General features: G+C 43.2%; 109 protein-coding genes and 1 pseudogene. 79 read left to right on the forward strand and 31 right to left on the reverse strand.

Annotated elements, in window-relative coordinates; all coding sequences use genetic code 11:
- Window positions 1-21 precede the first annotated feature (21 nt).
- The 11 genes from thiC to HY58_RS00510 all read left to right on the forward strand — a co-directional run bounded on the left by thiC (window position 22) and on the right by HY58_RS00510 (window position 11,696).
- Window positions 22-1,794 carry a phosphomethylpyrimidine synthase ThiC gene (gene thiC, locus HY58_RS00460; RefSeq protein ID WP_039126178.1) on the forward strand — a complete coding sequence of 591 codons (1,773 nt, stop codon included), beginning with the start codon at window positions 22-24 and terminating at the stop codon, window positions 1,792-1,794.
- Complete coding sequence (locus HY58_RS00465) at window positions 1,795-2,388, forward strand: thiamine phosphate synthase (RefSeq protein ID WP_039126181.1); 594 nt, start codon at window positions 1,795-1,797, stop codon at window positions 2,386-2,388.
- Window positions 2,370-3,125, forward strand: a complete 756-nt coding sequence (locus HY58_RS00470; RefSeq protein ID WP_039126185.1) for a hydroxymethylpyrimidine/phosphomethylpyrimidine kinase — start codon at window positions 2,370-2,372, stop codon at window positions 3,123-3,125. Before HY58_RS00465 ends, HY58_RS00470 begins: the two co-directional genes overlap by 19 nt.
- Window positions 3,115-3,768: a thiamine phosphate synthase gene (locus HY58_RS00475; protein ID WP_039126188.1), complete on the forward strand. Its 654-nt coding sequence runs from the start codon at window positions 3,115-3,117 to the stop codon at window positions 3,766-3,768. The genes HY58_RS00470 and HY58_RS00475 overlap by 11 nt, the downstream gene beginning before the upstream one ends.
- The gene (locus tag HY58_RS00480) at window positions 3,734-4,510 is read left to right on the forward strand and encodes a thiazole synthase (RefSeq protein ID WP_039126190.1); all 777 of its coding nucleotides are present in this window, start codon (window positions 3,734-3,736) and stop codon (window positions 4,508-4,510) included. Before HY58_RS00475 ends, HY58_RS00480 begins: the two co-directional genes overlap by 35 nt.
- Entirely contained in the window at window positions 4,500-5,612 is a 1,113-nt protein-coding gene (thiH, locus tag HY58_RS00485) for a 2-iminoacetate synthase ThiH (protein WP_039126193.1), read from the forward strand. The genes HY58_RS00480 and thiH overlap by 11 nt, the downstream gene beginning before the upstream one ends.
- Window positions 5,609-6,322 carry a HesA/MoeB/ThiF family protein gene (locus HY58_RS00490; protein WP_039126201.1) on the forward strand — a complete coding sequence of 238 codons (714 nt, stop codon included), beginning with the start codon at window positions 5,609-5,611 and terminating at the stop codon, window positions 6,320-6,322. Before thiH ends, HY58_RS00490 begins: the two co-directional genes overlap by 4 nt.
- A 197-nt stretch (window positions 6,323-6,519) precedes the next feature.
- On the forward strand, window positions 6,520-7,683 hold the full coding sequence (locus HY58_RS00495) for a DUF1624 domain-containing protein (protein ID WP_039126204.1): 1,164 nt from the start codon (window positions 6,520-6,522) through the stop codon (window positions 7,681-7,683).
- 75 nt (window positions 7,684-7,758) lie between these two features.
- Window positions 7,759-8,115: a hypothetical protein gene (locus tag HY58_RS00500; RefSeq protein WP_253271471.1), complete on the forward strand. Its 357-nt coding sequence runs from the start codon at window positions 7,759-7,761 to the stop codon at window positions 8,113-8,115.
- 61 nt (window positions 8,116-8,176) lie between these two features.
- On the forward strand, window positions 8,177-9,001 hold the full coding sequence (locus HY58_RS00505) for a glycoside hydrolase family 16 protein (protein WP_039126207.1): 825 nt from the start codon (window positions 8,177-8,179) through the stop codon (window positions 8,999-9,001).
- 469 nt (window positions 9,002-9,470) lie between these two features.
- Window positions 9,471-11,696 (forward strand): DNA cytosine methyltransferase, encoded by a 2,226-nt coding sequence (locus HY58_RS00510; protein ID WP_039126210.1) that lies wholly within the window; start codon window positions 9,471-9,473, stop codon window positions 11,694-11,696.
- A gap of 3 nt (window positions 11,697-11,699) precedes the next feature.
- Here HY58_RS00510 and HY58_RS00515 read toward each other — a convergent pair whose 3' ends face one another.
- From HY58_RS00515 to HY58_RS00525, 3 genes are read right to left on the reverse strand one after another with little or no spacing between them, the layout of a single operon-like run.
- Complete coding sequence (locus HY58_RS00515; RefSeq protein ID WP_172644575.1) at window positions 11,700-12,863, reverse strand: MvaI/BcnI family restriction endonuclease; 1,164 nt, start codon at window positions 12,861-12,863, stop codon at window positions 11,700-11,702.
- Entirely contained in the window at window positions 12,841-13,548 is a 708-nt protein-coding gene (locus tag HY58_RS00520) for a hypothetical protein (protein WP_052323710.1), read from the reverse strand. Before HY58_RS00520 ends, HY58_RS00515 begins: the two co-directional genes overlap by 23 nt.
- 43 nt (window positions 13,549-13,591) lie before the next feature.
- Window positions 13,592-14,350, reverse strand: a complete 759-nt coding sequence (locus tag HY58_RS00525; RefSeq protein WP_039126217.1) for a phospholipase D family protein — start codon at window positions 14,348-14,350, stop codon at window positions 13,592-13,594.
- Between the two features lie 261 nt (window positions 14,351-14,611).
- On the opposite strand from HY58_RS00525, the gene HY58_RS00530 reads away from it, so the two are divergent.
- From HY58_RS00530 to HY58_RS00540, 3 genes are read left to right on the forward strand one after another with little or no spacing between them, the layout of a single operon-like run.
- Window positions 14,612-16,381 (forward strand): tetratricopeptide repeat protein, encoded by a 1,770-nt coding sequence (locus HY58_RS00530; protein WP_172644576.1) that lies wholly within the window; start codon window positions 14,612-14,614, stop codon window positions 16,379-16,381.
- 45 nt (window positions 16,382-16,426) lie between these two features.
- Window positions 16,427-16,879, forward strand: a complete 453-nt coding sequence (locus HY58_RS00535) for a hypothetical protein (RefSeq protein ID WP_039126219.1) — start codon at window positions 16,427-16,429, stop codon at window positions 16,877-16,879.
- A 23-nt stretch (window positions 16,880-16,902) separates the two neighbouring features.
- Window positions 16,903-17,973 carry an FUSC family protein gene (locus HY58_RS00540; RefSeq protein WP_039126220.1) on the forward strand — a complete coding sequence of 357 codons (1,071 nt, stop codon included), beginning with the start codon at window positions 16,903-16,905 and terminating at the stop codon, window positions 17,971-17,973.
- A gap of 204 nt (window positions 17,974-18,177) precedes the next feature.
- Here the strand turns inward: HY58_RS00540 and HY58_RS19375 are convergent, their stop codons facing one another.
- From HY58_RS19375 to HY58_RS00560, 4 genes are all read right to left on the reverse strand, one after another.
- Complete coding sequence (locus HY58_RS19375; protein ID WP_156123520.1) at window positions 18,178-18,471, reverse strand: hypothetical protein; 294 nt, start codon at window positions 18,469-18,471, stop codon at window positions 18,178-18,180.
- On the reverse strand, window positions 18,449-20,791 hold the full coding sequence (locus HY58_RS00550) for a nitric-oxide reductase large subunit (RefSeq protein ID WP_039126226.1): 2,343 nt from the start codon (window positions 20,789-20,791) through the stop codon (window positions 18,449-18,451). The genes HY58_RS19375 and HY58_RS00550 overlap by 23 nt, the downstream gene beginning before the upstream one ends.
- A gap of 70 nt (window positions 20,792-20,861) precedes the next feature.
- Window positions 20,862-21,323 carry an RES family NAD+ phosphorylase gene (locus HY58_RS00555; protein ID WP_039126232.1) on the reverse strand — a complete coding sequence of 154 codons (462 nt, stop codon included), beginning with the start codon at window positions 21,321-21,323 and terminating at the stop codon, window positions 20,862-20,864.
- A 9-nt stretch (window positions 21,324-21,332) separates the two neighbouring features.
- Complete coding sequence (locus HY58_RS00560; protein ID WP_039126235.1) at window positions 21,333-21,899, reverse strand: antitoxin Xre/MbcA/ParS toxin-binding domain-containing protein; 567 nt, start codon at window positions 21,897-21,899, stop codon at window positions 21,333-21,335.
- A 100-nt stretch (window positions 21,900-21,999) separates the two neighbouring features.
- On the opposite strand from HY58_RS00560, the gene bla reads away from it, so the two are divergent.
- Both bla and HY58_RS00570 read left to right on the forward strand, forming a co-directional pair.
- A complete protein-coding gene (bla, locus tag HY58_RS00565; RefSeq protein WP_039126238.1) occupies window positions 22,000-22,761 on the forward strand; it encodes a subclass B1 metallo-beta-lactamase in 762 nt (253 codons plus the stop codon).
- Window positions 22,758-22,958, forward strand: coding sequence for a GDCCVxC domain-containing (seleno)protein (locus tag HY58_RS00570; protein ID WP_072037554.1), 201 nt, complete (start codon window positions 22,758-22,760; stop codon window positions 22,956-22,958). The genes bla and HY58_RS00570 overlap by 4 nt, the downstream gene beginning before the upstream one ends.
- Window positions 22,959-23,175: 217 nt before the next feature.
- On the opposite strand, the gene HY58_RS00575 is transcribed toward HY58_RS00570, so the two are convergent.
- Window positions 23,176-24,966 carry a hypothetical protein gene (locus HY58_RS00575; protein ID WP_039126242.1) on the reverse strand — a complete coding sequence of 597 codons (1,791 nt, stop codon included), beginning with the start codon at window positions 24,964-24,966 and terminating at the stop codon, window positions 23,176-23,178.
- A 185-nt stretch (window positions 24,967-25,151) separates the two neighbouring features.
- Between HY58_RS00575 and HY58_RS00580 the strand changes: the two genes are divergently transcribed.
- The 13 genes from HY58_RS00580 (at window position 25,152) to HY58_RS18610 (ending at window position 43,648) form a co-directional block, all read left to right on the forward strand.
- A complete protein-coding gene (locus HY58_RS00580; protein ID WP_052323711.1) occupies window positions 25,152-25,754 on the forward strand; it encodes a hypothetical protein in 603 nt (200 codons plus the stop codon).
- A gap of 146 nt (window positions 25,755-25,900) precedes the next feature.
- A complete protein-coding gene (locus HY58_RS00585) occupies window positions 25,901-28,246 on the forward strand; it encodes an ATP-dependent helicase (protein WP_039126244.1) in 2,346 nt (781 codons plus the stop codon).
- 97 nt (window positions 28,247-28,343) lie between these two features.
- Window positions 28,344-29,417: an esterase family protein gene (locus HY58_RS00590; RefSeq protein WP_039126246.1), complete on the forward strand. Its 1,074-nt coding sequence runs from the start codon at window positions 28,344-28,346 to the stop codon at window positions 29,415-29,417.
- Window positions 29,418-29,419: 2 nt separating this feature from the next.
- Complete coding sequence (locus HY58_RS00595) at window positions 29,420-30,682, forward strand: DUF418 domain-containing protein (protein ID WP_039126249.1); 1,263 nt, start codon at window positions 29,420-29,422, stop codon at window positions 30,680-30,682.
- A gap of 3 nt (window positions 30,683-30,685) precedes the next feature.
- Window positions 30,686-31,993, forward strand: a complete 1,308-nt coding sequence (locus HY58_RS00600) for a phosphatase PAP2 family protein (protein ID WP_052323712.1) — start codon at window positions 30,686-30,688, stop codon at window positions 31,991-31,993.
- Window positions 31,994-32,002: 9 nt separating this feature from the next.
- Window positions 32,003-32,842, forward strand: a complete 840-nt coding sequence (locus HY58_RS00605) for an amidohydrolase family protein (protein ID WP_039126252.1) — start codon at window positions 32,003-32,005, stop codon at window positions 32,840-32,842.
- Between the two features lie 209 nt (window positions 32,843-33,051).
- Window positions 33,052-33,633, forward strand: a complete 582-nt coding sequence (locus tag HY58_RS00610; protein ID WP_039126255.1) for an RNA polymerase sigma factor — start codon at window positions 33,052-33,054, stop codon at window positions 33,631-33,633.
- Between the two features lie 85 nt (window positions 33,634-33,718).
- A complete protein-coding gene (locus HY58_RS18605; RefSeq protein ID WP_052323713.1) occupies window positions 33,719-34,774 on the forward strand; it encodes a FecR family protein in 1,056 nt (351 codons plus the stop codon).
- Window positions 34,775-34,981: 207 nt separating this feature from the next.
- Complete coding sequence (locus HY58_RS00620) at window positions 34,982-38,356, forward strand: TonB-dependent receptor (protein WP_052323714.1); 3,375 nt, start codon at window positions 34,982-34,984, stop codon at window positions 38,354-38,356.
- Between the two features lie 16 nt (window positions 38,357-38,372).
- The gene (locus HY58_RS00625) at window positions 38,373-40,190 is read left to right on the forward strand and encodes a RagB/SusD family nutrient uptake outer membrane protein (protein ID WP_039126257.1); all 1,818 of its coding nucleotides are present in this window, start codon (window positions 38,373-38,375) and stop codon (window positions 40,188-40,190) included.
- 35 nt (window positions 40,191-40,225) lie between these two features.
- Complete coding sequence (locus tag HY58_RS00630; protein ID WP_039126260.1) at window positions 40,226-41,194, forward strand: discoidin domain-containing protein; 969 nt, start codon at window positions 40,226-40,228, stop codon at window positions 41,192-41,194.
- Window positions 41,195-41,265: 71 nt separating this feature from the next.
- Window positions 41,266-42,879 (forward strand): discoidin domain-containing protein, encoded by a 1,614-nt coding sequence (locus HY58_RS00635; RefSeq protein ID WP_052323715.1) that lies wholly within the window; start codon window positions 41,266-41,268, stop codon window positions 42,877-42,879.
- A 67-nt stretch (window positions 42,880-42,946) separates the two neighbouring features.
- Window positions 42,947-43,648 carry a hypothetical protein gene (locus tag HY58_RS18610; protein ID WP_156123521.1) on the forward strand — a complete coding sequence of 234 codons (702 nt, stop codon included), beginning with the start codon at window positions 42,947-42,949 and terminating at the stop codon, window positions 43,646-43,648.
- Window positions 43,649-43,669: 21 nt separating this feature from the next.
- Here the strand turns inward: HY58_RS18610 and HY58_RS00645 are convergent, their stop codons facing one another.
- Both HY58_RS00645 and HY58_RS19380 read right to left on the reverse strand, forming a co-directional pair.
- The gene (locus HY58_RS00645; RefSeq protein WP_039126263.1) at window positions 43,670-43,861 is read right to left on the reverse strand and encodes a hypothetical protein; all 192 of its coding nucleotides are present in this window, start codon (window positions 43,859-43,861) and stop codon (window positions 43,670-43,672) included.
- 92 nt (window positions 43,862-43,953) lie between these two features.
- Window positions 43,954-44,106, reverse strand: a complete 153-nt coding sequence (locus HY58_RS19380) for a hypothetical protein (protein WP_156123522.1) — start codon at window positions 44,104-44,106, stop codon at window positions 43,954-43,956.
- A 178-nt stretch (window positions 44,107-44,284) separates the two neighbouring features.
- Between HY58_RS19380 and HY58_RS00650 the strand changes: the two genes are divergently transcribed.
- Window positions 44,285-46,441, forward strand: a complete 2,157-nt coding sequence (locus HY58_RS00650) for a hypothetical protein (RefSeq protein ID WP_039126266.1) — start codon at window positions 44,285-44,287, stop codon at window positions 46,439-46,441.
- Window positions 46,442-46,530: 89 nt separating this feature from the next.
- Here the strand turns inward: HY58_RS00650 and HY58_RS00655 are convergent, their stop codons facing one another.
- The gene (locus HY58_RS00655) at window positions 46,531-46,887 is read right to left on the reverse strand and encodes an arsenate reductase family protein (protein WP_039126268.1); all 357 of its coding nucleotides are present in this window, start codon (window positions 46,885-46,887) and stop codon (window positions 46,531-46,533) included.
- An 80-nt stretch (window positions 46,888-46,967) separates the two neighbouring features.
- Between HY58_RS00655 and HY58_RS00660 the strand changes: the two genes are divergently transcribed.
- Entirely contained in the window at window positions 46,968-47,390 is a 423-nt protein-coding gene (locus HY58_RS00660) for a DUF4440 domain-containing protein (RefSeq protein WP_039126271.1), read from the forward strand.
- A 4-nt stretch (window positions 47,391-47,394) separates the two neighbouring features.
- Here the strand turns inward: HY58_RS00660 and HY58_RS00665 are convergent, their stop codons facing one another.
- Window positions 47,395-47,754 (reverse strand): hypothetical protein, encoded by a 360-nt coding sequence (locus HY58_RS00665; protein ID WP_039126274.1) that lies wholly within the window; start codon window positions 47,752-47,754, stop codon window positions 47,395-47,397.
- A gap of 60 nt (window positions 47,755-47,814) precedes the next feature.
- Window positions 47,815-48,366 (reverse strand): annotated as a pseudogene (locus HY58_RS00670) (outer membrane beta-barrel protein); the annotation flags it as partial.
- Window positions 48,367-48,927: 561 nt separating this feature from the next.
- On the opposite strand from HY58_RS00670, the gene HY58_RS00675 reads away from it, so the two are divergent.
- The 3 genes from HY58_RS00675 to HY58_RS00685 are packed head-to-tail and all read left to right on the forward strand — an operon-like array spanning window position 48,928 to window position 50,903.
- Window positions 48,928-49,413 carry an RNA polymerase sigma factor gene (locus tag HY58_RS00675; protein ID WP_052323717.1) on the forward strand — a complete coding sequence of 162 codons (486 nt, stop codon included), beginning with the start codon at window positions 48,928-48,930 and terminating at the stop codon, window positions 49,411-49,413.
- Window positions 49,394-50,026, forward strand: coding sequence for a hypothetical protein (locus tag HY58_RS00680; protein ID WP_216593751.1), 633 nt, complete (start codon window positions 49,394-49,396; stop codon window positions 50,024-50,026). The genes HY58_RS00675 and HY58_RS00680 overlap by 20 nt, the downstream gene beginning before the upstream one ends.
- Window positions 50,027-50,051: 25 nt before the next feature.
- Window positions 50,052-50,903, forward strand: coding sequence for a dienelactone hydrolase family protein (locus HY58_RS00685; protein ID WP_039126286.1), 852 nt, complete (start codon window positions 50,052-50,054; stop codon window positions 50,901-50,903).
- On the opposite strand, the gene HY58_RS00690 is transcribed toward HY58_RS00685, so the two are convergent.
- Window positions 50,896-53,151, reverse strand: a complete 2,256-nt coding sequence (locus HY58_RS00690) for a sialate O-acetylesterase (RefSeq protein WP_082022009.1) — start codon at window positions 53,149-53,151, stop codon at window positions 50,896-50,898. The two genes, HY58_RS00685 and HY58_RS00690, sit on opposite strands and share 8 nt — an antisense overlap.
- 217 nt (window positions 53,152-53,368) lie before the next feature.
- Between HY58_RS00690 and HY58_RS00695 the strand changes: the two genes are divergently transcribed.
- Window positions 53,369-54,463, forward strand: a complete 1,095-nt coding sequence (locus HY58_RS00695) for a glycoside hydrolase family 18 protein (RefSeq protein WP_039127684.1) — start codon at window positions 53,369-53,371, stop codon at window positions 54,461-54,463.
- 66 nt (window positions 54,464-54,529) lie between these two features.
- On the opposite strand, the gene HY58_RS00700 is transcribed toward HY58_RS00695, so the two are convergent.
- The 3 genes from HY58_RS00700 to HY58_RS00710 all read right to left on the reverse strand — a co-directional run bounded on the left by HY58_RS00700 (window position 54,530) and on the right by HY58_RS00710 (window position 56,526).
- The gene (locus tag HY58_RS00700) at window positions 54,530-55,405 is read right to left on the reverse strand and encodes an OmpA family protein (RefSeq protein ID WP_039126291.1); all 876 of its coding nucleotides are present in this window, start codon (window positions 55,403-55,405) and stop codon (window positions 54,530-54,532) included.
- 75 nt (window positions 55,406-55,480) lie between these two features.
- The gene (locus HY58_RS00705) at window positions 55,481-56,062 is read right to left on the reverse strand and encodes a 1-acyl-sn-glycerol-3-phosphate acyltransferase (protein ID WP_052323718.1); all 582 of its coding nucleotides are present in this window, start codon (window positions 56,060-56,062) and stop codon (window positions 55,481-55,483) included.
- Window positions 56,062-56,526, reverse strand: coding sequence for a DUF4920 domain-containing protein (locus tag HY58_RS00710; RefSeq protein ID WP_052323719.1), 465 nt, complete (start codon window positions 56,524-56,526; stop codon window positions 56,062-56,064). The genes HY58_RS00705 and HY58_RS00710 overlap by 1 nt, the downstream gene beginning before the upstream one ends.
- A 211-nt stretch (window positions 56,527-56,737) precedes the next feature.
- On the opposite strand from HY58_RS00710, the gene recA reads away from it, so the two are divergent.
- Window positions 56,738-57,739 (forward strand): recombinase RecA, encoded by a 1,002-nt coding sequence (gene recA, locus HY58_RS00715; RefSeq protein ID WP_039127692.1) that lies wholly within the window; start codon window positions 56,738-56,740, stop codon window positions 57,737-57,739.
- Between the two features lie 105 nt (window positions 57,740-57,844).
- Window positions 57,845-58,654: a phosphatase PAP2 family protein gene (locus HY58_RS00720; protein WP_052323720.1), complete on the forward strand. Its 810-nt coding sequence runs from the start codon at window positions 57,845-57,847 to the stop codon at window positions 58,652-58,654.
- A gap of 16 nt (window positions 58,655-58,670) precedes the next feature.
- Here the strand turns inward: HY58_RS00720 and HY58_RS00725 are convergent, their stop codons facing one another.
- The 4 genes from HY58_RS00725 to HY58_RS00740 are packed head-to-tail and all read right to left on the reverse strand — an operon-like array spanning window position 58,671 to window position 62,628.
- Window positions 58,671-59,945 carry a hemolysin family protein gene (locus HY58_RS00725; RefSeq protein ID WP_039126297.1) on the reverse strand — a complete coding sequence of 425 codons (1,275 nt, stop codon included), beginning with the start codon at window positions 59,943-59,945 and terminating at the stop codon, window positions 58,671-58,673.
- Window positions 59,946-59,990: 45 nt separating this feature from the next.
- Window positions 59,991-60,566 (reverse strand): guanylate kinase, encoded by a 576-nt coding sequence (gene gmk, locus HY58_RS00730; protein ID WP_039126300.1) that lies wholly within the window; start codon window positions 60,564-60,566, stop codon window positions 59,991-59,993.
- A 2-nt stretch (window positions 60,567-60,568) separates the two neighbouring features.
- The gene (gene murA / locus HY58_RS00735; RefSeq protein ID WP_039126303.1) at window positions 60,569-61,873 is read right to left on the reverse strand and encodes a UDP-N-acetylglucosamine 1-carboxyvinyltransferase; all 1,305 of its coding nucleotides are present in this window, start codon (window positions 61,871-61,873) and stop codon (window positions 60,569-60,571) included.
- Complete coding sequence (locus tag HY58_RS00740) at window positions 61,870-62,628, reverse strand: DUF4290 domain-containing protein (protein ID WP_039126307.1); 759 nt, start codon at window positions 62,626-62,628, stop codon at window positions 61,870-61,872. Before HY58_RS00740 ends, murA begins: the two co-directional genes overlap by 4 nt.
- Before the next feature lie 80 nt (window positions 62,629-62,708).
- Here HY58_RS00740 and HY58_RS00745 point away from each other — a divergent pair, with 80 nt between their 5' ends.
- The 17 genes from HY58_RS00745 to yidD all read left to right on the forward strand — a co-directional run bounded on the left by HY58_RS00745 (window position 62,709) and on the right by yidD (window position 77,208).
- Window positions 62,709-63,854 carry a glycosyltransferase gene (locus HY58_RS00745; RefSeq protein ID WP_039126310.1) on the forward strand — a complete coding sequence of 382 codons (1,146 nt, stop codon included), beginning with the start codon at window positions 62,709-62,711 and terminating at the stop codon, window positions 63,852-63,854.
- A 35-nt stretch (window positions 63,855-63,889) separates the two neighbouring features.
- Window positions 63,890-64,237: a gliding motility protein GldC gene (gene gldC / locus HY58_RS00750; protein WP_039127698.1), complete on the forward strand. Its 348-nt coding sequence runs from the start codon at window positions 63,890-63,892 to the stop codon at window positions 64,235-64,237.
- Between the two features lie 55 nt (window positions 64,238-64,292).
- Entirely contained in the window at window positions 64,293-64,742 is a 450-nt protein-coding gene (locus HY58_RS00755) for a GatB/YqeY domain-containing protein (RefSeq protein WP_039126313.1), read from the forward strand.
- A 9-nt stretch (window positions 64,743-64,751) separates the two neighbouring features.
- Window positions 64,752-65,303, forward strand: a complete 552-nt coding sequence (locus HY58_RS00760; RefSeq protein ID WP_039126316.1) for a CvpA family protein — start codon at window positions 64,752-64,754, stop codon at window positions 65,301-65,303.
- A gap of 89 nt (window positions 65,304-65,392) precedes the next feature.
- The gene (locus HY58_RS00765; protein ID WP_039126319.1) at window positions 65,393-66,172 is read left to right on the forward strand and encodes an alpha/beta fold hydrolase; all 780 of its coding nucleotides are present in this window, start codon (window positions 65,393-65,395) and stop codon (window positions 66,170-66,172) included.
- Window positions 66,173-66,198: 26 nt separating this feature from the next.
- The gene (locus tag HY58_RS00770) at window positions 66,199-66,858 is read left to right on the forward strand and encodes a CBS domain-containing protein (RefSeq protein ID WP_039126321.1); all 660 of its coding nucleotides are present in this window, start codon (window positions 66,199-66,201) and stop codon (window positions 66,856-66,858) included.
- A gap of 72 nt (window positions 66,859-66,930) precedes the next feature.
- The gene (locus HY58_RS00775; RefSeq protein WP_172644577.1) at window positions 66,931-68,421 is read left to right on the forward strand and encodes a POTRA domain-containing protein; all 1,491 of its coding nucleotides are present in this window, start codon (window positions 66,931-66,933) and stop codon (window positions 68,419-68,421) included.
- A 59-nt stretch (window positions 68,422-68,480) separates the two neighbouring features.
- Window positions 68,481-69,362: an NAD kinase gene (locus HY58_RS00780; protein ID WP_039127701.1), complete on the forward strand. Its 882-nt coding sequence runs from the start codon at window positions 68,481-68,483 to the stop codon at window positions 69,360-69,362.
- Window positions 69,363-69,434: 72 nt separating this feature from the next.
- Complete coding sequence (locus HY58_RS00785) at window positions 69,435-70,289, forward strand: DUF6089 family protein (RefSeq protein WP_039126327.1); 855 nt, start codon at window positions 69,435-69,437, stop codon at window positions 70,287-70,289.
- A gap of 66 nt (window positions 70,290-70,355) precedes the next feature.
- Window positions 70,356-71,111 (forward strand): isoprenyl transferase, encoded by a 756-nt coding sequence (locus tag HY58_RS00790; protein ID WP_039126330.1) that lies wholly within the window; start codon window positions 70,356-70,358, stop codon window positions 71,109-71,111.
- A gap of 53 nt (window positions 71,112-71,164) precedes the next feature.
- Entirely contained in the window at window positions 71,165-73,891 is a 2,727-nt protein-coding gene (locus tag HY58_RS00795) for an outer membrane protein assembly factor (RefSeq protein WP_039126333.1), read from the forward strand.
- A 30-nt stretch (window positions 73,892-73,921) separates the two neighbouring features.
- On the forward strand, window positions 73,922-74,434 hold the full coding sequence (locus tag HY58_RS00800; RefSeq protein ID WP_039127703.1) for an OmpH family outer membrane protein: 513 nt from the start codon (window positions 73,922-73,924) through the stop codon (window positions 74,432-74,434).
- Window positions 74,435-74,502: 68 nt separating this feature from the next.
- Window positions 74,503-75,009: an OmpH family outer membrane protein gene (locus tag HY58_RS00805; RefSeq protein WP_039126336.1), complete on the forward strand. Its 507-nt coding sequence runs from the start codon at window positions 74,503-74,505 to the stop codon at window positions 75,007-75,009.
- A 90-nt stretch (window positions 75,010-75,099) separates the two neighbouring features.
- Complete coding sequence (gene murI / locus HY58_RS00810; protein ID WP_082022011.1) at window positions 75,100-76,050, forward strand: glutamate racemase; 951 nt, start codon at window positions 75,100-75,102, stop codon at window positions 76,048-76,050.
- A gap of 181 nt (window positions 76,051-76,231) precedes the next feature.
- Complete coding sequence (rpmH, locus tag HY58_RS19125; protein WP_072037555.1) at window positions 76,232-76,387, forward strand: 50S ribosomal protein L34; 156 nt, start codon at window positions 76,232-76,234, stop codon at window positions 76,385-76,387.
- 140 nt (window positions 76,388-76,527) lie between these two features.
- Window positions 76,528-76,959, forward strand: coding sequence for a ribonuclease P protein component (rnpA, locus tag HY58_RS00815; RefSeq protein ID WP_052323721.1), 432 nt, complete (start codon window positions 76,528-76,530; stop codon window positions 76,957-76,959).
- 18 nt (window positions 76,960-76,977) lie between these two features.
- Complete coding sequence (yidD, locus tag HY58_RS19130; RefSeq protein WP_072037556.1) at window positions 76,978-77,208, forward strand: membrane protein insertion efficiency factor YidD; 231 nt, start codon at window positions 76,978-76,980, stop codon at window positions 77,206-77,208.
- A 12-nt stretch (window positions 77,209-77,220) separates the two neighbouring features.
- Here yidD and HY58_RS00820 read toward each other — a convergent pair whose 3' ends face one another.
- A complete protein-coding gene (locus HY58_RS00820; RefSeq protein WP_156123523.1) occupies window positions 77,221-77,817 on the reverse strand; it encodes a hypothetical protein in 597 nt (198 codons plus the stop codon).
- A gap of 68 nt (window positions 77,818-77,885) precedes the next feature.
- Window positions 77,886-78,491, reverse strand: coding sequence for a superoxide dismutase (locus HY58_RS00825; protein ID WP_039126341.1), 606 nt, complete (start codon window positions 78,489-78,491; stop codon window positions 77,886-77,888).
- Between the two features lie 207 nt (window positions 78,492-78,698).
- Here HY58_RS00825 and HY58_RS00830 point away from each other — a divergent pair, with 207 nt between their 5' ends.
- Complete coding sequence (locus HY58_RS00830) at window positions 78,699-81,821, forward strand: SusC/RagA family TonB-linked outer membrane protein (RefSeq protein WP_039126343.1); 3,123 nt, start codon at window positions 78,699-78,701, stop codon at window positions 81,819-81,821.
- An 11-nt stretch (window positions 81,822-81,832) separates the two neighbouring features.
- Entirely contained in the window at window positions 81,833-83,242 is a 1,410-nt protein-coding gene (locus tag HY58_RS00835) for a SusD/RagB family nutrient-binding outer membrane lipoprotein (protein WP_039126346.1), read from the forward strand.
- Between the two features lie 83 nt (window positions 83,243-83,325).
- Here HY58_RS00835 and HY58_RS00840 read toward each other — a convergent pair whose 3' ends face one another.
- Entirely contained in the window at window positions 83,326-83,703 is a 378-nt protein-coding gene (locus tag HY58_RS00840; protein WP_172644578.1) for a hypothetical protein, read from the reverse strand.
- A gap of 90 nt (window positions 83,704-83,793) precedes the next feature.
- Complete coding sequence (locus HY58_RS00845; protein WP_039126351.1) at window positions 83,794-84,231, reverse strand: nucleoside deaminase; 438 nt, start codon at window positions 84,229-84,231, stop codon at window positions 83,794-83,796.
- Between the two features lie 89 nt (window positions 84,232-84,320).
- On the opposite strand from HY58_RS00845, the gene HY58_RS00850 reads away from it, so the two are divergent.
- Entirely contained in the window at window positions 84,321-85,733 is a 1,413-nt protein-coding gene (locus HY58_RS00850; RefSeq protein WP_253271472.1) for an aldehyde dehydrogenase family protein, read from the forward strand.
- Between the two features lie 104 nt (window positions 85,734-85,837).
- On the forward strand, window positions 85,838-86,401 hold the full coding sequence (locus HY58_RS00855; protein ID WP_253271473.1) for a glutathione peroxidase: 564 nt from the start codon (window positions 85,838-85,840) through the stop codon (window positions 86,399-86,401).
- A 9-nt stretch (window positions 86,402-86,410) separates the two neighbouring features.
- On the opposite strand, the gene dusB is transcribed toward HY58_RS00855, so the two are convergent.
- Window positions 86,411-87,445, reverse strand: coding sequence for a tRNA dihydrouridine synthase DusB (gene dusB / locus HY58_RS00860; RefSeq protein WP_039126356.1), 1,035 nt, complete (start codon window positions 87,443-87,445; stop codon window positions 86,411-86,413).
- A gap of 141 nt (window positions 87,446-87,586) precedes the next feature.
- Between dusB and HY58_RS18615 the strand changes: the two genes are divergently transcribed.
- From HY58_RS18615 to HY58_RS00890, 6 genes are all read left to right on the forward strand, one after another.
- Window positions 87,587-88,540, forward strand: coding sequence for a CPBP family intramembrane glutamic endopeptidase (locus HY58_RS18615; protein WP_052323723.1), 954 nt, complete (start codon window positions 87,587-87,589; stop codon window positions 88,538-88,540).
- Window positions 88,541-88,550: 10 nt separating this feature from the next.
- Window positions 88,551-89,393, forward strand: coding sequence for a phosphatidate cytidylyltransferase (locus tag HY58_RS00870; protein WP_039126358.1), 843 nt, complete (start codon window positions 88,551-88,553; stop codon window positions 89,391-89,393).
- A gap of 35 nt (window positions 89,394-89,428) precedes the next feature.
- Window positions 89,429-90,457 (forward strand): phenylalanine--tRNA ligase subunit alpha, encoded by a 1,029-nt coding sequence (gene pheS, locus HY58_RS00875; protein WP_039126360.1) that lies wholly within the window; start codon window positions 89,429-89,431, stop codon window positions 90,455-90,457.
- A complete protein-coding gene (locus HY58_RS00880) occupies window positions 90,458-91,306 on the forward strand; it encodes a 3-hydroxyacyl-CoA dehydrogenase NAD-binding domain-containing protein (RefSeq protein ID WP_039126362.1) in 849 nt (282 codons plus the stop codon).
- Between the two features lie 30 nt (window positions 91,307-91,336).
- Complete coding sequence (locus tag HY58_RS00885; RefSeq protein ID WP_253271474.1) at window positions 91,337-92,362, forward strand: SDR family NAD(P)-dependent oxidoreductase; 1,026 nt, start codon at window positions 91,337-91,339, stop codon at window positions 92,360-92,362.
- A 77-nt stretch (window positions 92,363-92,439) separates the two neighbouring features.
- Complete coding sequence (locus HY58_RS00890) at window positions 92,440-93,519, forward strand: carboxypeptidase-like regulatory domain-containing protein (RefSeq protein ID WP_039126364.1); 1,080 nt, start codon at window positions 92,440-92,442, stop codon at window positions 93,517-93,519.
- Window positions 93,520-93,537: 18 nt separating this feature from the next.
- Here HY58_RS00890 and HY58_RS00895 read toward each other — a convergent pair whose 3' ends face one another.
- Window positions 93,538-94,482, reverse strand: a complete 945-nt coding sequence (locus HY58_RS00895) for a UDP-3-O-(3-hydroxymyristoyl)glucosamine N-acyltransferase (protein WP_039126367.1) — start codon at window positions 94,480-94,482, stop codon at window positions 93,538-93,540.
- A gap of 236 nt (window positions 94,483-94,718) precedes the next feature.
- On the opposite strand from HY58_RS00895, the gene HY58_RS00900 reads away from it, so the two are divergent.
- From HY58_RS00900 to HY58_RS00920, 5 genes are read left to right on the forward strand one after another with little or no spacing between them, the layout of a single operon-like run.
- Window positions 94,719-95,306: a pseudouridine synthase gene (locus HY58_RS00900; protein WP_039126370.1), complete on the forward strand. Its 588-nt coding sequence runs from the start codon at window positions 94,719-94,721 to the stop codon at window positions 95,304-95,306.
- A gap of 48 nt (window positions 95,307-95,354) precedes the next feature.
- The gene (locus tag HY58_RS00905; RefSeq protein ID WP_039126375.1) at window positions 95,355-96,230 is read left to right on the forward strand and encodes a YicC/YloC family endoribonuclease; all 876 of its coding nucleotides are present in this window, start codon (window positions 95,355-95,357) and stop codon (window positions 96,228-96,230) included.
- A 15-nt stretch (window positions 96,231-96,245) separates the two neighbouring features.
- Complete coding sequence (locus tag HY58_RS00910; RefSeq protein ID WP_039126379.1) at window positions 96,246-96,725, forward strand: gliding motility lipoprotein GldH; 480 nt, start codon at window positions 96,246-96,248, stop codon at window positions 96,723-96,725.
- 2 nt (window positions 96,726-96,727) lie between these two features.
- Entirely contained in the window at window positions 96,728-97,714 is a 987-nt protein-coding gene (locus HY58_RS00915; protein ID WP_039126384.1) for a sensor histidine kinase KdpD, read from the forward strand.
- Window positions 97,711-98,409: a response regulator transcription factor gene (locus HY58_RS00920; RefSeq protein WP_039126387.1), complete on the forward strand. Its 699-nt coding sequence runs from the start codon at window positions 97,711-97,713 to the stop codon at window positions 98,407-98,409. The genes HY58_RS00915 and HY58_RS00920 overlap by 4 nt, the downstream gene beginning before the upstream one ends.
- A 1-nt stretch (window position 98,410) precedes the next feature.
- On the opposite strand, the gene HY58_RS00925 is transcribed toward HY58_RS00920, so the two are convergent.
- From HY58_RS00925 to HY58_RS00935, 3 genes are read right to left on the reverse strand one after another with little or no spacing between them, the layout of a single operon-like run.
- On the reverse strand, window positions 98,411-100,264 hold the full coding sequence (locus tag HY58_RS00925; protein ID WP_172644579.1) for a BatD family protein: 1,854 nt from the start codon (window positions 100,262-100,264) through the stop codon (window positions 98,411-98,413).
- Window positions 100,265-100,283: 19 nt separating this feature from the next.
- A complete protein-coding gene (locus HY58_RS00930; RefSeq protein WP_039126396.1) occupies window positions 100,284-100,982 on the reverse strand; it encodes an SDR family oxidoreductase in 699 nt (232 codons plus the stop codon).
- A 17-nt stretch (window positions 100,983-100,999) separates the two neighbouring features.
- On the reverse strand, window positions 101,000-101,920 hold the full coding sequence (locus tag HY58_RS00935; protein WP_082022013.1) for a DUF2167 domain-containing protein: 921 nt from the start codon (window positions 101,918-101,920) through the stop codon (window positions 101,000-101,002).
- 69 nt (window positions 101,921-101,989) lie between these two features.
- On the opposite strand from HY58_RS00935, the gene HY58_RS00940 reads away from it, so the two are divergent.
- Window positions 101,990-102,691 carry a YjjG family noncanonical pyrimidine nucleotidase gene (locus tag HY58_RS00940; protein WP_039126402.1) on the forward strand — a complete coding sequence of 234 codons (702 nt, stop codon included), beginning with the start codon at window positions 101,990-101,992 and terminating at the stop codon, window positions 102,689-102,691.
- Window positions 102,692-102,780: 89 nt separating this feature from the next.
- Here HY58_RS00940 and HY58_RS00945 read toward each other — a convergent pair whose 3' ends face one another.
- Window positions 102,781-103,440 (reverse strand): phosphatidylserine decarboxylase family protein, encoded by a 660-nt coding sequence (locus tag HY58_RS00945; protein WP_039126405.1) that lies wholly within the window; start codon window positions 103,438-103,440, stop codon window positions 102,781-102,783.
- Between the two features lie 63 nt (window positions 103,441-103,503).
- On the opposite strand from HY58_RS00945, the gene HY58_RS00950 reads away from it, so the two are divergent.
- The 9 genes from HY58_RS00950 (at window position 103,504) to HY58_RS19290 (ending at window position 115,319) form a co-directional block, all read left to right on the forward strand.
- Window positions 103,504-104,643 carry a formimidoylglutamase gene (locus HY58_RS00950; protein ID WP_039126408.1) on the forward strand — a complete coding sequence of 380 codons (1,140 nt, stop codon included), beginning with the start codon at window positions 103,504-103,506 and terminating at the stop codon, window positions 104,641-104,643.
- Between the two features lie 41 nt (window positions 104,644-104,684).
- On the forward strand, window positions 104,685-106,028 hold the full coding sequence (gene dacB, locus HY58_RS00955) for a D-alanyl-D-alanine carboxypeptidase/D-alanyl-D-alanine-endopeptidase (RefSeq protein ID WP_082022014.1): 1,344 nt from the start codon (window positions 104,685-104,687) through the stop codon (window positions 106,026-106,028).
- Between the two features lie 92 nt (window positions 106,029-106,120).
- Window positions 106,121-108,007 (forward strand): DNA mismatch repair endonuclease MutL, encoded by a 1,887-nt coding sequence (gene mutL / locus HY58_RS00960; RefSeq protein ID WP_039126416.1) that lies wholly within the window; start codon window positions 106,121-106,123, stop codon window positions 108,005-108,007.
- A 117-nt stretch (window positions 108,008-108,124) separates the two neighbouring features.
- Window positions 108,125-111,046 carry a glycoside hydrolase family 3 N-terminal domain-containing protein gene (locus HY58_RS00965; RefSeq protein ID WP_039126419.1) on the forward strand — a complete coding sequence of 974 codons (2,922 nt, stop codon included), beginning with the start codon at window positions 108,125-108,127 and terminating at the stop codon, window positions 111,044-111,046.
- A 71-nt stretch (window positions 111,047-111,117) separates the two neighbouring features.
- A complete protein-coding gene (eno, locus tag HY58_RS00970; RefSeq protein ID WP_039126421.1) occupies window positions 111,118-112,404 on the forward strand; it encodes a phosphopyruvate hydratase in 1,287 nt (428 codons plus the stop codon).
- Window positions 112,405-112,427: 23 nt separating this feature from the next.
- The gene (locus HY58_RS00975; RefSeq protein ID WP_039126423.1) at window positions 112,428-112,739 is read left to right on the forward strand and encodes a septum formation initiator family protein; all 312 of its coding nucleotides are present in this window, start codon (window positions 112,428-112,430) and stop codon (window positions 112,737-112,739) included.
- A gap of 109 nt (window positions 112,740-112,848) precedes the next feature.
- Window positions 112,849-113,079, forward strand: a complete 231-nt coding sequence (locus tag HY58_RS00980; RefSeq protein ID WP_039126426.1) for a hypothetical protein — start codon at window positions 112,849-112,851, stop codon at window positions 113,077-113,079.
- Window positions 113,076-113,729 (forward strand): endonuclease III, encoded by a 654-nt coding sequence (nth, locus tag HY58_RS00985; RefSeq protein WP_039126430.1) that lies wholly within the window; start codon window positions 113,076-113,078, stop codon window positions 113,727-113,729. The genes HY58_RS00980 and nth overlap by 4 nt, the downstream gene beginning before the upstream one ends.
- A 228-nt stretch (window positions 113,730-113,957) precedes the next feature.
- Window positions 113,958-115,319: a murein L,D-transpeptidase catalytic domain-containing protein gene (locus HY58_RS19290; RefSeq protein WP_052323724.1), complete on the forward strand. Its 1,362-nt coding sequence runs from the start codon at window positions 113,958-113,960 to the stop codon at window positions 115,317-115,319.
- Window positions 115,320-115,343: the final 24 nt, after the last annotated feature.

The raw sequence follows: 115,343 nt of genomic DNA on the forward strand, positions 1-115,343 counted from the left end.
GTTTACCTTAAAAAATTCTATATGAATAGCAATACGCTATCCCGGCAAAATATTATTACTACTGATCCATTTCCTGGTTCCAGAAAAGTTTATGTGCCGGGAGATCTGCACAATATCAGGGTAGCCATGCGCGAAATTTCGCTATCTCCATCAATACGCAGCAACGGAGAATCGGTAAATAATACATCGCTCACTGTGTATGATACAAGTGGACCTTTTACTGATCCTGCCATACCTATTGACATCAGAAAAGGTCTGCCTTTACTTCGGGAAAGCTGGATCAAAGACAGGCATGATGTAGAAGCATTACCAGCGTTCTCTTCTCATTATTGCACCCAAAGAAATAACGATACGGCACTTGATAGTCTTCGTTTTGAGCATATCAGAAAACCATTACGGGCAAAGAATGGTAAGACGGTAACACAGTTGCACTATGCGCGTAAGGGAATCATTACACCGGAGATGGAATATGTGGCCATACGAGAAAATCAACGCATGGAAGCTGGCGCAGCAAAGCTTATAACCCCTGATTTTGTACGGCAGGAAATTGCTTCTGGCCGCGCTATCCTCCCGGCTAATATAAATCATCCTGAAGCGGAACCAATGATCATAGGCAGAAATTTCCTTGTGAAGATCAATGCCAATATTGGGAACAGCGCGGTTAGTTCATCCATTGAAGAGGAAGTTGAAAAAGCAGTGTGGGCCTGCAGATGGGGTGCGGATACGATCATGGATTTGTCTACCGGAAAAAACATTCATGAAACAAGAGAATGGATAATCCGAAATGCGCCTGTACCCATTGGTACCGTTCCCATATACCAGGCCCTGGAGAAAGTTGGTGGCAAAGCTGAAGAGCTTAGCTGGGAAGTATTTCGTGATACCTTGATTGAACAGGCAGAACAGGGTGTTGATTATTTTACGATACACGCAGGTGTTTTGCTTCGTTACATCCCTTTAACAGCCAATCGTATTACGGGTATCGTTTCAAGAGGGGGCAGCATTATGGCAAAATGGTGTCTTGCTCATCACAAGGAAAATTTTCTTTTTACCCATTTCGAAGATATCTGTGATATTATGAGAGCCTATGACGTATCGTTTTCATTAGGAGATGGTCTTCGTCCGGGCTCAATTGCCGATGCCAATGATGCAGCACAATTTGCAGAACTGAAAACACAGGGTCAGCTGAATGAGATTGCCTGGAAACATGATGTGCAGGTGATGAATGAAGGTCCGGGTCATGTTCCGATGCACCTGATTAAGGAGAATATGGACAAGCAGTTAGCCTATTGTAAGGAAGCTCCCTTCTACACGCTCGGGCCACTAACAACAGATATTGCACCAGGGTACGATCATATTACGTCGGCCATTGGTGCTGCCATGATAGGATGGTATGGAACGGCTATGCTATGTTATGTTACTCCGAAAGAACATCTCGGCCTTCCTGATAAAAATGATGTTAAAGCAGGCGTGATCACCTATAAACTGGCAGCGCATGCCGCGGATCTGGCTAAAGGTCATCCTGGTGCGCAGCACAGAGACGACGCTCTTAGCAAAGCCCGTTTTGAATTCAGGTGGGATGATCAGTTTAATCTATCGCTCGACCCTGATACAGCAAGACAATATCATGATGAAACGCTGCCTGCTGAAGGGGCAAAACTTGCACATTTCTGTTCTATGTGCGGACCTAAATTCTGCTCCATGCAAATATCACAGGAAATTCGGGAGATGGCTGAAAAGGGAATGCATCAAAAGTCGGAAGAGTTTGTTCGAAACGGCAATCAACTGTATTCATAAATGCTGATTGTAATAGCAGATACTATAATCAGGAAGAATGAGGCTGATATTATCAATGCCCTCTTTGATGAAGGTATGCCTTTATTTCACCTGCGTAAACCCGCTGCATCTGCCAATCAGATCATGGGATTGTTAATAGACATAAAGCCACAATATATCAACCAGATCGCATTACATGCCCATCACCAGCTGGCCAGCTATTTTTGCCTGCATCGCCTTCACTACACGGAGGCAAAACGACATAGAACCTCCTGTGCTGAATGGCGGGCACTTGCTGAGTGCGGATATAGTTTATCTACTTCCCTTCATCAGCAAAATGATATCAACCTGTTGCCCGGAAGTTTTAAGTATGCTTTTTTCGGCCCTGTTTTTAACAGCATATCTAAACCGGGATATAACCCTCACCAAACCAGCAACGCTATTGCAGTAACCCATACAAAACTAATTGCCATTGGGGGCATAAATACCGGGAATATGCAGGATGCCATACAGATGGGTTTTGATGGTATTGCTGTATTGGGAGCGATCTGGAAATCAGGCGATCCTGTCTGCAACTTTAAACAAATTCAGAAAGTATGGAACCACCTCGCGTAATTGCCTTGTGCATATCTGGTATGGACCCTTCTGCCGGTGCGGGTATTCTTGCCGATATAAAGACCTTTGAACAGCATAAAGTATATGGTATAGGTATCACCACGGCACAAACGCTTCAAACGGAGAATGAGTTTGTTTCCATCCGGTGGGAGAAAGAATCAGACATCATAGATGCTGTTAATTACCTCATGAAACAATATAGAGTAGCTGCAGTTAAAATAGGAGTAGTTCAGCATATTCAAAGCCTCTGTAATATTGTTGCAGCTATCCGCGAAATAGACCCTGCAGTGCCAATTGTTGCAGATCCCGTGATTTCTTCTACATCAGCCTTTACATTCTGGGATGGCGCCATAGATGAATCTCTACTTATTAAGGTCCTTAAAATGCTTACAATCATAACACCCAATCTGCAGGAGGCTGAACGCCTGTCTCCTGGTTCTGATGCCCCTGCTGCTGCCAGAATATTATCGCAGTATTGTCCCGTTTTACTGAAAGGCGGGCATAACGTTGAATATCCGGGATATGATTTTTTATACATGCCTGCAGGAATAGAACTCTTAGTACCAGAAACTGAAAAAGTATTTCCAAAGCATGGTTCGGGATGCGTGTTATCGTCTTCCATTACGGCCAACCTGGCAGTTGGAAATCCTCTGTTGAAAGCCTGTGTGAATGCAAAATCTTTTACTGAACATTTTTTGAATAGCAATACCTCTTTATTGGGATACTATGTTAGATAAAATACAATATATTTCGCAGGGCGCTACAGCAACACAACAACTGTATAATATCACAGAAGCTTTGACAGCCGGATGCAAATGGATTCAGCTTCGGTTCAAACAAGCTGCTGATGATGAACTTTATACCCTTGCCGGTAAAGCGAAAGCACTCTGCCATTCCTATGGTGCCAGTTTCATTATAAACGATCACCCACATATTGCCATAGCAGTTGATGCCGATGGAGTTCACCTTGGTTTAGACGACATGCCTGTTGAAGAAGCAAGGCGGCTGATAGGTGCAAATAAGATCATCGGAGGCACCGCTAATACTTTTGATAATATTCTGCGTCGTTTTGAGGAAGGATGTAATTATATAGGGGTTGGACCATTTCGGTTTACCAGCACCAAAGAAAAGCTAAGCCCAATACTGGGCCTCTCCGGCTATGCATCACTGTTAACACAAATGAAGCAGCATAATATTACACTGCCGGTTTATGCAATAGGGGGTATTATGGCCGGCGATTTACCCGCCCTAATTAAAACAGGGATTTATGGTATAGCTGTTTCCGGTTGCATAACCAATAGCGGGAACAGGAAAGAATTGATCAAACAATTTAAAGCATCATTATATGCAGAAACTAACCATTGCTCACCGGCAATTTGAATCACGCCTTTTTTTAGGAACGGGAAAGTTTGGCTCACCTGAAATTATGGAACAGGCTATACTTGCCTCTTCTACTGAAATGGTTACAGTAGCTATGAAGCGGGTTGATACTGCTACAATAGAAGATCAACTCTTAAGCCATCTGCAATTACCACATCTTAATCTTCTTCCCAATACATCGGGTGTTCGTACGGCAAAAGAGGCTGTATTTGCTGCAAAGCTTGCGCGCGAGGCCATGGAAACAAACTGGCTAAAACTGGAGATACATCCAGATCCGCGATACTTAATGCCCGACCCCATAGAAACATTAAAAGCAACAGAAGAGCTGGTTAAACTTGGGTTTATTGTATTGCCATATATTCATGCTGATCCGGTTTTATGCAAACGCCTGGAAGATGTTGGTACGGCAGCAGTTATGCCACTTGCAGCGCCCATTGGCTCCAATAAAGGATTAAAAACGCTCGACTTTTTAGAGATTATAATTGAGCAATCCAAAGTGCCGGTAATTGTAGATGCGGGTATTGGTTCGCCATCCGATGCTGCCAAAGCTATGGAGTTGGGAGCCGACGCAGTACTTGTTAATACAGCTATTGCTGTTGCAGGTAATCCTGTGGAAATGGCATTGGCTTTCAGGTTAGCCGTAGAGGCTGGCAGAAAAGCATTTGAATCACAACTGGCAGCAATAAGCGATCAGGCTTTGTCTTCGAGCCCCTTCACTCAATTTTTGAATTATGAGCTTTAATGAAATTTTTGATCAGTATGATTGGGAGGAGGCAAAAGCTTCTATCATTGCAAAAACACCCCGCGATGTGGAGAATGCATTGCTGGCTGAAAAAAGAACTCCGGAACATTTTAAGGCATTGATATCGCCGGCCGCACAGTCTTATCTCGAATATATGGCCAGGCTAAGCCATTCCCTCACCAGGAAACGTTTTGGAAATACCATCCAGCTATTTGCTCCCCTCTATCTCAGCAATGAATGTAACAATATCTGCACCTATTGCGGTTTCAGCTTTGATAATAAGATAAAAAGAAAAACACTTTCAGCTTCCGAAATATTACTTGAAATCAATGAGCTCAAAAACCATGGCTTCCAGCACATTTTACTGGTTACCGGAGAAGCCGGTCATACAGTAAACATTGACTATTTCCTAAAGGCGGTGGAATTAATCAGACCACATTTCGCTAATATTTCTCTTGAAGTGCAACCCCTCGAACATGATGAATACCACCTGCTTCACCAGTGTGGCATCCATTCGGTTCTGGTATACCAGGAAACTTACAATAAGCAACAATACAATACCTGGCATACCAAAGGTAAAAAGGCCAATTTCAATTATCGTCTTCAAACGCCCGATCGCATCGGTAAAGCTGGTATGCATAAGATCGGGCTGGGGGTATTATTGGGACTTGATGACTGGCGCACCGATAGTTTTTTTTGTGCATTGCACCTTCATTACCTCCAAAAAACATATTGGCAAACAAGGTATTCTGTTTCACTGCCCCGGATTCGTCCCGCAGAAGGTTTGGTGCAAACTGGTAACAGTATAACAGATGCAGAGCTGGTGCAACTCATCTGCGCGTACCGATTGTTTAAAGAAGACCTGGATATTTCCATGTCAACCCGTGAAACGGAAACATTCCGGAATAATATTATCAAACTTGGCACCACCACCATTAGTGCCGGTTCTAAAACCAATCCGGGTGGCTATATTGTTGACCCCCAAAGCCTCGAACAGTTCGAGATCAGTGATGAAAGGTCGCCTGAACAAATGGCCGCTTTAATTAGCTCACTTGGATATACGCCTGTTTGGAAAGACTGGGATAAACATTTGCAATCATGAAGTTTAGTTTCGATGAAATCAGCCGTTACAGTCGCCAGTTAATACAAGATGATGTGGGTGTTGACGGACAATACCGTCTTAAAGCCGCAAGGGTATTGGTGATTGGTGCAGGGGGCCTCGGATCACCTTCCTTATTGTATTTAGCAGGAGCCGGTGTTGGAACAATAGGTATTGTGGATTTCGATGAGGTAGAGATTCATAACCTTCACCGGCAGGTTTTGTTCAATACCTCAGATATTGGCAAGAAAAAAGCAATAATTGCTGCAGAAAAGTTGAGCGCCCTGAATCCTAATATTAAGTGTTTAGTTTTTGATGAGCAGCTAAACGAAATCAATGCAGCGTTAATCATTTCTCAATTTGATCTTGTTTTGGACGGTTCTGATAATTTTCATACACGTTATATCGTGAACGATACATGTGTTCTTCACTCAGTACCGCTTGTATATGGTAGCATACTCAATTTTCAAGGTCAGATGGCACTGTTTAATTATAATGGCGGTAAGAATTTGCGTCATCTCTATCCTGAAGCACCCGATGCAAAAGATGTTCCGGCTTGTGGTGAAAACGGTGTGTTGGGAATTGTTCCCGGCATGCTGGGAACCATGATGTGCCATCTGGCATTGAAGGTAATTTTGAAACATGAAGTAGAAATGAATAGCCTGCTATTAGCTGATTTTAAGAAGTGTAGTTTTCAAAGAATTTCCTTCTAAGGTTTTTTAATTATTGCGACAAGTCAATACCGCCTATCGGAGAAAATGTTGGGAACGATATTGTCCATACAAATTGCAGCACGGGGAAACAGATACGGCACCATGGAATGAAGCCCGGAAAAAATAGTTTTCAGCTTTTGGCGGGAATTTATTTTCTTTTGTAGTGACCTTTTTACCTAACCCCTAAGCTTTTATATATGGCAGTTGTATCCAAAGCCAGGATCGAATCGCTTGACCTCCTTAAAGGAGTCGTGATGGTATTAATGGCACTTGACCATACCCGTGATTTTTTTTATAAATCACCTGGATTACTTGATGTTACTGACCCTGCCAATACAACGGTACCTTTATTCATCACCCGCTGGATCACCCATTTTTGTGCGCCCGCTTTTTTCTTCCTTGCGGGGTTGTCGGCTTATTTGATCGGACAACGAAAAAGTGGGGAGGAACTGGCAACCTTTCTGGTGAAACGAGGTATCTGGCTGGTGCTGGTAGAATTTGTTATCATGTCATTTGGCTGGCGATTTGATATTTATTATCATAATTTTGATTTTGCTGTTATCTGGGCACTTGGCATCAGTATGATAACACTGGCAGCAGTGATCTACCTGCCACGCACCATGATCCTGTTATTCTCCCTGGTACTGATCGTTTTCCATAATTTACTGGATAGCATACAATTTCCGGGTAGTATTTTGTGGAGCATCCTGCACCAATTCAATTCCTTCCCGATCTCCGGAAACCGAAACATAAATATTCTCTATCCTCTTATTCCATGGATCGGGGTGATGTCACTTGGGTATTATTTTGGAAGCTTTTACAACAGTTCGGTTGCATCGGAGCGGCGCAGAAAATTATTCAATACCATTGCTATTATATCCCTGCTTGTTTTTGTGGTATTAAGATTTACGAACAGTTATGGTGATCCCCATCCCTGGAAGTCCTTAGAAAGCCCCAGGTCAACCATCCTATCCTTCTTTCATTTAAATAAATACCCACCCTCGCTTTTGTTTTTATTGGTCACCTTATCGGGGGCAATGCTATTTCTTGCCAATACAGAATCTGTCAGAGGCCGGGTGGTGAAGTTTTTCAGTGTTTTTGGCAGGGTCCCTTTTTTTTATTATATCATTCACTTGTATTTTATCCATCTATTGGCAGCTATCCTCGCAGAAATAGAAGGGTATGGCTGGCGTATCATGATTCAGGATGAGATAGGCCCCGATTTAAAAGGGTTTGGATATAGCCTGCCCATTGTTTACCTGATCTGGATAGGAGTTATCATTGTACTGTACCCTGTTTGCAAAATATTTGATAACTACAAACAGCGAAATAAAGAGAAGGGGTGGCTAAGCTATTTATAGTGTAACAAATTGAATGGTTTTTTTGCATACCCCCGAACGATTCTAATGATATTTATAAAATTAAAAAGCTTAATCATGGCAACGACCAACACCTACCTGAATTTCAACGGCAATTGTGAAGAAGCGTTCAATTTCTACAAAAGCGTATTTGGCGGCGAGTTCAACTACCTGGGCCGCTTTGGCGATATGCCTCCCAGTGAGGACTATAAAGTTCCCGAGGCCGACAAGAACAAAGTGATGCATGTATCGCTGCCCATCGGCAGTTCCATCCTGATGGGAAGTGATACCGGCGGCGAGTGGGCGCCGGGTTTTGTAAAGAAGAAGCCGATACGCTCTTCAACGGACTATCCGACGGTGCAAAGATCACCATGCCCATGGCCAGCACTTTCTGGGGCGATTATTTCGGGATGCTCACCGATAAGTTCGGTGTGAACTGGATGATGAGTTTTAATGAGCAGGCACACAATTAGTAAGGAGAAATTAATCAAAAAGAATGCGATATCTAAGTTTAGTCTTATTTAGCCTTGTAGTATCAGCCTGTTCAAGGCTGCCTTACAGGATTGACAGCGGCCATCATTATATTCAGAAAGAAGGGAGGGAATCAAGGCCATGGAAACTGGTATGGTCAGATGAGTTTGAGGGCAGTGAGCTGGATACCAGTAAGTGGAGCAGAACGCCAGAGGGAAGTTCTGACTGGAACCGGCACATGTCGGCGGTTGAGCCAGCCTGTTATAACCTGCACGATGGAAAGCTGGAACTGATAGGCATTCGCAATAACGATACAATAAAAGATCCCCGTCCATTCCTTACCGGTGGAATATATACGAAAGATAAATTCGCCTGGCAGTATGGGCGTGTAGAGATCCGCGTAAGGCTTGAATCATCGCAGGGAGCCTGGCCTGCTTTGTGGATGTTACCTCAAACCAGGAAATATGGCAATTACCCCCGTGGCGGAGAAATCGATATCATGGAGCATCTTAATTATGAGGACAGTATTTACCAGACAGTACATTCCTATTATACGCTGGAGTTGAAAGAGAAAAAGAATCCACCGCATTACGGGATGGCGAGGATCGACCGCAATGCCTATAATGTGTATGGGTTGGAATGGTATCCCGATAAATTGGTGTTCCAGGTAAACGGCGTTACTACCTTCACTTACCCGCGACTGCCAGCAGTGGATCCAAGCCAGTGGCCCTTTGATCAGCCCTTTTACCTGATAGTAGACCAGCAGCTCGGGGGAGCCTGGGTAGGTAAGGTTGATCTGCAACAGTTACCGGTAAAGATGTATGTGGATTGGGTGAGGGTGTATCAATAGAAAAAAATTATACATGACGTTACTGATACGAGCAGTTATGCATCGGAACAAGTTTATCCGGATGCGGGAAAGGGTTTTTGTTATAAGATTATGGGATAGAGTGATGTCAGATCACGATTCATTTCATCCCCTGTGCAGGCCCGACTCGCCACCGCCAGAACCAACTGATAAGACGGTGAGTTGGGGACCGATTAGGCGGGGTGGGAGGAAATTTGAGAACTGCGGCTAATACTTTCGAAGAGAGTCTTCTTATGATCTGGCTACCATTATGAGAGGAAAAGTAATTTCAACTCATTTTTTATTATTAACTGAGCGGGAGGAATTAATTGCCATTCATTTGAGAGGATTGAATAAGCATTCTCCCTTGAATTATTAAATACTCATTGTCTTAGACGTCTGGTTTGCTAAAAAATTTGGTAGATTCAGGTTTGTCCGTAAATTTGTCCGTGTCCGCAAAAATGTCCGTTATATGATAAATGTTAAATTTTATTTGGATAAAGCTGATAAAAACAAACTTTATCCAATACATCTAGTGCTACGTCAAAAAGATGTACAAATTAAAGTTGCTACCGGCGAAAAAATAAAGAAGAAAGATTGGGACAATGCTTCTCAGTCTGTAAAAGACAGTTGCTATAACCATAGAGAAATAAATAAGTTCTTGTTATTCTTAAAGAATGAAGTTGAGAAACATTTGGAGACTGCTCCCCTTTCTGAGCTGAGTGATAAGAAGATAAAAGAGAGAATACTAGCCTTTGTAAATAGTAGAAGAAGTAATACTGATGTAAAAATTGTTTGTGAGGATCAAGAATATTATCAAGGCAAACAAAAAATTACATTTTTAGATTTGTTTGCTGGGGCTGGTGGGTTTAGTGAAGGATTTTTACAAGCCGAGCACAGAAATATGGTTTATGATTTCTTATTAGGTAGTGATATAAATGAAAATTGCGAGTTAACACACCTCGCTAGATACAATTACCAATTAGGGCTTGATGCCGAATTTTTGCTTCAAGATATAAGTGAACCAGACTTCCTCGATAACTTAATTAATAAATTAAAAGGCAGACAAGTTGATGTTATTTGTGGTGGCCCACCTTGCCAAAGTTTTAGCCTTGCAGGGAAACGAAAGAAATTTGACAAGAAGGATGATCTGTTTGCGCACTATTTAAAAGTTATAAGGCAGTTGAGGCCGAAGTATTTTGTAATGGAAAATGTAAAAGGCATCCTTACAAAGGAAGGCGGAAGGATTCGTGAAATGATATTACAGGAAATACGGTCTATTATTGATTTAAAAGAGTTTCATCAATTGATTCATTTTGTTGGTCAAATAAGAAAGCATAAAAAGGAACAAGCTTTTATTCTTGATTGCTACAATTTAAGATTACAATTCGAGAACAGTAACGAAAGGGAAATTGAAGATCTCAAAGAAAGATATATTCAGAATGTTGAGAATAAGTTTAGACTACTTACTCCCAAAATTGTTAATTACAAAACCAGTAAAACAGATTCTAGCATAAGTACAATTCGTCACGGCTTTAATTTATTAAAAAGAGAACACGAGCTTCTTTTTATAAAGAAGAAGGTTATAAATGAAAAGGCATTTTGTGATTTGGATAATGATTTTTTTTATGAGGATTTTAATAATTTTTTGAGTGCAATAGAGCCCGAGTCAATTATAAGTAAAATTACTGCTGCATTTAATAATTTGAAGCCAGAGAAAAAGTTTATAAGTGATGTCAATGAAATAGTTAAAGCCTTAGAAATTTATGCTTTCTCATTTGATGAGTGTATTGATGGTCTTTCTGAGTTTGTGAAAGATGCTAATAAAGAGAGCGAGTTTAATGATATTTTATCACAAATTAGGCTGTATAATATTAATGAACCATTCGTCGCATTAGCTTCAAATTATGGTGTACCACAAAATCGCGAAAGAGTATTATTTATTGGTTGCCGAAAAGATCAACATTTGATTCAGCAAATACCGCCAACAGTTTCAAGCAAAGAAAAAGTAACAATTTTTGAGGCACTATATGATTTGGACTTTATTGGCAATGACGATGAAAAATTCTATTACGAAACAATTGATGTAAAGTCAAAGTATAACGGAAAAGCAGAGAAATTGTTATCTCTTGTGCGAAAAAGAAGTGTTGATGGTAAGATAGATTTGAAAACGGGTATGACATATGCGGAATGGTCAAAGAAAGGGCGTCTTAATGGTCGGTTCAACAATGCAAAAAAACCTTTTTATGTGAGGAATATTGAAGAACTAAAAAGTCATTTATCCCATATTGTTGCCCCATTACATAACCATAAAACTAGCAAACAGAATAACGATGTAATTAAAAGATTAAATGTAATATTAAATGAAGGTGATTATGACCAAGCGAAGGAAAAATTAAAACTAATTGGACTTGAATCCGAAAAGCGCAATTATAATGTCTTAAAGCCAGATTCTCAGAGCCCTACAGTTATGACACTTCCCGACGATTACATCCATTATTCTACTCCAAGAGCCTTAACTGTGCGTGAAATGGCTAGGTTGCAATCTTTTGATGATTCATTTGTTTTTCAAGGGAAACGTTCAACTGGCGGTAGTAAAAGAAAAAGTGAAGTGCCTCAATTTACTTTAGTTGGCAATGCTGTACCACCTTTAATGGCAAGAGCTGTTGCTTTAGAAATATTAAAATTCATAAAGTAAAAACTAATTAATATTGATGAGAGTTTTGAATAAATATTTTCTATTTGCTTTGTCAATCCTAAATCCAGGGCCATGATCTCTTTTTTTCCCGTTTGTGATATGACCTTTCCAGTCAAAGTTTATTAAGTCTCTTTCAATCAACGATATAAACTCGGAAAACAATGGTTTGGTTGTTAATTCAAAATTTATAAATGTAAAGGTAATGTTACCCTCTTTATTAACTTCTTCTATAGCATCAACCCATAATGTTGTTGGGTGCTTTATTTCTAATGAATTTCTAAGCGTTTTATAATGCCATGCACATACGTCGTCATGGAAGGAATTATTTAGATACATTTGATTTAGTATCATCTTCTCATTATCAGGAACAAGATATAAACCGTGCGAATTAGGCTTTGTAATTATATTGTTATAAAGCGCCTTTCTATTTTGGCTATCAATCATTCCAAATTTATCAATAATAGAACGAACAGTTTTATACTTACTAATGTCTTTATCTGGAACTTTTGAAAATAAAGAATCTTTAGTTCTGCCTTGACGCTTAGATTTTAATTCAATTTTACCTAAATAATCTGGTGTTTTTAAACTATTAACTTTGACACCGAGAAAACTTTCAAGAGTTAGCCCTACATCCTTTGGGGCTCGTTTATTAGGAACTATACTTTCAATAGCCCCACTTTGTTTGAGAAGGCTTAGGTCTTTTTTTAACTGGACAATAACTTTTTGATTTTCTGGATCTTCAAATACATCATTGATTGTTCTACTGATTTGTTCTATTGTCTTAATAGGAATTGCAATTAATGTGTTATTTGAAATCGTCATGTAAACTAAATCACCCTCTTCTACAAATCTTTTCAAGTTATAAGGCCAAAATCTTGGATCTCCCTGTTTAGTTTTAGGTCGATAAAAACTAACTTTTGTTTCAACTATTGTGTCCGTTATGATAATTGCATCTTTATATTCTTTAGCCCCTCCAGGGATTAAATCTTTAAAACTAACTAGCTTTTTATCAAATAGTATTTTACGCAACGATTCTGAAGCATCTATAATAGCTTTATCGATCATTGTTTGAGTCATCCTAATTAATGCAAATTCATTTAAATTGTAATTATTTATAAACTCAATTACTATACTTTCTTCATCATTAGGTTTGAATAAGGGATTCATAAAATCTACATTCATTGTTTAATGGACAAAATACACATAAAGGGGTTGGCTTACAAATTTTTGCCGCAAAGTCTAATACAGCCCAATTTATTTCTTTACTTTTTTTATGATTAACTACTTTAAATGAAAGTTCTTGAAGGTATGGGTCGTAACGTATATCTGCCATTTTTCTTTCACCAAAATATCTCTCAAGAACTCTTGCCATATTGACATCGATTAGTGGCAAGGGTTTTTTGTGAATTAATAGTTCAACTGCATTGGCAAGGTACTGACCCATGAATGGGATACTTTCCAAATCTGACCTGTTATTAGGTAATTTCCCTTTACGTTTTATCATTTCTTGAGCCAGACATTTTAGCCGTTTCGCTCTTTGTCGATAAAGCCCAATAGGTTTTAAGTGCATTTCAATAATACTTGTATCTGCATTTGCGAGGCTATGCCAATTAGGGAACTTCTTTAGAAACTGAAAATAAAAATTTGAAACTGTTTGTGCTTTTGTCCTCTGTAGTAAGGTCTCTGCAATAATAATTTGGTAATGCGTCAATCGCTTATTCCTCCAAGGAAAGTCTCTGCCTTCAGTCTTGTACCATTTGAGAAGTGTATTCTGGAATTGGACAATACTTTTTGCGGTAACCGATGTCATACCCAAAATTAAGAAGTGATTTTGGGGATAAATAGAAGTCATCTAGAAAATATCTATAATTTGACATAAATATAATTTTATGGGATTACTTTAGTTCTTTTATCACGAGTTCTGGCCATGCAATGTATTCTCCATATTGCCCTTTTCTAATTTGGCCTCCTTTGTTCTTTCCTAAATTTGTCAACGCCCATTCATCATTTTTCCTTTCGATCCATTTTAGATTTTCAAATTTCGAAATAAGGTCTTTGCTGACTATTCCAAGCTCTTTCGAAAGGGCAGTAGCAGAAAGGTATTTGCCATCATATGACTTGGTACTTTGTACAGACTCTGTCTTGAATTCTTCTTTTTTAATAAAAGGTTTAATTGTTTCTTTTTTCAATTCCGCTATATCTTTCGGCGCTTCTACATATGAAAAATCTGTCGCATTGTTCATAATGGATTCAATGTCTTTCCATGCATCTTCATATACTTGTTTATCTGCTTCATTATCTCTTTCAATTAAGATTCCCATCTCTCTATTATTCTGTTGACTAAACTCATATAAATTCATAGATGAGATGATCATCTTTTTTTCATTTAGATAACATTTGGCATGAAGATTTTTGGAAAAGTAAAGTCTAACATATTTTAAATTTTGCAAATAACTCATTTCTGTGGGGTTCAATTCTTGCTTCCCAAAGATTATTCTTACTTCTGCTTTTTCTCGTTCCTTATCATTAAGAAGCTCCCTGATATTATCTGAAAGTTTTAGATATGGACTAATGATATACAGTCGTTCACGGGCTTCACGAATCAATTCTTCAACACCTGCAGTAATACCTGATGTTCTTAAGTATTTGGGCATTTTTATAATATTTTGTTCGCTAAAGATATATGTAATTTTGAATTATCATCTATTCATGCCTGTTAGTTTTGGTTTCCATATTATCAGAATAATTAAGTAGACTTTTTGATTGTATATTATTTTCTTCTGGATTCACTTGAATAATTTTTATATTGATTAAGTGAATATTTAAGATGAAATCTTTATCAAGTTTATTTGAGATATGGGTTTCTGAATATGTCCCCCCAACTTTCCCTGATTATTCCTAATTTACCAGGGCGAATGAACCCTAAACCCCCGTCCATCCTTAAGCGCCTCACCGGCACGCTGCTAATCGTATTGCTGTGCGCTACCGCCGCGGCGGAACCTTTCCCCGTGCGGAAATGGGTCGACCGGCTTTCAAAGGGATCGGGAACGGATCATGTTGCCGTTAGGGAACTGGTGCATAGCTTCAATAGCATGGATAGCGCTGAAGTGGAGAAAACGCTCGATATCCTCGAAGAAGAGGGCAGCACGGCTGGTCCCGCTTTCCAGCTTCGTATCCTGCACGCCCGGATCTGGTTCCTGCAGGATTATAACCAGCCCTACGGCATGGAAAAACTGCTACCCCTGCTTGAAGAAATGATGCAGAAAGCTGAAGCCACCGGCAAAAAAGAACTTATCGCCTACGCCAGCTGGATCTATGGCAGCATGATGTACTCCTACAACGAAATGGAACCCGCTGTCACCTATTCCCTCAAAGCGGTGGAGCTATACGAAACAATGCCGGTATTCGATTCCCTTCATTTTTATTATTCCTACTTCGGGGAAATGCTTTTTCACACCAATGAATACACGAAATCGATCCACTATACCCAAAAAGCGATCGCACTCAATACTGATACCGCCCGCTCTAACAGGGTGCTCAAAACGAAATACCTGAATACCCTCGGCCAATGTTACCTGCAACTCGGTCAGCCCGATTCTGCCTTCTTCTTCTACCAGGAATCAAGCCGTCTGGCAAACGCTGTTGGCCACACCATCTGGAAAGGCATCAATGCCAGCGACTTCGGCTACTGGTATTTTGTGCGCAAACAATATTCCCCGGCAACTGCCCATCTGCGCTATGCCTATGAAACCTGTAAAGAGCAGGAGAAAGGCATCGCCGCTTATTCGCTTCTGTGGCTGGCGCGGATCAATATTATGCAGGGCAAAACAGACAGCGCCTCCCTCTTCCTGGATACGGCATTACAGTTGCTCGATTCCTACGGAAAGTTCAATCCCCTCCAGGTTGCTGTCAAACGCCGGGAGGTCTATTCCGCAAAGGCCGAACTATACAGGGTGCTGAAGCAGCCCGACAGTCTGAGCTTTTACCAGCAACGTTATCAATCCCTTCGTGATTCGCTGGAACGCGTGGCCATCCTCAGCAGCAGTAAAGTTGCCTTGTTGAGAATCGAGAATGAAAAGAACCAATATTTGCTGCGCGCCACTAAAGAAGAAAAAAGAAGAGAGGCGCAGAAGCGGAATTCCATCATCATCGGTATTAGTCTGCTGGCCATCATCATCATCCTGGTTCTGGCTCGCCAGAAGGCAGGACTGAAACACCAGCAGGAGATGGCCCGCCTTGAAAAGAGTAAGCTGCACGCGGAAGTGATGGCCTCCCGGGAAAAACTGGATCTGTTCACGCAAACCTTAGTGGAGAAATCATCGCTGCTGGAACAACTGCAGGAGGAGGTAAGGGAAAAGAAACTGACATCCTCACAGCAGGATCTGCTGTTGGAGCTGAGCAATCTCACCATCCTTACCGAAGACGATTGGAACCGGTTCCGCAATATGTTTGAAAAAGTGTATCCTGGCTTTTTCATGAAGCTGAAAAATAATAGTCCCGATATAACAGTTGCTGAACAGCGAATGGCGGCCCTCACGCGACTTTCACTCAGCACAAAACAGATGGCTGCCATGCTGGGTATTTCTGTTGATGCCGTTCATAAGACCCGGCAGCGATTGCGTAACAGGTTGCACATAGATTCCGATGTTAACCTGGAGGAGTATATACAAGCAGTTTCCTCCTGATGCAACGCTTCCATATAACTGACTTGTCAAGTAGAAAAAGTCAGTATGCCAAAGTTCCCATATATCCTGATCGCGATATTTTTTACTATTGCAGCGGGCGCCTGCTCAAAGGACGATGATAATAATGATGCTCCCTTTGTTTATTATGAAGTGGGCTTTGATACGGATAACGCCAACTGGCGTGATACAGCTATTATTGTGCGCACCAATAAAGCCGCCATGATTCAGAAGGCCGATGCGCAATTGGCGCTTCCCGTTGCTGAAAGACAAATCGTGTTGGGAGAACTGAGATCTGGAAGTGGCGGCTATAATAAAAATGCTTCCCATGAATTCAAATGGCATTTTGATGAGAACACCTGGGAGCTGGTTGATATGACTGTTGAGATCTATGACGGCAAACCTTTCACCGATGTTGATAGTGATACTGCTTACTGGCTGGGAACGGTGAAGCGTTTTGGGGCCTGGAGTTCTTATATCAGGAAGCGAATTCCCAGATAGTTGGATAGTTTTACCTTCGCCGGGTGCCATCACCCAGCTTAAAACCCGTTATTAAGTCACTGTTCGAAATCCGGCAGACGGAAAGGCTTTGGCATATACCACTGCTGGCATCGCTGGCGGCTGGCATTCCGCTGGTGGTGGGACTCTTTTTCAACCGCATGAATGACGGCATACTCGCCAGCACCGCCGGCCTCGTGATTCTTTACCTGCCTTCCACTGATCTCGCCAACCGTATGATCACCATGCTGGCCTGCTCTTTTGGGTTGATGGTGTCTTTTACCGTGGGTATTGTTTTTAGCTTTCATCCCATTTTGTCGGCAGTAGTGTTGGGGGTGCTGGTTTTCGCCGTTCAGTGGGTCTCCAATTTTTTCCGGCTTAAACCGCCGGGCAGCTTCTTTTTCCTGATGATCGCTTCTATCGCCAGCACCATGCCTTTCAACCTGCATGCTATCCCAACCAAAGTAGGCATCGTGGGACTAGGAACCATGCTTGCCTGTCTGCTGGCTTTTGTTTACAGCCTCTATATCACCCGGCACTATTCCCCCCAATCAATCTCTGAGCCTGTAAAAAGGAGCAGATTCGATAATGCTTTCCAGTCGGCCATAACGGGCATCTTCATGGGAAGCTCTTTGCTGGTGGCCCACCTGCTCAAACTGCAGAACCCTTACTGGGTTCCCATTTCCTGCCTTGCTGTGATGCAGGGCATCAGCCTGGAACATATCTGGTCGAGAAGCCTGCAAAGGATACTCGGCACTTTTGTGGGACTAGCTCTAACATGGGTACTCCTGCGCCAGCATCCCTCGGCGCTGGCTATCTGCATCAGTATTTTTATTCTTCAGTTCATCATCGAAATGCTGATTGTCCGCAACTATGGATTGGCCGTTATATTTATTACACCCCTTACACTTTTTCTGGCAGAAGCAGGCAGCGCCATAAATTCCGATCCTAATGTGCTCATCCCGGCACGTTTCCTGGATATCACGATAGGTAGTATTATCGGCGCACTTGCGGGATGGTTTATCCACCATGAACAATTGCGCAACAAAGCAGAGAAGGGTTATAGAAAAACAAGGGTCGCTATTTTCAGGAGGTAGGCTTGTATTTAAAGAATCATCAAACGTTTTTGCCGATCCTCAATAATCGCTGCATACATTTTTTAGCTCTCAAATGCGCAGTATAATTTCCTTATACGTTTTTTATCGATAATTAATGCAATAGGGTCAGTTGCTGTGCGCAGTATACTTCGCAATGCGATTTATAAGTATACCTGGCCATGGGATGGATGATGGTAGTGTTATTCATAGGAACTTTATATAGCTTCTCCTTCGCTTATGTTGTACAGCATCATAATTGGACCAGATGCTTTGCACCACCTCAGCTATCTTCACCAGCTTATCCGGCATGGTTTCCGGTACCCTGATTTTGTATTCCACCCATTCCGTATCTTTTCTGTAGCCTGCATTTTCTATGAAAGTGGGGTAGTAGGGATAACTATAGATGGTGGCAAAGAATCTTGGTTCACAAAATTCAAGGGCCGGATTCTTTTCTTTGTTGAATGCCTGTAATCGCTTAATAGCTGGTAGCCACAGCAATCTTTTTCTCCGCCTGGTTTACTTTGGTTTCCGGCATCTTCTTTTTCAATCCACCCGCACTGCTCACGATGAACCAGATCAATGGTACAACACCTCCCAGCGTGAATAAGGAGCCTCCAATAATGCGAAGCCAGGTGAGGGTTTGAAAGCCAGTACTATCAATAAATGCATGACTGCGCGCAAACCAAAGTCCGTTTTCAGTTACTGTGTTGAACTGCCAGATGCCGGCAGGAAACAGGTCAAGAAAAACCATCAGTAATAAACCGATATTGATGCTCCAGAATGCTCTGGTAATGAGTCGCGGTTTCCACCGTTCTGCTTTGAATAATAGCTGGCAGCAAAACAGGATAGCAGCCAGGGCCAGATTACCATATACTCCCATCAGGGCCGCATGTCCATGATTCACGGTAAGGTAGGTTCCATGCTCATAATAATTGGCGATGGGCAGATTGATGATGAATCCTAAAACACCGGCTCCAAAGAAATTCCAGAAGTTAACAGCTACTAAAAAAAGGAAGACCTCTGAAAATCCAAAGCGCTTACTCATCTCTCCATTGTGGCCATTTCCATTTTCCAGGATCCTGGGTAGTTTGCTGAAGCGCCATGCTTCCAGGGTGAGCAATACCAGTGGTATTACCTGAAGGGTAGAGAATACAGCACCCAATGCCATGGTTCCAACCGGCTTGGCATTCCAGTAGAAATTATGCGAGATGCCCAGCAAGCCACTACCCAGAAATAAGAGCGTGGCTAAATAGATAACGCGGATAACTGCCTGCCTGCTCACGAGGCCCATCACCACCATAAAGTAACCGATCAATACTGTTGTGAATACTTCAAAGAAGGCTTCGGCCCACATATGCACTACCATCCATCGCCAGAAATCTGCTATGACGAAATTGGTTTTTGGCGTTGCTATAAAGCCTGAGATCAGTAAGAATATTATACTGAATGTTGCATACACCAACCAGTTGGGCAATGCCCATGGCTGCCTTGCTTTCATTACGGGTTTAATGCCCCGGTATAAGGTGATCGCCCAGATGATAAAAACAACGCCCAGCATCACCTGCCACAATTTTCCCAGCTCAACATATTCCCATCCCTGGTTTCCCAGCCAATACCAATTCTTGCCGATCAGTCCTTTTGGTCCGAGGAATATTCCGGCAAATGATCCGCCTACCAGTATTACCGTGATCCAGAAAATAGTATTGATCAGTTTCACCTGCCGTGTTGGCTGTGCAGGCGATACCAGCGACATCATAAAAAAGGAGGCGCCGATCCAGCAGGCAGAGATCCATAACAATGATAATTGTATATGCCAGCTTCTTGTAACGGTAATGGGTAAGGCCTCAGAAATATTGAATCCAAAAAAGTTTACAAAGCCCACGAAATCGTGCACGGTTAGTATGCCTGCCAATACCTGCACGCCAAAAAGCAGGATGGCAACATAAAAGAATTTATAGGTCGACCGCTGAACAGCATCGGGTTGAAAGTTCTGGATCTGTCCTTTGGTCATAAAGGCCTGCGCCTTATTGGTGTAGGCACTGTCATCGAGGCGCTCCAGTTTGCCATGATAATACAATACAATGCCCAAGCCGAATATCAATCCGAGTGAACCGATTATACTCCAGAGAATGGTAGCTGATGTGGGTGTATTTCCCGCCTCAGGGTCAAAGGGCCAGTTATGTGTATAACTGTATTTTTCCCCGGGTCTTTCTACTCCGCATACCCAGGCACCCCAGAAGAAAAAGGAGGTCAGTGATCTTATCTCACCTGCATCGGTGATATAACCAGCAGGCTTAAACGATCCTGCTGAAGCCGCATCGGTAAATATCCCTTTATAGTATTTTACCAGTTCTGTTGCAGCATATACCTGTGCATCTGTTAGCACTACCTGGTTGGTATTTTCTGTGTAGCTGTTGTTTTTTATTTCTGCTTTTACCAGTTCAGCAACACCCTTTTTTTGCAGGTCGGCAGTGGGATCGTTTTTTATTTTCGATTGGTGAAAGGTGTTCATATACACTGTCAACTGGTGCAAGGCCTCTGCTGTATAATCAGGACCGCGGTTTGCACCATCGCCAAACATGCTGCCATAATTCATCAGGGCATATTTCTGGAATATTGCCTGTCCATCCAATACATCTTCCTTACTGAAAACAGTCTCGTTCTTTGAGGAAACATAGGTGGGAATTGGCGGCGCTTCCGTATAGGTATGCACGCCTATCATCAGTACACCGGCTGCACTAACAACAAAAATTACCAGCAGGGGCAACCACCAGTTCTTTGGATTGAGCAGGTAGCTGACAAAATTATATTTCGCCATAAAGCAGTAGTTTATGGGTAAATATAATAAAAGAGGATAATAATGTCTTTTATTATTTTTTCTTTGGTTATTACTTCATCAGCCGATCATCTACCTCAAGCGCTTCCACCTTCACTACTTTAACATGCTTATGAAAATCAGGGTAATGGGGATTGAGTATATAATTGTATTCGGCCGGCATCACGGCCGAGCGGCATTTTATTCCAAGGAATTTATTCTCCCTGAAAATCTGATCCCCCTTTTCCTTCAGGATCATGTTTTCCGGGATTCTCCAATTCTTCGGCAGTTCATCATCTTTGATCTCCAGCATCTTCGCCTTCTCATCGATCTCTACAGTAATAATGAACATTCGTGGAGGCAATTCCGTCAGGTCGGTATGCACCAGTATTTCAAGTAATGCAAGGGAGGGGTTTTCACTGGTATATAAAGCATAGGTGCCTTCATTATTCCAGCGGCCTCCTGAGAGAAATGCACCCATGCCGGAAAGATCCGTTGTTCTCGTTTTTAACTTTACGATCCTGTAAACAAGCATATAGAGCGCTTAGGTGTAAATGCCTTCTTCTATCCGGTTCAGCACACGGTTCACCATTTTGATACCAGTGGGCGTACTCAGCAGCTCAATGGGTTTTTTCCCATTCATTGACCTGTTCTCTTTTTGCAGCCAGCGGTTCAGTTTGTCGGCCTCCTCAAATACCGACAATCCATTGGCGATGGTATTGGCGATTTCAATGGATAGGGAAGAAACCAGGCTGTCGAGTATATCAGTGTTTTGTTTGCGGCCCAATGTTTTATAGGAAACATTCAGCAGGATGGCAATATCCTTCATCGGGATATCCATAATATCGGCGAGGTTGATCAGGCTCTGTTTGGTAATGCCTTTATCACTTGCGGTCAGGAAATCAAAATCCGACACAGGTTGTTTTGGCATAAAGTTTTTTCCTCCCAATATCACCCAGGTGAGGAGGTTGGCGGAAGCGCCTTTTTTGATATGCTTCTTTACCAGTGCGGATAGGTCTTCGGTTTCCCTGGCTGGGACTGTTGTAGATTTTGGTGCAGCTACACTCTTTGGAGGGGCTGCACTTTTTGAAGGGGCCGGGGTCTTTGCCATGTGGACATTTTACCTAAATTTAAGGGAAATATGTCCATTAAGGAAATGAATCACCCCCACTAAAACATGCTTGCTATATTTGGGTAAATAAACCTGCCTTATGAAGATATCCCGACTTAAATTTTTCAGCATCGCTGTACTGCTTTTCCTGTTTATCACTGTAGTACACGAAGATGCTTTTTCTTTGCCGCAAGCCGATGATACTATTTATAGATCTGAGACCCTTATCCTCACCCGGATTTCTCCAAACGTATATGTGCACACCACCTTCCTGAACACAGAAACCTGGGGGAAAGTGCCCTGCAACGGGATGATCGTTACCGGGGGAAGAGAGGCGGTAGTTTTTGACACCCCTGCTGATGATTCAAGTTCTGCAGAGCTGATCGGTTTCATCAATAACAAAATGAACCTCGGCATCAAGGCGGTTGTTCCCACCCATTTTCATAATGATTGTGTGGGTGGATTGAAGGAGTTTCATAAAAACAAGATCCCTTCCCTCGCTAGCAACAGAACAATAGCCCTGGCCAGGGCAAAGGATTTCAACCTCCCCCAAAAGGGTTTTCAGGATTCGTTGACGCTAAAGGTGGGAAAGAGGAAAGTGCTGGTGCGCTTTTTTGGAGAAGGGCATACTGTCGATAATGTGGTAGCTTATGTTCCTGGTGATGAAGTTCTTTTTGGCGGCTGCCTGCTGAAGAGCCTGGGCGCAGGAAAGGGAAACCTCGAAGATGCCAACGAGGGACAGTGGTCAGAAACTGTGACTAAATTAAAAACAGCCTTCCCCGGGGTGAAAGCCGTGATCCCGGGTCATGGTTCACCTGGTGACGGGGCCTTGCTTGATTTTACAATAAACTTATTTAAATGATTCAATACCAATCGGTGATAACCTGCCCCTTCTGCGGTTTCAGCAAAGAAGAAACCATGCCGGATAATGCCTGCCGGGTATTCTACCAGTGCACCCATTGCAAGGGGATCATCAAACCCAAAGAAGGCGATTGCTGCGTATTTTGTAGTTATGGCAGCGTGCCTTGTCCACCGATTCAAAAGGATGGCACCTGCTGAGGGTACTATAAAAAAGGGGCCGCCTGTGAACAGGCAGCCCGGTTATTGACGATTCGAACTTTTTGATTCAGGGTTTATGGTTGTTTGTTGCTGATGGTAAAATAACCCTGTTGGCTTTGTATTGCAAGCAAACTGGTGGGACAATTGCCGGACAAGGTACTGGACAATTTCCTGACATGATTACTAAGGCATTATAAATCAATATTATATCAGAAATCTAGGAGAGCCTTTTCAGATAATCGCCGAGGTTAACATCGGCCGGTTGCTGCAGTCTCTGACGGAGCCGCTGCCTGTTTTTGTGAACACTATCCACTGATATTCCCAGAATTGCTGCCATTTGCCTGCTGGTAAGTTTAAGATGGATAAGTGCTGCCATCCTTTGTTCGGCCACAGAAATATCTTCTGCCTTTTCTTTCAGGTTAGTGAAAAAGCTGGGATTCATTTTATCGAAGAGCCGCTTGAAACGAAGCCAGTCTTCCTCCGTTAAAATGGTCTGGCTGGTGAGTTGTTCCAGCATTTTTTCCTGTTCCTGGAGCTGCTGATTTTCCTTCAGCTTCTTCTCAACCTGTTCCAGCAGGCTGGTCTTTTCCACCAGGTTGCGGGTAAACTGGTCGAGTTGCTGTCTGGCAGTAATAGCTTCCATTTCGAGGGCTTCTTTTTGTGCGGCCGCCAGTTGCTGCTGGTAACGGGCCAGCTTTTTCTCGCGGTCGAGTAAGATCACCAGCGTTATCAATAGCAGGCTGATACCCACCACCATCCAGTTTCTTTTCTGTTCTGTGGCGCGTTTATTTATCATCAGGGTTTGAACGGCATAATGGTTCTGCTCGCTGGCAATCCTCAGTTTAGCGATCTTATTTCCACTCAAAACTGCAACCCGTTCCAGCGAATCGTGAAGCCGGGTGTATTGCTTCAGGTAGTGGAATACACTATCGCTCTGGTTCCTCGCCTGGTGGTACTCTGCCCAGGTAAAATAGGCATCCTGCAAATAGTTCTTTTCCTGAAGCAATCTCTTTGGCCATAAACTATTTAAGAGTATGATCGATTGTTCAAGATAGTAGTCAGCACTATCCAATTGCTTTTCCTTCAGGTGAATGCGCGCCAGCCATACTGCTGCTCTGCCGGCAATTGTATTCTCCTGGTTTATGGTCTGTGAAAAAGAGAAATGAAGTTCCTTCTTTGCCTCCTGTAGCCTTCCCCGGTCAAAATTTAGCTGGCCAATGAAACAATAATTGATCGCAACCCAGATGGGGTGCACCTTTTCACTGAATTTGCTCAGCGATTGCTGGTAATAATACATAGCCGAATCGGGTATGCCCAACTGGTAATAGGCCTGCCCGATGGTATTAAGGCATTTTCCCTTTAGGAATATATTCACTTTATCCTCTTCCGGCATATTGGGAATGCCCTTTAAAGAATACTCAATGCATTTGCGGTAATCACGTGTATGATAAAGAATCTCACCATATATAATACTATTATAATGGAGGCTGCCATATTTGTTGGGCAGCTCATAGCTTTCTACAGCCTGTGAAGCATATGCATATGCATATTCAAGATCCTGGCTGGTATACATCATGCTTCCATAGATCCATTGGGCCGAATGCAGGAGGGCGGGATCATTTTCGAGATAGGCCTCTTCCATCATTTTATCGAGCCATAGTCTTATTTTATCTGCTTCCCGAACCTCGCTGCGATGCATGATAATAAAAGCCTGGAGTGCGGCCAGTTGGGCATTATAACGATGTGAATCTTTTGCTCCCCGCTGCCTCAGTTCCTTGATTACATTATTAGTTATAAGGCTGTCGGTCCAGAGAAGTTTTTTTGCGATCTCTACCAGTGTGGTGTAAACATCCTCTGATTTATTCAGTTCCAGTTGTTTCACCCAGCCGTCGATGGGATAATCGGAAATAGTTGGCGCTGGCTTGCCCTGCGAGAAAGTGCTCAGGTGCACTATCAGGCAGAGGGTAATCAGGGTTGATGACAGCCAGGGGGTTTTCAACGGTCTCATCTATGCGAAAAGTATAATATTTTCTCCAGATCCTGAAGTTCTGTTGAGCCATACTCTTTTCCGGCCCCTCCGCCATTAATAAAGCCATCCCCACCGCTTACGCAAACAAACCCCGCCGATTACACAATGGCGGTGACACTTTTCTCAAATCATACTATTTTACCCGACCACAAACCTTAATAATTATGAAACAGCACTTTAATTTTTTCTGTCTGCCCCTGCTGGTCAAGCGGCTGCCATTGATACTGGCCTTTGCCAGCTTTATGATCCTGTTCTCCGCCTGCCAGAAAACAGGTGGCACAATTGAAGAAGATCAAACAACTTTTTCTGTGAACTCAGGTAATGTATCGGGTAACGATGTTCAGAATGAATATACCGGCCTCGATAAAAAAACTGTCTGGGAGCTGCAGCAGGCCCGCGCCGCCAGTTCCAAATACCGCAATATCAAGAACGCCATGAATGATGGCTATATTGATATAAATGTGGTTCTTCCCAATATGGGCTACCATTACCTGAATCCCGGATTACTCGATAATACTTTCGATCCCACCAAACCTGAGATTCTTGTTTATAACAAACGCGCTGATGGTTCCATGGAACTGGTAGCGGTTGAATATGCAGTGCCCATCCCGCTAAGCCCTGAACTAGCTCCTGCCGGCTTCTCCGGATCTGCTGATGTGTGGACAAGAAATACCGCCTTCGATCTGTGGCTGCTACACGCCTGGGTATGGCATTTTAATCCCGCCGGCGTTTTCACCCCGATGAATATGAATGTGGTGGTTAATTAGCTTGGGAGGTTAGGTGTCTGACAGATGTTAAGAGGATGTTCGAACATGTGTCAGGCACTTACGCTAAAGTATCGCACCAAAGAAAGATGTTCGAACATGTTCCGAACATGTGTCAGACACCTTAAATTGCAGTCCAGAAGAACCTGATGACGCAAGACTATCTCAAAGGACTCAATGATCAACAGCGCGAAGCTGTTCTGCATAAAGACGGACCACTAATGATTGTAGCGGGTGCCGGTAGTGGTAAAACAAAAGTACTCACTACCCGCATCGCCCACCTCATGAGTCATTACCGCGTGGATGCCTTCCAGATCCTCGCCCTCACCTTTACCAATAAGGCGGCAAAGGAAATGAAGGAGCGGATTGAAAAGACCCTCGGCAATTCTGATGCCCGCAATCTTTATATCGGCACTTTCCACAGCGTGTTCGCGCGGATACTTCGCAGTGAAGCCCATCATCTCGGCTATCCCAACTCATTCACCATTTATGATACCGACGATGCGAAATCAGTGGTGAAGACGGTGATCAATGAAATGAATCTCGACGATAAACTCTATAAACCCAATATCGTCTACAACAGGATCAGCTCGGCAAAGAATGCGCTGGTGGGACCGGCCGAGTACGCCATGGATTATTATATCCAGCAGGAAGATAGCCGCTCAAACCGCCCGGCCATCGCGCAGATCTATGCCGCTTATGCCAAGCGTTGTTTTAAGAATGGGGCTATGGATTTTGATGACCTGCTCATCAAGATGTATGAGCTCCTCAAACATTTCCCCGAGAGCCTTCATAAGTACCAGCATAAGTTCAGGTATATCCTGATTGATGAGTACCAGGATACCAACCCCGCGCAGTATGAGATCATCAAATTGCTGGGAGCGGTTCACGAAAATGTTTGCGTGGTGGGCGATGATGCACAGAGTATCTATTCATTTAGAGGCGCTACCATCCAGAACATTCTGCAGTTCCAGAAAGACTATGACGATGTGCGCATCATAAAGCTGGAGCAGAATTACAGAAGCACCAAGAGTATCATCCATGTGGCCAATGAGGTCATCAATAATAACAAGGGACAGATCCCGAAAGAACTCTGGACCGATAATGCTGAGGGAGAGAAGATCCGCCTTGTGCGCACCATGAGTGATAACGAAGAAGGTAAGTTTGTTGCCGATACCATACAGGAGCAGAAACTCCGCAACCATTTCAGCAACCGTGATTTCGCCATCCTCTATCGCACCAATGCGCAGAGCCGTGCCTTTGAAGAGAGTCTGCGCCGCATGGGCATCGCCTATACCATGTATGGTGGCGTTAGCTTCTATGCGCGAAAGGAGATCAAAGACATGGTGGCATACCTCCGCCTCATCGTGAATACCCGCGATGAAGAGGCGCTGAAACGGATCATCAATTACCCGGTGCGCGGCATCGGTAAAACCACCATCGATAAGATCACCCTGTTGGCCAATACCAATAATATCACGATGTGGGAAGTGCTGCTGAACGCGCGCAGCGCGGGTTTTAAGGCAGGCACACTTGAATCGATAGAAAATTTTGTGACGCTGATACAGGGCGCTCAAAGCATGCTGCAACTCAAAAATGCATATGAAGTGGCCTTTCATGTTGGCAAGCAGACCAACCTGGTAAAGGAACTTTTCAATGATAAGACCCAGGAGGGATTGCAGCGTTATGAAAACGTGCAGGAACTTCTCAACTCCATCAAGGAGTTCACCGAAACGCCCAGCAATGAAGATGGTGAAGTGGGGGATAAGAGTTTGGGCAGCTACCTCCAGCAGATCACGCTGCTAACCGACGCCGATGAAAAAGATCCTAATGCGGATACAGTGAAGCTGATGACCATCCATGCTGCTAAGGGACTGGAATTTCCGGTTGTGTTTGCCGCCGGCCTCGAGGAGATGCTTTTCCCCAATGCCATGAGCATCAATACCCGCGAGGAGCTTGAAGAAGAGCGGCGTTTATTCTATGTGGTTATCACCCGCGCCAAATCAAAACTCTGGATCACCTATGCCAATACCCGTTATAAGTTCGGGCAGTTGGTGCAGAATGAACCAAGCCGTTTTATAGAGGAGATGCCGCAGCAATATATCGACCGGAGCTTTGCTGGTGGCGGTCCGCGTAACCAGGGACTGGGCTATTCGCAGGGCTCGGCCTTTGACCGTATGCGGGGATTTGGAGCCTCAGAGCAGGCAGAGAAAATGTATGGCGCACCGCCTTCAAAAAGAAAAGATACCGTTCCATCTTATGTGCCTCCCAAGGCTGCCCCTAAAGTAGTGGAACATAAGCCGGCGGCGGATTTTGTGCCGAGTGATACTACCAACCTGCAGGCGGGACAAAAAGTGGAGCATCAGAAATTTGGATTCGGGACCGTCTTGAAAATGGAGGGCGCCTCGCATAATCCCATCGCTACCGTGCAGTTTGAACTGAATGGGGAGAAGAAGATCATGCTCAATTATGCCAAACTAAGGATTGTGGAATAGAGGGGTATCTTTCCCCGGGGCACCGGGATTTTTCCCATTATTGTTGCAGCACACAATGTTTTAGGTTATTTTGTAATACGACCAAAGCATGTGCCTCATGAGAAAGCTTTCCCTACTCATCCTGCTGCCCTTATTTTACTATTATGGCTATGCGCAGAAGAACAGTGAAAGTAAGGTGGTGACGCCCACCTTTGAGGCCGCGTCTATTGCTGGTAACAAAGCCGGCGAAGATGCCAACCGCCGTTTATCGATCTATCTTCCTCCCGGTTATGACCAGTCGAACGAGCGCTACCCCGTCATATATTTCCTTCATGGCTTTGGCACGAATGATGAGCAGATGATGCAATGGATCGGCTTCAAAGCGCTGATGGATTCTGCCATCAAAGGCAGAATGTTGAAACCAATGATACTGGTACTGCCCAACAGCGATACTAAATTCAGGGGATACTTCTATACCAATTCGAGTTTCACCGGTAACTGGACCGATTTCATCGGCAAGGATGTGGTGCAGTATGTTGATAAGAATTTCCGCACCAAAGCGCATAGGGATAGCCGGGGTTTGTGCGGGCACTCCATGGGAGGCAATGGTGCATTGAAAGTTGCTATGCTTTATGCTGATGTATTTAGCAGCGTGTATGCAATGAGTGCGGGAGGGATGCACTTCGCAGGAGAATTTACTCCTGCCCATAAGTCGTTCCGGCAGCTTTCTGAACTCAGTTCTGTAGAAGAAGTTTTTAAAGGATTTGATAATCCGGAGACAACAGATAATGCTGCATTTTATCGCGTTGTTTTAGCCAGTATGGCAAGAACATTTACACCCGATGAATCCAATAAGGCTTTCCAGGGGAAGATACCGGTGAGCTATTCAGGCAAAACAAGAAAGATAGATCCGGTGGTGCTGAAGAAATGGGAATCAAATTTCAACATCAATATGATTGAGGACCATCTCCCTGCGTTGCAAAGCCTGAAGGCGCTAAAGATCGATTGGGGAAGGAATGAAGAGTTTTCGCATATACCCCTCACCAATATGCAGTTCAGCAAAAAGCTGGAGGCCTATGGCATCAACCATTTCGCCGAAGAATATATTGGTGGTCATGTGAATATGCTCGATGGTTTTGAAGGAAGGGCGTTCACAGAGTTATTGCCATTTTTCCAACGTTACCTGAAATAAGTATGAACCAGAACCTTTCACCCATCAATCCCGAAGCCCGGGCCAACATCCTCGATGCATTGCGCGGCTTTGCGCTGCTGGGTATTATACTGGCAAACTATCCCGTGCTATCGCTCTATGTATTCCAATCGCCCGAAACAACGAACGCCATGCCCACGGCCAGCATCGATAAATGGCTGAAGTATTTTTATTTCGCTTTTATCGATGGTAAATTTTATTCGCTTTTCTCTTTATTGTTCGGGATTGGGTTTTCTATCATACTAAATAAAAGAGGAGAAACAGAAAAATCCACACTTAAATATTTCTATCGCCGCATACTTATACTATTACTTATCGGTCTCGTTCATGCATTGCTGTTATGGGATGGAGATATTCTTGTATTGTATGCCGTACTTGGATTATTACTGCCCCTTTTCCGCAATACATCCGATCGCACTTTGTTAATTCTTATTCCTGCCTTGTTATTATCCCCCTTGCTTATTGACTCCATCAGGGTGATTACAGATGGTAGGGTGGACCCTTCTCTTTTCTTCCGGCGACTTGCATATATTGTATCCACAAAGAGTGGTATTACGGACACAAATTACCGGAACTGGCTGGTGGTGAATGATAGCTATAGTGATGTGGTGGAATGGAACAAGAGTGGATTTTTCTTCAGGTGGGAAATGTTATTGGGTACCAACCGCCTGCCCAAGGTATTCGCCTTATTCCTGCTTGGAATGTACCTGGGAAGAAAGCGGATCTATGCGCGGCTTCCGGAGCACCATACAATGCTTAAGAAAGTTCAGCTATACAGTTTGCTGATCGGACTACCCGCTACTATCGGGCATGCTTATTTCCAGAACGACCAGTATTTTATTCCCGCTCCTTCGGCTTTGCTGGATACCTTGTTCTATGCATTGAGCGTGGTGCCTATGAGTCTTTTTTATGCAAGTAGTTTTTGCCTTCTCTTCCTCCGCCCCAATTGGCAGAAGAAACTGATGGTATTTGCCCCGCTAGGGAGAATGGCACTTACAAATTATATCGGCCAGACCATCATCGGCACTCTTATCTTTTATGGATATGGACTAGGCATGGGTACTACTATAGGTACAACCTATATATGGTTGATAGCGGTTGGTGTTTATTTTTTACAGATCATACTAAGTAATTTATGGTTAAGATATTTCCTGTATGGGCCGCTGGAGTGGGTTTGGCGACAGCTTACCTACGGTAAATGGCTTCCGCTGGTGAAGATGCGGAAAAATGATAATCTAACAACCTGATATATGCGCAGTAAATACAACACTTATCACGTCAGCCTCTTTGCGCTGCTCCTGCTGGGTTTCTCCACGCTGGCTCAGGAGCCTGCTAATTGGAAGCCTATCGTTATTAACCTGGATGAGTTTAAGGTTCCTCCGCCTCCCGCTCAAGCTGCTGACAAAGCGGAGGCCGACAGGGTAGTATTTTACCAGACCCGCAACCCCAAAGCTTCAGCGCGTGATATGCAGCACTGGAATGCGGGGCCTCCCGGCTACCGTTGGATGCAGGCATCCGACATGTTTTTTGATAGCACCCAGTATTGGGCGCGCACCAACGCATACACAGCAGTGGCCATTTATGATGCAACCCTGGCGGCAATGAAAGCCAAGCAGCAATACAACCGCAAGCGGCCTTATGAAAGCTCTTCCAAAGTGAAGCAGCTGATCTATCTGCCTCCCAGCCCATCTTATCCATGCGAATATTCTGTTGCAGCAGCCGCGGCAGCTGCAGTACTTGGACATTTCTATCCAAACAAAAAGGATAGCCTTATTCAACTGGCGCAGAAAGCCGGTGAGTCGCGTATCGCGGCTGGATTGGCATATCCCTCAGATGTTGAAGCAGGATTTAATTTGGGAACCAAGGTGGCATTAATGATCCTGGAACATGCTGAAAGCGATGGCTACAGTAAGGCATGGCCAGGCACTGTTCCAACAGGCCGCGAATATTACACGGGTAAGCCTATCCGAAAAGACTATCCCAATATGCGTACATGGATATTGAAGAGTCCATCCCAGTTCCGTTCTGCGCCACCACCACCTATCGAAAAGGATATGGAAGCCATCCGCAACCACAAGCCTGATCCCTATGCCAGATCCATTGCCTACCGTTGGGAGTTCAGCTGGCCATGGGGCGAAGAGATGGAAAAGAAAGTGCTTGAATATAATCTTGCAGCAGATCCTCTCAAAGCTGCATTCGCATATGCATTGGTGGCAATGTCTGATTATGATAACCAGATCGCCCATTGGGATGGCAAGTACACGTACTACCGTGCCAGGCCCGACCAGTATGATACTACATACAAGCCGCTTTTCCCTACACCAGTATCTCCCAGCTATCCCGCCGGCCATGGTACCATGTCATACACCCGCGCAGCAGTGATGTCATTCCTGTTTCCTAACGATAGGGATCATTTCTACAAAATGGCAAAGGAATGCAATGACTCCCGCTTTGATGCAGGTGTGCATTATAAGACTGATAACCAGGCAGGGGAAGAAATGGGAAGAAAAATAGGAGAGGAAGTAGTGAACTGGGCTAAGAACCGAATGCCGAAATAAAAAAATGCAATGTTAATCACCCTATGCCATCTCCTGCTGTTGTGGGGCCTTTCACAGAGCCTGCACCCGAAAGTTTTCGACGTGCATATCCACGGAGCTAAGGATCCGGTGGCGCAACTGAGTTCCCTGCAACGGGCAGGTGTATACGCTGCTGCCATTAGCAGCTCCTGGGATCTGCAGCAAAGCTATCACGCGCATAAGGGTCCGCGTTTGTTGCACGGCCTTATGCTCCCATGCCCTTTAGGAAAAGTTCCATACAGCAGGCAACCCTGTTTTTCGGATGGAAAAGATTGGCCAGCCCTGGCCTGGGTTGAACAGCAGATCCAAGAAAAGAAGATCGATTTTGTTGGTGAAGTACTTAGCCAGTATTACGGAATATCGTCTTCAGATACAAGTCTGTATCCCTATTATGCACTGGCAGCGAAATACAATTTGCCGGTGGGTATTCATACCGGGTCGGCCGGACCAGATCATGGTAGTCCGAATTTTACCGAGGCAGCAGGCAATCCATCGCTGATGCGGCACATGCTTCAGAAATTTCCCACCCTCAGGGTCTGGATCATGCATGCTGGTGCGCCTTTCCTCAAAGAGGCTATCGACCTCATGAAGGCATTCCCAAATGTTTACACTGATATCTCCGCAATTAATAATCCGGCCATCCTGCCGCCGGCGCAATTTAGCGAAGTGATGAAGACTTTGATGGATGCGGGACTCGAAGACAGGATAATGTTCGGATCTGATAACGGAGATATTCAAACGATGATCGCTTCCGTTGATGATCTTACTTTCCTAACTTCAGAACAGAAGGAGAAGATCTTCTATAAGAATGCAGAAAGATTTTTCAAATGATGTTCGAACATGTTCTTAACATGTGTCAGACACCTTCCATGGCTGTTAAATAACTCATTCCCCAGAGAATTACGCAATCGATTGAACCGGCTATTTGCAGTTGCGCAATCGTTTGCCTGAATTGCGTTTATAGTATTTCTTTCATTACATATTGCCTATATATTTGAAACTGTTAATGAAAATTTAACAGCATCTGATTATAGAGCCATATGAATTTTGACCAGAACGAAATAGACCTGCTACTGCTTGAGCGGATTCAATCCGGCGATGAGCATGCACTCGCATCGCTGATGCGAACTGAGTTCAGGAGCATATATGATTATGGCATGCGCTTCTGTAATTGCGACAGCACGGTGCGTGATGCCATCCAGGAAGTGTTCATAAGCCTCTGGCAGAAAAGAAGTAGTGCCAGCTCTATAGTTTCTATCCGGTACTGGTTATTAGCGGCTGTGAAAAACCAGGTGCTGAAAATGATGCGGAACGAAAGCAGGATATCAAATCTGGAGGACTCATCGCTGGAATATTCCTTCACCGTAGATTATTCCATTGAAGAAAAGATCATCACCAAACAGGATTACCAGGAACGCTCCCATCTTTTACAGGAAGTACTCGCTCAATTATCTGTGCGCCAGAAAGAAGTGATCTATCTCCGCTTCTACCAGGAACTTGATGCAGCTGAAATCTCTGCGCTCATGCAGATCAGCGCGCAATCCGTATATAATCTGCTGCACGAATCCATCCAACGTCTTCGCAAATGCTGGCATGCAGGTGTTTTATTGCGCGCAGTATGATGCTTTAAAGATTTCTGAAAAATATTTTTATTATTCCCAGTAGAAAAGTATTCCTCCCGGTACTTAGTTATAAGCAACGATTGCTATGAAGGAATACCTGCATTATACTGTTGAGGAACTGAGTCTTGATAAAGATTTTATCAACTGGGTGAGATTCGGCACAAATGATGATTACTGGACGGGTTTACTTTTTGCCTTTCCAAGGAAGGCTGCGCATATTGCGGAGGCGAGGAAGATCGTGGAAAGTTTTCAGCCCATTGAAATGCCGCTAAGCGAAGTGATGGTGGAAGTGGAAGTATCGAAACTGATGAATGCCATCTCCGCAGAGAAGTCCATTCCAAAGCCTGGTAAAAAACGCTCAGGGAGGTGGTTATTCCTTACGGCCCTGGCAGCTGCGGCGATACTGGTTTTTGCTATTACTTTTTATGTTCCCGTTCCCAATAATTCCCGCGAATCTTATTCAGCCCGTACCGCGCAGCGTAAACTGGTTGAGCATTTCAACAGTTCTGATTCTGCACTGAACTTCAGCCTGCCCGATGGAAGCACCATAAAACTCTCTCCTGGCAGCCGTTTCAGCTATGCTACCCGCTTTAATGATTCTGCTAACCGTGATGTATTCCTTTCCGGCGAGGCTGCTTTCGATGTGGCTAAAAACCCGCGTAAACCATTCCGGGTTTTCAGCAATGAGATCGTTACCAAAGTACTTGGAACAAGTTTTATCATCCGCTCTTTCGATAATGAAAATGATATAAATGTATCCGTTCTCACCGGCAAGGTGAATGTTTTTAAGGAAGGCGAAAATGGTGTTCTGCTTACTGCCAACCAGCAGGCTGTTTACCATAAGGATAGAAAGAGCATGACGAAAAAACTCAACGAAAAACCAGTCATCATATCGCCAGCTATCAGCAATATCAATATGGTGTTTGAAGATGCTCCTGTTACGCAAATTCTTGCCTTGCTGAGGCAGGCATACGGTATCAATATCAGCTATGACAGCAGTATACTTTCTTCTTGTACTATTACCGCCGACCTCAGTGACGAATCGATCTATAAAAAACTTGACCTGGTTTGCAGGGCCATTAACGCTGAATATGAAGTGATCGATTCGGAGGTATTTATAACTGCAAAAGAATGTAACTAATTACCAAAACAAAAACGACTGCCACCATGAATAACGATAGCTCCTGATAATAAAAAAGAAACCGGCCTTGCTGCGAACAAGTCCGGTCTCAATACCCACGCCCCTCGTTTTGAAGGCAAGGAGGCATTTGTCGATCAACTAATTGTTAAACCGAAGTTTAAAGTTATGCAATATTCAAGTTGTCCGAAAGGGCTAATCTTTCATTGTATGAGAATTGGAGTATTACCCATCATGATGATCTTTCTTTTTGCCGGTCTTGGTTATGCCAACAGTACTAGCGGACAGAATATCACCGATAAGAAGATCAGCCTGCAGGTTGAAAAAACCGAGCTGAAGAAAGTACTCAGCCAGATCGGTCTCAAAGCCGATGTGAAATTTATTTACAGTCCCCAGCGTATCCCCAGTAAATCAAAAATAACCCTCGCTGCCCGTGAGGAAAAACTGGGCGATATATTAGCACGCCTTTTCGGCCCTTTCGGTGTTCAATATGAAGTGGATGGTAACCAGATCATCCTCACCCGTAATGAACTTTCACCGGCACGAACCTTTAATGGAAACCCGGAATTCAGTCTGCTGAGTGATATTGCTGCACCAACCAGGCTTATCAAGGGTAAGGTTACCGATGATTCTACCGGGCAGGTTCTTGCCGGTGTGAGCGTCAAGATCAATGGTACTGAAAAAGGAACCTATACCAATAACGATGGTGAATTCTTCCTCGAGGTTCCTGACAACAATGCCGTGTTACTGATTTCTTTTGTGGGCTATGAAACGATAGAACTGAAAACAGAGAATCTCACCAATTACAATATTTCCCTGAAGCCCGTCAACAAGATCATGGAAGAAGCGGTGGTGGTTGGTTTTGGTAAGCAGAAGAAGATCAGCGTGGTAGGATCACAGGCCACCGTTAAGCCTGCTGAACTTAAACTACCCGTCCGCGATCTTACCAACGCCCTGGCAGGAAGACTCGCCGGCGTGGTTGCCGTTCAACGTAGTGGTGAACCAGGTTATGATGCAGCATCAATCTATATCCGCGGTATCGCCACTTTCGCTTCAAGTCCGCAGAGCCCATTGCTTGTAGTTGACGGAGTTCCCGATCGTTCTATCAACAATATAGATCCTGAAGATATAGAGAGTTTCACCATCCTTAAAGATGCATCCGCAACTGCAGTTTATGGTACCCGTGGGGCAAATGGAGTTATCCTCGTTAATACAAAAAAAGGTAAGGCTGGTAAGGCACAGATCAATGTGGAAGTAAACCAGGCTATTTCCAGTTTTACCCAGCTTCCGAAATTTGCCAATGCAGAAGAGTTCATGACCATGTACAATGAGGGACTCACCATGCGCGGCCGTACAGCACAGTATACACCCGAAACCATCCAGAAACATGTTGATAAGGTTGATCCCGAACTCTATCCTGATGTAAACTGGTTTGATGAGATGTTCAATAAGTATGGTCGCAGTACCAGGGCCAACGTGAATGTTACAGGTGGATCAGCAAATGCTAATTATTATATCTCCGCTGGTTATTATGGTGAAGTGGGATTGTTCAAACGTGATAAAGTTCAATCATACAACTCAACGCTTAAATATGAGCGTTATAATTTTACTTCTAACGTAAATGTTGACCTTACTAAAACCACCAAACTTGAGCTGGGTGTGAATGGTTTCATAACCAATGGAAATTATCCCGGTATTGGAACACCTACTTTATTCTACTATGCTACAGCAACTCCGCCACATACAGTGCCAACCATGTACTCCAATGGGCAGTTGCCAAAAGTTGGTGGTGCTACACCGAGTCCATACGGATTGCTAACCAGCAGCGGTTATGCAACAGAGTTCAGTAATACGGTGCGTAGTAATATTCGTCTCAAACAGGATCTCGGATTTCTGCTCAAAGGTTTATCCGCAACTTCCATGTTTGCCTTTGATAACTATGCATTCAGCAACCTAAACCGTACACGTACCCTTCCAACCTACCTCGCAACAGGTCGCGACGCAGATGGTAATATCGTCACAAGTATGACTGATCCCGGCAATGAAGTGCTTGGCTTCGCTTCTGGCAGAATCACCAACCGTCGTTTTTATACAGAGACGGGGTTGAATTATGAGCGCGTTTTCGGTAACCATAACGTTTCCGGTATGTTGCTTTATAACCAGTCTGATTATGTAAACGGAAACGCTGATAATGTAGTGGCATCTATTCCTTTCAGGGTACGTGGATTAACAGGAAGGGCTACCTATGGATTTGATAACCGCTATTTCCTCGAAGGCAACTTCGGTTATTCAGGGTCAGAAAATTTCACGCCTAATAAACGCTATGGATTCTTTCCTTCTGTTGGTTTAGGTTGGGTTATTTCAAATGAAAAATTCTTTGATCCACTGGCCAATGCTATTGATCATTTCAAACTTCGATTCTCTTACGGAACATCCGGTAACAGTAATACGGCACAACGTTTTCTCTTCCTCACACAAATTGGTGGCGGCGGAGGATACACTTTTGGTGAACCAGGAAGTACAGTATCCTATTCAGGTTTGCAGGAAGGCCAGGTTGGTGCTGACGTAACCTGGGAAACAGCGAAAAGGCAGAATCTGGGAATTGAGATCAATACCCTCAATAATAATCTCCAGTTGATCGTGGAACTCTTCAAGGAAAGGCGTGAAGGAATTCTGCGCCAGGCATTCACCATTCCATATTCTTCTGGTTATCGTTTTGACAATATCCCCTATGGTAATATTGGTATCACGGAGAACAAGGGCATTGATGTAACCCTTCAATACAATAAGTATTTCGGAAGAGATGCCTTCCTCACTTTCAGGGGTACCTTTAACTATAACCGCAATAAGGTTATACAGGATGAATTACCACCATGGCAATATCCATGGCTTGATCTGGATGGACAGCCCATCGGTCAGCGTTTTGGCTATGTTGCACTTGGACTCTTCAAAGACTCTGCAGAGATCATGGCCTCTCCCCGTCAGGCGGGTGATGTTCGTCCGGGTGATATCAAATTCAAGGATCTCACCGGCGATGGAGTTATCAATTCTTTTGACCGTACCGCAATAGGTTTTGGTGCCATCCCACGTATACTCTATGGTATCACAGTTGGAGGAGGTTATAAGGGATTTGACCTGAGTTTATTTTTCCAGGGAGCCGGGCAGGTTGATTTTAACTATGCAAGTGGTTTTGCAACACGTCCATTTGCAGAAGGAGCTACTTATGGCAATATGTATAACCTGGTTACAGACAGGTGGACCGGTGATCCAAAGGATGCCAACACCTCGCCATTCTATCCCCGCCTTTCTACCAACCAGACCGTTACCTCTAATTATAACACCAGTACCTGGTGGATAAAAAGAGCAGATTATATAAGGCTGAAGAGTGCCGAGTTCGGATATAATTTCAACCTGAACGCATTGAAGCGTTTCAGTGTGAGTAAAATGCGGTTGTTCGCCAACGGCACCAACCTGTTCACAAAGAGTAAGTGGGATGTTTGGGATCCTGAACTAGGTGACGGTAACGGCGCTGCTTACCCGAATACTTCCATGTATAATGTAGGCTTCAGAGTTAGTTTCAATTAATTAAAATCTTCTTTCAATGAGAAATTCATTCAGGCAATATATTGTTGCAGCATTTGCAGCATCCATCCTGCTCATAGCAAGCGGATGTAAGAAAGATTATCTCGATACGGTTCCGGATAATATCACCACACTCGACAATGTTTTTACCAACAGGATCATGAGTGAGCAGTGGCTCGCGAGGATCTACAACCGTGTTCCTGATCCATGGGACCAGCCATATACCACGCAGTGGTCGGGCATGACAGATGAGGTGGATTATACCTGGATCGCCCTCCCCATGAATAATGGAGCGCTCGTTCCGGATGGTACCGCCAGGCTTTGGAACAGCTATTATGAATCGATCCGCATGGCGGCCATCTTCCTGGAGAATATTGACCGCAACAAGGAACTCCTTGATGTGAGCAATGGCGCACAACTTGTTCAGCAGTATAAGGGTGAAGCACGTTTTCTACGAGCCTATTATTATTTCCAGTTGATGAAGATATATGGTCCGGTTGTGTTGATGGGTGAAAATGCCGGAACAGTATCAACTGATTACCAGATACCGAGAAGCAAATGGGATGAATGTGTTGCCTATGTTATAGCAGAAATGGATAAGGCAAAAGCTGATGTTCCGGATGCGCATATTAACAGTAGTGGTACTCCTGACCTGGTACAAACAGGACGGATCACAAAAGGTATCGTTGCAGCAGTACAATCACAAGTATTATTGTTTAGTGCGAGTCCACTATATAACGGCAATTCAGAAATGGGTGATTTCAAGAATCTGGATGGCAGCCCGCTGATCAATTCTACTTTCGATAAAGAAAAGTGGAAGAAGGCAGCAGATGCCGCAAAGGCGGTGATAGATATGAATAAGTGGAGCCTCTATAAGGAAGATCATGCCGATGCTTTTCTTGCGGGCTTCAATTCTTCACGCAATCTTTTCTGGAATGGCTGGAAGCAGGAGGGCATCTGGCTAAGAACTGCCAGCAGCATGTTCTACGGCTGGGAACAACACTGTGCGCCACGCAATACACAAGGAAATGCATGGAATGGAATCGGTGTTTTCCAGGAACTGGTTGATGCATACCGCATGGAAGATGGCAAGGCTATTACCGATGCATCATCTGCTTATACCGAAGAAGGTTTTGCACCCGCAAAGCCCGGCTTCTATGTGGATAATACAAGCAATATGTTTGTGGGCCGGGAGCCACGCTTTTATGCACATATTACTTTTAATGGAGCAACGCTGCCAACGGTTCCTAAGGCCGGACAAACATATGTTGGCTTTTTCTTCAGTGTCAATTCAGGCAAGCAGGGTGCTCCACGCGACTGGCCTAAAACAGGTTATACTGCTCGTAAGAATATTCATCCAAGCTCACAGTTCAATCCGGTTACTTCAGTTGGAAGACCAGCAATGCTGATAAGACTTGCGGAGATATATCTCAACTATGCAGAAGCATTGAATGAATACCAGCCGGGTCATGCCGATATCCTGGTATATCTGAACAAAGTAAGGCAGCGTGCAGGATTGCCAGCACTGGAATCAGGTCTTTCACAGGATGAGTTGCGTAATCATATCCGTATGGAAAGAAGGGTGGAACTTTCGTTTGAAAATCACCGCTATTTTGATGTACGCCGGTGGAAAGTGGCCGATCAGGCTGAATATCACCAGGGTGGACCATTCTACGGTATGAACATGGATAAGGGAACATCACTTGGCAATGTGGAGTTCCACCAGCGAACTGTTGTACTGACGCGTTCATCATGGGACAGGAGGAATTATTTCTGGCCCGTTCCCCAGGCTGATATTGATCGCAATAAGCAACTGGTACAATTCCCCGGTTATTAATGAGTAGAACAATCTTTATTATTAAAAAAATTACCATGAGATTTCATACCAATATATTGGTGCTGGCAGGATCTGTTCTCTCGCTGCTATCCTCTTGCACCAAAGACCCGCTCTATATGGAGCGCACGGATTCAAAAGAGAATGTGGTCATTTTCCTGAAGCAGGCCACAACACAATCTGTCGACCTCCAGCTTTTCCCTTTTGTTGATGAAGCCAGAACACTTACTTTAAATGCTGGTTTCGGTGCAATAGGATATCCCAACAGCAATGTCACCATTAAGCTCGATGTTGATACAAAGGCATTTGACAGTGTAAACGCTATTCGCACAGCAGCGGGATTGGAACTCTACGAACCTTTCCCCGCCGACGCTTTTGTATTTACGGATCGTGATTTAACTATTGCAGGTGGAACGCTTACCTCTAACCTTGCTTCGCTGAGTTATTATCCCAAGAAATTTGATCCTACAAAAAACTACCTGATGCCTATCAGTATAATGGATGCCTCGGGTTTTAAAGTGAATCCAAAAGCAAAGACTGCATTCCTTATTGCATCTGAACTGGCCGGGAAGCCAGCTAATACCGAAGGGTGGACTGCTGCGGCTTCTTCCGAAATGCCCGAGTATGAAAATACTGGACTGGCATCTGCTGTTCTGGATGGCAATATCAATACCATCTGGCATTCTGTATGGTGGCCGGAAGAGCCCGCTTATCCGCACTGGATAACAGTGGATATGAAACAAGAGTATTATGTAGATAAGATAGGTATGATACCAAGGCAGAACAATCCGAATGGCTTTTCGAAATTTAACCTGGAAGCAAGTCTGGATGGTACTAACTGGACCATGCTGCTGGAAGATACGAGCTTCGATCCCACCAATAAAAGCCAGCAGACCTATCCGCTTACACCTGCACCATGGCGTCATTTTAAACTTACTATGACTGCAGGAAGGATGGAATGGCATAAATCTACCCATCTCGCTGAATTTATCGTGTATAAATACTGATCGTTTGTTGAAATGCGCAGCAGTGTCCGGAGTCGGCAATCTTCCGGCCTGCTGCTTTTTTATTCTATTTTATGAAGCCATTATTTTTTCGTCTATACATCATATTGGTCTGCATCCTTTTTGCGGCATGTTCCAAATCTGTTACAACTGCAGGCCCTGTAGATCCACCCGTTACGCCGCTGCCCGCACCGCCACCCGTTAGTTATGATTATAAATCCGACTATGCCTATAACCTGAACGTAGTGTATTTCGTTCCCAATGATGTTGTGGAGCCGGCAGAGTACCACCGCAGGCTCAGTGAAATACTGCTGCAGGCACAATCATTTTTCGGGGACGAGATGCAACGCAATGGCTACGGCAATAAAAGTTTCGGGCTCCTGAAGGATGAAATAAAAAAGCGGGTACAGCTTATCGTTATAAAGGGTAAGCAGGGTCGCTCAGCCTATCCTTATGAAGGAGGCGCCAATGCGGTCATGAATGAGATCAATTCATTCCGTGCGGCCAACGCATCGATGTTCAGTAGTGATCATTATCTCGTGATTTTACCCGCCACACAATATGATGCTAATGGCGAACCCGGTGGTGTGCCATTTTATGGACTTGGTAAATTTTGTTTTGCCCTTGACTATGCCGAACAGGATATTAAATACCTCGGAACTGGCGGTGTGTTAGGTACCCGTGCAGTGAAATGGATCGGCGGCATGATCCATGAACTGGGCCACGGCCTTAACCTCCCGCACAATTGCCAGAAAGTTTCTGAAGGCGCCAGTCTGGGTATGGCGCTCATGTGGGCGGGTAATAGTACCTGGGGTGTTTCCAAAACATTTCTCACTGCTGCGGATTGTGCTGTGTTGAATGTGAACCAGGTTTTCAGCAAAGAGAAGAAGGCGTTTTATGGCGAAAAGAATGCTTCAATTAAAAGGATTCATGCAAGTTATGATGATGTAAAGCAATCGATCATTGTGAAAGGAATATTTGCGAGCAACGAAACGGTTACTGATATTCTATATTATAACGATCCCAATGTAAACAATGAAGGCATCGGTGTGAATCGCGATTACAATGCTGTTGCGTGGACGAGTAAGCCAATTGGTACCGATAGTTTTTATGTAGAGATGCCGGTCGCTGAATTACAATACAAAACCAATGAAGTTTATGAACTGAAAGTGAAGCTGGCATTGTCTAATGGCCTGATTCGGGAAACGATCTATCCTTACAGTTTTGTGAATGGAATACCCCGGCTTGAATTCAGCACGCGCGATGAGTTAAGCAAGGAGGGATGGAGTATCGCATCGTTCAGCTCTGAAGAAACTGCCAGTGAAAATGGCGCCGTAACAAATCTTATTGATGGAGATTTAAGCAGCTACTGGCATTCGCGTTGGTCTACCAATGCAGCCGTGTATCCCCATGAGATCGTTATTAAAACTGGAGAAAATATTGTGGCTGCAGGGTTCAGCATTGCGCAGCGGCCAGGCCTTGCGAGGGCGGTAAAGGATTTGGAGTTATTAATTAGCCTGGATGGAATAAGTTACCAGTCTGCCGGGGTTTCCCGGTTAGCTAATAGCAGCGGCTTGCAATACTTTTCTTTTGCTGCACCGCAAACAGTGAAGTATATCAAACTTATTGCCCGTTCAAGTTGGGATGGTGAGAAGTTTGCATCGTTGGGTGAGTTTGGTTTGTTCTGATTCAGGTTGTCGTTTTTGTACTATTCTTCCCATGTTTGGAAGGGTAGATTTACAAAAACATTTAACCATGAATAGTTTATCAATGCAACGATCACAGAGGTTGTTTGCCATCCTTCTTGTAATCGCCATTACTGCCTGTAGCAGGACTTCAGAGCCCGGCCATGAAATCAACTCCACTGTTGCCGGTCTGCAGGTGAAAACACTTGAAAAGGAAATGATGCTTGCCGCCCGCCATCAGGGAAATATCAGGGTAAGTTTTCCTTCCCAGGATCCTGGCATCCCTCTATATGTTCGAGCCGAACCCAGTCTCAATCAGTATTTTGTAAAAGATGGCTGGCTGGTTATGCCCTTCTACCGCAATCCCGCCTGCATCAGGCCCGATTTCAACCTGCTCAGTTATTTTGATGTTCCCGCTGCTTTTGGATGCGAGCTTAAAGTGGAGGGTTCATATATAATAGAGTCAGGCGCACCGCTGGGCACCTTTCCCATTATAAGCCAGAGTCGCGGATCGGCTGTTCCATTCTGGTTTGTAAAATGGGATGATTTCGCCGCATTGGCTGCGGACGGGGTGGTAACAATTGCAGATGTGGAAAGCCTGACCCCGGTGAAAGGCGTTGCGGATAATTTTGCGGAGATGCTGAAACCGAGGATTGAGAATCACCAGGTGGTGATCAATGCTTCCGGTAGTTTGGAGGATGGGAGAACCTTTATGTTTCATGTTAACCACCTTGGCAATCAAACCCAATCTATCAGACTGGAGTTTAATTGACGCGGTGGTCAAATGAAGGTCTCAGAGTGTATTTTCGCAACCTTCTTCTTCCTTATAGAGCTGTCCCATCCAGCTGCTTGCCAGGCCGGGCTGCACCATGATGGTGGTGCCGCTCCGGGGCTTCAGGCTTTGTTCCCCCAGATATTGACAGCAGCAATGACTGCCATTAACACCAGCGGAACAGCGATCAGGGTAATTCGTTTCATTGATCAAGGTTTAAATGTGGGTACAAATCTAATCCAACACAATACAGTTGACAATCGATTTATACATGATATGTGGTTTTTTTAGTATGAATTGTAGCGTTAATACAAATAGCTGTAACGGATCACTGGTTTCAGCAGCCCGTCTATGGAAATCCGCTGGTCGCGGTGCACCGGCCTTCTCAATGCATCATTTACATTAGTGATGGTGAGAAGGTTTTCAGTGTCGTCATTGGCATCTACTGTACGCACCACCCGCGGGTTGTTTTTTCTCCAGGTTGCCCGAGGGGTAATAGGAACCTATTGATTCTGCCTGCCTGACAGAAGATTTATGGAATACCGGATGACTTTGTGAATAGCGGCGCCATATCGTTACTGGTGGCACGATAATTTACTTGTTAATACCACGTAAATTACCCTCAGAAATCAGCGCATGAGTATCTATAACCGATTCGTTATTATTCTTATTTCATTGGGCCTTTCTTTTTCACTAAAGGCCCAGAATACACTGCCCGAGGCCAATGCGCTCCTGGATGCTGAGCAGATGCAGTTCCAGTCATTCCTTAACGGACTGAATGGTGATACCGCCATCAACCTGTTGATGGATGCTTTTGTTTCCAGCACTGCCGATAGTTTACAGATCGCCATTAATGATGACAGATCCATTGTTACTGAGAAAAAGTTGAAGGGTATTACGAGTATCCGGTATTTCCTGCAGATCATTCGCGCGGGTATTGCCCAGAAACAATTTGAATTGTATGATATACCTGATGCACTTGACAAGTTTCCGAAGATAGCAGATGCCTTGGTACATGGCACAGCATTCAGGCCTTTCCTATTAGGTTTCGGGGCAAGGCGTACCCAGATCATGGCCGACAGCTTCCGTCAGTTCCCGGAGGGCAAACGTTTTCAGCACCTTGCTGATGTTCGTAGGATATCGATGAACATGGAGATGATTCTTCCTATGGTGGAGGCTCGTCCGGACTTCCCCTATATCGATACCGTACTCGTTTATGTGGCGGAGCGATCACCGATGCATATCGTTGATTATATAACGCTGAAGAATAACCGTATCACTGATTCTATTTATAAACTCAAGCATCCGCTCTTAGAGCAGCTCATAACATTGAAGGGTAACCGCAATGCCAGTGAGATCGCTCCTCTGGTGGGTGAAATTGCTGCGGGTCGGCTCACGGCTGACAGTATTCAAAATCTCCGGAGCAAAAATGTTACAGGCTATTACCAGTTGTTGGTGAATACCCTCCAGCAGAATAGGACCAGTATCGGTAACGGCGCTGCTGCCGGTATGCAACCCGCTTTGCGTAATGCTTTGTATGATAAAGCGATGGCCTTTTATATTAAACCCATTAATGAATTACACGAGAAAAAGGATGATATAAGATTCAAATCGATTCAACCTCTCCGCGCCATCGACCTCTATTATCTTGTTACCAGTGGGGAAGATGAACTCTATACATCCAGCTTCCTTGGCATTTATAAAAAACTGATGGGACAGCTGCCTGCGGGCCGATCCGACAGCCTGATGGAATGGGTACAGTATGATCAGTTTAGGAAGTTCATACGGATAAGCTCTCATTACAATGTGCTCAATGATTTTCTGAATAATATGCCGGAAGATTCACGGCAGCAATTGTTGAGTCGGTTTATTGGCGGTATTGATAGCAGTCCGGAAAGTGGAATTGAAGATGCGATGGATGTGGCCGATGCTTTTTCCAGTCTCTCTAAAGATTCGACCTATAGTCCTCTCGTAGCATCTCTCCTGAAAGAGAATATTACCCGCTGTACCCGGGATAATAATAGATACTGCGTGCGACTTTATACCATACTTCAGCAGGTGTTTACCATGGCCAGTGATCCGGCATCATCAAAGGATATCTTCAGCAAACTCGGAAACTATGAATTGCTTAAGATGGATGCACTCCGTGATAAACAGAATATAATTAACCAGTTGGTGATATTTTATGGCGACGATGACGGAAAAGGTTCTTTCAATAGTTTCATGCAGATCTTTAAGGATACTACTGCATGGAAGGTTACAAAATCAGAACAGTGGGTGGAGATCAGTTCCCGCCAGGAGGGCCAGCAGGTAAAACTTTTTGCCAACCTCCCGCTCGATAATGACAAGGGGCTCGATGAACAGGCACAGCTGGCATTGATGACTCACCTTAAAGCTGAAAAGATCAATCCCGGGGTGATCATTCACCGCGGGCATAGTTATCACCTCCCTACCACGCTTAATTATTTGCAGCCGTCTATGAAGCTAGCATTCCTTGGTTCCTGCGGCGGCTTCAGGAATATCCTGACTGTAGCGGGTAAAAGTCCCGATGCGCAAATCCTTGCCACCCGGCAGATCGGCTCCAAATTGATCAATGATCCGATGATCCAGGAAATGAATCTCCATTTCCTGGAATCCCGCGATATAAACTGGCCTCAATTATGGACGCAACTTGGCGAGCAGTTCAGCAAGACCGACTTCACTAAAAATCTCTTCGAAGAGTATGTGCCGCCTTACCGTAACCTCAGCCTCTTCGTGATACGGCTCTATAATATTGATGCCTCGTCTCTTTAATTATACCCGTCTGACATCCGTCCGGACATCCGTCAGACGGATGTTTGTAACCTGTCGCGACAAATAACTGAGACCTGTCCTGACGGATGTCAGACGGGTAGGGAAGCTTTAAGATCCGCTACTGTCGCCCTAGAATTGCCGATGAAGATCTTCCTGCCGATGATTGCGACCGGGCGCTTGAGGAAAGTATATTCCTGAAGGATTAGCTGGCGGTAATCTATCTCGGTCAGCGTCTTTTCATGCAGACCCATGGACCGGAATTTCAATGCCCTCCGGCTGAAAAGCGCTTCATAGCTGCCGGCCAGCATTTTCATTTCATCGAGCTGTGCTGCTGTAATGGGTTGCGACTTAATATCCTGTAGTTGTATATTATTTCCAGTAGCATCCACTTCCTTTAGGATCTTCTGGCAGGTATCGCAATTGGCGAGGTGATAGATCTTTTTCATAATTCAATTGGATGGTAACATTTGCCGATTCTGTTTGGTTTAATTGACGCGCAAATGTACCTTGAAAACAAAATCACTCCATGCGCATTTTCCTTCTTGCCTGCAGTTTATTAATGGCCTCCACCATTTTGGCACAAAGCTCAGATGAAACAACTATTCGCAACCTGCTGCAGCAACAGCAGGAGGACTGGAACCGCGGAAACATAGAAGCCTTCATGCAGGGTTACTGGAAGTCAGACTCGCTGATGTTCATCGGCAGCAGTGGTGTTACCTATGGCTTTAAAAATACCTGGGAGCGATACAAAAAGAATTATGATAGTCGAGATAAAATGGGAGAACTGAAGTTTGACCTTCTTCATGTTAACCGTCTTGCAAATGATGCTTTCATGGTTGTAGGCAAATGGCATCTCAAACGCACCGTGGGCGATATCGGCGGCATTTACACACTTATACTCCGCAAGATCGGCGGTAAGTGGGTCATTATTTCAGATCATACAAGTTAGTGGGTCAATCACCTGTTTTTTTCGCCAGCTGTTCCTGCTTATGGGTATTGATAGATAGTGCAAGAGAACTCTTTAATTGCATCTTTAATTTCCTGTTGTTTAATCTGGCATCTTTACTTGAAATGTTTTCTTCACCCACCAATTGGTTGTCATTGTTATAAAAAAAGATAATCGATTTTTCAGGCTGGTCCAAGGTTGATTTAATAACCCAGTAGCCCTCAGCTGGAACGTAGGCTGGAATGGCCCTTGCGAGTTTTTGTTTTTTGAATTGCTTTTTCTCTTTGTTGTTAGAAGGGTCGCCGGAAGAGGCGGAAACGACGGAAAAGGCAGGCAGTAATACTGCCAGCAGGAGTAACTTTTTCATGGCTTAAGGTTTAGCGTAAAACGATACCTTGAAATTACGAAAAATACTCGGGCCATATTGTTAAAACGCTGAAGAGCACCATCTTCCGACATACAACATTCTCTCCCGTTTAACTGCAATTATTTTATTAATTACCATCTCCAACTTGGCTTTGTTCAGCATTGCTTCTGCCGCTATTTCTTTCGGATTATCAGAACAATTCTTGCCAAAGCGCCAGGTGAAACTGATGTTTGCAACTCTTGAATCGCGGTTCCGTCGGAAACGCCCCCGAATATTCTGGTACCTGATATCACCTACGATTGTCTGGGAAAAGAAAATGTCGCGCACATTCAGTTTCAGGCTTCCTTTACCCATCAGCACCTGTTTAGCGATGCCGGCAGTTACCTGCCCCAAGTCATAGATAATAAACTGCGCATCTTCAAAAGCAGTGTTATAGTTTCCCGACATCTCAGCTGCCCATCCCTTGCTGAATTTGAATTGGTTGTTCATGTTGGCATTTCCACTGGTATTTTGGCTATTGAAATCATTATTGATTCCGGTACCACTCACCTTACGATAGCTGCCTGTTGCACCTATAATGGCCCACCACCACCTTGTGGGATTTAACTGTGCCGTTACCGTTAGATGGTGCGGTCGGGCTTAATTTCAATCATGGGTTTTATTGCAATAACCGTTACCGCTCCCAATTCTTTATTGTCAGCCTCCATGGTGATGGCGCTGAATTTTTTTTTTGCCTGGCATGCAACTCAAAAACCTCACTCATAAAGTTTTTGAAACCTACAGCGCTTATCGATAAACGTAGGTGCCAAAATTAAGCTGGTTAATCTTTAATGCGCCATTGCTTCCGGCGATAGCTAGTTGGCAACATAAGACTTCCATTGCCATTCCACTCACTTTAGCATTTTGCTGTGCCTGCGCGAAAGCGCTTACCCATCAGTAAAAAATCCAGAATAAGGTTTTAACACCATAAAGATTGAATCATATACGCAGGTAGAATAGGTAAATAGGGATGATGGGTCAAATAATCCTTTCAGGTGACGAACGGTGAAAATTGTGTATGAAAAATTTCGTAGGTGGAGGTCATCTCAGGCGGTCATATTTTATTTTTAGAAGGATGTAATAAAAGGAGATGGGCTGCGACTTATATTTATTGATCCCAACCAAAACCATTACTTGAGCGAGACTGAATTTCTAGAGCAGGTCAAAATTAACCAGGGCATCATCTACAAGGTGGTGTCTATTTACGCGGCCGACCCTGAAGAGAAAAAAGATCTCTACCAGGAGATCCTTCTACAATGCTGGAAAGGCTGGCCATCATTTCGGGGTGATTCGAAGTTCAGCACCTGGCTCTATCGCATCAGTCTCAATACAGTTCTCACCAGTATGCGTAAGAAGAATACGATGATCTATCCGGATACACTTCCGGAAGAGGAGAGCCTGCGAGCCACTCCCCTTGAGCGCGAAGATTCACAAGCCCTTCACCAGGCCATCAGGCAACTCACCGATGTTGACCGCGCGTTGGTATTGCTTCACCTTGAGGGATATGCCAATAATGAAATAGCAGAGATGATGGGCATATCTGCAAACAATCTTGCCGTTAAGCTGATGCGTATCCGTCAGCGGTTGGCTAAACTTTTAAATGCAGTGGATCATGAATGAAAATAAGAACTGGCAGAACTGGCAGCCGGTTGATAAAGACCTCGAAGGCTTGTTACGGCCCGGCTTTGCAAATAAGCTACAGGCGCATCACCCCCTGATGAAGCTGAAGCGAAATCTTCTGATCAATATCATCTGGAGTGTAGTGATCACTTTAATATATGTATTGCTCATTATTTTTTTCCCCGTATGGCCTGTGTGGCTGGCACTTGCCATTACCAGCCTGTTCAATATCGCTACGGTATGGCCCGCTATTGGTTTTTATAGAGAAATCCAGCCCGAAGTATCATCATCACAGGGACTGTTGCAGCAGATGAAAGTGCAGCACGATGCAATATCTGCCTGGGGAAAGCTCCAGCTAAGGCTTGCTCTCTTTGTATATCCGGTGGCTACTGCGGGTGGTTATTTCCTGGGTGGTATTCTGGGTTCGGGAAGAACAGTTGATGAACTGTTGACCCAGAAGCTTTTTGTTTGGGTGTTGCCCATTGCCATAATTGTTCTTGTACCGCTTAGTTATCTCCTCGCGAAATGGATGTTCCGAAAAAGTTTTGGCCGTCACCTCAATGCGTTACAGAATAATATACGAAGTCTGGAGGCTTTGGATAAAGAGAACTGAGTATCTTACTATACAACTTTTTACCATGGACCAACGCATTATCAACCTCTACGACGAGTATACCCACCGCCCACTCGGACGCGAAGAGTTTCTCAGGAAACTTGCTAAGCTTACGGGTAGTGTCGCCGCTGCCCTAACCGTTCTTCCCTTGCTGGAAGCAAACTATACCGTAGCGCAAACAACTGAAAATGGCGACCTTTTAACAGAACGCGTTGATTACCCTACACCCCATGGGAATATGAAAGCTTACCTGGCGAGGCCAAAAGCCGAAAAGCCCTACGGTGCGGTGATTGTGATACATGAAAACCGTGGACTTAATGCCCATATTGAAGATGTTGCCCGCCGGGCTGCCGAGGCAGGATTTCTTGCGCTGGCCCCTGATGCATTATCACCACTTGGAGGCACGCCAACCAATGAAGATGATGCCCGTGCCTTATTTGGAAAACTGGTTAATGAAGAAAATGTAGCGCGGTTTGCCGCTGCTTTACCTTACCTGAAAGGAAGGAAAGATTGCAGTGGTGCTGTTGGCTGCGTTGGATTCTGCTGGGGGGGTGCCATGGCCAACAACCTGGCCATCTCTGTATCTGAGCTCAAAGCGGCAGTTGCCTTTTATGGCCGTCAACCAGAACTGGCAAAGGTGCCATCTATAAAAGCAGCGGTACAACTTCATTATGCAAGCTTCGATGAAAGAGTAAACGCCGGCATGGCCGATTATGAATCAGCTCTTAAAGCCGCCGGTATACATTATGAACAATATATTTATGAAGGCGTTAACCACGCATTCCATAATGATACTTCAGCGGCACGCTATAATAAGGAGGCAGCTGAACTGGCCTGGAAAAGGACCATTGATTTTTTCAACAAGCAGCTTATCTGAAACCGACAACCACTTTTTTGCTGCTGATCTTTTCTCCTTCCTGCACCTGTAATAAATAAATTCCGGGCGTATATCCTGATACATTCATCCTGCGTGTATTAGAACCTGCATTTGCATTAATAGCTAACCGCTGCAGTTCTCTTCCCGCCATATCAACAAGCCGTAGTGTTATATTGCGCCCATCCATTGCATTGAATTTAACCACCATGTCACTGATGGCAGGACTAGGAAAAATATCTATTGCAGCCGCACCCCACGATGATATATTGGAAGCGGTTACTTCCATCGGGCTACTCACAGCGTTAAGGGCATTAACGATAGTAGGCTTTGTGTTTTTTGCATATTGGGTAGAAGACGTTTCCGCATAAAGTGAATAACAATTCTCAATGTTAAACGCACCAGTTGAGGATGATACCAATATATTGTAACGCGCATTTAATGGACCTCCATTGTAGATCAACACTTCATTGGTAAGTCCTGACTTGGTAGACCGTGCAATCAGTTTTCGGTTCATATCATAAAGGAATACATTATAATCAGCGGGTAAATTGTAAAGACTGATTTTTACATTCCTCGCGGTAGAAGTTGTCTGTATCTGGAACCAGTCGCCATCTGTGGGTGAGGAGATATTTCCTTTAATAACTGTATTCAGCGAAATTGCTTTTGCCGTTGTAAACAGATCATTGGATTCATAGATATCTATACATGTAGCAACTGGTAACTGATTGATGGGGAATTCACCGAAATGCACTAAACCCAATCCACCGGCATTAGTAATAATAGGAGCAGGAAGATTATTATGACTCAGATAATTTACAGCGGTTGGATTGGTAGAAGTTCCACTGTTGCGTACGAAATTAATAAGCAACTGACTACCACTTAAGGTTACTCCTGTAACTGTATAACTGCCGCCACTCAAACTGAACTCACTGGTTAGATCTCCAGTTATTGTATACGTTGTATTAGGATCTTCCAAAGTTATGTTTACCTGGCTCGCAATTCCAGGGGAAGAGAATGCACTGAATATTGCACTTGTCGGTTTTGGAGGTTCTACCGAGGATGGAAGTTGAGTGGCATTGTAAAGTTGTTTGCGTACAATCAGTGACATCCAATCACCAATCTTCTGGTATCCTTCCAGTAATTTATAATGGCAATAATTTGCGCTGGTATTTTCTAATAGATGCGTTGTGTTGTTTGTGGAGATGATAGATACATCTGTCAGCTCTTTAGCAATCTGTCTTTGTGCCTCCTGGATCTGAAGACAGCCCTCCCTGGTAAACATTCCACATCCGAATCTTATCTGAGCAACATATATGCGGGAGATATTTGGAAAATCTGATTTCCAATCATTATAAAGCTCGAGAAACAGATTCTTGTATTCAGTTGTGGACATCTGAGCAGAACTTAAGCTTCCCGCTGCATCATTTTCACCCTGATACCAGAAAACGCCGCGGATATTATTTTTTAAGCCGGCTTCTGTAATTCGTTGAAGTAAACGGCCATAGTTGCTGTTGATATCAGTAGGGTTAGCATCGTTGCGCTGGAACCATGTTATTGATCGACCGGGATTAGCGCCATTCATTATGCAAACAGGAACCCCCTGCGTGCCGGCAATATTGGAAGCCATTCGCATCCCCCACTGGCCGGCGTTGAAATCATTTTCAAACCAGGCATTTCCCTCACCAATAAACCATCTCTTTGAATAATTACCTGTAGAACTCGCACCACCATATACACGAACAAATGGACGGTTAGGTGCATTTGAAAAACTATTGGCATCATTGCTTGCATCATAACTGCCACGGATGTTGGCAACAGCATTTGATTGTCCCTGAATAATGTAGGCATCTCCAGCAACAACATTATTAGCGGTACGTACAAGTGTTTCAACTGCATTATTGAAAGCAAAAAGATCGAACCTGTAATTGGCTAGCTCTGCCGGGATATCTACCGAAAATGAGAAATTAGCGATACCATTAATATAAAGAAGTGGAACAGTTGTTGTACCCAGTAAACTTCCATTGCGATATCGTTTCAATCGAAGTTCAGTATAACCACTGCTTTGCTCATAACTTCCCTGAATATTTACTGCTGCAAGGTTTGTAGAGAGATTTCGGGGATATAATTGGTAATCTGACGGAAAGCTTGACAATTGTCCAAAACTTACAAGCATTGTCAATAACAACAAAAAACTCAGTGCGGGACGTAAATATTTATTCATCTTTCTTGCGGATAGGTTAGTAGGCATAAAAGGTTTTTAGCAGGTACATAAATGATATTATCCAGCGTTGGATATATTGCTATTAACCAGTAAGGAAGTGGAGGTTTTTCGAAGAATGGGAAGGAATCTGATGTAAATGTACAGTAATAAAAAATATTCCCTCTCTTATGTTCACTTGATTTTTTCCCAGATCACGAGGGTATTTTTCCCGTATCTTAATCGCTCAATAAACTGTCTGATCATTATGAAATATGCAGTCGTTTTTTTGCTACTATGTTCAGGTTTCTTTTCCCGTCTTAATGCGCAAGCGCCAATAAAACCTTCGGTTATTGCCTATTACACTGGAAATGAAGAAGAGATCAAAAAATTTCCTTTGGCTTCACTTACCCATATCATTTACAGTTTCTTCAAATTGGACGGTGATACACTTGCATTCATTCGTCCGCATCAAAAGGAAACGCTCAGATCGCTCGTTGCTTTGAAAAAATTATACCCCGGTTTGAAAGTTATGGTGGCGCTTGGTGGTTGGGGCGGCTGTAAAACTTGTTCTCCCCAGTTTGCGAAAAAAGAAGTTCGTGAGAAGTTCGCAGGCAGTGTTGTAAAATTGCTTCGTGAATATGGTGCTGATGGATTAGATCTCGATTGGGAGTACCCTGGTATAGAGGGTTTTCCAGGGCATCCCTGGATGAAGGAAGATGTTTCGAATTTCACTGAGCTTGTACGGGCTTTACGATCAGCAATGGGCAACCGATATGAGCTAAGTTTTGCAGCGGGTGGATTTACCAGCTTTCTTGAGCAGGCTGCTGAATGGGATAAAGTGATGCCTTTAGTTGACAGGGTTAATCTTATGACCTACGATCTTGTTAGTGGCTTTAGTAAACAAACAGGTCACCATACCCCCTTACATGCTACCAGCCAGCAAAAAGAAGCAACAGACCATTGTGTAGATTATTTGCTCAGTATTGGGGTGCCTGCATCTAAATTAGTGATTGGTGCGGCATTTTATGCCCGTGTGTGGAAAGATGTACCCGATATCAATAATGGACTTTATCAATCCGGGGAATTCAAAACGATGGTTGGATATAAGAAATTTGATTCAACTTTTACGGCAGCAGAGGGTTACAAACTTTATTGGGATGAAACCGCCCGGGCACCTTATTACTATAACGTAAGCAAGAAAGAATTTGCAACATTTGACAGTAAAGAATCCATAGCCGTGAAAACAAGGTATATGCTCGATAAAGAATTGGGAGGAATTATGTTCTGGGAACTGAGCGGTGATAAGTATAATGGTGGTTTGCTTATTGAAATTGCAAATACTATTAATAGCCATAAATAATTTGAGGCCTGAAGCATGCGGTAATTAACACGGCATGTTTCAGACCTCAGACCAAAAATAGAAAACTTATTGTTGTTTGCGTTCCAGTAACTGGAAGAACTGATCCAACTGTGGCAGTATCACGATACGAGTACGACGGTTGGCAGCTTTACCTTCTGCGGTTGCATTTGATGCAACTGGATGGAATTCACCACGACCAGCGGCAGACATTTTAGCCGGGTCAAGACCATACTGCTTCTGCAGAAGACGAACAACGCTGGTTGCGCGCATCACGCTGAGATCCCAGTTGTCTTTCATCGGTCCGATATTACGCTTAAGTTCAGCGTTGTCGGTATGACCTTCAACCATGAATTCAATATTAGGCTGGTTCTTAAGTACAGTGGCAACTTTGCCAAGTACTTGTTTAGCACGGGTTGTGATGGCATAGCTTCCAGTTGTAAAAAGAAGCTTATCAGAAATATCCACATACACAACTCCTTTATCCACCTTAATATTAATGTCTTCGTCATCAAGGTTTCCAATTGCACCTTTCAGGTTCATGACAAGGGCCATGTTAAGAGAGTCCTTTTTGGCCATTTGTGACTGAAGATCCTGGATATAGGCGTCTTTCATTCCCAGGTTTTCCATTGACTTCTTGATGCTTTCTGCCTGTGAAGAACTGATAACTGACATGTCCTGGAGTTGTTTCAGAGCTGTAGTGTTATTCTCTTTCAGGTAATCGATCTGCTTGTTAAGTCCGGCGATTTCTGTTTCCAGTCCAGCCCTTTTACGTGCTTCTTCCGCTTTAGCATCTTCGCAACCTTTCAGGTCAGTTTGCAATTGGGTATACCTTCCGTTAAGATCTGCATAACGTGCCTGTTCGGCCTTGAATTTTTTGGAACTTACACAAGACACCATTGATAGTGTTGTGAAAGCTGCAACTACTAAGTAAGAAACTTTCATTTGGTTATTGTTTTAAATGATTACAGAACAAAATTAACGCATAGTTCTCAAGTTCTATGCCTGATTGTCACCTATTTATGAGTCAGATTTAATATCCGCAGACAATCCGCCCATCCCCAGCTCGGGATTCTTGCCTTTGATAGGTGCGAAGAAGCTTATTATTGATGGAAGATCATCTTCAGGCCGATCTCCGGGCATAAAGGGTGGTGAGAGTATCAGCTCTTTTTTAGAAAAATCCATGCCAGCCATTATTATTGGTACATCGGCAAGTTTGGCGATATGCCAGAACCCGGTTCGGAGGCGCTCCACTTTCTTTCTGGTACCTTCAGGTGATAACGCCAGTACAAAATCTTTCCTTTCCCGGAATAGCTCCACTACTTGTTCTACCATATTGTTTTTGCTGAAACGATCCACGGGAACACCACCTGTCATCCGGAAAAACCACCCGAATGGGCCTTCAAACAATTCTTTCTTTCCAAGATAATGGGCATGAGGGATAGGAACTATAGCTCTTGTTGCCATTCCGGCAACTACATCCCATCCACTGGTATGTGGTCCCACAATAATAATTGCCCGAGTTAAATGATGTGGCCAGCTGCCACGAACTTTCCATCCCCCCAGTTTCCAATAGGCGTTCCAGAATAGATTGCCTGGCATTAGAGGACCAGTACGCCCTTGGCTATAAATTGGGTCTCTTTTTTAGAGGCCTTTATTTTTTCGATCTCCTCTTTGGATTTTCCGGCATCCTTAGCATAATGCTTCTGCTGCTTTACTGAAACTTCCTTCACAACTGCCTCACCATCCAATACAACTTCCTTTCCTACAATATCAGTTGGCATAAAAAAACCATAATCCTTAAACTTCACCATCAGCTGCTCACCATTTTCACGCTCAATCTTCATCCAGCAGCCTTTTTCCTGGCATACTTCAGCAACTTTACCCGTAATTTTTCCTGTATAACTATCTCCGATCATTTTAGCCGAAAGTTCATTCACCGGGATGGCTCCTTCAGCTGTAGATCCAATACCATAGGTGACACCCTTGGCTGCCGGGGCAGGCGATTGGGCCATAGCGCCGGTTGATAATGCTATGGCAAGCAAAGCGGTGGCTAAAGTTCTCATGTGTCTAATTTTTTCAAAGATACAATTCATACCTAAGGGTCATACCCCTGAATTTGGGGCTAATGTGAAAAAAAACATAAAACGTCAAGGGTGTTTAAACGATAAAATATTTAGTGAAAAAATGCTAAATAAATTAGTGACGCAATTATTTTCTTTCTATCTTTGAATGCCAATAAATTTGGCCCCATAACTACTAAAAACCATGAGCAATATGTCAAATGCAGAAAAACTGAAGGCGCTTAAACTGACGATGGATAAAATCGATAAGGATTTTGGAAAGGGATCAGTAATGATGATGAATGAGAGAAGTACCGAACCCCATGAAGTGGTATCCACGGGGTCACTTGGTCTTGATGTAGCTTTAGGCATAGGTGGTTTCCCCCGTGGACGTATTGTTGAAGTATACGGTCCGGAATCATCTGGTAAAACAACTATCGCGATCCATGCTATTGCCGAAGCCCAGAAGAAAGGCGGGATGTGCGCTATTATTGATGCAGAACATGCGTTTGACAGTGCATATGCACAGAAGCTGGGTGTGGATGTAGATAATCTGCTGATCTCACAACCCGATTATGGTGAACAGGCGCTTGAAATTGCAGACAGGCTGATTCTTTCCGGAGCACTCGACGTTGTAGTAATTGACTCCGTGGCCGCTCTGGTTCCAAAAGGTGAACTGGAGGGAGAAATGGGGGATAGTAAAATGGGTCTGCAGGCTCGTCTCATGAGCCAGGCACTCCGTAAACTTACCGCCACCATCAATAAGACCAATACCATTTGTATTTTTATAAACCAGCTTAGGGAAAAGATCGGCGTTATGTTCGGCAACCCCGAAACAACTACAGGGGGTAATGCCCTTAAGTTTTATGCCTCTGTTCGCCTCGATATCCGCCGGATGAGTCAAATTAAGGACGGTGATGAAGCTGTAGGTAACCGTGTAAAGGTGAAGGTGGTTAAGAATAAAGTTGCTCCTCCTTTCCGTGCCGCTGAATTTGATATCATTTTTGGTGAAGGCATTTCTAAAGTTGGTGAAATAATAGATATGGGCGTTGATCTGGGCATTGTACAAAAGAGTGGATCATGGTTCAGCTATAATTCTGACAAACTGGGGCAGGGCCGGGAAGCTGTAAAGCAACTCCTGCGCGATAATCCTGAATTACAGGCTGAAATCGAAAAGAAGATTCGTGAAAAAATTGCCGAAATGCAAGCGGGCTAAAATATACAGAGGTTGAATAATCTTATAAAAATTGCCGGCTGGTATTCTTTACTGACCGGCAATCGGCTTCTGGATAAGCGTTGATTATTTTGTTATCTTTCTTTAATGTTTGGCAAGTTGCGCCCTTTTGTTGCGCTGTTTTTTTTATGGTTGATTTCCGCCCCCCTACAAGCCCAGACCGATGCCATCGCGTTTGCAGATACGGCTATGCTTGCCCCTTCACTCTATCGAATCAATAAAACATACCTGATTTCCTATTTTACTGATCTACCTAAGGTAGCCGTTTCGCCAGTTTATTTTACTGCTAAAAACTGGCGTAACACTGCATTGGTGGTGGCTGGAGCTGGCGGATTGCTTTTATCCGATAAAAAAATTTATAAATTAATGAATGCCAACCGAACTGAATTCTCAAATAATGTTGCAGGTGTTGTAGAACCATTCGGTAACAAATATCCCCCTTTCATTATTGGATCGATGTATCTAGCAGGTGTACTCACCAAGAATCGTAAAATGGAGCATGCATCCCTTATGACCGCAAAATCGCTTGTCTTTTCTACCATATTCTATACCGCCACAAAGCAGGTTGTGAGGCGACGCCGGCCGCGGTTCACTGAGGATCCCTTCGATGCAAATTCACCTTTCGAGGGGGGGCGTGAGTATACGTCTTTCCCCTCTGGTCACAGCAATACAGTATTTACTGTGGCTACTGCATTGGCAATGGAATTCAGGGAAACTAAATGGGTGCCACCATTGGTGTATACAATAGCAACATTAACAGCGGTATCGCGATTATATGATAACAGGCATTGGTCAAGTGATGTATACGTAGGCGCCGCCATTGGCCATTTCGTTACTAAGGCACTGTATAAAGTGGAAGAAAAAAAAGCAAGGCCAAGGGTGTATAAACTTGATTAGCTTGCGTGCCTGTTTTTTATTTGAGCACTTTCAATTTCACCATTTCTATCCTGGTATCGCTAACTACCAGAATTTCAAATTCATAGTCATCTACTATGATTCGCTCTTTCACTTTAGGAATGGTTTCATGATGGGTGATGATATATCCGGATAGAGTCTCAGAGTCATCCTGATCAAATAAAAGATCGTATTTCTCGTGCAGGTAATCAAGTTCCAGTCTTCCGCTGAAAATGAATTCTTTATCTGATAATTTTTTCTCTTCAAATTCTTCTGTATCATGCTCGTCATGGATCTCACCAAAGATCTCCTCAAGCAGGTCTTCCATAGTGATGATTCCGGAAGTGCCTCCAAATTCATCTACAACCCAGGCCATACTTTTTCTTTCGCGGGTAAATTTATTTATCAGGTCAGTAGCATTCATACTTTCAGGAACTGCGGGTATGGGTAGGAGAATGGATTGCACATCATCCGGACTTTTAAACATATCTAACTGGTGCAGGTAACCGATAATGTGATCTATATTCCCTTCATAGACTGCCAGTTTGCTTAATTTGGTTTCGATAAATTTTTGACGCACTTTATCTATTGATGTATTCACTTCAACGCCTTCGATCTCTTTTCTTGGAATAAGACATTGCCGTACTTTAACTGTTGGCAAAGAAAGAGCGTTTTCAAAAAGATCAGTATTTCTTTCCTGCTCTCCTTCTTTCTCGATATTATTCTGCTGGTAAAATCCTTCCAGGTCAGCCCGTACAAAGGCTTCTTTTCGCTCATTCAACCTGATATTAAAAAGATATTTAAGGATCCATTCGGCTATGATCACAAACATTTCGGAAATGGGTTGCAGCACCTGGTAGAAAAGATTCATAAAGGTGGCAACAGCACTGCTTAGTATCCATTCATTGCGGGCTCTCCAGATAGCACGCGGTAAAAATTCTCCCAAAATCAGGAATATGGCTGTTGCAGTAAGTGTTTCAAAGAAAAGGTGGATGATATTGGCATATGCCACCGGAATTTTCTGCTCCAGGATCATCCAGAGGGGTTGTAGAAATTCACCGATCATTAAACCATATATAACCAGGAAAAGGTTGAACCCTATAAGCACCACCCCAATTAAACTTGATGGTCTTTCCATCCACTGCCCGATCAGTATGCCTCCTGTACGTCCCTGCTTTTTGCGAAGTTCAACCGAAAGCCTGTTTATGCTTCCAAAAGCGGCCTCAATACCGGCAAAAAATCCCACCAGTAAGAGGAAGAAAATAATGAGTCCAAGAGAATTCAGGTTGATCATACTTGTTACGAATATAAGAATAGTTTCTTTCCACCCCTTGGGGCCTTATCCCCTTGCCAGGAATTTGAGGATAAGTTGTTCAGCCTCTGCACATGCTTTCTCGAGATTATCATTTACAATGATATGATCGAAATGATGTTTGAAAGAAATTTCGTAGGCAGCTTTATTTATTCTTGCCTGCAGGCTTTCATCCGTTTCAGTACCTCTGCCAAACAAGCGCTTACGCAATTCGTCTACAGATGGAGGTTCGATAAATAAGGAGAGTGTTTGATCAGGATATTGTTGTTGAACATGAATGGCACCCTTCACGTCAATATCCAGCATAGGTGTCTGGCCCTTTTCCCAGATGCGATTAAGTTCTTTTTTGAGCGTACCATAATATTTGCCTTCATAAACCATTTCCCATTCAACAAAATCATTCTGTTGTATATGGTTACGGAATTTCTCTACGCTCATGAAATAATAATCTTTACCATTTTCTTCTTTTCCCCTTGGCGATCGGGTAGCAGCAGAAATGGAAAAGGCCAATTTCGGATATTTTTGTAGGAGGTAACGGGTAATCGATGTCTTTCCTGCCCCGGAAGGAGCAGTGATGATAATGATCTTTTCGGATTGCTGCATCCTTAAACGCGTTTTATTTCGGCACCAAGCGCGGTAAGCCTTTGGTCAATATATTGGTATCCCCGATCGATTTGTTCAATATTCTGGATTATACTTTTGCCTTCTGCACTCAATGCGGCAATTAATAGAGCCACCCCAGCCCTGATGTCTGGACTGCTCATGGTTATTCCTCGCAGTTGTTGTTCACGTGCCAGGCCAATTACTGCAGCACGATGCGGATCGCAGAGTATGATCTGAGCCCCCATATCAATTAGTTTATCAACAAAGAAGAGGCGGCTTTCAAACATTTTCTGATGGATAAGTACCGATCCTTTGGCCTGTGTTGCAACCACTAAAACGATACTTATAAGGTCAGGAGTAAAGCCCGGCCAGGGGTGGTCGTAAACTGTAAGCACTGACCCATCGAGGAAGGTCTGGATTTCATAAAGGTCTTGTGCGGGTATCAGAATATCATCTCCCTCAAAAGACATTGCTATCCCAAGTTGCCTGAATTTTTCTGGGATAACACCCAGATGTTCTATGCCGGCGCCCTTGATGCGGATATCACTTTTGGTCATAGCTGCCAGGCCTATAAAAGAGCCTACCTCAATCATATCCGGCAACATTCGGTGTTCAGTTCCGCCTAATTCATCAACACCTTCAATAACAAGCAGGTTACTGCCTATGCCGGAGATTTTAGCGCCCATTCTATTGAGCATCCTGCAAAGCTGTTGAAGATAAGGTTCGCAGGCAGCATTATAAATTGTTGTCTCACCCTTAGCCATAACCGCTGCCATAACTATATTGGCAGTGCCGGTAACTGAAGGTTCATCCAGCATCATATAACATCCTTGTAAATTGGAAGCATCAAGATGAAAAAAACCATCTTCGGGATGATAGATGAATCGGGCGCCTAATTTCTCAAAACCAACAATATGTGTATCCAGCCTCCGGCGGCCGATCTTATCGCCACCTGGTTTTGGAATAAATGCTTTTTTGAAACGCGCCAGCATTGGTCCGGCGAACATAACGGAGCCGCGTAAACGCCCGCTTTTGCTGCGGAAAGCCTCACTGTGCAGGTAGTCGATATTTACATTGTTGGCCCTAAATGTAGCAGTATGCCTTTCTGGTCGGTCAACCGTAACACCCATATCCTGCAGTAACTCTATTAACAGGTTAACATCAAGAATATCGGGGATATTACGGATGGTAACCGCTTCTGGGGTAAGCAATACAGCACTTATGATTTGCAGTGCTTCGTTCTTTGCTCCCTGCGGAATGATGGTGCCACTTAGCTTTTTACCACCAGTTACTTCGAAACTATTCATTTGAATCTCTTCTTGAACTTATTACCACCGGGCCTTCCGCCATTGCCGCGGTTATCACCACCACCACCGCGATTATCCCGTCCACCACCGCCATCGCGGTTATCGCCGCCACGTTGGTCTCCACGGGGTTGCCCACCACCACGGGGCTGGAATTTTTGCTGGGGTCGTTTACCACCGCCGCCGCCACCCCGGAAGTCGCGTTGTACTTCATTTGGACGGAAAGCTTTTACATGTGGTGTATTGGTGAATTCAAGTTGTCCGCCGGTAATTGAACTTAGTTCGCTCTGAATTGCATCATCATGAACAATTTCCTTATGCCAGTTGCTGTAGGCAAGTTTCATATAATATGCAATTGCATTGGCAAACCCCTGCCTTTTCTCCGGGCTCTCTTCTTTAAGGGCTTTATGGATCACCACTTCAATATTCTTACCTATATGTGAATAGCGTGGGTAGCCTTTTGGATATTTCAAAGGCTTTGGCTTGGCCTTGAGGGTTTCTCTGGTTGGAATGGGATAGGGAGATTCCACTTCCAGTTTGAAATCAGCGATAAGAAAAAGATGATCCCAGAGTTTATGCCTGAAATCCTCCACGTTCTTTAAATGAGGGTTCAGGAAACCCATCAGTTCTATACAAGCCATCGCATTCTTTTGGCGCTTTTCAGGATCTTCGATGGTTTGGAGATACTCCACCATCTTCTGGATATGCCTGCCGTACTCGCGCATCACGAGGAAATTTCTCGTAGTATTATATTCCATTCAAACTATTTGCTTATTGCAAATGTAAGCGTTGCCATTCAGGAAAAAGCACCAATTTGCAGTGGCCCAAAAATAATAAAGTGCAAAGTATTGTCTACCATATTGACCCCTTGCTGGAGGAACCGGCTTCAATCCAGGCTTCCACCTGGCTGGAGGCTATCCCGGAATTGACGGGACTTTTACCCGGCTTCAGGCATATTGCACTTACCCAGCAGGCGGGATTGGCCCTGGAGCCTGAGAACCCGCTGGAACTGGTAAGTCTGGTTCCTGCGAAGCCCTCCCTTCTGGGATCTGCCCAATCGAGGCAGCAACTACTCAGAGCCTGGTTGTCAAAACATCGCCCAGGTCTTTTCATCAGTTTTGATCCGGAATCGTTACCACCCCCCGGCACAGGCAATACATTATTGATCAGCTCAGCTTTAACACTGCTTTCCCGGGGTTCAAAAGGATCAGTTTTTTCCGGTTTATTTCAGAAGGTAGATTCTGTTCCCGGCTTTTCGGCAGCAAATGTGATTGTAGTTCCATCAAATGCAGATAAGAATGCTATCTCAGAACGGTATCCCTCTCTGACCAATAAAATTGAAGTTATCTATCCTGCCTTTCAGGAACCTATTGAACCCCTAGGCTGGTCGCAGCAGGAACAGGTTAAACTTCGTTATTCTGGTGGACGAGATTATTTTTTATTTGCAGGGGAACTGTCTGAAGAACATGAGCTTATTGAACTTTTACGAGCCTACTCCTTGCTAAAGAAATGGCTAATGACGGGTATGCCCCTGGTTCTGGCGGGTGCAGCCACAAAATATACTCCAACACTAGAGAAACTTCTTCTAACCTATAAATACCGCACAGATGTTTCTGTTTATCCTGATCTCGAGAGTTCAGAATTGCAGGAACTTGTGTCGGCTGCATATGCATTATTATGGCCTCTGGAGCCGAATGGAAGGGAGTTGGCTAAGGGAAATGGTTATCCAATAGAATGGGCCTTTAACGCTGGAGTGCCCGTTTTAGGGTCCGATATTCCTGCAATGAATGAACTTGTTTCCGGGGCTGCATTGCTCTCATCACCTGGCGACCTTCAACAACAAGCTCATTCATTAATGATGATCTATAAGGATGAACAACTTCGCAACAGCCTAATAGCTAAGGGAAGGGAACGGATCATTCAACTAAACCGGCATAATACATTCATGGCCTATGCCAGCGTGGTACGGAATTTTTGTGGCTGAATATGGCTAATTTCGCCAATTTAACAACACCCTTTATGCAAGAATCAACCATTAAAATAGACGTGACACTTGATGCAGATAAAGTTCCTTCCAGTATCAGCTGGAATGCCAGTGGAAGTACCGTAGAAGAGGCACAGAAAGCAAAAGCCATGATGCTTGCCTTCTGGGATGGAGCTGAAAAGACCGCAATGCGTATCGATCTCTGGACCAAAGAAATGATGGTTGATGAGATGGCTGATTTTTTTTACCAGACCCTCATTACCATGGCCGATACCTACCAGCGTGCTACCCAAAATGAAGAAATGGTAAAAGAGCTGAAAGACTTTGCTAAGGATTTCTACCAGAAATTCCGCGACCAGCAAATGAAGGAAAATGCAGTCTAGGAAGGTAAGATGTAAGAGGTAAAATGTAAGATTTAAGAAATAAGAATTAACCCATATGTCGTTAGAAGAAAAAATTATGGCAGAAATGAAGGATGCCATGAAATCAAAGAATGAGGCAGCCTTACGCGGATTAAGAGCCATAAAGGCGGAAATCATCAAAGCTAAAACTGAACCCGGTGCGGGCGGACAGGTTACTGCCGAAGGTGAAGCCAAACTTCTTCAGAAAATGGTGAAACAGCGAAGAGATTCTCTTGAGATATTTCAGCAACAAAATCGTTCCGACCTTGCCCAGAAAGAAGAAGAGGAGATTGCTATTATTGAGAGATTTCTCCCTAAGCAACTGGACGAAGCTGAACTCAAGACCGTACTGCAGGCAATCATTGCTGAAACCGGAGCCAGCTCCATTGCGGACCTGGGGAAAGTGATGGGCGTGGCCTCAAAAAAACTGGCAGGACTCGCAGATGGTAAAGCCATCAATAATATGGTTCGAAGCCTTCTGGCTTAACTAAAGCTTATGATAATTGATATCATTACGCTTATAATCCTTTTACTGGCCGTATTTAAAGGGATCTCGAGAGGACTGCTTGTGGCGGTGTTTTCATTGGCTGCATTTATGGTGGGATTGGCAGCTGCGCTTAAACTTTCCGCTATAACAGCCGAATGGTTGGGCGACTCCCTAAATGTGTCGGCAAAATGGTTGCCGGTATTAGCATTTTTTGCAGTATTTGTTATTGTTGTGCTGTTGGTTAATGCAATTGGCAGACTTCTGGAAAAATCGGTTGAATGGGCATTTCTGGGTTGGTTGAATAAGGCAGGAGGGATAATCTTTTTTGCAATTATTTACCTGCTTATATGGAGCATCGTCTTATTCTATCTCGATAAAACGGACATCCTGAGCGATGAGGCAATGGAGAAATCAAATACCTATCCCATAATTGCCCCATGGGGCTCAACTGCAATGGAATGGATTGGTGAGGCAATCCCCTTTTTCAAAGATGTTTTTACTGATCTCACCTTATTTTTTGAGAAACTTTCAACAGAAATTAAACCTCAGCAAACAATATAGGATGGTAGGTTTGCGCATAAGCAGCAATTTGTTTTTGCCGCAAATGGCCTATTTTAGCAATTCATTGGAAGTCTTATTTTTAGATACAGATGGAATACGAGATCAAACAGCTGGATAAGTTCAGGTATATTGAGGAAGGAAATGGTGAACCCCTTGTGTTATTACATGGGCTTTTCGGGGCACTGAGCAATTTCAAGGACCTGATAGAATACTTCCGCAATCATTACAAGGTTGTGGTGCCGATCCTTCCATTGTTTGAACTTGACATATTACATACATCAGTAGGGGGTCTCGAAAAATTTGTTCACAAATACCTCGAAGCACGTGATCTTAAGAATGTACATTTACTCGGAAACTCCCTCGGTGGCCATGTTGCCCTGGTTCATGTGCTTAAACACCCAGAGCGAATAAAGAGCCTGATCCTAACCGGTAGTTCCGGCCTTTTCGAGAATGGGATGGGAGATACCTATCCAAAAAGAGGGGATTACGAATATATCCGCAAAAAAACTGAACTCACTTTTTACGATCCCGCCATGGCCACAAAGGAGCTGGTGGATGAAGTTTATGATATCGTCAATAGCCGGATGAAGGTAATTAAAATAATTGCCCTGGCTAAAAGCGCTATCCGAAACAATCTCGGTGAAGAATTGAATCAAATTAAACAGCCAACCCTATTGGTATGGGGAAATAATGATACCATTACTCCACCCTTCGTTGGGCGTGAATTCAACCGGTTGATCCCGAACAGTGAATTGCACTTCATTGACAAGTGTGGTCATGCGCCAATGATGGAAGTTCCGGGCGAATTCAATGAAATTCTTCATAAATTTCTTAAGAAACTTAGCCAGCCCGCAGCGGTTGCCAGCTAATTGTCGTCTATACATAAATTCCAGGAGTGATAAATAAGGACCTGATATCATCGTCCCTGCCGGTGCTTTCCCCAAAAGACCCCGTGTATCGTGCCATCCAGCTGATGGACGACTGCAATGTAGTACACCTACCTGTTGTGGAACAGGAGAAATACATGGGTCTGGTTTCAGAAACTGACCTGCTTAATTCAGATGACAATCTTTTGCTCGAAACCCTTTCAGGTAATATTTCCAAGCTAAAGGTGAATCCAGGGGGCCATTTTACTGAGGCCGTGCAAATGGCCAACGAGTATGGGCTTGGCATTGTGCCGGTTGTTGAACCTGACCTTCAGTGGGTAGGTGGAATCATTGCTACCGATCTGCTAAAATTCACCGGCCATATGATTGGTGCGGACGAGCCCGGGGGCATAATTGTACTTGAAATGGAAAAGAGAAATTTTGCCTTTTCCGAAATTTACAAGCTGGTCGAAACCAATGACGCACAGATCACACAGCTCAATACCTATTTTGATAACAACCTTGGTGTTCTATATGTTACGTTGAAAATCAATAAGTTCGAGCTTTCAGATATCGTTTCAACCTTCCAGCGTTATGAATACCAGGTTCGCTATTATTTTGGCGAGGAGCAGTACGAGAATGAACTTCGTAATAATTATGACCATCTCATGAATTATCTCAACCTTTAAAATATTCCCGGGTATTGTGGTATTCTAATTGCTAATCCTGTATTTTCATAACCCCGTGTATAGTGTATGAGTATGGTGTGGAAATATAGAACCCTATTGGTTGCAGCCATTTGTTGTACGAGTTGTTTCGTTCGATCGCAGTCGATCATTCCATCTGTTGCTGAATCAGGAATAGCTGGAAGTGAAGAAGGTGTTCCTATTAATATTGACAATCTTCCCGATTCTCTTAAAGGCCGCAAACCCTTTGTAGTAAGCCTTATTTCCATCAGTGGCAATAAAAAAACCAAGGATTATGTGATAAAACGAGAACTGCCTTTTCAGGAAGGTGATTCCGTTGTGCTAAATGAACTGGTAGATAAATTCCGGCTTGGAAAGCAGCAATTAATCAATACCCGGCTTTTTAATGAAGTAGTTATATCCCTTAAAAGATTCCGGGGATATATGGTTGAAGTGCAGGTAGATGTAAAAGAAAGGTGGTATATTTTCCCCATTCCTTATTTCAAGCCGGTTGATCGAAACTTGCAAACCTGGGCGCAAAAAGGGTATAGTCTGGACCGAATCAATTATGGTGCAAAGTTTACTTATTATAATACCACAGGGCGAAATGACAAGCTAAAGCTCTGGTTAATAACAGGTTATGCAAAGCAATTGCAACTTTCTTACGACCAGCCCTATGCAGATAAATCGCTTAAGAAAGGTTATGCGGTAAATTTCATTTACTCCGGATTAAAGGAAATCAATGTCAATACGATCAATAACCAGCAATTTTTTCTCAAATCTGATTCACTTCCCAAATCAGGAACCTTTCTTGAAACCATGTACGGAGGTTCTGTTCAGTTTAATTACCGGCCAGGTTTACAGACCCGTCATAGCGTTAGGGCCGGATATTGGGTGAATGAGGTGGATAATGCAGTTCTGGAAATTAATCCTAAGTACCTGAGCCTTAGCGGCAAGAAAAAAATAGCGGTTCCCGAACTTACCTACTCGATCTCCCATGTAAATGTTGATTATGCCCCCTATCCCCTGAAAGGAGTATTAGCTTATGCTGCAATTACACGGCGTGGTTTCGGCAACGATCCCGGAATGTGGAACCTTGATCTTAAAGGAACCAGGGCATGGGATCTGAAAAAGAAATTTTCCTATTCACTGCAATTTGCCGGAATGCTGACACTTCCATTTAAGCAACCATACCGTAATCACCGCTTATTTGGATACGGTGATTTCTATTTGCGCGGGCTTGAAAAATATGTTATCGATGGCGTTGCAGGCGCTATGGCCAGAAACACACTTCGTCGTGAAATATTCAATTTTAATGTACGTCTTCCAGTTAAGAAAGGAAGTCATGATCATATCCCTTTTCGCCTGTATGCCAAAAGCTATACAGATATGGGATTCTCTATCAATAAAACATTTGATAATAACTCCTATGCCAACAGAATGCTGTATACAGCAGGAGCCGGACTCGATATAGTTACCTTATATGATATTGTAGTACGCCTTGAATACAGCGCCAACCATTTTGGGCAGCGAGGTTTCTTTTTTCATTTCAAAAACGATTTTTGATCCCACCGCCGGGGAGCTTAGTTATAAAGCATTATCTTTCAGCGGTTAAATTCCTCAATATGCGCGTGGCGATCTACAGCCGGCTTTTAGATCAGAGTGATCACCGTGAAATCCAGGACCTTTTCACAGAACTGGAGAATTATAATATCCAACCAGTTATATACCAGCCTTTTTTTGAACAGATCATTGGCTCCGTAAAATTTCATGATCATAATTTCACCACATTTACGGCATCTGGCGACCTTGATGAGACCATAGATTTTATAATAAGTCTGGGAGGGGATGGAACGCTTCTGGATACAGTAACCCTGGTACGCGATAAGAATATTCCCATTTTAGGTATCAATTTCGGACGATTGGGATTTCTGGCTTCCATCGGTAAGGAAGACCTCAAAGCCGCCATCGCTTCCATGGCCGACAGAAGTTTCGTAATCGACAAGCGATCACTGATTCACCTGGATGCTGACCGCCAGTTATTTGGGGAAACTCCTTATGCCCTGAATGAATTTGCTATTCATAAACAGGACATCTCTCCAATGATCAAGATCCATACTTATCTAAATGGCGAATTCCTGAATACCTATTGGGCGGATGGATTGATAGTAAGTACTCCAACTGGATCAACCGGATATTCACTTAGTTGCGGAGGACCTATAGTATTTCCTGAATCAGGAAGCTTTGTAATAACACCGGTAGCACCGCATAATCTGAATGTGAGGCCCATTATTGTACCCGACGATAACATTATTTCTTTTGAAGTAGAAGGAAGGTCAGAACATTTTATTTGCGCGCTAGACAGTAGGAGAGAAATTGTGACCCGTAATATCCAGCTGGCTGTAAAAAGGGAGAAATTTGATGTAAGTATTGTGAGACTAAATGAGAATAATTTCCTGGGAACACTCCGCAACAAATTGTCCTGGGGGTTGGATACACGCAATTAGCATTTCATTTATACCAAATATGGCAGGGTTTTCGTTCGATTCCAGACCTTATTTATTTCTATATTGCATTTTATGAAGAAATTATTGCTCGCAGTAATGGTGGTTATGGGTCTCCAGACAGGCGTAAACGCACAGATGGAAGCAATTACGCATTCCGGTGAAATAGGGGTGGCCTTAGGTGCTGCACACTATTTTGGTGATCTGAATACCAGGGCAAGGGTGAATCGCCCCAAACTGGCTGTGGGAGCATTTTTCCGCAAACAATTTGGAAACTATATTGCTGTAAGGGTGGGTGCTCAATTTGCACAGGTGGGCTATGCCGATAAATATTACGATGATAATGATTTCCAGCGCCAACGCAACCTCAGCTTTAATACCAGTATTTGGGAGCTGGCATTGCAGGGTGATTTCAATTTCTTCCGTTTTATGCCCGGTACGGATGAATACCGTTTTACTCCATATGTAACATTAGGTGCCAGTATTTTCAGTTATGACCCCTATGCCTACCTGAATGGGGAAAAGCATTTTTTGCGACCCCTTGGTACAGAAGGGCAGGGATCTGAATTTTATCCCGAAAGGAAGCCTTATAGTTCTATGGCTTACGCAATCCCCTTTGGTGTAGGTGTGAAATATGCACTTAATGAGAAAATGAACCTTGGATTTGAGGTTCTCCATCGCTTCACCAATACTGATTACCTGGATGATGTAAGTACTACTTACGTTGGCATTGATAAATTTCCTCCTTTACCAGGCGGTCAGCCATCAATAGCCGGTCAGCTACAGGACCGCAGCTATGAAATAGGTGAACCGATCGGAATTGAAGGCCGGCAACGGGGATATGCTAAACAAAAGGACCAGTTTGTTACCGCACAATTTACACTCAGCTTCAATCTTACATCCTATAAATGTCCCACCGCTAAGCTTTAGGTCTACCGAAACCCTTTAGCCCTTGTTGCCCTTTTTTCGTACATTCGCCCCCTGAAATTTGATAATATGAGTTCGCTCGAAGCGAAAATTGACAGGCAAAAACTTCCCAGCCACATAGCCATCATAATGGATGGGAATGGCAGATGGGCACAGGAAAGGGGTCAGGACAGGCTCTTTGGTCATTTTCATGGCGTGGAAAGCGTGCGTAATGTAGTGGAGGGTGCAGCTGAACTCGGCATTGGTTTCCTTACGCTCTACGCTTTCAGCACTGAGAATTGGGATCGGCCAGCATATGAAGTGAATGGTCTGATGGAATTATTAGTAGATACTATTCGGAAAGAAGTGGATACGCTTAATAAGAATAAGATCCGGCTTCATGTGATAGGAGATATAACAATGTTACCTGAAAATGCTCGTATAGAATTGCAGGAGGCACTAGATATTACGCGCAATAATGATGGAATGAATCTCGTGATGGCATTGAGTTACAGCAGTCGGTGGGAGATTCTGGAAGCGGTAAAAAAGATAGCATCTGCAGCCAGAAATGGAGCATTGCTTCCCGAAGCGATCAGCCAGGAAACCATCGGCCAATATTTATGCACCAGCGGATTCCCCGATCCCGAACTAATGATCCGAACAGGTGGAGAATACCGGGTTAGTAACTTTCTATTATACCAGCTAGCCTATGCTGAACTCTATTTCACGGATGTTAAATGGCCCGATTTCAGGAAAGAAAATCTTTATGAGGCGATCATTGAGTTCCAGCAACGTGAAAGGCGTTTTGGAAAAACCAGCGCACAGGTGCAGGATGCTCCCCTTTAACAAAGCTTTTTTAAACAATCACCTTAATTTGCCTACTTTATAAAACCAACTGGATGCACAGAAGATTAGCCGTTGTGGCCTTACTGCTTATGTTGATCGGATTTAGCGCGCAGGCCCAACAACCTGATACCACAGGTCCAAAAGGGATCGACCCTGACCTGGAGGCATTGGTAAATGCAAAAACTCCCAAAGAATATACTATAGCAGGCATTGAGGTTACAGGTACCAAATACCGCGATCAGGCATTGCTTTTATCTATCTCCGGTTTATCAGTTGGTGATAAAGTGGTTATTCCTGGAAGCGATAATATCAGCAAAGCAATCAATAACCTGTGGAAGCAAAACCTGTTCTCCGATGTTCAGATTTTTTATACCAGGCTTGAAGGCAGTAATCTATTTATCGAGATCAATGTTGCAGAACGACCAAGTTTATCAGGCTTTGTTTTCAGAGGGGTAAAAAAATCCGAAGCTGAAGATTTGGAAGGTAAAACCGGACTTGTTAAAGGTCGCGTGATTACAGAGAATATGAAGCGTACTGCTATTGAAAACATCGAGAAATACTATATCGAGAAAGGATTCAGGGGTGCAAGGGTTAGCATCACAGAAAGAGCAGATACTGCATTTGTAAATACACAACAGCTTACTTTCAATATTGTCAAAGGAAATAAAGTAAGGATAAACAATGTAAGTTTCTACGGCAATGAAATGGTAAATGAACTGAAGCTGAAGAAAAAAATGAAGGGTACCAAAGAGATGACAAGGATCAGCCTCTACCCCGAAAAAGATTCAAGCAGTTTCGGTGTTAAAAAACCGATGGAGTTTGGTGAGTACATGAGAGACTGGGGCTTCCTTTCTCTTAGCAAAACAAGAGATTATTTAGATCCTTATTTCCGTTTCAAACTTTTCAGCTCCGCTAAATTCAACCAGAAGAAATTTGATGAGGACAAAGAAAAAGTATTGGAGTATTATAACTCCATGGGATACCGCGATGCCAACATCGTTGAAGACTCGCAATACTATTCTAATAACGGCAACCTTAATATTGACCTCAAAGTTGAAGAAGGTCGACGCTATTATTTCGGTAATATAGCTTGGAAGGGGAATACAAAATATGGAGATTCTATACTTAATGTAATCCTTGGAATTAAGAAAGGGGATATCTATAATGTGGAAACACTTAATAAAAAGTTAGGTGTTCAGATGAGTGCTGAAGGTGGAGATATCAAAGGACTCTATATGGATGATGGTTATTTGTTTGCAGACGTTACCGCTGTGGAAACCGCTGTATACAATGACACAATAGATTTCGAGATCCGTATGCGTGAGGGGCCGCAAGCCACAATTAAGAATGTGAATATTTCCGGGAATGACAAAACAAAGGAATATGTAATCCGCCGTGAGATACGTACAGTCCCTGGCGATAAATTCAGTCGCGCCGCTTTAATACGTTCACAGCGGGAGATCGCTAACCTCGGTTATTTCAATCAGGAAAAAATTGACATCAACCCTGTTCCCAATCCTGATGATGGAACAGTTGATATCAATTATAAGCTCGAAGAAAAATCAAATGACCAGTTGGAACTTTCTGCAGGATGGGGTGGTGGTATAGGCTTGACAGGAACACTTGGTGTTACCTTCAACAACTTTTCGATCCGCAACATTTTCAATAAAGAAACATGGGATCCTCTGCCTACCGGAGATGGACAAAAACTTAGCCTCCGTTTGCAGAGTAATGGCCGACAATTCCGGTCTTATAATTTCTCCTTCACTGAACCCTGGCTTGGTGGAAAGCGACGCAACTCTTTTACAGTAAGTTTCAACAGCACACGTTTTGCCAATTCATATAACTATCTAACAGGCAGGTATGACCGCAAAGCTGCAGATACATCTTTCCTTCGTGCCATCAGTATGTCAGTAGCGCTGGGTAAGCAGCTCAGATGGCCTGATGATTATTTCACGCTGGTTTATGCTCTTAATTTTACACAGTATAAACTCAGTAATTATCCAAACCTGTTCCCAGGACTTGATAATACAACAGCGCATAATTTAAGTCTTAAGCTTTCACTTAGCAGGTCATCAATTGATCAGCCAATATTTCCGAGAAGTGGGTCAAGTTTCCTTGCCAGCGTACAGGCAACACCGCCATATTCTCTCTTCAACCCCGACCGTGTAAAGGCCGGCAACCCATATGAGCTACCGGAGTTTCATAAGTGGAGGTTTACAGGTGAATGGTATGTTCCTATTGGAAAAGCAATGGGGGCCGATAAAAGCCGGCAGTTTGTGTTGAAAGCTGCTGCCAAGTATGGTTTTATGGGGCGTTATAACAAAAAGCTTGAATATTCGCCATTTGAAAGATTCCAGGTTGGTGATGCCGGTTTGCAGAATAACTTCGGGATACTCGGATATGATATCATAGCACACCGTGGTTATCCGGTTTATGATAATTCAGATCCAACTGTGAACCCTGATAAATCACAGGCAGCACAGTTCTTCACGATCTTTAATAAGTATACTCTGGAATTACGATATCCATTTTCAACTAATCCTAACAGTACCATTTTTGGACTTGCGTTCTTTGAAGCCGCCAATGGATGGTATGATTATAAAGATTACAATCCTTTCAGATTGCGCCGCAGTGCGGGTTTGGGTATGCGTTTCTTTTTACCGATGTTCGGATTACTAGGTTTCGATTATGGGGTTGGATTTGACAGAATGGGGCCAAATACCAAATTGCGTGATGCGGCAAGGTTTACCTTTATGTTAGGATTTGAACCAGAATAAGGACTATAATTTTACCAATAAATGATCAGTATGAAAAAGTATATATTAGCGATTCTCGTATGTGTTGCGGCTTCCATGTCGCTCCAGGCACAGCGTTATGCCATCGTGGATACCAAATTCATTCTTGACAAAATGCCTGAGTATAAACAGGCGCAGGAATCACTTGATCAGTTCAGTCAGCAGTGGCAAAAAGAGATCGATAATAAGCAGGCAGCACTAGATAAAATGTATAAAGACTTCGAGGCTGAACAAGTCATGCTTAGTACGGAACTTCGCAAAAAAAGGGAAGATGAGATCTTTGTACGGGAAAAAGAAGTCAGAGAACTCCAGCGTAAAAGGTTTGGCTTCGAGGGTGATCTTTTCAAACTCCGCCAGGAACTCGTGAAACCTGTTCAGGACAAGGTTTACACCGCTATTCAGAAAATTGCAGTGGCCCGCATGTATGACTTTATTTTGGATAAAAGTGAAGGAATTACTGTTATATTTGCCGATCCCAAACTCGACAAGAGTGAAGATGTACTCAAGGAGCTTGGTGTTAAATAATGTCTAATTCAATTTGTTAAGACAACTAAAACCACAACTAAAACAACTTTTAAGTAACAAAAAATCGCATGAAAAAAGTTTTATCAATTCTAATGGTGGCTGTGACGCTGGTTCTGATTAGCAGCAGTGTACAAGCGCAAAGTAAGATCGGCTACATCAGTTTCAATGAAGTAGTTGCTGCTATGCCTGAAGCAAAGAAAGCAGATTCTGCCCTTGTTCAATTCCGTGACGCAATGATCCAGAGCGCACAGGATAAAGAGAATGCACTCAATGAAGGCATCCAGAAGTTTAATGCCGATTCTTCCAAGATGACAAGCGCAGTTAAAGAAGTAAAGCGCCAGGATCTCCAGAAGAAACTTCAGGAACTGCAGGGTGAAGAGCAGCGTATCCAGCAGGAACTTCAAAAAAAGCAGGAAGAGCTGAGCGCACCGATTCAGAAAAAAGCCATGGATGCAGTAAATGCTGTAGCAAAAGAGAATGGCTACACTTATGTACTTCCTAAAGAATATCTGATTGTTTCTCCTCCGGGCGATGATCTGTTGCCAATGGTAAAAAAGAAACTGGGTCTTAAATAAAGATACTTTTCACAGGCTCTGTATGAACGCCGGGATAGCATCCTGGCGTTTGTTATTTTATTAACTGTTATCGGGTTATTTTTGAAAGGTATGATAACAGATAACAAGGATGCTATTAGGAATGATAGCATTGCAGAAAATATTCCCATCGTACCTGCCAGTAGAGAACCCGGAGAATTGCCTCTGGGCGACCCTCTGGCTTCCCTGCTTGGCGAACTCGCCGATGCCCCGATAGGAATTTTTGATTCTGGTTATGGAGGGCTCACCGTAATGAAGGAGATCGTAAAAGCCCTGCCACAATATGACTATGTTTATTTGGGCGATAATGCCAGGGCTCCATACGGTACAAGGAGTTTTGATACCGTGTATCGCTATACCCTCCAAGCAGTAAAATGGTTTTTTAGCCAGGGCTGTCAGCTTGTGGTACTCGCCTGTAACACCGCTTCTGCAAAAGCACTGCGGTCTATTCAGCAAAATGACCTGCCTCAATTGGCCCCTGATAGAAGGATACTGGGCGTAATTCGCCCTACTACAGAGGTTATTGGTAATTATTCCACCAGCTTCGAAGTGGGTATACTGGCAACTCCAGGTACTGTGTCTTCCGGATCATATCCCATCGAGATTGCTAAATTCTTCCCCGGACTTAAAGTACATCAACATGCCTGTGCGATGTGGGTTCCTTTAGTTGAAAACAATGAGTATGATAAGGCGGGTGCAGATTATTTTGTAGAACAGGATATAAAAATACTTCTTGACAAGGGTGAAAACATTGATACAATACTACTCGCATGTACTCATTATCCCCTGCTTGAAAAGAAGATCAGGCAATTTCTGCCAGAGGGAATCCGGTTATTACAACAAGGTGAAATTGTTGCTGTTAGCCTGGCTGACTACCTCAAACGCCATCCTGAGCTGGTAGTGCGAATCTCAACGGGTGGTAGCAGGAGGTTCTGCACAACAGATGATGTGGTGGATTTTGAACGGCATGCTGGTATATTTTATGGGCAGGGGGTAATGGCCGCCAAGGTAGAATTAGGTTAGCCTTGCTGTTTTCAAAACTAACTGGAATTTTCTCTTCAGGAAGTAGATCAAAATGATAAATTTCCTTACCTTTGCCGTCCCTTTCACGACACAAGCGGGTATGGTGGCCCGATGTGATTGGAATTCAATCGTCTGGCTCTCCACAGGCGACTATTTTTTGGGCTAGTAAAAAACTTGTAAAATGAAAAGAACATTTCAACCACACCGTCGTCGTCGTAAGTCCGTTCACGGATTCCGCAAGCGCATGCAAACCGCCAATGGCCGTAAAGTGCTGGCTAGCCGTCGTGCGAAAGGTCGTAAGAAACTCAGCGTTTCTTCTGAAAGCAAATTAAAGTAATCTGATCCCGCCTTTGTGCGAGGTTTCGATGATATTTATAGCTCCACCGCTTTATGCCGGTCGGGAGCTATTTTTGTATAAAATAGGTGTCTGACAGATGTTCGGGTGATGTTCGAACATGTGTCAGATACCGGAGAATCATGATCAACTCATTAAGGAAATCTGAAAGGCTAAAGCATCGCAAAAAGATCGATGAACTGTTCAAGAACGGTAAAAGCTTTACTATTCATCCATTGAGGATCTACTATAAAGTAGAGATGTTAGGTCCGGTGTTAACCACACAGCCAGGCAATGCAAATGTTCTCGAACAAAAATCTGGTATTCTCACAGGAGTAGGGGTAAGCAAACGTCATTTCAGGAAAGCGGTTGACCGCATCCGTATCAAAAGACTTTTACGCGAATCGTATCGCACACAAAAACATGGGCTTACCGGGCTGGTAGATTCATTGCAGATAAGGGTGGACCTGTTTTTGATATATACTGGTAGGGAATTGCCTGGTTTGGATATATGTGAAAAAGCAACCGGTCAATCATTGGAAAAACTGCAACGATTGCTTTCTGAAAAACCCTAAACACCAATCAGTTAATGTATGGAAAAATTGAAGAAAATTTTGAGTTTTCCCTTTATTGGATTGATCCGGTTCTACCAGTGGGGTATTTCGCCAGTACTGGGACCAAAATGCAGGTTTACGCCAACATGTTCACAATATAGCCTCGATGCATTTACAAAATATGGGGTTTTCAAAGGCTTCTGGCTTACTATAAAACGTATAGGTCGGTGCCACCCATGGGGAGGATCGGGCTATGATCCCGTACCCTGACTTACCCAAATATTATTCACCTTCAGCTTTAAGCATCTTCTCCAGCCTGCCCAAAGTTTCCCGCGCATCCTTATTGGTAATAAATTTATAGACCTCTGGCACCTTGCCATTTTTATCTGGTGTCAATGAAGCAGGCATTCCTTTGAATGGTCCAACCAGAATTGCATTATCAGCCGGAGTGATTTTTTTCATTTCTCCCGGAGCCAGGAAATGATTTCTTTTTTCCACAGCAACATTAGAACCCATCATAAGTTGTTGAAGACTATCCATCCGCTCCATTAACTGTTCCTGGGTGATTCGACCCTCACGGGATGTTGCTTCCCCAAATGGTTGAAATCCTCCGATAAGGGTATCTTTTTTCAGATTCAATAAAAAAGTGCCGGTTTCTGTAATAGGAAAATCCTTATTGCCATCCGGACCTGAAAGGGTCAGTTTATCACCTTTGATATTAATGGTTTCTTCGTTGTGCTGGGTCCCTGGCTCAATAGTTACGCCATCACCCGATACTACAAGTTTACCACTTGCCATCACTACAACCTTTTTTTGAGGAGGGGTAGAACAGGCAGCAAACAGAATAATGGCCGAGAGGCCAGTTAAAATCTTTTTCATGATATATTTTAAAAAAAGATCCCGCCCCATTGGCGGGATCGGGTATAAAGATACAGTTAGAACTTTTATCAGGATGCAGCGCTGAAACGTTCCTCAACTTTTGTCCAGTTAATAACATTCCAGAATGCTGTGAGATAATCAGCTCTTCTGTTCTGGTATTTAAGATAATAAGCATGTTCCCAAACATCAACACCAAGTATTGGTGTTCCCTTAACCTCAGCAACATCCATCAATGGATTGTCCTGGTTTGGAGTGGAACTGATTTCCAGGGCGCCATTCTTAACTATCAGCCACGCCCAGCCGCTTCCAAAACGCGTCATGCCAGCATTGGCAAATTTTTCCTTAAAACCATCAAAAGATCCGAAAGCAGCCGTAATGGCATCATTCAATGTACCCGATGGCTGTCCACCTGCATTTGGGGCAAGGCTATCCCAAAAAAAACTATGATTCCAGTGGCCACCACCGTTATTCCGAACGGCTGCTGAATGAGCTCCGGCATTGGCAATAAGTTCTTCGATGGTCTTGTTTTCATTTTCTGTGCCTGTAATGGCCTTATTCAGATTGTCTACATATGCCTGGTGGTGCTTGCCATGATGTATCTGCATGGTCTGTGTGTCAATATGCGGTTCCAATGCTTCATGCGAGTAAGGGAGCGCAGGGAGTGTAAATGCCATAAGATCAGTATTTAAAGATTAAAAAAATATGAAGTTCAATGGGAGGAGTTGCAAATTTAAAACCATTAGCTGAATAGGCAAAACTTCAAGCTTCTAACACACTATTTATCCTAAAGTTGCACTTGTCTGCAAATTTTTGCCATTTTATGCGGCATTAAACGTTAAATTAGTGTAATAACCATTTCTAATTACTTAAAACATTTATTCATGAGAAAATTACTGCTTGCGGTAAATCTCTTGCTTTTTCTATGCTTTTCACTCATTGGTGTGGCACAGGAAAGAAGAGTAACCGGGAAGGTCACCAATGCCAGAGGTGAAGCGGTACCTTCCGCTTCTGTTGTAATCAAAGGAACAAATACTGGAACTACAACTGATGAAGGTGGCAACTTTTCAATTTCCGTTCCGGATAATAATACCATTCTTTTGGTATCATACGCCGGATATCTGTCCCAGGAAATAAGAATTGGCGGAAGCAATATGCTATCCATAAGTCTTCAGGAAGGGGAAGGAATGGAGGAGGTCATCGTTACCGCTTTCGGTGTCAAAAAGGAAAAGCGGGCCCTTGGATATTCGGCCCAGGAAATTAAAGGGGGTGACCTGGTAAATATGCGACAACCCAATGTCATCAATGCCATGCAGGGTAAGGTTGCCGGTGTACAGATTAACAGTACAGGTGGCGCACCTGGCCAGGGTTCAAGGATCATTATCCGCGGAATAAATTCTCTTGATCCGAATGCCAACAACCAACCCTTGTTTGTAATTGATGGCGTGGTTATGGACAACAGTACAACTGTATCTTCCAGTAATCAATCCCAGTTACGTGGAATGTCTAACCGAGTGGCGGATATTAATCCTGATGATATAGAAACTATGTCTGTCTTGAAAGGCGGTGCTGCAACTGCATTGTATGGATCGCTGGGATCTAATGGTGTTGTTGTAATTACAACTAAATCAGCCAGAGCAGGTATGATGAGGGTTGGCTTCACATCTTCGTATGGAATAGACGAGGTGAATAAATTCCCTGATGTGCAAAGAACATTCAGCCAGGGTAATAATGGAGTTTACAATCCAGTCAGTTTTTGGCCAAGCTGGGGACCTACTACAGAAGCTGCCAAGGCCATTGACCCAACACATCCCGATAAAATTTACCATCATTACAAACAAGGATATAAACAGGGCGACCAATTCAGGGCAAGTATCAATATGTCTGGAGGAACCGAAGCTGCATTGCTAAGTTCCTCACTCTCTTATTTCAAACAGTATGGTACAATTCCCAACACTGATTATAAAAATATCAGTGCCCGGATAAATGGAAAATTTAAAATCAGTGATAAGCTAAGTTTTAGTCCTTCATTAAATTATATCAATTCAGGGGGCTTGAGATATAATGCAGATAGATATAACGAGAGCCTCACCTATTGGTCGCCACGTTGGGATGTAATGGACTATATAAATCCTGACGGCACTATGAAAACTTATGGAAACAATAATCCAGTATATGGAACCGCAACAAATCAGCTGCGTGACAATGTAAACCGTATCATAGCCAATGGTTTGGTCAGTTATAAGCCACTTAAATGGCTCGCAGTTGATTATCGTTTTGGTATTGATAATTACAGTGACTTCCGGCGCTATACAGCACCCGGTCCAAAAGGTGTTGTAGATGAGATCGTTTACGAAGACAACGGACTTGGATTTGTTAATGAACAACGTATTGGAAACAGGATCATCAATTCCAATCTTATTGTTTCAGCAAATAATGATTGGTCTGAAAAGTTTAATACAGTTTTACGTGTAGGCCACGATGTTCAGGATTATAAAAGTCATTCCCTCACAGCAGATGGACAGGAACTTGATATCCCCGATCTGCTTACACTCAATAATACCAAATTCAGGACTGCATCCGAAGCACTTAGCCGGAGCAGACTGGTTAGTGTTTTTGGGGATCTCACAATGAGTTGGGATAATTATCTGTTCCTCACCGTTACAGCAAGAAATGAATGGACTTCTACCCTTACCATAGGAAACAATTCATTTTTCTACCCCTCTGTGAGTCTTTCTTATGTGTTCAGTGATATGATAGACCTTCCTTCATGGATAAGTTTTGGAAAGCTGCGTGCCAGTTATGCCGAGATAGGAAAAGGAACTACACCTTACAGAACCAATTCTTATTATGGAACAAGTGTTCTTCAGTCAAATGGTCAGGTGCTCTGGACTCGTTCCGATTCAAAGGGCGATGTTAACCTGGCTCCTGAAAGAACAAGGACACTGGAATTTGGAACAGACCTGAAATTTCTCAATAACCGAATTGGATTAGAATTTTCCTGGTACAAACTTAATAGTACGGACCAAATCATTCCTGTATCCGTATCACCCACATCGGGATATACGCAGTTCATCCTGAATTCAGGTGAACTCGAAAACAAAGGGATAGAACTTGGTTTAAGCGCTAATCCTGTTCAAAGCAGAGATTTTAACTGGGATGTTAATGTGAATTTTTCCCGGAATAGAAATAAAGTGATTTCATTACGAGAAGGACTAACCGAAATAGTAATGGGAAGCCATTTTGGATATGTCGGTTCCACCGTTACCATGAAGTATGTACCAGGGTATGCAGTGGGTAATCTTTATGGTTCTTCATTGCTTCGTTATTATAGTGATAAAACCGACGATAAGAATACACTAGATAAAGATCTTCCCCTGCAAATTGCTACAACCGGAACTAATGCCGGATTCCCTGTTTATGATCCCACCCAACGCATTCTTGGTAACTCCCAGCCAAAATGGATTGGAGGTATCAGCAACAGTTTCACCTATAAAAACTTTAATCTGAGTTTTCTCTTTGATACACAGCAAGGTCAATTTCGATATAACCAATTAGAAAATTTTATGGCAGCTTTTGGAATCGCAGATTATACAGAGAACAGGAATGAAACCATAGTATTTAATGGCGTATTGCCTGATGGGCAACCTAATACCCAGCAAGTTTGGCTTGGCCAGGCTTTAGGACCTGATGGCAGAAACTATGGTGCAGGTTATTATAGAAATATTTATCGTCGCGCTTCTGAAAATTTTGTACATGACGCATCATGGGTAAGATTGAGAAATCTAAGTTTCACTTACAACTTCTCACGTAGCATACTCGAAAAAACGTTCGTGCAGGGAGCTTCTATTTCTCTTACAGGAAACAACCTCTGGTTAATTACTGACTATAATGGATTTGATCCTGAATCATCAAGTTTTAATGCCGGAAGCAATATGGATGGGTTTAGTGGATTTACTTATCCTGCTACCCGCAGTTATATCATGACATTAAACCTTAACTTCTAACCTTGTTTATTATGAAAAGACTAATAAATTTTATGCTTGTTGCAGGGACTGTAGTTGGGCTCACATCTTGTGAAAAATACCTGGATATTAATAATAACCCAAACCAGGCAACAAGGCCTCCTTTAAATGGACTGCTTGCAAGGGCAACATTTGATGCGGCATTAAATGTATTCCGTGTATCTAATACCAGTTCTTATTATGTTCAATACCTTGCTTCTCCCAATCCAGGGGGAGCAACAGATATTTTCGAGCCAATTGATGCCAGCAGTAGCTGGACTCAACTCTATGATAACCTGAGTGATTCATATGATCTCTACAAAATGGGAGGAGAGCGTGGCGCAACTGAGTACCAGGGAGTGGCAAGGATTCTGCAGGCCATGGACCTTATTCAGATTCATGACCTATGGGGATCCGCACCTTTTGAACAGGCATTTACCGGTGAATTTATTCGCCCGGTTTATGACGATGCGGAATCAATATATGCTACCATACTTAATTATCTTGATGAGGGTGTAGTATTACTTGGACAATCCGGATCTACCATTACCCTCCCTACAGATAATTCTGACCTTATTCATCAGGGTAGCGTAGAAAATTGGATCAAAACAGCCCATGCCCTTAAAGCAAGGATGTTAAACCGGGTAAGTAAAACGTCGGAGTATAATGCAACAGCAGTTTTGGAAGAAGTTGACGCTGCTTATGAGTCAATAGATGATGATGCTGCAATACTAACATTTGACATTAGAAACCCATGGGCTGGCGTTGCCTTAAATAATGAGCAACTGGTTCTGGATGGATGGTTGTCAGAGCAGTTTGTGGATGCCATGGATGGAACCACATTTGGCGTTATGGATAAACGCATCGATAAGATTGCCACACTCACCAAGTTTGGTGATTATCGCGGCACACCTAATGGAGTGGGTCGGGTTGGTTCGGGTATTGATGATGAGGAAAGTTATATAAGCAGGCAAGGCTATTACTCAAATGACGAGGCCCCACTTTTTATAATCACCTATGAAGAAGTGCTCTTTATTGAGGCTGAAGCGGCTTTCAGGTCTGGCGATAAAACAAGGGCATATGCAGCCTACCTTAAGGGCATCCGCACCAACTTTGACAGACTGGGTGTTGCGGCTGCTGATCGTGATGCTTACATGGCTAGTGATGTGGTGGCAGTTGGAGAAGGTGGCCTAACCCTTCAACGCATCTTTGACGAAAAATATAAAGCCCTTTTTCTTAGTCCTGAAACATGGAATGATGCCAGACGTTTAAATTATGGTTATACAGATTTTGAAATGCCTGCAAACGCTTCTACCACTACATTCGTTCGCCGTTTAGTTTATCCGTCTGTAGAAACCAGCAGAAACGGTGCAAACGTGCCTGCAATTGATGATAATACATTAAGGCTTTGGTGGGATCAGTGATTTTGGCAACAGAGAATTGTGAATTTTAAAGGGCCATCCGTTTTTCCGGATGGCCCTTTAAATGTTCCATGTTTATGTTATAATTAAAAACCACTGGTACTACAATACCAATCCATCTGGTCAATAGCATCCCAGTAGGTCATCCAGTAATCACGTACATCGGCCTGCATAAGTAAACCCTCAGATCTGTTGTAAATGGTTTGGATGCCATAGCGATTCAGATCTCCGTATATAACTGACCCCCTTAATGGTGTAAAACCTCCCCATGCTCTCATCAAACTGAAACCATTATACGTTTTAACAATATAATAGTCGCACTGGAAATCGCTATAAGCAACAATTCCCCTTTCCCGCTGTAACCAGTAAGATTCGTCTATGGGCTGCCTCGGACCGGTATCCTGGCGGCTACAGGCCGCAAGAAAAAGAACCATGGGCAACACAAAAAGTAAAATCTTTTTCATCATCTTTTTTATTATACTGCATAGACTGGAAACGACCCCGAAAGATTGACAAGAATTTGTTAAATGAGCGGGTAGCGTAATGTTAAAAAGTTAACGACGCATCTCAAAAAAACTCTTCATTAAAGAAGCACATTCCGTAGCCATTACTCCTCTTTCTATAGTAGCTTTTGGATGAAATGGCCAGTTATTTCCCGTAATCCTTGCATGCCCATTCTTTTCATCAGCAGCACCCCAAACTACCCTTCTTACTTTACTCCAATATAATGCTCCGGTACACATCAGGCATGGTTCAACGGTAACATAAAGTGATGCGTCAGGAAGATATTTTGCGCCCAGGTAATTGAAGGCCGATGTTAAAGCTATCATCTCGGCATGTGCGGTAGGGTCTTTTAGTTGTTCCACCTGGTTGTGCCCCCGGGCAATGATCTTATTATCTATGACAATTACAGCACCCACGGGAACTTCACCCTTATCAAAGGCCAGTTGAGCTTCGCGTAATGCTTGTTGCATGTAGTATTCCTCGGTCATTCCTCCGAAATTAAACAATAAAATTACAGCACTGTTATAAGGTATGAAGTGAAATAATTAATGACCTTTTTTTTGTCGTAATTTGAAATATGCAAATAGCTGCCATTCCGGAAAAAAAGTCCATTGACGATGAAATGCTGATTGCTTTAAATGGATTGCGCGCCAATTTCAAGTCGGGTGCAATAAGGTCATATGAATCGCGCCGCAATTCCTTGCTCAACCTGAAAGCATTATTATTAAAGTATGAAGAGGAATTGTATGCTGCCCTTTATGCTGATCTCCGTAAAAGCAAAGAGGAGGCATGGGTCACGGAGTTGGGGTTTGTTCTCTCAGAGATTAATCACACATTGGCCAACCTGAAAAAATGGATGCGGCCCAAAAGGGTTTCAACAAACCTCATGAATCTTCCTTCTTCCAGTCATATCTATAAAGAACCCTTAGGTGTTGTATTAATTATCGGGCCCTGGAATTATCCATTTCAACTTCTCTTTGGACCGCTTGTGGGTGCTTTGGCAGCGGGTAATGCCATCGTCCTGAAGCCCAGCGAACATGCTCCGGCTACCATGGCGGTTATGGAAAAATTAATAGCAGACGGTTTTTCTAAAAATGAAATTCTTTATATCGAAGGTGATGGCTCCATTGTTATTCCATCCATGATGAATAATTTCAGGTTTGACCATGTTTTCTTTACGGGAGGCACAGCAGTAGGAAAGGCAATTTACAGGATGGCCGCAGCGCAACTTGTTCCCGTAACACTCGAACTCGGTGGTAAAAGCCCTTGCGTAGTGGAAGCGGATGCCAATATAGAAGTAGCAGCCAGAAGAATTGGACTCACTACTTATTCTAATGCCGGCCAAATGTGTATCGCTCCAGATTATATATTAGTACATCATTCCGTGAAGAACAGATTAGTGGAATCTTTAAAGAAAGTTATAACTGATTTTTTTACTGAAGACCCGGCGGCCTCTTACAACTACGGTAGAATAATAAATGAGAAGCAATTTCAACGAATAAGCTCTTATCTAAATCAAGGGCGGGTGATCTTTGGTGGCAAAACAAATCCTGCAGACCTTTACATTGAGCCCACGTTGATGGATGAAGTTTCACTGGATGCCCCCATTATGCAGGAAGAAATATTCGGCCCTGTGCTACCTGTCATCTCATTTAACACTATGGATGAAGCCATTGAGATAATCTCAAGAAATCCGAACCCGCTTTCATTTTATGTATATACTTCCAGTAGAGAGAAAGAAGAGAAATGGATACATGCCTTACCTTTTGGTGGTGGCGCTGTAAACAATAGCAGCTGGCATTTTACCAATCCGGCACTGCCATTTGGTGGTCGAGGTACAAGTGGGATGGGCGCCTGCCATGGCAAGCATTCTTTCGATTGCTTCACCCACGAAAAAGCAGTACTCAAAACACCCACATGGTTTGATCCGGCAATGAAATATCCCCCCTTCAAAGGAAAATTGTCGTTGTTTCGAAAATTAATCAGGTAAGCATAATACGTAAATATTTATTCGATACGATAAACTTGTCCTTAAAAGTATAATTTCTAATAATTATTTCAAAGGGAAATGAAATGAGTGGCAGACAACAAATAATGAAATTGATTTATCCATTGATAATGAAAGCAGGAAAATTATTTGGTGCCAAATCCGGCATTTTGGAAAATTCAGGAAAACAGCCAGGCAGTTCTCTTTTCTCCATTTCTTATACCGAAAATAATGGACAGCAGGTATCTCTTGGTTCAATGCAAGGCAAGAAATTGTTAATCGTTAATACTGCTTCTGATTGCGGATATACTGCTCAGTATGAAACGCTGCAGAAGCTTTATGATAAATATAAAGACAGGCTGGAGATCATTGCCTTTCCTGCAAATGATTTTAAGGAACAGGAAAAGGGTAGCGACGAGGCAATCGCTCACTTCTGTAAAGTTAATTATGGAATAAGTTTCCCGCTGGCAAAAAAATCAACTGTTATAAAAGGAGATGACCAAAATCCTGTTTTTCGATGGCTGAGTGATGCAAACTTGAATGGTTGGTGCAACCAGGCCCCTGAGTGGAATTTTTCCAAATACCTCGTAGATGAAAAAGGTATGCTCCTGAGGTATTTCGCCCCATCTGTTTCACCAATGGACAAATCTTTAACTGTTATACTCGAATAACCCAAACCCTTAGCCGCAATTATAGGCCATATTGTCCATATCAACGGTTCGACGCTCAAATTGATAGCCTTCATACTGTTTCATTATCTCATCCAGTACATAATCTATTTCTTCAACAGTTTTAACTGTAACAAGCTTAAGGCGGAAATCTTTTATGTTAGGCAGTCCTTTAAGATAATTATTGTAATGCCGACGCATTTCATTGATTCCCGGTGTTAAGCCTTTCCACTCCACTGACCTGTGCAGGTGCTTGCGAATCACATCCACTCTTTGAACTATATCCGGAGAAGTGAGGTGTTCGCCAGTGGAGAGAAAATGTTTGATTTCCCTGAAGATCCATGGATAGCCAATGGCAGCTCTGCCTATCATTATCCCGTCAACACCATATCGGTTCTTATATTCCAATGCTTTTTCTGGTGAATCAATATCGCCATTCCCAAATATCGGAATGCTGATCCTGGGATTGTTTTTGACGCGGGCTATATGGCTCCAATCTGCATTACCCTTATACAACTGACTACGGGTTCTTCCATGTATTGATAATGCTCTGATACCTGTATCCTGTAGCCTTTCAGCCACATCATTGATATTAATTGATTCAGCATCCCATCCCAAACGGGTCTTTACCGTTACTGGTAATTTAGTTGATCTTACACAGGCTGCCGTCAACTTTACCATCATATCTACATCCTTTAACACGGCGGCACCTGCACCTTTTGTAACCACCTTTTTCACGGGGCAGCCGAAATTGATATCAAGCAGATCGGGATTAACAGCATCTACAATTTGTGCACTAAGCGCCATTGCTTCCTCGTCGCCGCCAAAAATCTGTATGCCAATCGGACGTTCATAATCAAATATGTCGAGTTTCTGCCGGCTCTTCATGGCATCTCTGATTAATCCCTCGCTACTGATGAATTCAGTATACATCAGGTCAGCGCCATTATCTTTGCATACCGCACGGAAAGGAGGGTCACTAACATCCTCCATAGGTGCAAGCAATAATGGGAACTCAGGTAATGTTATATTTCCTATCTGTATCAATAGAGTATTTTATTATGACTTGTGTTAAGCTGCCGCAGGTGCACTTGCATGGTCACAAAAAAAATGCATCTTGCAGCATGGCTTCCACGGGCAGAACCGCAAATTTACCAACTTAAACCGTGATGGCAACATCTGACCAATATGAATACCTATCTTAAGTATAAACCAGCCTGGTTGCAGTTGTTGGTTTTCGGGAGCCTTTGCTTTGGCATTTACCTGGTGTTGGGTTCACTGGTCCAATTGTTTGTAGCCTGGATGCATGATATTTCTGTAAGCGATCTGCAGTCTGTTGACTATGAAAAGCCAGGAGTAATTCCGGCGTTGCGATCCCTCCAGGGCTTGCTAACTATAGTTGTATTCCTGATTCCCTCCCTTATTTTTGCCTATCTCAGCCATAATCGCCCACTACAGTATATCGGACTTAAAAGGCCCATGCCATCTAATTTTTGGTGGCTTGGCTTACTCTTACTGATAATCGCATTTCCGGCAGCCGCATGGATTAATAAATTAAATCAGGACATGCACTTTCCTTCCTTTCTCAAGGATACTGAATCGGCAATGCGCGCAGCGGAAGAAAGTGCCCGGAAACTGATAAAAGCAATGCTTGATATGAAGGGTCCGGCCGACCTGGCATTAATGCTGTTAATCATTGCCCTTCTGCCTGCAATTGCTGAAGAACTTTTTTTCAGAGGGGTGCTGCAGAGACTTTTTATTCAGGTAACAAAAAGTCCATGGATGGGAATCATTATCACAGCCATGTTATTCTCCGCGTTTCATGGTCAATTTCTTGGTTTCTTTACCCGAATGATGCTGGGAATTCTTCTTGGCGCCTTATATTGGTACAGCGGTAGTATCTTGCCCTCCATCATTGGTCACCTCGTAAATAACGCTATCCAGGTTATCTATGTTTACCGTGATAGAACATATATTGACCAGGAACATCCGCTGCCACCAGGGTTTGTTATCTTTAGTTTCGTGGCCATTCTGGCAATACTATGGTATATGCGAAAAATATCACACACTCATTATGGAGAAATATATGATACAGATGATGAATTGATATTGCCGGCCAGGCAGGATAACCAAAACGAGTAAAATAATCTTCATGGCGTTTAACTGGCAAACATTCAGAACCAGAACAGGAACTGCAATAATTTTTGCAGTGGTTATGTTGGCTGGAATGCTCTGGAACCAATGGCTGTTCCTGATGCTATTTTCAATTATCCATTTCGGATGTTGGTATGAATACCAACAACTGCTTGAAAAAATTGATCCGGATTATAAACAGATCACGCCTTTTCACCGATATGGGGTAATGATAGCGGGCTGGTGTATTCTTTTGTTCTTTACCGGAAACGATATTTTTTCTGATGTTCTGTCGCTTCATGCCATAGCATGGTGGGTAGGATTAGTGCTTATTCTTGTTTTGCCAATTATGGAATTGCTTTTTTCTCGGCATATTAACCTGAGAAACATCAGACACTCCATACTAGGGTTGCTCTATATCTCCCTGAGCTTTGGTCTGCTGGTGCAAATGAGATGGGAAGATTTGCGTTTGCCTATACTGATTATCTTTTCTATATGGATCAATGATACTATGGCATATATAGTCGGTTCCCTGATAGGTAAAACCCCGTTAAGCACTATTTCTCCAAAAAAAACCTGGGAAGGAACCATCGGAGGTATAATGCTTAGCGTTCTTGTAATGGCAATTGTTGTATATACCACTAATTATTTTTATTCTTTAACCCATTCGGTAATAATAGCATTGATCGCAGCTGTTGCCGGAACTTTTGGCGACCTTCTGGAGAGTAAGGTTAAACGAATGGCGAATGTAAAAGACAGCGGGTCATTTATGCCGGGCCATGGTGGATTTCTTGATCGGTTTGACTCCATCCTCCTGGCAACACCTTTTGTATGGATCTATGTGAATCTCTTCCTGCGTTGACTTCAAGCCCTCTTGCTTTTCCTTATCTTTGGGCTATGGAAAATCTCTTATCCCAGATCGCAGCCTATAAGCAGGAGATCGAAAATACACAGGCCAATGGGTCAGCCAATTTAGAAGAATATCGCATAAGGTTTCTTGGTACAAAAGGAATCGTCAAAGCCATGTTTGGGGAAATGAAAAATGTTCCAGCCGAACAAAAGAAAGAATTTGGCGCTATCCTGAATGAATTTAAACAATTTGCAGAAGCTAAATATGAATCCTGGAAGGCCTCGTTTTCAGGCCCCGATGAATTAACCAATGAAATTGATCTGACCCTTCCGGGTGACCCAATGAATCTTGGTTCGCGGCACCCTATCAGTCTGGTGAGAAACGAGATTATCTCAATATTCCGAAGACTGGGATTTTCCGTTGCTGAAGGCCCGGAGGTTGAAGATGACTGGCATAATTTTACCGCCCTGAACCTACCCGAGAATCATCCTGCCCGCGATATGCAGGACACATTTTACCTGAACCAGAACCCCGATTGGTTACTACGTACACATACCAGCAATGTACAGGTGAGAGAAATGGAAAAAGGTAAGTTGCCAATACGCATCGTTTGCCCCGGAAGGGTATACCGAAATGAAACAATTTCGGCACGCGCACACTGCTTCTTTCACCAGGTGGAAGGATTATATATTGACGAACATGTTTCTTTTGCCGATCTAAAGCAGACCTTATACTTTTTTGTACAGGAACTGTTTGGACGCGATGTAAAGATCCGCTTCCGGCCATCCTATTTCCCCTTTACTGAACCCAGTGCTGAGATGGATATAAGCTGCCTTCTTTGCAACGGAAAAGGTTGTAATGTATGTAAAAATACCGGTTGGGTTGAGATACTAGGCTGTGGTATGGTTCACCCACAGGTTTTGGAGAATTGTAGTATTGATAGTAATAAATTCACGGGTTTTGCATTCGGAATGGGCATTGAAAGAATTACTATGCTGAAACACCAGATAAATGATCTTCGCCTCTTTAGCGAAAACGATGTAAGGTTTCTGCAACAGTTCACTGCAAGCTTATAAATGAATTCAACGATCAAATCCATTTGCGTTTGTGGAGCTGGAACTATGGGAACCGGTATTGCACAAGCTGCTGCCCAGCATGGGTTCACTGTTATAGTATTTGATATCGGTGAAAGCATGCTGAAACAGAGCCGGATCGGCATGGAGAAAAACCTGCAATCTCTGGTAAATAAGAATAAAATTTCTGCGTCTACCCGGAAAATAATACTTGATAAGGTGTCCTTTACATCCAGCTACCAGTCATGTATAGCTGATTTTGTTATTGAAGCCATTCTCGAAAAACCAGTTGCCAAACAGGAACTTTTCCGGCAGCTTTTTGAAGTAAATAGTGATGCCACCATTTTTGCCACTAATACCTCATCTTTATCAGTAACAGAAATCGCCAGGGCATTACCTTACCCATCCCGGGTGGTCGGTATGCATTTTTTTAACCCCGCCACCATAATGAAACTCGTAGAAGTTGTCCAAACTAAATTTAATAGTGCTGCAACTATAGAACTGGTTATGCAACTGGCCCTTGATATGGGAAAGAAACCAGTGCGTTGCATTGATGCACCCGGCTTCATCGTCAATCGTGTGGCCCGGCCTTATTACATTGAAGCATTGCGGTTGGCGGAGGAGGGCGTGTCAATGTCCGTTATTGACGCCCTGATGGAGTCGGCCGGTTTTAAAATGGGACCCTTCCATTTGATGGACCTTATCGGTAATGACGTCAATTATGCCGTTAGCTGCAGTGTTTATGAACAACTGGGTAAACCCCCAAGACTAACACCATCAGCCATACAGCAACAAATTGTTGCGGCAGGAAAACTGGGTAGGAAATCCGGTGTAGGTTACTATAACTACTGATATGTTTTATTATTACTTAGATTTGACTTCATGACCCCAACAGGTAATCCCGATGCAGGAATGAATCACATATTGGTTACAGGAGGAACTGGATTTCTGGGGGCCTATATCCTCAGGCGGCTCATTTTGGATGGTTTCACGGTAACTGCCATTAAAAGAAAAGATAGTGCTCTCCCCAATTTTATAGATCCCGAAATAATCCAGAAAGTCATTTGGCTTGAAGGCGATGTTCTCGACATTGGTTCGCTGGAAGATGCAATGGAAAATGTTGACGCAGTTATCCATTCAGCTGCAGTAGTCTCTTTCCATAAGGTCGACCGTCAAAAAATGTATGCAACCAATATAAAAGGTACGGCTAATGTGGTAAATATAGCTATTGAAAAAGGTATCAAGAAGATGGTACATGTTAGTTCGGTGGCGGCGCTTGGTAGAACCAAAAAAGATGAGACCGTAGACGAGAATAAAACCTGGACCATCAGCAGAAATAATACTCATTATGCCATTACTAAACAGAAAGCAGAAATGGAAATGTGGAGGGGAATGGCTGAAGGCCTGCATGGTGTGATTGTGAATCCAAGTACGATACTCGGTTATGGAAACTGGAATAACAGTAGCTGTGCTATTTTCAAAAATGCATGGCAGGAATTTCCATGGTATACCAATGGAGTAAACGGCTTTGTTTATGTTGAAGATGTTGCAAATGCTACGGTCCAACTTCTTAAATCAGATATTTCAATGGAGCGTTTCATTATAAATGGCGACAACTGGAGTTTTAAGGAAGTGCTCACTTCAATGGCCACTTCTTTTGGGAAAAATCCCCCTTCACGAAAGGCAAGTCGGCTCTTAGGCTCATTGGCATGGCGCTTTGAAAAAATTAAATCATTATTTACCGGACAGAAGCCTTTACTCAGTCGTGAATCTGCGAAAATAGCACAAAGCAAAACCCGGTTTAACAATAGTAAAATTACGGGAGCATTACCCGCATTTCAGTTCACCCCCCTTGAAGAGGCAATTAAGTTGAGTTGCAAGCGGTATTTAAAAGAGCATTCACGATAAATGGCCTCTTTTTTGAGTCCTCTGCATACGACTTCACTTAAAAAGTCGTTTTAATTGCTGTTCCAAACTTGATACTTATGCAAAAACTGATAGTACTTTTTACCGCTCTGTTCTTATGTTTCAATTTCCTTAATGCCCAGGAACATTTTAAAGTGACTGGAAGGGTGATTGATTCGGCTTCCCAACAACCCTTAAATGGAGCATCGGTTTTTTGTCAGAATACCACTTTCGGAGTAATAACCAATGCCGATGGAGAATTTGCTATAAGTCTCCCGAGAGGGGGGTATGACCTCGTAGTTTCATTTACCGGGTACCAGTCTTTTGAACAGCGTATCAATACATCAAGTACAGAACCAATTGCTATTGCTCTTATGGCAAAAGATAAAAGCATGGAAAGTGTTACTGTAGCTGGAAGCAATGAAGTACCTGATGGATATGTAAAGTATGGTGAGTTTTTCAACGAGCTGTTTTTTGGAACAACTGCAAATGCTAAAGAATGTAAGCTGCTTAATCCAGAAGCACTAAGGTTTTTCTATAGTAAGAAACGTAATAAATTGAAAGTGCTTGCTAAGGAAGACTTGCAGATTGAAAATAATGCGCTGGGCTATAAGATCAGGTATCAATTGGATTCGTTAAGCTTTGAATATGGTCCTAAAATGAGCACCTATACAGGTTACCCCTTTTTTGAAGAGATGAATGGATCTGATGTAGAACAGGCAAAATGGAATTTCAATCGTAAGAAAGCTTACCTGGGCAGTAAACTCCATTTTATGCGCGCGTGGTATGATAGTACAATTCAGAAAGAAGGGTTTGCTCTTGAGCGTGTAAACCCCGATGCCCGAGAGTTTGAGGCAACACCAATCGAAAACTATTATGACTCTGCCTTTTATAGTTATGATAGCAGTGCTGTTGACATTGCCCTACAAGGAAAATTTCGCATCAAATACAATAAGGAGAAACCCGATCCCAAATTTGTAAGCTTCTTTAAATTACCACCCCATATAAAGGTGCAATTGTCAATCCTTGATATCCTGGATAGTTTTGTGATTGAAGAAAATGGCTATTGGTACCAACAGACTGATCTGATCAATACAGGTTATTGGAGTTACGAAAGGATGGCCGAAGCTGTGCCTTATGATTACCTGCCATCAGAATAAAATTGACACAGTAAATTCTTATGGTTTCAGCTTGGCCCAGATCTCTGGAATTCTTTTGATCCAGATCAGTTCCCTTTTTTTCACAGATGCTTCATCAGTAGGCGATCCCCAATAAATTTTGCCACCCTCCAGGTCACCAGGCACGCCCGCCTGTGCAAGTACAACCGCATTTTTACCAATAGTAAGGGTTTTATTTACACCTACCTGACCCCATAATACTACCCCGTCCTCCAGCGTTACAGCACCCGCAATACCAACCTGTGCTGCTATAAGACAGTTCTTTCCAGTAACAGTATCATGACCTATATGCACCTGGTTATCAAGTTTGGTACCTGCTCCAATTATCGTATCTGAACTAACACCTCTGTCAATAGTACAACCAGCTCCGGTTTCCACGTAATCCTCAAGTATAACCCTGCCACAACTCTGCATTTTTTTATACCAGATTGGTCGATCTTTTTTGGTGTTATAATAGAAAGCATCTGATCCTATAACTGTACCGGATTGGATTATCACGTTGTTACCAATAATACAATGATCCAGTATGGTTACATTGGGATGAATACGACAGTTGCTTCCAATCACAACATGATGTCCGATAAAAACATTCGGAGCAATATATGTGCCTTCTCCAATTTCAGCAGTATTACTAATGGATTGCGTTGCAGGTGTGAAGGGACGAAAGTAGTCAACGATTGTAGTATAGGCTTCAAAAGGATTGTCAACAACGAGTAATGCTTTGCTTTCCGGGACTATAACATCACGATTGTTTATGATAATAAATGAAGCTGCTGATAACAAACATTTCTCGTAGTATTTTGGATGATCCACAAAAACAAGATCACCTTCTTCAACACGATGGATCTCATTTATGCCTGTTGCCATGCCAGAACTATTGCCGATGAGCTCCGCATTGATCAATTCAGCCATCCATGTTAAAGAAACCGGAGAAGGGAATCGCATAATTTGAAATTTGCTCAAAGGTAATTGCATCTGTTGTGATGGAAATCATGATTCGCTTTTCCACACGACAAATAAAAATGTGAATAAAATTTATTGAAATATTTTTTTCGTTAGCAAAAATTATTTTTAATATTGTGTAGGGAAATTTTGTTCCCTACTTACTAACCCATCCAAAATACAAAGCTCGGTTTACTCCCGGGCTTTTTTTCTGTCTATAATTCAATGTTTCATTCTTCATGTTGCACTACTTCGCGTTATATAAACCCTTTGAAGTGCTGACACAATTCAGTTCAGAAGGGAATAAGAAAACACTTAAAGATATCATTGATGTTCCCACAGATGTATACCCTGTTGGCAGACTGGATTATGATAGTGAAGGATTGTTGCTGCTTACAAATGACAAAGGCGTGAATGCCGCACTGTTACAACCTTCTAAGCGGCGGGAAAAATCTTACTTCGTGCAGCTGGAAGGTGAGATCACACCAGATGCTATATCAGAACTTAAGAAAGGGGTTAATATTAGTATCAACAATAAATTACATCATACCCTTCCCGCTAAAGTTATATCGCTATCCAAAGCACCTTCATTGCCCGAAAGAAATCCTCCTATACGTTTCCGAAAGAATATTCCAACGAGTTGGATAAGCTTATCAATACGTGAAGGCAAGAACCGTCAGGTCAGGAAAATGACGGCTAGTGTTGGATTCCCTACCCTAAGACTCGTTCGTTATAGGATAGGAGGCATGAATATTGAAGGATGGTATCCTGGTGAACTGCGATCATTTACTAGGGAAGAATTTTATAAACTGGTTTTTAACGGCTAATCCCTCTATCCTCTCAATTCCTTACCTTGCCCCTTAAACATTATTTACATGCTGAAATCAATGACGGGCTTTGGAAGGTCAGAACAGAATGTGGGAGATAAGACCTTCCTGGTAGATATTAAATCGCTTAATGGTAAACAGTTTGAATGTTCCTTGCGAATGCCCGCATTTCTGAAGCCATTTGAATTCGATATTCGTAAACGCCTTTCCGAAAAGCTGCAGCGCGGCACAATTGATTGCACTGTAAGCCTTAAGCAAACCGGGAATGCAAAACCTGTATCTATTAACACCTCACTGGCAAAAGCATACTACCAACCGCTCGCCGAACTGTCAAAAGAATTGGGACTGGATCCTTCCCAGATCCTCGGTAATATTCTCAAACTTCCGGAAGTAATTACTCCCAGCTCAGATACTTTAACAGAAGAAGAGTGGTTGACATTCCGTGATATACTTGACCAGGCAGCTGATGAACTCAATACCCATCGTTTCGAAGAGGGTAAGGTGCTGGAAGATGATTTATTGAAAAGGATTTCCAATATCGAAAAACAACAACTCATCGTTGAGGCACTTGAACCACAGCGACAAAAAAAGATAAGGGAAGGACTGGTAAAACTTCTTGAAGAGAATGTAGGTCAGGAGAATTATGATAAGAATCGCCTGGAACAAGAGATCATTTTCTATATAGAGAAAATTGATATCAGCGAAGAAATGGTTCGTCTGAGAAACCATTGTGACTATTTCAGGACCATGCTTCGTGAAAATGATTCAGAGATAGGCAAGAAACTTTCCTTCCTGCTGCAGGAAATTGGCAGGGAGATCAATACTACCGGCGCTAAAGCCTATGATTCGACTATCCAGCAGTCCGTGGTTATGATGAAAGATGAATTGGAAAAAGCCAAGGAGCAGGTGCTGAATGTTTTATAAGTTATTTTTACAGGTATGAAACTCGTTCATCGATTTTTGTTTTTTATAGTGCCAGCAGTTTTACTGGTTGGATCTTGCCAGAAAGTGGATCTTTTTGAAAAAAATGTATCCCTGAAGGAGCATCGCTGGCCATCAGCAGTGAAACCCGAAATAAGTTTCACCATCACAGATACAACATCACTGTATAATCTTTTTGTGGTCCTCCGGCATACGGAAGCCTATCGCTACAATAATTTATGGTTGAAGATCCATACAATTCCGCCAGGTGATAGCACTGGTTCACCTCAATCACTCGACCTTCAACTTGCCAGTAATGAAAAAGGATGGTTGGGTGTTGGGATGGATGATATTTATGAACACCGTATAAGAATTACTGCCTCTGCCATTTCATTAAAACCTGGAACGTACCGCTTCAAACTGGAGCAGATAATGCGTGATGATCCATTATTACATATCCTGAATGTTGGGATAAGGGTGGAAAGGGTACCCAACTGATTATGCCATTACGTTTTTTACCTAAGCAGAAACTTGCCATCGCCACGGCCATTTATTGGTTTCTTTTGCTTTATATTATTGCTGCCCTTTTCTTTTGGTTTGCTAAACTCCAGCAGCAGAATCAACAGATGGCACAGCAAAAGTTAATGGAACTGGTTGCCAATGACCCCGATTATATCCGGAAAGTGGAAATGATCAATGAAGAAGCCCGGCGAAAAACGATGCAATTTAATGGAGAGGGTATTACGTTCCTGTTAATTATTCTGGTGGGAGCCGTATTCGTTTTCAGGGCTGTAAGAAGGCAGTTCAAAACAGCTCAGCAACAACAGAACTTTATGATGGCAATTACCCATGAGTTAAAAACTCCGATTGCTGTTGCAAAGCTTAACCTGGAAACACTTCAAAAGCACAGACTTGATGAGGAGAAGCAAATGAAACTTATACAAATGACGCTTCAGGAAACTAATCGCCTGAATACTCTGACCAATAATATTTTACTCTCCTCTCAATTGGAGGCTGGGGGATACAAAATGGTCATGGAAGACATTGCCATTTCCAATCTTGCAGAAAAGCTAATGACCGACCTGCAACACAGATTCCCCGACAGATTAATGGAATGGGAGATCCAACCGGGTCAAGTTATTAAGGGAGACCCCGTTTTGATCGAAATAATGATGAATAATTTACTCGATAATGCGCTTAAATATTCATCAAAAGATAGCCCTATAATATTGTCACTCTATGATGGCGGTACCGGCTTGATACTGCAGGTAAAGGACCAGGGTATCGGTATACCTAATGAAGAAAAGCAAAAAATCTTTGAACGATTTTACCGGATCGGAAATGAAGCAGTGAGAAAAACAAAGGGCACCGGTCTGGGTTTGTTCCTTTGTAAAAAAATCGCAACCGACCACCATGCGCTCATCAATGTTTCCGATAATCATCCGAGGGGCAGTATTTTTACCATACAATTCAGAAATAAACGATGAAACCATTATCTATATTATTGGTGGAAGATGAAGAAAACCTGCATGAAGCACTCAAGCTAAACCTTGAACTGGAAGGATATGAAGTAACCTCGGCCTTTGATGGTTTGAACGCAGTTAAAGCAGTCCAGAATGAATATTTTGACCTGATCATTCTTGATATAATGCTACCTGAAATGGATGGCCTTGCCGTAATGGAAACCATTCGCATACAGAATAATGAAGTGCCCATATTGGTGTTGAGTGCCAAAAGCACCAGTGCCGACAGGGTCCTGGGCTTAAAAAAAGGAGCCGATGATTATCTCACCAAACCTTTTAACCTTGAAGAACTTCTGATCCGGGTACAGAAACTTATTGATAAGAACATCCGTATACAGGTTAAAGATTCAATTGGTGATATCTATGTATTTGGTGATAACAGGATTGATTTCAAGGCCCAGGAAGCAGTAACAAAAAATGGCACAACTATCCAGCTTAGTAAAAAGGAAGCCATGTTGCTTAAATTGCTCATCGAAAATAAAAACGATGTGATTCCCCGTGAAAAGATCCTCCAGACAGTTTGGGGATACAACGTATATCCTACCACACGAACTATCGATAACTTCATACTCAACTTCCGAAAATATTTTGAGGATGATAGCAGAAATCCACGTTACTTCCACTCTGTAAGAGGGGTTGGCTATAAATACAGCGAGTAGTTCATATTACCCGGATCGCGGCCATTAGTGCTTCTGTTCTTTCAATCATTGAGCCATCAATAGTTACACTGGATTCCGGAACATACAGTGACCACTCGCATTTATCCCAGATTTCCTTTAAAACGCTAATGTTTTTTTCTGATAATCCCCTTAATGCAAGCAGCTCTAGTGCCAAAGGTTTCTGCTGGGCCGATCGTTGCAACTTCATTTTGAAGCTTATGACCTCCCAAAGACCTTTCTCTATTCCCAGGTAGAAGTTACGGCCATCCTTTTCCTTTAATGCTTTGCGTGCCATCAGTAATGGGTCAGATAGAGCAGATGGGGCTACAATTTTCTTGTCTTGTTCAACCTTCACTAACAATTCCTGTTCTACCCTGGCTAATTCAGCTTTCTCTTTCTTCTTTTTGCGACCATAAAATACCAGGAATATTATTAAAGCAAGCATTAATACAGGCAACCAAATAAGCCCATTGGAAGATTTATCATTTGCAGAGCCATCAATTACGCTCACCGGAAGAATTATATTTCGGTTAATCCCAGGTGTTACAGTTAAACGTAAACTGTCCGTTTCTGCTGTCCGGTAGGTTTTTGAGATGGGGTCGAAAAAGCTGAAACTTATTCCTGGTAAATTAAATGTCCCGCTCTTTTCCGGGGTGAATGTATACACTATATATTTCGATCCGGTCATAGGCGCAACAACTTTATTGATATCTTCCTTTACCAGCGGGTCATAAACAAGAAAGCTGTCAGGCAGGTTCCAGGCGGGGGCATTTACGAGTGGGATATTTCCACTGCCTTCTATCCTAAGATCCATGCTTGCGTTTTCACCCGCAGCTACTTTGCTGTCATTCAGGGTCGCTTTAAGCGTAAAATTTCCAACTGCTCCATTAAAGCCGGGAGGCGCGCCGTCCGGGAGAGGATTTACTGTTATAGTCAGGGGCTGGCTGCTTAGGGTAATATGATGCTCCTCCCAATTACCCATATTATCTGTCAACAGATCATCAAACATGCGTTCCAATGATGATCTTGGTTGTTCTGCCCTTCCATCTGAATTTTTCCTTCGAAGAAACCGTACGGTATTCTGCAACTCAACTGGTTCAAGAACGAAACTTCCTTCCTGCAGAGGGAAAAGCTGAGTTTTGCGGATGATATGGACCTGGTAGGGTAACCCGTTAAAAGTTTCAATTGAAGCGCCACCGCCATCAGGGGCTACCATATCATATACACTGAATCCATTCATGGAAGGCCGCTTGCTCACCCTCGATTCAGAACGTAATCGGGTATACAGTTTATAAGTGGCTACTATAGGCTCTCCGATATAGGCAGTTGTTTTGTCTACCTCAAGCCTAACCAATAAATTATTCCTGATCTTATCTGCCGCATTCTGACCGGGCTCCAATATATAATCTTCCTCAGTTCTTTGCATCATTTCCGGTATTCCCGGGTTTATTGGATAATTATTGGGACTTGGAGCGGGGGCATCCGTTACTTCAATGGCAACATTATTCGATTGCATCAATCGTCCATTTATTGTTGCCGTTGCTCCTGTTATTATTATACGCCCCAACTTTTGTGGCCTCAGTATATAGGTTATGGCTTTATACTGACTAAGCTGTCCATTCACGAGGCTCATGCCTGTAGTTTCCACCGGCCCTTGCATTACAAGAAAATCACGGAAAACAGGGGCACGGAAGCCCTCCATCGCCGTTGCATTTTCCAAAATGAACTGTAGCTGCAATACTTCATTTATGCTGATGGTCTGCTTTTCAACGATTGTGGAAAAACTTGGTTGGGCTTTTATTAATTGCGGTACAAGCAACCAAAGACAGATAATTATTAGGTAACGAATTTTCAATCTTAAAATGTTTCGGAATTCAAAGATCGCCCAATTGTGGTCTAAGTATGATATCTTCCACACAGGCCTGGGGTGATAACCGGCTGGCAGCGTTAACCATTATAGCTATATCCGTTGCTGTCATGATTCGTTCCGGATCAATTCCTGCTCCTTCCCAGGAGGCAGTATAAGCGGCACCCGGCATAACCGCCGTTACCTTAATACCATATGATTTCATTTCTTCACGAAGGTTACGGCTAAATCCAAGTAAAGCATATTTACTTATTCCATAAGATCCACCGTTAGGATATGCATTGAGGGAAGCAATGGAGCATATATTGAATATATGACCTGATTTCCTGGCCATCATGTAAGGCAGAAATGCCCTGGTAGTGTGATAGGCGCTATGTAAATTCAGCAACATCATTTCTTCCATCACTCCTTCCGATTCGTTATGAATACTTCCCGGTATGAATGATCCGGCATTATTTACAAGAATATCAGGAATTTTAAATGATATTACCCATTCTGAGAAAGCCTTTATCTGCTTGCGGTCACTCATATCAGAGGGCATGGCATTGATGGAACTGCCGGGATAGCGATTTAAAAGCTCTTCAGTAGTTTTATAAAGATTTGCTTCGCCGCGGCTACATAAAAATAAAGAATGGCCACCAGCAGCAAACTGTTCCGCTATTGCTTTGCCAATCCCTTTACTGGCACCTGTAATCACAATATTCATGCTTAAAAATAAGCATCTTAAGCTTCCTTCCTTCCTACTTTTCTTTTAAAGGCTATAAATGATCCGGATACAAGCCCTGCAATCACCAAAGTCCCTAACACAATTTTTGGCGATATTATACTTCTAGTAGCAGCCTGCCCGGCAGCATTTCCTGTGATAATTGTACCCACGGTCAATTCTGCTATTGAATCAGTTCGCTTATCGAAATCATCATATTGATGGCCATCTGTAAATTTTGCTATTGCTATTACATTGGGCAGGTCTTTTTTTACTTGTTCAAGCTGGGGCATCGTAGCCACCGCATTGAAACTTATCATACTATTCCTTCCAAGAATTCTTGCCTCATAATTAAGTACATTTATATCACTACCCGTTACAGCAATCTCTTTCGCCCAGTGAACCCTATGATTATCCTTATCATAACTTGGAACAGCAGCCCAACCCACTATATTCATAGTATTATAACCCATTTCAAGCCTTCTTGTATTTGCCTTTTCCTGGTTGCGTTGTAATTCCACTATTAAATCATCATAATTTGTTTCGCCCGCATCATGATCTTTAACATACCCAATGGGATGATGGCTGATAACATAAGTAAATTCCTCATCGGCATTGTTGATACGGAACGATTTTCTCACCAGCATACCCAGTACAGAACTATCAGGTAAGTTTCCCCACAAATCTTCCAAAATGAACCTGGTTTGGGCTGAGTCAATGAATTTGTACTGTTCAGGAATATCCAGCACAACACTATTGCCAGCTATTAATATACTGCCTGCCTGGTAACGAATTTTTTTGTCGGTTGAATCAAGCTGCTTTTTAAATTGCTTCCTTAATGCTTTTTCGGCCCTAAGGGATGCTTTTGAGCCATCAGGATTTCCTGCATAAGCCATAGTGGAAATTACCAGGGCCAAGCCTGGCATTAAGATCCTTAACATGTTGAAATCGGGTTTCGGGTTAGTAAGGCAAGTTTACATCATTATAACGTAACCAATATCTTTGTTGCAATGAAAAAAACGTACCGTCATATATTTTTCGATCTTGATCACACTCTCTGGGATTTTGAATCAAATGCCTTACAAACATTAAAGGACATTTATTCTTCTCTTCGGTTATGTGAATTTGGAATCGAAGACTTTGAACGCTTTCACCAGCAATATATTTTACACAATGATAAATTATGGGAGCGTTATCGTAATGGTTTTATTAAGGTTGATGAACTCCGATGGAAACGTATGTGGCATACTTTACTCGATTTTAAAATCGGTGATGAAAAGCTCGCCCGACGAATGGGTGATGAATTCCTCAACTTGTTGCCTACCCGAACAATACTTTTTCCACACACCAATGAAATCCTGGATTACCTCCAAAGAAATGGCTATTCTCTTCATTTGATCACCAACGGATTTGAAGCCACCCAGCATAATAAATTGAAATATTCTAATATTGACGGGTTCTTTTCAAAGGTCATCACCTCTGAAGGCAGTAACAGCCTGAAGCCCCATCGTGAAATATTTGAATATGCCTTTAAAATAACAGGCGCAAATGCCTCTGATAGCATAATGATTGGAGACAATATTGAAGTTGATATAAACGGTGCAAGAAATGCCGGAATGGACCAGGTATTTGTTAACCATATCAGTGACCAGCCTGATCAAAATGCCACCTATACAGTGTACTCCCTGTTAGAGCTTAAAGAAATTTTTTAGCAGAAGGCAGTATTTTTTCATATTTTTTCGGGTTTAAGTTAATTGCCAAGATAAAATCAATAACGTTAAATGTAAAAACAATAATTGCTTTAAAGCAAGCTGGCCAGAACAGTTACCCCTCCTTTAACTTTCTGTTCCAATGAAACATTTACCCGGCTGCCGATTGGCAGCAGAATATCAACCCGGCTGCCAAATTTAATGAAACCGAGTTCTTCATTCTGCTTAACCTGCATGCCTGGTTGTAGATAATTCACGATCCTTTTGGCAACTGCACCAGCAATTTGTTTTACAAGTATTTCATTGGTTCCCTTTTTTATCACTACACTATGGCGCTCGTTCTCTGTAGAGGATTTTGGATGCCAGGCAACCAGGTATTTGCCCTTATGGTATTTGCTATATATTACATCACCTGAAAGTGGATTTCGGTTTACATGCACATTAGCCGGACTCATGAAAATGCTCACCTGAAGCCTTTTATCCTTAAAATATTCCTCATCAAAAACTTCTTCAATAACAACAACCTTTCCATCTGCCGGGCAAATCAATAAAGAATCGTCGTAAGTCATGTTTCGGGCTGGAAGGCGGAAAAACGATATGATAAAAAGCAGGAGGGCTAATAAAAGCACGAATATTATCCAGCTTACCAGCGGTGAATAAGCACTGATAAAGAAGAAGGAGAGGAGATTCAGGGATGCAAATATCAGCGTAGCAATAGCAATTGATTTATAGCCTTCCTTGTGAATGGTCATGTTAGTTGTTTAAAGTGCAAAATTAGGTATAAGCCCAAAGTGACCAATTATTATCTTGCAGCCATGAGTGATTTGCAACACCTTACAGATTTTCTCGATCCCATATCTATTGCACATATAAGCGGTGATGAGGGATTTCGTTCCGGACAGATCGGAAAAAATATTCGGGTTCATGAAAAAGACCTCTTCCCTGAATTGGAAAATGTTGACCTTGTGATTGTTGGTTGTGGTGAAGAACGGGGTCTGGGAATGGGTAAACCATTTTCCAGAGCACCGGACCATATCCGCGAAGCTTTATACAGGGCATTTTACTGGCACAATGAAATAACCCTGGCCGATATAGGAAATATAAAAGTGGGTGACTCACTCAGCGACACTTACGCCGCTTTGCGGATTGTGATCCGTGAAATCACGGATGCCGGTAAGATCATATTGATACTCGGTGGCGCCCATGACCTCACCCTTTCCCAGTATCATGCTTATGCAGATCGAAAGCAGATCATAGAGGCCGCTTGTATTGATGCCAGAATAGACCTCGACATGGAATCCTTGCCTCAGTCAGAACATTTTATGATGGAGATACTAACTGGAGAACCAAATTTTCTCCGGCATTATAGTCACCTGGCTTTCCAGAGCTATTATGTACACCCTTATATGCTGGAGAATATGGACAAATTGAGGTTTGATTGTTACCGTGTCGGACAAATTAAGGAACAGGTTGATGAAATGGAGCCTGTGCTGCGGAATTGTCATATGCTGAGTTTCGATTTGTCCGCTATCGCAAATGCCTATGCGCCCGGTTCAGCCATCTCACCCAATGGCCTGAATGGTGAAGAAGCCTGTGTATTAGCACGCTATGCAGGGATGAGCCATACCGTTAATAGTTTCGGGATCTATGGCTACCAGCCTGCTAATGATGTAGCAGGTATGACTGCAAAACAGGTTAGCCAGATGATCTGGTATTTCATTGATGGGATCAGCAAAGGAAGACGTGAAGACTCTATAAATGAAAGGGAATCATTTTATGAATACTATACTGCATTTGCTGAGGTGGAAACAGTGTTTCTCCAGAGCAAAAAAACCGGAAGGTGGTGGATGCAGCTTCCCGATAATAAATTTATAGCCTGCTCCTACAAAGATTATTTGATTGCCAGCAATAATGATATACCTGAAAGGTGGTTAAGGGCTCAGGAAAGGTCATAAACCCAATAGCCTATTTACAGCTTTCAACCTAATTTTATCCAATGCTACCATCGAGATTACTCCACTTTTTCCTGCTTACAACAGTTACCATATTTTTTTCTTGCTCTGCGTCAAGAAAAATTGATCGCTCCGCACAATCTCTTCTCTTGAAAAGAGAGGGTATTCTTAACGCGCATGTCGGCATAAGCATCTTTGACCCGGAAACCAAAACATATCTGTATAAACACCAGGCAGATAAGTATTTCGTACCAGCCAGCAACACAAAGCTGTTTACCATGTATGCTGCCTTGAAATACCTCGGCGACTCAATTGTGGGTATACGCTTTCATGAAACGGTCGATAGTATTTACCTCCAACCTGCGGGAGACCCTACTTTTTTACACCCTGATTTTATTAAACAGCCCATAGTAGAGTGGCTTCAGAAAACAAACAAGGAACTGGTGATCTCCGATGCCAATTTCACCGATAAGGAACTTGGCTTTGGCTGGGCCTGGGATGATTTTAATAGTGGTTATATGGCCGAACGAAGCCCGCTCCCTATTTATGGAAATGTCATAAAATGGACCCAGGTGATCGAAAAAGCCGAAGATCAATCGGGGAAACCAACCGATAATGCATTCGTTTTTTCTGAACCTGAAATATCCTGGAAAGTAAATTTTAATCCCGCAAAAAGCGATCGCTTTAACGTTATTCGTGAACGCAATAGCAATATCTTTTACATTACTGAAGGCAAGGAGATCCTAAATACAAGGGAGGTTCCCTTCGTTACAAATGGTGTTCTATCCGCCCTTGATCTATTGCGTGATACCATTGGCCGTTCTGTTTTATATGTGCCGGCAGGAAGTGCAAAGCCACCAACAGCTTTGAAACACTCTCAGCTACGCGACTCTCTTTTAGCTATCATGATGCATCGCAGCGATAATTTTTTTGCCGAACAAGTACTATTCATGTGCTCTCAGCAATTATTTGGCGTGATGAATACCAGCAAAATCATAGACACCCTGCTTAAAGGCGACCTTCGTAATATGCCTCAGGTGGCAAAATGGGTGGATGGTAGTGGCTTAAGTCGATATAACCAGTTCACCCCCAATAGCATAATATGGTTGTTGCAGGAGATAGAAAAGCTTGGCAGCAGGCAACAGATCCAGGCAATTTTGCCTGGTGCCAACGAAGGCACACTTGCTGGGTATTATAAAGAAATGCCTGGTGCTATTTATGCCAAAACGGGAACATTGAGTGGGCATTTGGCACTTAGCGGATATCTTACTACCCGAAAGAATCGCCGCCTTCTTTTTTCTGTAATGGTGAATAACCACAATTCCAGCGCAGTTACTATACGCCGAAGTGTCGAGGCTTTTCTTAAAGAAATCTACCAGAAATATTAGAACGGCTCTGGTACTCCATAGTCCCCTGTACAGGTATCTGACAAAAGGTATGCTTTTTCCTATCTTCGCTTGCAGAAAATCACAAAAAGAAATTGGCGGATAGTATACAATTATTGCCCGATCACATTGCTAATCAGATCGCGGCGGGAGAGGTGATTCAAAGACCGGCCAGTGCCGTGAAAGAGTTGCTGGAGAATGCAGTTGATGCAGGCGCATCCGAGATCCGGCTCATAGTGAATGATGCCGGAAAATCTCTGATCCATGTTGTGGACAACGGAAAGGGGATGAGTGAAACCGATGCAAGACTCTGTTTTGAGCGACATGCTACCTCAAAGATCCGCCAGATCGAAGACCTATTCCATATCAATACAATGGGCTTCCGGGGTGAAGCCCTTGCTTCTGTGGCCGCCGTTTCCCAGGTTGAATTGCGTACCAGGAGGCATTCGGATGAGATGGGAACCTATATTGAAGTTGAAAACAGCGAAGTTCTTCGACAGGAACCCTGCGCTTCCTCTCCTGGTACAAGCATTGCCATGAAAAACCTCTTCTTTAACGTACCTGCGCGGCGTAATTTTCTGAAAAGCAATGCCGCTGAAATGCGCCATATCATTGATGAATTTATCCGTGTGTCAATGGCCTTTCCTCAATTATTCTTTTCACTTTCACACAATGGACAACAGGTTTTTCATCTTGAGAAAGGGTCCTTGAAACAACGTATTGTTCAGATCCTGGGAAACAGCTACAATGCTAAGCTTGTTTCAGTACACGAACAAACCGATTATCTCAATATTCAGGGCTTTGTAGGTAAACCGGATGCGGCTAAAAAAACACGTGGCGACCAATATCTCTTTGTTAACAATCGATTCATTCGCAGCGCTTACCTTAATCACGCTCTGATGCAGGCCTACCATGACCTGATCCCGGCCGATAGCTTCCCGATGTATGTGCTTTTTATTGACCTCAATCCGGAACATATCGATGTCAATGTACATCCCACCAAGCAGGAGATAAAATTTGAGGACGAAAAAATCGTTTATGCTTTCGTTCAGGCAGCTGTAAAGCATGCCCTTGCCCAATTCAGTATCACTCCCACCTTAGAATTCGATATTGATGCCGGGATCCAGCAATCTGATGCTGTATCTAAACCTTTTACTGCCGCTCAACAGTCGGCCGCAAGTAATTCTGATCTGTTCCAAACTTTTAGTCGCGCTAACCAGGCCCATTTTATTGAAAAAGGAAATAGTTCAACTGTTTCCGGTACTGACCAGATCCCTGATGGGGGATTGCAAAACTGGAAGGATTTTTTTGAGCCGGCCTTAAGATCCTCCACTGATAACTCAAGTACTGAGGCTCAGTATGATAGATCACCAGGCTTTGATTGGGAGCAACCCCGGAAAAAGTGGCAGTTACTCGAACATGGTGATCTGCTTCAGATCCAGCAACAATATATAATTGCCCCAAGCTTGCCGGGATTCTTACTTGTAAACCAGCAATTAGCCCACGAAAGGATCCTATATGAGCGCTACGCCGCTGCTCTTGTTGGAAAACCCATGGCTACCCAGCGCAGTCTGTTCCCGGTTACACTCGATCTCTCACCCACGGATGCCACATTAATGACCGAACTTCTGGGTGATATGGGCTTACTAGGATACCTGATCGAGCCTTTCGGACAAAATAGCTTTGTAGTTCAGGGTACTCCCGCAGATGTCCTACAGGGGAATGAAAAATCTTCTATAGAAAAACTGCTTGATCAGTATAAACACTTTAGCTCCGACGTAAAATTCAGCCGCCGTGAACGACTGATCCGTTCTCTTGCCACTCAACACGCTATTAGGCCCGGCAGCCAGTTATCTCAAAGAGAAATGAGACAACTGGTGTCAGACCTGTTGAGCTGTGCCCAGCCAAATATTACAGCTACCGGTACAGCAACTTTTATAGAATTTAACCATGAATATCTTGCCCGGCTTTTTGGAAATTAAGAACGCATCCCTTTAATCTGGCTCAGTTCAAATTATTTTGCGGGTTCCTGCAGGTTTATTCATTTTTCTGTTGGGGTCTAGTTTTTTAACTTAGTCGCTCACTACAGCAGATGGAATATGAAGAATTATTGGTTTGCCTTTATTATCGCCCTCACATTTTCAGGATCAGTATCAGCCCAGAAGAATACAAACTTATCGGCCGAAAAATGGGTGGATAGTGTTTTTAATACCCTTTCGGAAAATCAAAAGATCGCCCAGCTTATGGTCGTGAGGATGTCGGGCTTGAAAAATGGTCGGCCTGTGTTTTTTGATAAGGAAGTAGAAGAACTTGTCAGGAAATACAATATCGGGAGTATCTGCCTGTTCCAGGGCGGACCCCTTCAACATGCTCAAAGAGTTAACCACCTTCAGTCCATTGCCAGAACCCCTATTTTGGTTACCGTTGATGGTGAATGGGGACTCGGTATGAGATTCGATAGTGTACAATCGCTCCCCCGCCAAATGATGCTCGGGGCCATGCAAAACCCTGGTTTGATGTATGAATATGGCAAATTGGTTGCCGACCAATGCCGCAGGGCAGGCATCCAGGTTAATTATGCCCCGGTAGTGGATATCAATAATAATCCTGATAATCCCGTAATTAATGAAAGATCTTTTGGTGAAGACAAAAAAAAAGTGACAAATTTTGCCCTCCAGTATATGAAGGGCATGCAGGATAATGGTGTTATGGCTAGTGCCAAGCATTTTCCGGGGCACGGGGATGTGTCAGTCGATTCACATCATGACCTGCCGGTCATTAATAAATCCAGAACCGAACTCGATTCGTTGGAACTGTACCCTTTCCGTGAACTTATAAAGGCAGGTGTTGGTAGCGTGATGGTGGCCCATTTGTCTGTTCCCGCAATCGATAAAACGCCAAACCTGCCCACAACTCTTTCTGTCAATAATGTAACCCACCTGCTCCGGGAGCAGTTAGGCTTCCAGGGCATCACTTTCACCGATGCACTCGAAATGCAGGGGGTAGCAAAATTCTTTCCCAAAGGGGAAGCCTCCGCAAGGGCCCTGATCGCTGGCAATGATATGCTCTGCCTTCCGGGTGATGTGCCCGGTAGCATAGCTGCAATCAAAAAAGCGATAAAAAAGCGCCAGTTGAACTGGAAAGACCTTAATCTGCGGGTCAAGAAGGTACTTCTTGCCAAGTACCAATATGGATTGGCAAACTGGTCGCCGGTTAGTACACAGAATCTTACGGAAGACTTAAATAAAGGTATCAGTACCCTGCGCCGCAGAGTGGCGGAGGATGCAATAACCCTGCTGAGGAATGACAACAGTGCTATTTTCCCTCTTACTGCGGGTACTAACAGGCGGGTTGCATTTGTTGGGATAGGATTAAAAAAGGACAACCTTTTTTCGGCACGCATGCGCTCAGATTACGACGCGCATACCTATTATTTCGATTATACCAGGGGTAGGGAAAAGGCAGATGCCCTTCTCCAGGTGCTGAAAAATGATTACGACGTAGTGGTTTTGTCAATGCACGGATACAACAGGGTGCCCGCCCGGAATTTCGGGATCAGTGAAGCCGCTGTTTATCTTGCCACCCAACTACAGCAGCAACACCAAACAGTGACAGTCTATTTTGGCAACCCATATGCAATGCGTAACAGCTGTTCAGGTAAAGTATTGATTGCTGCATATGATGACGATCCTATTACCCATGAAACCGCCGCCGATATACTGAATGGTAAATTCAGCGCAAAAGGCAAACTTCCGGTAACTGTTTGCGAAGGATTGCCCTCAGGTTCTGGCCTTGTACAACAACGCCTACTCCCCGAATCATGGCCCGGAAACCTGAATCTGGATCTGAATATGCTTTCGCAAATTGACTCCATTTGTGAGGACGCCATTGCTCAAAAGGCAATTCCCGGCTGTGTAGTACTTGTTGCCCGCGATGGTAAGATTGCATACGAAAGATCATTCGGTACCTATTCCTATACCGATTCCACCCGGGTGTATTGCGAAACCCTCTATGATATGGCTTCTGTAACAAAAGTGATGGCAACAACCTTATCGGTGATGAAGCTTTATGAAGAAGGAAGGCTTGATATTCACAGGCGGATAGGAGATTATCTTCCCTGGACCAAAGGCAGTGATAAAGCCGGAATTATGATCAAAGACCTTCTTATGCACGAAGGCGGATTAAAATCATTCATACCTTTTTACCGGGAAACCATCAATCCACTGGATGGCTCCCCCAACGGGTCAATTTATGCCTTCCGCCCTGATTCCGTTTTTTCAGTAAGAGTTGCTGAAAATCTGTATATGCGTGCAGACTGGAATGATACCCTTTATGCGCGTATCCTTCAGAGTGAACTCGGTCCAAGGGGTAAATATATATATAGTGACAATGATTTTATATTTCTGGGTAAGATCGTAGAAGCTATCAGCGGTAAGTCTTTAGACGCGTATACCCGCGAAACTTTTTACCAGCCCCTTCAACTGAACGCTACCGGATTTACTCCCAGAACCCGCTTTCCGGCATCCTATTCTGCCCCCACCGAAGAAGAGACAATCTTTCGCAAACAATTGATTCAGGGCGATGTACATGATCCTGGTGCAGCCATGTTCGGAGGTGTGGCCGGCCACGCCGGATTATTCAGCAATGCTTATGAAATAGCCGTACTCAGTCAGTTACTGCTCAATAAAGGCACCATTAATGGTATCCAATTCTTTAAGCCCTCCACTGTCAACTTATTCACCGCGTATAATACAAAAAATAGTCGCCGGGGTCTTGGATTTGATAAACCTGAAAAAGATAACCATATCCGTGAAGAGCCATATCCTTCCGCTTCCGCTTCCCCGGAAACATATGGTCACACTGGATTTACTGGCACCTGCGTATGGATAGACCCCAAATATAATCTTACCTATATCTTCCTGAGCAATCGGGTGAACAATAACGGAGATCCCAATAAGTTTCTGAGGATGAGTGTTCGCCCAAAAGTTCATGAAGTGATCTACAAGTCTATTAAGCAATAATTCCCCTAAACTATCCTTACATTTGTTTCGCTTGCTATGTACCCATTCATAACAAAACCAAAAGCTAAAAAATGAGCTACATTTCTGAAGTACATGCCCGGCAGATCCTCGACAGCCGCGGAAATCCAACTGTTGAAGTAGATGTGATTACAGATGAAGGTGCCCTTGGACGGGCTTCTGTTCCGAGTGGAGCCAGTACTGGCATTCATGAGGCCGTGGAATTACGCGATAATGATAAGAAAAAATATGTAGGTAAAGGTGTTCTTAAAGCCGTTAAAAACGTCAATTCGATCATCTCCGATAAACTTTTGGGATGGGATGTTTCAGACCAGGCAGGAATTGATAACCTGATGATTCAGTTGGACGGTACTCCAAACAAAGGAAAACTGGGTGCCAATGCAATTCTGGCAGTTAGTATGGCCGCGGCAAAAGCAGCTGCCCTTGAAGCGGCTCTTCCCCTTTACCGGTACATCGGGGGAACCAACGCCAAAACCCTCCCCGTTCCTATGATGAATATCGTCAATGGTGGCGCCCATGCCGATAACAAGATCGATTTCCAGGAATTTATGATCATGCCAGTTGGCGCCCCTGACTTTTCAGAAGGCCTTCGTTGGGGAGTAGAGATCTTTCATACCCTGAAAAACGTACTCAAGAAAAAAGGTTATAGCACTAACGTGGGTGATGAAGGTGGATTTGCTCCGAATATTCAAAGTAATGAAGAGGCCATAGAAACAGTGCTGGAAGCAATCACCGCTGCCGGATACAAAACGGGCTCACAAATCATGATAGCCATGGACGCAGCCAATAGTGAACTCTGGGATGCTAAAGCCAAAAAATACGTTTTCCATAAGAGCGATGGTAAAAAAATGAGTTCAGATCAGCTCGTAAAATATTGGGAATCATGGGTAAAGCAATACCCTATTGCCTCAATTGAAGATGGTATGGCCGAAGATGATTGGAATGGTTGGAAAGCACTGACTGAAGCTGTAGGAACAAAATGTCAGCTTGTTGGTGATGACCTCTTTGTAACGAATGTTGAGCGCCTGCAACAGGGAATTGACAAAAAAATTGGGAATGGTCTTCTGGTGAAAGTAAATCAAATAGGAACCATTACTGAAACGATCAATGCTGTAACCCTGGCGCAACACAATGGTTATAACACTATTATGAGCCATAGGAGTGGAGAAACGGAGGACACCACTATCGCAGATCTCGCTGTCGCATTGAACTGCGGACAAATCAAAACCGGTTCTGCAAGCCGTACAGATCGTATGGCAAAGTATAACCAACTGATACGTATAGAAGAATTGTTGGCAGAAACGGCCGTATACCCGAAAAATCTTAAATTCGGAAAATAACGCTATGGCCAATCTCTATTATAATGAATAAAATCTTCAACCAGATACCGCCATTGCTCCGGAATAAATATATCCTGGCAGTGGCGGTATTTGCTGTCTGGATGGTTTTCTTTGATGACCGGGATATTATTACTACCCACTTCCGGTATAAAAAGGAACTTAATGACCTGAAGCACAGTAAGATGTATTATGAGGAAAAAATCGCGGAAACCCGTGCGGAACTTGATAAATTACAGAATGATCCCCTGCTTCTCGAAAAATATGCCAGGGAACGCTACCGCATGAAAAGGGATGATGAGGATCTCTATATTATCGGTGAATCCAAGACGCACTAAATTATTTTTTGGTTAAGGCAATATTACCCATTTGATGTCGTTTATATCAATGGACGAAACCCCGGATTGGACCCCGGGATATTTACTGGACAAATAAAATGGTTTGATTATGGCAATCTTTACACAGGAAGATCTGTTATTGTATCTCTACAAGGAAACTTCCCTCGCACAAAATGAAGCTATCGAAGCTGCTTTGAAAAATGACTGGGAACTCCAGGAAAAGTTAGCAACCCTTAAGGAATCCATCACTTTACTGGATCAACCACTAGAATCGCCCCGCATGGAGGTTGTTCTAAACGTGTTGAATTATGCCAGGGAAGCAGTGGAAACAGGTGCATGACTATAAGAGAAAGGTACCAGAGATTAATCGAGTATTTTCAACAAAAGGCCCCCAATGCCGAAACGGAATTGTTCTATGACAACCCGTTCCAGCTATTGGTGGCCGTTGTTTTGTCAGCCCAGTGCACCGATAAACGGGTTAATCTAACCACTCCCGCCCTTTTCCAACGCTTTCCGGATCCTGCTTCCCTTGCAGAGGGTTCCATAGATGAGGTGTTTTCCCTCATAAAAAGTATTTCATACCCCAATAACAAAGCAAAACATCTGGTTGGACTGGGCAAAATGCTTATGGAAAAATTCAGTGGTGAGGTCCCAATGACAGTTGATGAATTGGTTCTTTTGCCTGGGGTTGGACGTAAAACAGCCAATGTTATTACATCCGTAATTGATTCCCAGCCTAATATGGCTGTTGATACACATGTGTTTCGCGTTGCTGCTCGCATCGGACTTACCCGGAACGCAAAAACACCCCTGTCAGCGGAAAAGCAGCTGATTCGGCATTTACCCCAACAACTTGTATATAAAGCACATCACTGGCTTATTCTCCATGGTAGGTATGTTTGCACTGCCCGTTCCCCGCAATGTACAATTTGTGGCCTTAAAGAAATATGCCGATACTACCAGTCATTGCCCAAGGCCTCACAACGGTAGATCCTGGGTTTCTGTTACTTATGGAAAAATATTCCAGCCTTGAAATCTGCCAATAATACCAACTTCAAATCGCAATTTGTTGATTAACAATTAGATGTGAAAAATAGTAGAATTACTATGGGGAATTTTCATGCATTTTTGGAGAGAAGTCCTGCATAAAAAAGGAAGATTTTACGTTTTAAAACTTACCTGATCCCGCATTCTATTAAAACGAAAACGTACACATCTATGAAAGCAAAGCTATACGTAGCTGGAATTGGCGGCTGCCTGCTTATTGCGGCTTACTTTACGCCTTCCGACCTGTTTTCCTTTGATCCACAAGCTCCTGCATTTCAGGATTCAATTTATTCGTCAGCTCTGTTAGATTATAAAACTTCTGAGCTTCCGGGTTTGGAGGTCAAAACTCCTGCCAAAATTGCTATTGTCAATAAAATGGCTGTAGCTGCTAACCTGAAAGCCGACAAAAAAGAAAAAAAATCGGTTGAGATCCTCGCATCAAAACAGGAAAAGGCCCCGGTTTTAGCAAAAGTGGAAAAAACTCCCGAACCAGGAGAACAAATAGCTGAGCAATATCTCACTGAAGCCGATGCAATTCCTGCTTCTTCAGAAGAGATTTCCAGTGACATTCACCCTTATATCAAACCAACCCGAACCTTGAAAGTTCCCGGTGGCAGTATCGCCACAACACAAAAAGCGGCAAAGCTTAAAGCAAGCGAGCTTCAAATAAAAATAACCACACCAGTTGTGAGAGAAGCGAGCGCTGTCGCGGCGTCTATCAGGCCTAAAAGGATCGTAGAAGACTTCGCAACTACTGAATTTGCCGTCAATACATCCAATACAAATACCGGAAAGAAATTTCCTCATGATAATGAAGAAGAAGATGCTGCTGCCCGCGAAGAACTGGAGAAAGCTGACGTAATCGAATCTGAAAAAGCGGAAACTGTTGTCAAAGCGGAAGAGAAATTCTACGCTTTTAGGGGTAAAGCTGCGGTTAAAGCCAGTCTTTTTAAATATGTTCCACCCTTCTGGGATGGCTTTTCTCAAGAACTTGGAGAAGAATCTGCCGACAGACCTGAACTCATTCGCAAAGCAAAGCAGCTGGCCGCAATGGCAAAAAAGAATGGCTACAATACTGATATCGCGTTTTTGGCTGATATGAGTGTGAAATCAAATAAGAACCGCTTTTTTATCGTGAACCTCAAAACCATGAGGATTGAAAAAACCTCCCTTCTTGCACAGGGCAGGGGCCGGGAAAAACTTAATCTGGATAAAGATTATTCTAACACTCCCGGTAGTAATCTGAGCTCATTGGGTATCTATAAAGTGGGAAAATCATATAATGGCGCTTTTGGGCATTCATACCGGCTTTTTGGTCTGGAAGAATCTAATAGTAAAGCCTTCCAGCGAGCCATAGTTTTACATGCAATGGGAACCATTCCTGATATGGAAACTAATTTTCCAATCTGGCAAAGTGAGGGTTGCCCTTCCGTTTCTCCCGATATGCTGAAACAAGTTGGGAATATGATAGATCGTAGTCCTAAGCCTATTCTTTTCTGGATGTATGACGATAATTACCTTCCTATGAGCTAAGTTTTCAGGATTAATATTCGCTAA

Source organism: Flavihumibacter sp. ZG627 (genome assembly GCF_000814325.1).
In the GTDB taxonomy this organism is placed as follows: domain Bacteria; phylum Bacteroidota; class Bacteroidia; order Chitinophagales; family Chitinophagaceae; genus Flavihumibacter.

Bases quoted from the DNA above. Each gene is read 5' to 3' on its own strand.
- thiC (WP_039126178.1), top strand. From the start codon at position 22: ATGAATAGCAATACGCTATCCCGGCAAAATATTATTACTACTGATCCA.
- HY58_RS00465 (WP_039126181.1), top strand. From the start codon at position 1,795: ATGCTGATTGTAATAGCAGATACTATAATCAGGAAGAATGAGGCTGAT.
- HY58_RS00470 (WP_039126185.1), top strand. From the start codon at position 2,370: ATGGAACCACCTCGCGTAATTGCCTTGTGCATATCTGGTATGGACCCT.
- HY58_RS00475 (WP_039126188.1), top strand. From the start codon at position 3,115: ATGTTAGATAAAATACAATATATTTCGCAGGGCGCTACAGCAACACAA.
- HY58_RS00480 (WP_039126190.1), top strand. From the start codon at position 3,734: ATGCAGAAACTAACCATTGCTCACCGGCAATTTGAATCACGCCTTTTT.
- thiH (WP_039126193.1), top strand. From the start codon at position 4,500: ATGAGCTTTAATGAAATTTTTGATCAGTATGATTGGGAGGAGGCAAAA.
- HY58_RS00490 (WP_039126201.1), top strand. From the start codon at position 5,609: ATGAAGTTTAGTTTCGATGAAATCAGCCGTTACAGTCGCCAGTTAATA.
- HY58_RS00495 (WP_039126204.1), top strand. From the start codon at position 6,520: ATGGCAGTTGTATCCAAAGCCAGGATCGAATCGCTTGACCTCCTTAAA.
- HY58_RS00500 (WP_253271471.1), top strand. From the start codon at position 7,759: ATGGCAACGACCAACACCTACCTGAATTTCAACGGCAATTGTGAAGAA.
- HY58_RS00505 (WP_039126207.1), top strand. From the start codon at position 8,177: ATGCGATATCTAAGTTTAGTCTTATTTAGCCTTGTAGTATCAGCCTGT.
- HY58_RS00510 (WP_039126210.1), top strand. From the start codon at position 9,471: ATGATAAATGTTAAATTTTATTTGGATAAAGCTGATAAAAACAAACTT.
- HY58_RS00515 (WP_172644575.1), bottom strand. From the start codon at position 12,863: ATGAATCCCTTATTCAAACCTAATGATGAAGAAAGTATAGTAATTGAG.
- HY58_RS00520 (WP_052323710.1), bottom strand. From the start codon at position 13,548: ATGACTTCTATTTATCCCCAAAATCACTTCTTAATTTTGGGTATGACA.
- HY58_RS00525 (WP_039126217.1), bottom strand. From the start codon at position 14,350: ATGCCCAAATACTTAAGAACATCAGGTATTACTGCAGGTGTTGAAGAA.
- HY58_RS00530 (WP_172644576.1), top strand. From the start codon at position 14,612: ATGAACCCTAAACCCCCGTCCATCCTTAAGCGCCTCACCGGCACGCTG.
- HY58_RS00535 (WP_039126219.1), top strand. From the start codon at position 16,427: ATGCCAAAGTTCCCATATATCCTGATCGCGATATTTTTTACTATTGCA.
- HY58_RS00550 (WP_039126226.1), bottom strand. From the start codon at position 20,791: ATGGCGAAATATAATTTTGTCAGCTACCTGCTCAATCCAAAGAACTGG.
- HY58_RS00555 (WP_039126232.1), bottom strand. From the start codon at position 21,323: ATGCTTGTTTACAGGATCGTAAAGTTAAAAACGAGAACAACGGATCTT.
- HY58_RS00560 (WP_039126235.1), bottom strand. From the start codon at position 21,899: ATGGCAAAGACCCCGGCCCCTTCAAAAAGTGCAGCCCCTCCAAAGAGT.
- bla (WP_039126238.1), top strand. From the start codon at position 22,000: ATGAAGATATCCCGACTTAAATTTTTCAGCATCGCTGTACTGCTTTTC.
- HY58_RS00570 (WP_072037554.1), top strand. From the start codon at position 22,758: ATGATTCAATACCAATCGGTGATAACCTGCCCCTTCTGCGGTTTCAGC.
- HY58_RS00575 (WP_039126242.1), bottom strand. From the start codon at position 24,966: ATGAGACCGTTGAAAACCCCCTGGCTGTCATCAACCCTGATTACCCTC.
- HY58_RS00580 (WP_052323711.1), top strand. From the start codon at position 25,152: ATGAAACAGCACTTTAATTTTTTCTGTCTGCCCCTGCTGGTCAAGCGG.
- HY58_RS00585 (WP_039126244.1), top strand. From the start codon at position 25,901: ATGACGCAAGACTATCTCAAAGGACTCAATGATCAACAGCGCGAAGCT.
- HY58_RS00590 (WP_039126246.1), top strand. From the start codon at position 28,344: ATGAGAAAGCTTTCCCTACTCATCCTGCTGCCCTTATTTTACTATTAT.
- HY58_RS00595 (WP_039126249.1), top strand. From the start codon at position 29,420: ATGAACCAGAACCTTTCACCCATCAATCCCGAAGCCCGGGCCAACATC.
- HY58_RS00600 (WP_052323712.1), top strand. From the start codon at position 30,686: ATGCGCAGTAAATACAACACTTATCACGTCAGCCTCTTTGCGCTGCTC.
- HY58_RS00605 (WP_039126252.1), top strand. From the start codon at position 32,003: ATGTTAATCACCCTATGCCATCTCCTGCTGTTGTGGGGCCTTTCACAG.
- HY58_RS00610 (WP_039126255.1), top strand. From the start codon at position 33,052: ATGAATTTTGACCAGAACGAAATAGACCTGCTACTGCTTGAGCGGATT.
- HY58_RS18605 (WP_052323713.1), top strand. From the start codon at position 33,719: ATGAAGGAATACCTGCATTATACTGTTGAGGAACTGAGTCTTGATAAA.
- HY58_RS00620 (WP_052323714.1), top strand. From the start codon at position 34,982: ATGAGAATTGGAGTATTACCCATCATGATGATCTTTCTTTTTGCCGGT.
- HY58_RS00625 (WP_039126257.1), top strand. From the start codon at position 38,373: ATGAGAAATTCATTCAGGCAATATATTGTTGCAGCATTTGCAGCATCC.
- HY58_RS00630 (WP_039126260.1), top strand. From the start codon at position 40,226: ATGAGATTTCATACCAATATATTGGTGCTGGCAGGATCTGTTCTCTCG.
- HY58_RS00635 (WP_052323715.1), top strand. From the start codon at position 41,266: ATGAAGCCATTATTTTTTCGTCTATACATCATATTGGTCTGCATCCTT.
- HY58_RS18610 (WP_156123521.1), top strand. From the start codon at position 42,947: ATGAATAGTTTATCAATGCAACGATCACAGAGGTTGTTTGCCATCCTT.
- HY58_RS00650 (WP_039126266.1), top strand. From the start codon at position 44,285: ATGAGTATCTATAACCGATTCGTTATTATTCTTATTTCATTGGGCCTT.
- HY58_RS00655 (WP_039126268.1), bottom strand. From the start codon at position 46,887: ATGAAAAAGATCTATCACCTCGCCAATTGCGATACCTGCCAGAAGATC.
- HY58_RS00660 (WP_039126271.1), top strand. From the start codon at position 46,968: ATGCGCATTTTCCTTCTTGCCTGCAGTTTATTAATGGCCTCCACCATT.
- HY58_RS00665 (WP_039126274.1), bottom strand. From the start codon at position 47,754: ATGAAAAAGTTACTCCTGCTGGCAGTATTACTGCCTGCCTTTTCCGTC.
- HY58_RS00680 (WP_216593751.1), top strand. From the start codon at position 49,394: ATGCAGTGGATCATGAATGAAAATAAGAACTGGCAGAACTGGCAGCCG.
- HY58_RS00685 (WP_039126286.1), top strand. From the start codon at position 50,052: ATGGACCAACGCATTATCAACCTCTACGACGAGTATACCCACCGCCCA.
- HY58_RS00690 (WP_082022009.1), bottom strand. From the start codon at position 53,151: ATGCCTACTAACCTATCCGCAAGAAAGATGAATAAATATTTACGTCCC.
- HY58_RS00695 (WP_039127684.1), top strand. From the start codon at position 53,369: ATGAAATATGCAGTCGTTTTTTTGCTACTATGTTCAGGTTTCTTTTCC.
- HY58_RS00700 (WP_039126291.1), bottom strand. From the start codon at position 55,405: ATGAAAGTTTCTTACTTAGTAGTTGCAGCTTTCACAACACTATCAATG.
- HY58_RS00705 (WP_052323718.1), bottom strand. From the start codon at position 56,062: ATGCCAGGCAATCTATTCTGGAACGCCTATTGGAAACTGGGGGGATGG.
- HY58_RS00710 (WP_052323719.1), bottom strand. From the start codon at position 56,526: ATGAGAACTTTAGCCACCGCTTTGCTTGCCATAGCATTATCAACCGGC.
- recA (WP_039127692.1), top strand. From the start codon at position 56,738: ATGTCAAATGCAGAAAAACTGAAGGCGCTTAAACTGACGATGGATAAA.
- HY58_RS00720 (WP_052323720.1), top strand. From the start codon at position 57,845: ATGTTTGGCAAGTTGCGCCCTTTTGTTGCGCTGTTTTTTTTATGGTTG.
- HY58_RS00725 (WP_039126297.1), bottom strand. From the start codon at position 59,945: ATGATCAACCTGAATTCTCTTGGACTCATTATTTTCTTCCTCTTACTG.
- gmk (WP_039126300.1), bottom strand. From the start codon at position 60,566: ATGCAGCAATCCGAAAAGATCATTATCATCACTGCTCCTTCCGGGGCA.
- murA (WP_039126303.1), bottom strand. From the start codon at position 61,873: ATGAATAGTTTCGAAGTAACTGGTGGTAAAAAGCTAAGTGGCACCATC.
- HY58_RS00740 (WP_039126307.1), bottom strand. From the start codon at position 62,628: ATGGAATATAATACTACGAGAAATTTCCTCGTGATGCGCGAGTACGGC.
- gldC (WP_039127698.1), top strand. From the start codon at position 63,890: ATGCAAGAATCAACCATTAAAATAGACGTGACACTTGATGCAGATAAA.
- HY58_RS00755 (WP_039126313.1), top strand. From the start codon at position 64,293: ATGTCGTTAGAAGAAAAAATTATGGCAGAAATGAAGGATGCCATGAAA.
- HY58_RS00760 (WP_039126316.1), top strand. From the start codon at position 64,752: ATGATAATTGATATCATTACGCTTATAATCCTTTTACTGGCCGTATTT.
- HY58_RS00765 (WP_039126319.1), top strand. From the start codon at position 65,393: ATGGAATACGAGATCAAACAGCTGGATAAGTTCAGGTATATTGAGGAA.
- HY58_RS00775 (WP_172644577.1), top strand. From the start codon at position 66,931: ATGGTGTGGAAATATAGAACCCTATTGGTTGCAGCCATTTGTTGTACG.
- HY58_RS00780 (WP_039127701.1), top strand. From the start codon at position 68,481: ATGCGCGTGGCGATCTACAGCCGGCTTTTAGATCAGAGTGATCACCGT.
- HY58_RS00785 (WP_039126327.1), top strand. From the start codon at position 69,435: ATGAAGAAATTATTGCTCGCAGTAATGGTGGTTATGGGTCTCCAGACA.
- HY58_RS00790 (WP_039126330.1), top strand. From the start codon at position 70,356: ATGAGTTCGCTCGAAGCGAAAATTGACAGGCAAAAACTTCCCAGCCAC.
- HY58_RS00795 (WP_039126333.1), top strand. From the start codon at position 71,165: ATGCACAGAAGATTAGCCGTTGTGGCCTTACTGCTTATGTTGATCGGA.
- HY58_RS00800 (WP_039127703.1), top strand. From the start codon at position 73,922: ATGAAAAAGTATATATTAGCGATTCTCGTATGTGTTGCGGCTTCCATG.
- HY58_RS00805 (WP_039126336.1), top strand. From the start codon at position 74,503: ATGAAAAAAGTTTTATCAATTCTAATGGTGGCTGTGACGCTGGTTCTG.
- murI (WP_082022011.1), top strand. From the start codon at position 75,100: ATGATAACAGATAACAAGGATGCTATTAGGAATGATAGCATTGCAGAA.
- rpmH (WP_072037555.1), top strand. From the start codon at position 76,232: ATGAAAAGAACATTTCAACCACACCGTCGTCGTCGTAAGTCCGTTCAC.
- rnpA (WP_052323721.1), top strand. From the start codon at position 76,528: ATGATCAACTCATTAAGGAAATCTGAAAGGCTAAAGCATCGCAAAAAG.
- yidD (WP_072037556.1), top strand. From the start codon at position 76,978: ATGGAAAAATTGAAGAAAATTTTGAGTTTTCCCTTTATTGGATTGATC.
- HY58_RS00820 (WP_156123523.1), bottom strand. From the start codon at position 77,817: ATGAAAAAGATTTTAACTGGCCTCTCGGCCATTATTCTGTTTGCTGCC.
- HY58_RS00825 (WP_039126341.1), bottom strand. From the start codon at position 78,491: ATGGCATTTACACTCCCTGCGCTCCCTTACTCGCATGAAGCATTGGAA.
- HY58_RS00830 (WP_039126343.1), top strand. From the start codon at position 78,699: ATGAGAAAATTACTGCTTGCGGTAAATCTCTTGCTTTTTCTATGCTTT.
- HY58_RS00835 (WP_039126346.1), top strand. From the start codon at position 81,833: ATGAAAAGACTAATAAATTTTATGCTTGTTGCAGGGACTGTAGTTGGG.
- HY58_RS00840 (WP_172644578.1), bottom strand. From the start codon at position 83,703: ATGAAAAAGATTTTACTTTTTGTGTTGCCCATGGTTCTTTTTCTTGCG.
- HY58_RS00845 (WP_039126351.1), bottom strand. From the start codon at position 84,231: ATGACCGAGGAATACTACATGCAACAAGCATTACGCGAAGCTCAACTG.
- HY58_RS00850 (WP_253271472.1), top strand. From the start codon at position 84,321: ATGCAAATAGCTGCCATTCCGGAAAAAAAGTCCATTGACGATGAAATG.
- HY58_RS00855 (WP_253271473.1), top strand. From the start codon at position 85,838: ATGAAATTGATTTATCCATTGATAATGAAAGCAGGAAAATTATTTGGT.
- HY58_RS18615 (WP_052323723.1), top strand. From the start codon at position 87,587: ATGAATACCTATCTTAAGTATAAACCAGCCTGGTTGCAGTTGTTGGTT.
- HY58_RS00870 (WP_039126358.1), top strand. From the start codon at position 88,551: ATGGCGTTTAACTGGCAAACATTCAGAACCAGAACAGGAACTGCAATA.
- pheS (WP_039126360.1), top strand. From the start codon at position 89,429: ATGGAAAATCTCTTATCCCAGATCGCAGCCTATAAGCAGGAGATCGAA.
- HY58_RS00880 (WP_039126362.1), top strand. From the start codon at position 90,458: ATGAATTCAACGATCAAATCCATTTGCGTTTGTGGAGCTGGAACTATG.
- HY58_RS00885 (WP_253271474.1), top strand. From the start codon at position 91,337: ATGACCCCAACAGGTAATCCCGATGCAGGAATGAATCACATATTGGTT.
- HY58_RS00890 (WP_039126364.1), top strand. From the start codon at position 92,440: ATGCAAAAACTGATAGTACTTTTTACCGCTCTGTTCTTATGTTTCAAT.
- HY58_RS00895 (WP_039126367.1), bottom strand. From the start codon at position 94,482: ATGCGATTCCCTTCTCCGGTTTCTTTAACATGGATGGCTGAATTGATC.
- HY58_RS00900 (WP_039126370.1), top strand. From the start codon at position 94,719: ATGTTGCACTACTTCGCGTTATATAAACCCTTTGAAGTGCTGACACAA.
- HY58_RS00905 (WP_039126375.1), top strand. From the start codon at position 95,355: ATGCTGAAATCAATGACGGGCTTTGGAAGGTCAGAACAGAATGTGGGA.
- HY58_RS00910 (WP_039126379.1), top strand. From the start codon at position 96,246: ATGAAACTCGTTCATCGATTTTTGTTTTTTATAGTGCCAGCAGTTTTA.
- HY58_RS00915 (WP_039126384.1), top strand. From the start codon at position 96,728: ATGCCATTACGTTTTTTACCTAAGCAGAAACTTGCCATCGCCACGGCC.
- HY58_RS00920 (WP_039126387.1), top strand. From the start codon at position 97,711: ATGAAACCATTATCTATATTATTGGTGGAAGATGAAGAAAACCTGCAT.
- HY58_RS00930 (WP_039126396.1), bottom strand. From the start codon at position 100,982: ATGAATATTGTGATTACAGGTGCCAGTAAAGGGATTGGCAAAGCAATA.
- HY58_RS00935 (WP_082022013.1), bottom strand. From the start codon at position 101,920: ATGTTAAGGATCTTAATGCCAGGCTTGGCCCTGGTAATTTCCACTATG.
- HY58_RS00940 (WP_039126402.1), top strand. From the start codon at position 101,990: ATGAAAAAAACGTACCGTCATATATTTTTCGATCTTGATCACACTCTC.
- HY58_RS00945 (WP_039126405.1), bottom strand. From the start codon at position 103,440: ATGACCATTCACAAGGAAGGCTATAAATCAATTGCTATTGCTACGCTG.
- HY58_RS00950 (WP_039126408.1), top strand. From the start codon at position 103,504: ATGAGTGATTTGCAACACCTTACAGATTTTCTCGATCCCATATCTATT.
- dacB (WP_082022014.1), top strand. From the start codon at position 104,685: ATGCTACCATCGAGATTACTCCACTTTTTCCTGCTTACAACAGTTACC.
- HY58_RS00965 (WP_039126419.1), top strand. From the start codon at position 108,125: ATGAAGAATTATTGGTTTGCCTTTATTATCGCCCTCACATTTTCAGGA.
- eno (WP_039126421.1), top strand. From the start codon at position 111,118: ATGAGCTACATTTCTGAAGTACATGCCCGGCAGATCCTCGACAGCCGC.
- HY58_RS00975 (WP_039126423.1), top strand. From the start codon at position 112,428: ATGAATAAAATCTTCAACCAGATACCGCCATTGCTCCGGAATAAATAT.
- HY58_RS00980 (WP_039126426.1), top strand. From the start codon at position 112,849: ATGGCAATCTTTACACAGGAAGATCTGTTATTGTATCTCTACAAGGAA.
- nth (WP_039126430.1), top strand. From the start codon at position 113,076: ATGACTATAAGAGAAAGGTACCAGAGATTAATCGAGTATTTTCAACAA.
- HY58_RS19290 (WP_052323724.1), top strand. From the start codon at position 113,958: ATGAAAGCAAAGCTATACGTAGCTGGAATTGGCGGCTGCCTGCTTATT.